Origin of the sequence: Shinella sp. G-2 (genome assembly GCF_050172695.1) — a bacterium.
Taxonomy (GTDB): Bacteria; Pseudomonadota; Alphaproteobacteria; order Rhizobiales; family Rhizobiaceae; genus Shinella.
The window spans coordinates 172442-260596 of the sequence record NZ_JBBEYH010000007.1 but is presented as its reverse complement, the minus strand read 5'-3'; the positions used below and the strand labels follow the sequence as shown (position 1 = coordinate 260596).

Annotated in this window: 84 protein-coding genes and 12 pseudogenes (1 of these 96 running past the window's edge); 42 read left to right on the top strand and 54 right to left on the bottom strand. The window is 60.1% G+C overall.

Features of this window, described 5'->3' with window-relative positions; genetic code table 11:
- Positions 1-504 precede the first annotated feature (504 nt).
- The 3 genes and pseudogenes from V8U06_RS14780 to V8U06_RS14770 form a co-directional block, all read left to right on the top strand.
- Positions 505-950 (top strand): annotated as a pseudogene (locus V8U06_RS14780) (YhjD/YihY/BrkB family envelope integrity protein); the annotation flags it as partial.
- A gap of 81 nt (positions 951-1031) precedes the next feature.
- Positions 1032-1559 carry a DUF4142 domain-containing protein gene (locus V8U06_RS14775; protein WP_427141291.1) on the top strand — a complete coding sequence of 176 codons (528 nt, stop codon included), beginning with the start codon at positions 1032-1034 and terminating at the stop codon, positions 1557-1559.
- A 39-nt stretch (positions 1560-1598) separates the two neighbouring features.
- Positions 1599-2007, top strand: a pseudogene (locus V8U06_RS14770) (GFA family protein).
- 42 nt (positions 2008-2049) lie between these two features.
- On the opposite strand, the gene V8U06_RS14765 reads toward V8U06_RS14770, so the two are convergent.
- The 5 genes and pseudogenes from V8U06_RS14765 to V8U06_RS14745 form a co-directional block, all read right to left on the bottom strand.
- Positions 2050-3336 carry an Nramp family divalent metal transporter gene (locus V8U06_RS14765; RefSeq protein ID WP_427141302.1) on the bottom strand — a complete coding sequence of 429 codons (1287 nt, stop codon included), beginning with the start codon at positions 3334-3336 and terminating at the stop codon, positions 2050-2052.
- Between the two features lie 114 nt (positions 3337-3450).
- Positions 3451-4623: a DUF3459 domain-containing protein gene (locus V8U06_RS14760; protein ID WP_427141290.1), complete on the bottom strand. Its 1173-nt coding sequence runs from the start codon at positions 4621-4623 to the stop codon at positions 3451-3453.
- Between the two features lie 163 nt (positions 4624-4786).
- On the bottom strand, positions 4787-5044 hold the full coding sequence (locus tag V8U06_RS14755) for a hypothetical protein (RefSeq protein WP_427141289.1): 258 nt from the start codon (positions 5042-5044) through the stop codon (positions 4787-4789).
- A gap of 208 nt (positions 5045-5252) precedes the next feature.
- Positions 5253-6025 (bottom strand): annotated as a pseudogene (locus V8U06_RS14750) (SDR family oxidoreductase).
- 3 nt (positions 6026-6028) lie between these two features.
- Entirely contained in the window at positions 6029-6289 is a 261-nt protein-coding gene (locus V8U06_RS14745) for a hypothetical protein (protein ID WP_427141288.1), read from the bottom strand.
- A 164-nt stretch (positions 6290-6453) separates the two neighbouring features.
- On the opposite strand from V8U06_RS14745, the pseudogene V8U06_RS14740 reads away from it, so the two are divergent.
- From V8U06_RS14740 to V8U06_RS14730, 3 genes and pseudogenes are all read left to right on the top strand, one after another.
- A pseudogene (locus V8U06_RS14740) lies at positions 6454-6837 on the top strand (catalase HPII); the annotation flags it as partial.
- Positions 6838-6951: 114 nt separating this feature from the next.
- Positions 6952-7452: a ferritin-like domain-containing protein gene (locus V8U06_RS14735; protein ID WP_427141287.1), complete on the top strand. Its 501-nt coding sequence runs from the start codon at positions 6952-6954 to the stop codon at positions 7450-7452.
- An 80-nt stretch (positions 7453-7532) separates the two neighbouring features.
- Positions 7533-8114, top strand: coding sequence for a cysteine hydrolase family protein (locus V8U06_RS14730; RefSeq protein WP_427141286.1), 582 nt, complete (start codon positions 7533-7535; stop codon positions 8112-8114).
- Positions 8115-8132: 18 nt separating this feature from the next.
- Here the strand turns inward: V8U06_RS14730 and V8U06_RS14725 are convergent, their stop codons facing one another.
- The 6 genes and pseudogenes from V8U06_RS14725 to V8U06_RS14700 all read right to left on the bottom strand — a co-directional run bounded on the left by V8U06_RS14725 (position 8133) and on the right by V8U06_RS14700 (position 12806).
- Positions 8133-8540 (bottom strand): HD domain-containing protein, encoded by a 408-nt coding sequence (locus V8U06_RS14725; RefSeq protein WP_427141285.1) that lies wholly within the window; start codon positions 8538-8540, stop codon positions 8133-8135.
- Between the two features lie 4 nt (positions 8541-8544).
- Positions 8545-8778 carry a DUF2934 domain-containing protein gene (locus tag V8U06_RS14720; RefSeq protein WP_427141284.1) on the bottom strand — a complete coding sequence of 78 codons (234 nt, stop codon included), beginning with the start codon at positions 8776-8778 and terminating at the stop codon, positions 8545-8547.
- A 123-nt stretch (positions 8779-8901) separates the two neighbouring features.
- Positions 8902-8987 (bottom strand): annotated as a pseudogene (locus V8U06_RS14715) (alcohol dehydrogenase catalytic domain-containing protein); the annotation flags it as partial.
- Positions 8988-9000: 13 nt separating this feature from the next.
- Positions 9001-10803 (bottom strand): YbhB/YbcL family Raf kinase inhibitor-like protein, encoded by a 1803-nt coding sequence (locus V8U06_RS14710; RefSeq protein WP_427141283.1) that lies wholly within the window; start codon positions 10801-10803, stop codon positions 9001-9003.
- A 72-nt stretch (positions 10804-10875) separates the two neighbouring features.
- Complete coding sequence (locus V8U06_RS14705) at positions 10876-11742, bottom strand: SDR family oxidoreductase (protein WP_427141282.1); 867 nt, start codon at positions 11740-11742, stop codon at positions 10876-10878.
- Positions 11743-11841: 99 nt separating this feature from the next.
- A pseudogene (locus V8U06_RS14700) lies at positions 11842-12806 on the bottom strand (SDR family oxidoreductase).
- A gap of 145 nt (positions 12807-12951) precedes the next feature.
- On the opposite strand from V8U06_RS14700, the pseudogene V8U06_RS14695 reads away from it, so the two are divergent.
- Positions 12952-13610 (top strand): annotated as a pseudogene (locus tag V8U06_RS14695) (DUF6766 family protein).
- Positions 13611-13699: 89 nt separating this feature from the next.
- On the opposite strand, the gene V8U06_RS14690 reads toward V8U06_RS14695, so the two are convergent.
- The 5 genes from V8U06_RS14690 to V8U06_RS14670 form a co-directional block, all read right to left on the bottom strand.
- Positions 13700-14068: a DUF982 domain-containing protein gene (locus V8U06_RS14690; protein ID WP_427141281.1), complete on the bottom strand. Its 369-nt coding sequence runs from the start codon at positions 14066-14068 to the stop codon at positions 13700-13702.
- Between the two features lie 18 nt (positions 14069-14086).
- A complete protein-coding gene (locus V8U06_RS14685; RefSeq protein ID WP_427141301.1) occupies positions 14087-14257 on the bottom strand; it encodes a DUF2934 domain-containing protein in 171 nt (56 codons plus the stop codon).
- Positions 14258-14274: 17 nt separating this feature from the next.
- A complete protein-coding gene (gene glgA / locus V8U06_RS14680; protein ID WP_427141280.1) occupies positions 14275-15759 on the bottom strand; it encodes a glycogen synthase GlgA in 1485 nt (494 codons plus the stop codon).
- 57 nt (positions 15760-15816) lie between these two features.
- Positions 15817-16059 carry a DUF2934 domain-containing protein gene (locus V8U06_RS14675; protein ID WP_427141279.1) on the bottom strand — a complete coding sequence of 81 codons (243 nt, stop codon included), beginning with the start codon at positions 16057-16059 and terminating at the stop codon, positions 15817-15819.
- A gap of 747 nt (positions 16060-16806) precedes the next feature.
- Positions 16807-17199, bottom strand: coding sequence for a hypothetical protein (locus tag V8U06_RS14670; protein ID WP_427141278.1), 393 nt, complete (start codon positions 17197-17199; stop codon positions 16807-16809).
- 166 nt (positions 17200-17365) lie between these two features.
- Here V8U06_RS14670 and V8U06_RS14665 point away from each other — a divergent pair, with 166 nt between their 5' ends.
- Both V8U06_RS14665 and V8U06_RS14660 read left to right on the top strand, forming a co-directional pair.
- A complete protein-coding gene (locus V8U06_RS14665) occupies positions 17366-17548 on the top strand; it encodes a hypothetical protein (RefSeq protein ID WP_427141277.1) in 183 nt (60 codons plus the stop codon).
- A 15-nt stretch (positions 17549-17563) separates the two neighbouring features.
- Positions 17564-17818: a hypothetical protein gene (locus V8U06_RS14660; protein WP_427141276.1), complete on the top strand. Its 255-nt coding sequence runs from the start codon at positions 17564-17566 to the stop codon at positions 17816-17818.
- A gap of 171 nt (positions 17819-17989) precedes the next feature.
- Here the strand turns inward: V8U06_RS14660 and V8U06_RS14655 are convergent, their stop codons facing one another.
- The gene (locus V8U06_RS14655) at positions 17990-18481 is read right to left on the bottom strand and encodes a cupin domain-containing protein (protein WP_427141275.1); all 492 of its coding nucleotides are present in this window, start codon (positions 18479-18481) and stop codon (positions 17990-17992) included.
- 487 nt (positions 18482-18968) lie between these two features.
- On the opposite strand from V8U06_RS14655, the gene V8U06_RS14650 reads away from it, so the two are divergent.
- A complete protein-coding gene (locus V8U06_RS14650; protein ID WP_427141274.1) occupies positions 18969-19271 on the top strand; it encodes a hypothetical protein in 303 nt (100 codons plus the stop codon).
- Positions 19272-20018: 747 nt separating this feature from the next.
- Here the strand turns inward: V8U06_RS14650 and V8U06_RS14645 are convergent.
- The gene (locus tag V8U06_RS14645) at positions 20019-20495 is read right to left on the bottom strand and encodes a hypothetical protein (protein ID WP_427141273.1); all 477 of its coding nucleotides are present in this window, start codon (positions 20493-20495) and stop codon (positions 20019-20021) included.
- 496 nt (positions 20496-20991) lie between these two features.
- Between V8U06_RS14645 and V8U06_RS14640 the strand changes: the two genes are divergently transcribed.
- Together V8U06_RS14640 and V8U06_RS14635 are read left to right on the top strand one after the other, a co-directional pair.
- Entirely contained in the window at positions 20992-21297 is a 306-nt protein-coding gene (locus V8U06_RS14640; protein WP_427141272.1) for a BrnA antitoxin family protein, read from the top strand.
- A 300-nt stretch (positions 21298-21597) separates the two neighbouring features.
- Positions 21598-21792, top strand: a complete 195-nt coding sequence (locus tag V8U06_RS14635; RefSeq protein ID WP_427141271.1) for a YHYH domain-containing protein — start codon at positions 21598-21600, stop codon at positions 21790-21792.
- Between the two features lie 1238 nt (positions 21793-23030).
- On the opposite strand, the gene V8U06_RS14630 is transcribed toward V8U06_RS14635, so the two are convergent.
- Entirely contained in the window at positions 23031-23279 is a 249-nt protein-coding gene (locus V8U06_RS14630; protein WP_427141270.1) for a hypothetical protein, read from the bottom strand.
- Between the two features lie 667 nt (positions 23280-23946).
- On the opposite strand from V8U06_RS14630, the gene V8U06_RS14625 reads away from it, so the two are divergent.
- Complete coding sequence (locus V8U06_RS14625) at positions 23947-24978, top strand: Ldh family oxidoreductase (protein ID WP_427141269.1); 1032 nt, start codon at positions 23947-23949, stop codon at positions 24976-24978.
- 92 nt (positions 24979-25070) lie between these two features.
- Here the strand turns inward: V8U06_RS14625 and V8U06_RS14620 are convergent.
- A pseudogene (locus V8U06_RS14620) lies at positions 25071-25783 on the bottom strand (IS6-like element ISRsp9 family transposase).
- 57 nt (positions 25784-25840) lie between these two features.
- Here V8U06_RS14620 and V8U06_RS14615 point away from each other — a divergent pair.
- Positions 25841-26005, top strand: coding sequence for a hypothetical protein (locus V8U06_RS14615; protein WP_427141268.1), 165 nt, complete (start codon positions 25841-25843; stop codon positions 26003-26005).
- A gap of 295 nt (positions 26006-26300) precedes the next feature.
- Here the strand turns inward: V8U06_RS14615 and V8U06_RS14610 are convergent, their stop codons facing one another.
- A complete protein-coding gene (locus V8U06_RS14610; RefSeq protein ID WP_427141267.1) occupies positions 26301-27020 on the bottom strand; it encodes a putative quinol monooxygenase in 720 nt (239 codons plus the stop codon).
- Between the two features lie 156 nt (positions 27021-27176).
- Here V8U06_RS14610 and V8U06_RS14605 point away from each other — a divergent pair, with 156 nt between their 5' ends.
- Both V8U06_RS14605 and V8U06_RS14600 read left to right on the top strand, forming a co-directional pair.
- Positions 27177-28037, top strand: a complete 861-nt coding sequence (locus tag V8U06_RS14605) for a LysR family transcriptional regulator (RefSeq protein ID WP_427141266.1) — start codon at positions 27177-27179, stop codon at positions 28035-28037.
- Between the two features lie 60 nt (positions 28038-28097).
- Positions 28098-28169: pseudogene (locus tag V8U06_RS14600) on the top strand (IS6 family transposase); the annotation flags it as partial.
- A gap of 8 nt (positions 28170-28177) precedes the next feature.
- Here V8U06_RS14600 and V8U06_RS14595 read toward each other — a convergent pair.
- The 3 genes and pseudogenes from V8U06_RS14595 to V8U06_RS14585 form a co-directional block, all read right to left on the bottom strand.
- Positions 28178-28762 (bottom strand): annotated as a pseudogene (locus V8U06_RS14595) (helix-turn-helix domain-containing protein); the annotation flags it as partial.
- 173 nt (positions 28763-28935) lie between these two features.
- Entirely contained in the window at positions 28936-29733 is a 798-nt protein-coding gene (locus V8U06_RS14590; protein ID WP_427141265.1) for an IS3 family transposase, read from the bottom strand.
- Positions 29730-30092 carry a transposase gene (locus V8U06_RS14585; protein WP_082186271.1) on the bottom strand — a complete coding sequence of 121 codons (363 nt, stop codon included), beginning with the start codon at positions 30090-30092 and terminating at the stop codon, positions 29730-29732. Before V8U06_RS14585 ends, V8U06_RS14590 begins: the two co-directional genes overlap by 4 nt.
- Positions 30093-30397: 305 nt before the next feature.
- On the opposite strand from V8U06_RS14585, the gene ccoN reads away from it, so the two are divergent.
- The 9 genes from ccoN to V8U06_RS14540 are packed head-to-tail and all read left to right on the top strand — an operon-like array spanning position 30398 to position 37586.
- Complete coding sequence (gene ccoN / locus V8U06_RS14580) at positions 30398-32056, top strand: cytochrome-c oxidase, cbb3-type subunit I (RefSeq protein WP_427141264.1); 1659 nt, start codon at positions 30398-30400, stop codon at positions 32054-32056.
- Between the two features lie 3 nt (positions 32057-32059).
- On the top strand, positions 32060-32812 hold the full coding sequence (gene ccoO, locus V8U06_RS14575; RefSeq protein ID WP_427141263.1) for a cytochrome-c oxidase, cbb3-type subunit II: 753 nt from the start codon (positions 32060-32062) through the stop codon (positions 32810-32812).
- 9 nt (positions 32813-32821) lie between these two features.
- Positions 32822-32992 (top strand): CcoQ/FixQ family Cbb3-type cytochrome c oxidase assembly chaperone, encoded by a 171-nt coding sequence (locus V8U06_RS14570; protein WP_117371767.1) that lies wholly within the window; start codon positions 32822-32824, stop codon positions 32990-32992.
- Positions 32983-33864, top strand: coding sequence for a cytochrome-c oxidase, cbb3-type subunit III (gene ccoP, locus V8U06_RS14565; RefSeq protein WP_427141262.1), 882 nt, complete (start codon positions 32983-32985; stop codon positions 33862-33864). The genes V8U06_RS14570 and ccoP overlap by 10 nt, the downstream gene beginning before the upstream one ends.
- Complete coding sequence (locus V8U06_RS14560) at positions 33865-34062, top strand: hypothetical protein (protein ID WP_117371769.1); 198 nt, start codon at positions 33865-33867, stop codon at positions 34060-34062.
- Between the two features lie 15 nt (positions 34063-34077).
- A complete protein-coding gene (locus V8U06_RS14555) occupies positions 34078-34884 on the top strand; it encodes a DUF2189 domain-containing protein (RefSeq protein WP_427141261.1) in 807 nt (268 codons plus the stop codon).
- A 5-nt stretch (positions 34885-34889) separates the two neighbouring features.
- Positions 34890-37130, top strand: coding sequence for a heavy metal translocating P-type ATPase (locus V8U06_RS14550; RefSeq protein WP_427141260.1), 2241 nt, complete (start codon positions 34890-34892; stop codon positions 37128-37130).
- Positions 37127-37288 (top strand): cbb3-type cytochrome oxidase assembly protein CcoS, encoded by a 162-nt coding sequence (gene ccoS, locus V8U06_RS14545; RefSeq protein ID WP_117371772.1) that lies wholly within the window; start codon positions 37127-37129, stop codon positions 37286-37288. Before V8U06_RS14550 ends, ccoS begins: the two co-directional genes overlap by 4 nt.
- Complete coding sequence (locus V8U06_RS14540) at positions 37257-37586, top strand: hypothetical protein (protein ID WP_427141259.1); 330 nt, start codon at positions 37257-37259, stop codon at positions 37584-37586. Before ccoS ends, V8U06_RS14540 begins: the two co-directional genes overlap by 32 nt.
- A 252-nt stretch (positions 37587-37838) precedes the next feature.
- Here V8U06_RS14540 and V8U06_RS14535 read toward each other — a convergent pair whose 3' ends face one another.
- Positions 37839-38006: a hypothetical protein gene (locus V8U06_RS14535; RefSeq protein WP_245409251.1), complete on the bottom strand. Its 168-nt coding sequence runs from the start codon at positions 38004-38006 to the stop codon at positions 37839-37841.
- Positions 38007-38641: 635 nt separating this feature from the next.
- Between V8U06_RS14535 and V8U06_RS14530 the strand changes: the two are divergent.
- Positions 38642-38974: pseudogene (locus V8U06_RS14530) on the top strand (integrase); the annotation flags it as partial.
- A gap of 43 nt (positions 38975-39017) precedes the next feature.
- On the opposite strand, the gene V8U06_RS14525 reads toward V8U06_RS14530, so the two are convergent.
- Positions 39018-40106: a GlxA family transcriptional regulator gene (locus tag V8U06_RS14525; protein ID WP_427141258.1), complete on the bottom strand. Its 1089-nt coding sequence runs from the start codon at positions 40104-40106 to the stop codon at positions 39018-39020.
- A gap of 250 nt (positions 40107-40356) precedes the next feature.
- On the opposite strand from V8U06_RS14525, the gene V8U06_RS14520 reads away from it, so the two are divergent.
- Together V8U06_RS14520 and V8U06_RS14515 are read left to right on the top strand one after the other, a co-directional pair.
- Positions 40357-41571 (top strand): M24 family metallopeptidase, encoded by a 1215-nt coding sequence (locus tag V8U06_RS14520; RefSeq protein ID WP_427141300.1) that lies wholly within the window; start codon positions 40357-40359, stop codon positions 41569-41571.
- A gap of 69 nt (positions 41572-41640) precedes the next feature.
- On the top strand, positions 41641-42516 hold the full coding sequence (locus V8U06_RS14515; protein ID WP_427141257.1) for a LysR family transcriptional regulator: 876 nt from the start codon (positions 41641-41643) through the stop codon (positions 42514-42516).
- Here V8U06_RS14515 and V8U06_RS14510 read toward each other — a convergent pair whose 3' ends face one another.
- On the bottom strand, positions 42517-43038 hold the full coding sequence (locus V8U06_RS14510) for an ABC transporter permease (RefSeq protein ID WP_312415018.1): 522 nt from the start codon (positions 43036-43038) through the stop codon (positions 42517-42519). It abuts the gene before it with no gap.
- Here V8U06_RS14510 and V8U06_RS14505 point away from each other — a divergent pair.
- On the top strand, positions 42974-43312 hold the full coding sequence (locus V8U06_RS14505) for a hypothetical protein (protein WP_427141303.1): 339 nt from the start codon (positions 42974-42976) through the stop codon (positions 43310-43312). The genes V8U06_RS14510 and V8U06_RS14505 overlap by 65 nt on opposite strands.
- Before the next feature lie 19 nt (positions 43313-43331).
- Here the strand turns inward: V8U06_RS14505 and V8U06_RS14500 are convergent, their stop codons facing one another.
- The 9 genes from V8U06_RS14500 to V8U06_RS14460 all read right to left on the bottom strand — a co-directional run bounded on the left by V8U06_RS14500 (position 43332) and on the right by V8U06_RS14460 (position 52601).
- The gene (locus V8U06_RS14500; RefSeq protein ID WP_427141256.1) at positions 43332-44579 is read right to left on the bottom strand and encodes an ABC transporter permease; all 1248 of its coding nucleotides are present in this window, start codon (positions 44577-44579) and stop codon (positions 43332-43334) included.
- Between the two features lie 2 nt (positions 44580-44581).
- Entirely contained in the window at positions 44582-45709 is a 1128-nt protein-coding gene (locus tag V8U06_RS14495; protein WP_427141299.1) for an ABC transporter ATP-binding protein, read from the bottom strand.
- 19 nt (positions 45710-45728) lie between these two features.
- Positions 45729-46772 (bottom strand): ABC transporter substrate-binding protein, encoded by a 1044-nt coding sequence (locus V8U06_RS14490; protein WP_312414995.1) that lies wholly within the window; start codon positions 46770-46772, stop codon positions 45729-45731.
- 284 nt (positions 46773-47056) lie between these two features.
- The gene (locus tag V8U06_RS14485) at positions 47057-47317 is read right to left on the bottom strand and encodes a hypothetical protein (protein ID WP_427141255.1); all 261 of its coding nucleotides are present in this window, start codon (positions 47315-47317) and stop codon (positions 47057-47059) included.
- Positions 47318-47453: 136 nt separating this feature from the next.
- Positions 47454-48914, bottom strand: a complete 1461-nt coding sequence (locus V8U06_RS14480) for an amidohydrolase family protein (protein ID WP_427141254.1) — start codon at positions 48912-48914, stop codon at positions 47454-47456.
- Positions 48915-48948: 34 nt separating this feature from the next.
- Positions 48949-49710 carry an amino acid ABC transporter ATP-binding protein gene (locus tag V8U06_RS14475; protein WP_427141253.1) on the bottom strand — a complete coding sequence of 254 codons (762 nt, stop codon included), beginning with the start codon at positions 49708-49710 and terminating at the stop codon, positions 48949-48951.
- Positions 49710-50663 (bottom strand): amino acid ABC transporter permease, encoded by a 954-nt coding sequence (locus V8U06_RS14470; protein ID WP_427141252.1) that lies wholly within the window; start codon positions 50661-50663, stop codon positions 49710-49712. The genes V8U06_RS14475 and V8U06_RS14470 overlap by 1 nt, the downstream gene beginning before the upstream one ends.
- Positions 50664-50712: 49 nt before the next feature.
- Positions 50713-51552: a transporter substrate-binding domain-containing protein gene (locus V8U06_RS14465; RefSeq protein WP_427141251.1), complete on the bottom strand. Its 840-nt coding sequence runs from the start codon at positions 51550-51552 to the stop codon at positions 50713-50715.
- A 56-nt stretch (positions 51553-51608) separates the two neighbouring features.
- On the bottom strand, positions 51609-52601 hold the full coding sequence (locus V8U06_RS14460) for a dimethylarginine dimethylaminohydrolase family protein (protein ID WP_427141250.1): 993 nt from the start codon (positions 52599-52601) through the stop codon (positions 51609-51611).
- Between the two features lie 154 nt (positions 52602-52755).
- On the opposite strand from V8U06_RS14460, the gene V8U06_RS14455 reads away from it, so the two are divergent.
- The 3 genes and pseudogenes from V8U06_RS14455 (at position 52756) to V8U06_RS14445 (ending at position 54883) form a co-directional block, all read left to right on the top strand.
- Entirely contained in the window at positions 52756-53193 is a 438-nt protein-coding gene (locus V8U06_RS14455; RefSeq protein WP_427141249.1) for an Lrp/AsnC family transcriptional regulator, read from the top strand.
- A gap of 207 nt (positions 53194-53400) precedes the next feature.
- Positions 53401-53589: pseudogene (locus V8U06_RS14450) on the top strand (IS66 family transposase); the annotation flags it as partial.
- 97 nt (positions 53590-53686) lie between these two features.
- A complete protein-coding gene (locus V8U06_RS14445) occupies positions 53687-54883 on the top strand; it encodes an IS256 family transposase (RefSeq protein ID WP_427141248.1) in 1197 nt (398 codons plus the stop codon).
- A gap of 3 nt (positions 54884-54886) precedes the next feature.
- Here the strand turns inward: V8U06_RS14445 and V8U06_RS14440 are convergent, their stop codons facing one another.
- The 11 genes from V8U06_RS14440 to V8U06_RS14390 all read right to left on the bottom strand — a co-directional run bounded on the left by V8U06_RS14440 (position 54887) and on the right by V8U06_RS14390 (position 70214).
- Positions 54887-55513 (bottom strand): hypothetical protein, encoded by a 627-nt coding sequence (locus V8U06_RS14440; protein ID WP_427141247.1) that lies wholly within the window; start codon positions 55511-55513, stop codon positions 54887-54889.
- Between the two features lie 719 nt (positions 55514-56232).
- Positions 56233-56892, bottom strand: a complete 660-nt coding sequence (locus V8U06_RS14435; RefSeq protein ID WP_427141246.1) for a histidine phosphatase family protein — start codon at positions 56890-56892, stop codon at positions 56233-56235.
- Positions 56893-56955: 63 nt separating this feature from the next.
- Complete coding sequence (locus V8U06_RS14430; RefSeq protein WP_427141245.1) at positions 56956-58056, bottom strand: ABC transporter ATP-binding protein; 1101 nt, start codon at positions 58054-58056, stop codon at positions 56956-56958.
- A 17-nt stretch (positions 58057-58073) separates the two neighbouring features.
- Entirely contained in the window at positions 58074-59786 is a 1713-nt protein-coding gene (locus V8U06_RS14425) for an ABC transporter permease (protein ID WP_427141244.1), read from the bottom strand.
- A gap of 109 nt (positions 59787-59895) precedes the next feature.
- The gene (locus tag V8U06_RS14420) at positions 59896-61215 is read right to left on the bottom strand and encodes an ABC transporter substrate-binding protein (protein ID WP_427141243.1); all 1320 of its coding nucleotides are present in this window, start codon (positions 61213-61215) and stop codon (positions 59896-59898) included.
- A 158-nt stretch (positions 61216-61373) separates the two neighbouring features.
- Positions 61374-62699 (bottom strand): sigma-54-dependent transcriptional regulator, encoded by a 1326-nt coding sequence (locus tag V8U06_RS14415; RefSeq protein ID WP_427141242.1) that lies wholly within the window; start codon positions 62697-62699, stop codon positions 61374-61376.
- Complete coding sequence (locus V8U06_RS14410) at positions 62696-64600, bottom strand: ATP-binding protein (protein WP_427141241.1); 1905 nt, start codon at positions 64598-64600, stop codon at positions 62696-62698. Before V8U06_RS14410 ends, V8U06_RS14415 begins: the two co-directional genes overlap by 4 nt.
- Positions 64601-64611: 11 nt before the next feature.
- Positions 64612-65892: an ABC transporter substrate-binding protein gene (locus V8U06_RS14405; RefSeq protein ID WP_427141240.1), complete on the bottom strand. Its 1281-nt coding sequence runs from the start codon at positions 65890-65892 to the stop codon at positions 64612-64614.
- A 336-nt stretch (positions 65893-66228) separates the two neighbouring features.
- The gene (locus V8U06_RS14400) at positions 66229-67233 is read right to left on the bottom strand and encodes a patatin-like phospholipase family protein (protein WP_427141239.1); all 1005 of its coding nucleotides are present in this window, start codon (positions 67231-67233) and stop codon (positions 66229-66231) included.
- Positions 67234-67466: 233 nt separating this feature from the next.
- Positions 67467-68693, bottom strand: coding sequence for an MFS transporter (locus V8U06_RS14395; RefSeq protein ID WP_427141238.1), 1227 nt, complete (start codon positions 68691-68693; stop codon positions 67467-67469).
- Between the two features lie 12 nt (positions 68694-68705).
- On the bottom strand, positions 68706-70214 hold the full coding sequence (locus V8U06_RS14390) for an FAD-dependent oxidoreductase (protein ID WP_427141237.1): 1509 nt from the start codon (positions 70212-70214) through the stop codon (positions 68706-68708).
- A 44-nt stretch (positions 70215-70258) separates the two neighbouring features.
- On the opposite strand from V8U06_RS14390, the gene V8U06_RS14385 reads away from it, so the two are divergent.
- On the top strand, positions 70259-70753 hold the full coding sequence (locus tag V8U06_RS14385) for a MarR family winged helix-turn-helix transcriptional regulator (protein WP_427141236.1): 495 nt from the start codon (positions 70259-70261) through the stop codon (positions 70751-70753).
- A 459-nt stretch (positions 70754-71212) separates the two neighbouring features.
- Here the strand turns inward: V8U06_RS14385 and V8U06_RS14380 are convergent, their stop codons facing one another.
- The 3 genes from V8U06_RS14380 to V8U06_RS14370 all read right to left on the bottom strand — a co-directional run bounded on the left by V8U06_RS14380 (position 71213) and on the right by V8U06_RS14370 (position 72908).
- Positions 71213-71791, bottom strand: coding sequence for a carboxymuconolactone decarboxylase family protein (locus V8U06_RS14380; protein ID WP_427141235.1), 579 nt, complete (start codon positions 71789-71791; stop codon positions 71213-71215).
- Positions 71792-71860: 69 nt separating this feature from the next.
- The gene (locus V8U06_RS14375) at positions 71861-72442 is read right to left on the bottom strand and encodes a DUF488 family protein (RefSeq protein ID WP_427141234.1); all 582 of its coding nucleotides are present in this window, start codon (positions 72440-72442) and stop codon (positions 71861-71863) included.
- 1 nt (position 72443) lies between these two features.
- Positions 72444-72908 (bottom strand): DUF3833 family protein, encoded by a 465-nt coding sequence (locus V8U06_RS14370; RefSeq protein WP_427141233.1) that lies wholly within the window; start codon positions 72906-72908, stop codon positions 72444-72446.
- Between the two features lie 457 nt (positions 72909-73365).
- On the opposite strand from V8U06_RS14370, the gene V8U06_RS14365 reads away from it, so the two are divergent.
- On the top strand, positions 73366-74847 hold the full coding sequence (locus tag V8U06_RS14365) for a phospholipase D-like domain-containing protein (protein WP_427141232.1): 1482 nt from the start codon (positions 73366-73368) through the stop codon (positions 74845-74847).
- 55 nt (positions 74848-74902) lie between these two features.
- Here V8U06_RS14365 and V8U06_RS14360 read toward each other — a convergent pair whose 3' ends face one another.
- Positions 74903-75592, bottom strand: coding sequence for a FadR/GntR family transcriptional regulator (locus V8U06_RS14360; RefSeq protein WP_427141231.1), 690 nt, complete (start codon positions 75590-75592; stop codon positions 74903-74905).
- Between the two features lie 182 nt (positions 75593-75774).
- On the opposite strand from V8U06_RS14360, the gene V8U06_RS14355 reads away from it, so the two are divergent.
- The 5 genes from V8U06_RS14355 to hydA all read left to right on the top strand — a co-directional run bounded on the left by V8U06_RS14355 (position 75775) and on the right by hydA (position 80781).
- Positions 75775-76575, top strand: a complete 801-nt coding sequence (locus tag V8U06_RS14355; RefSeq protein ID WP_427141230.1) for an ABC transporter substrate-binding protein — start codon at positions 75775-75777, stop codon at positions 76573-76575.
- 68 nt (positions 76576-76643) lie between these two features.
- A complete protein-coding gene (locus V8U06_RS14350; protein ID WP_427141229.1) occupies positions 76644-77318 on the top strand; it encodes an amino acid ABC transporter permease in 675 nt (224 codons plus the stop codon).
- A complete protein-coding gene (locus tag V8U06_RS14345) occupies positions 77315-78052 on the top strand; it encodes an amino acid ABC transporter ATP-binding protein (RefSeq protein ID WP_427141228.1) in 738 nt (245 codons plus the stop codon). Before V8U06_RS14350 ends, V8U06_RS14345 begins: the two co-directional genes overlap by 4 nt.
- Positions 78053-78078: 26 nt before the next feature.
- Positions 78079-79359, top strand: a complete 1281-nt coding sequence (locus tag V8U06_RS14340) for a cysteine desulfurase-like protein (RefSeq protein WP_427141298.1) — start codon at positions 78079-78081, stop codon at positions 79357-79359.
- Positions 79360-79377: 18 nt separating this feature from the next.
- The gene (gene hydA, locus V8U06_RS14335) at positions 79378-80781 is read left to right on the top strand and encodes a dihydropyrimidinase (RefSeq protein WP_427141227.1); all 1404 of its coding nucleotides are present in this window, start codon (positions 79378-79380) and stop codon (positions 80779-80781) included.
- Positions 80782-81136: 355 nt separating this feature from the next.
- On the opposite strand, the gene V8U06_RS14330 is transcribed toward hydA, so the two are convergent.
- Positions 81137-81940, bottom strand: a complete 804-nt coding sequence (locus V8U06_RS14330) for a transporter substrate-binding domain-containing protein (protein WP_427141226.1) — start codon at positions 81938-81940, stop codon at positions 81137-81139.
- Between the two features lie 245 nt (positions 81941-82185).
- On the opposite strand from V8U06_RS14330, the gene V8U06_RS14325 reads away from it, so the two are divergent.
- On the top strand, positions 82186-84459 hold the full coding sequence (locus V8U06_RS14325; protein ID WP_427141225.1) for a putative bifunctional diguanylate cyclase/phosphodiesterase: 2274 nt from the start codon (positions 82186-82188) through the stop codon (positions 84457-84459).
- Positions 84460-85166: 707 nt separating this feature from the next.
- Positions 85167-85421, top strand: coding sequence for a hypothetical protein (locus V8U06_RS14320; RefSeq protein WP_427141224.1), 255 nt, complete (start codon positions 85167-85169; stop codon positions 85419-85421).
- A 28-nt stretch (positions 85422-85449) separates the two neighbouring features.
- Here V8U06_RS14320 and V8U06_RS14315 read toward each other — a convergent pair whose 3' ends face one another.
- On the bottom strand, positions 85450-86433 hold the full coding sequence (locus tag V8U06_RS14315; RefSeq protein ID WP_427141223.1) for an ornithine cyclodeaminase family protein: 984 nt from the start codon (positions 86431-86433) through the stop codon (positions 85450-85452).
- Positions 86430-87038, bottom strand: a complete 609-nt coding sequence (locus V8U06_RS14310; RefSeq protein ID WP_427141222.1) for a helix-turn-helix transcriptional regulator — start codon at positions 87036-87038, stop codon at positions 86430-86432. Before V8U06_RS14310 ends, V8U06_RS14315 begins: the two co-directional genes overlap by 4 nt.
- Positions 87039-87201: 163 nt before the next feature.
- Here V8U06_RS14310 and V8U06_RS14305 point away from each other — a divergent pair, with 163 nt between their 5' ends.
- Positions 87202-88155 carry the 5' portion of a threonine/serine dehydratase gene (locus V8U06_RS14305; RefSeq protein ID WP_427141221.1) on the top strand. The gene runs 6 nt beyond the window's last position, so 954 of the gene's 960 nt are visible here — the first part of the coding sequence; its start codon is at positions 87202-87204; its stop codon lies beyond the right edge, outside the window.

The following is an 88155-nucleotide window of genomic DNA, read 5'->3' as shown; positions in this document are numbered from 1 at the left end:
TCACCGCTATGCCGCTGCCATCCGCTTCAATCCAGCGCTGGCCGACAAGGGCTGCCTGGCGAAAGAGCGTGCCGTCTTTGAGTTCCATGAAGAGCCTCCCAACTTTCAGCTTGCATAAATATATATGATATATCCTATTTGCAAGCACAAAGAATTCTTGAGGCGGGAGCGACCGGCAAGCCGTCGGACGGTACTTCTATCCGGCGGCTTGCTGATACTTTGGCATTCGGCGGCGCGATTTACGGCCCAGGTGGCGGAAGCAGGGGTGATGCGGTTGAAAGACCACCGTCGTCCAACAACGCCTACTCCGAATCCGACGCCGATTGCATAGGTGATCGATGTTCTGCTCAAGCCCTTGAAAGGAACCGAACCGACGACCCGCGGTCCGAAGCTCACCATCAATGTAAGTTCCTACTTTTGTCGAGACCATTGACGCTCAGCGGGCGGGCTGGTGCAACTGCGGCCGAGCCTCCCCTGCCGGTCGGCCCAGCATGGCTCACAGCGCTGCGCAGGACGACGATGATTGGCCTGGCGTTCACAATCGGTGGCATCTTCGGGCTCACCGTGTCGATCGGCCTCATTGCCATACTGCCCGGGCCTATCTCTGGCTGGACGGCTCCGACGAGCGGCTTCTCCTGATCCTCCGGTGGCCGATCCTGATGGTGCTCGCTTTCGCCGCCGTAACCTGTAGCTATCGGGATGGACCAAGCCGCGCGCCGGCGCGCCTGAGGTGGCTGACATGGGGCGCCGCTCTGACGGTGGTCGCGTGGATCGTCATGTCCGTCGGCTTTTCCTTTTATCTCAGCAATTTCGCCATCGTAGGTGCCGAGGTAAATGCAGAGCTTGAACATCAGACGGCGCGGGATACGACGACGGGCCCGCCGCGCCCGATGGGCGCGCGTGGCGCCTTCGTTGCCGACACATTGGGAGCGACGGCGGACGAGAGATAGGGCAACGGAGACTAGGCCCTTTCATGGATTGCATGGAACAAGCAGGCGGTTGCAAGGTTCAAACAGCAAAGGAGACCTGCCATGAAAACGATAGCCACCTCGCTTGCGTTGTTTCTGATCTCATCCGCCGCCCTCGCCCAGTCGACCGCCGAAACCACAGGCGTTAACTCCGTGCTGAACATTCCTCCCAAAACGGAGGATTTCGTGAAGGAGGTATCGATGAGCGACATCTTCGAGATCGAGTCGAGCAAGCTCGCGTTGCAGAAGGGTAACGCCGCGACGAAGGCTTTTGCCCAACAGATGATCGACGCTCATGAGAAGACGACGGCCGAACTGAAGGGCCTGATTGACGGCGGTAAAGTAACGGCGCTTGCTGCCACAGGGATGTCCGACGCGCAGACGAAATCGTTCGACGAGCTCAAGGATCTCTCGGGGAAGGAGTTCGACGCTGCCTATCAGGACGACCAGGAAGACGCTCATGAAGATGCCGTCGACGTCTTCAAGCGCTACGCTTCCGAAGGCGACAACGCCGATCTGAAAGCATGGGCCGCAAAGACGCTTCCGGCGCTCGAACACCACCTGAAGATGGCCGAGGATTTGGACGACTAGCGGCCGTACCCCTTCGCGTTGTTCATGGTGAAAATTCCAATGATTTCTCACAAATCCTGGAAAGGGTCGATAGGACCCAGGCGCGACGTGACGCGTCCCACCGGATCATGTCTTTGCGGACAGGTAGGGATAACAGTGCGTGGCGCTCCCGCCAGGGTGGGCATCTGCCATTGCACCGACTGCCGGCAAGAGAGTGGCTCGGCCTTCACGTTTTTCGGGGTCTGGCCTGCTGGACAGTTCGAACATACCAGAGAGAAGCCGGCGCTTTTGCCCTCATTGCGGCGCGCGTGTCTTTTCGCTCGACACGCGCGAAGCAGAGGTGAAGCTCGGCATTTTGTCCGATGCGCCGACACCCCTTACCCCCACTTACGAACTGTGGATCAAGCGCCGCGAACCCTGGCTCCGGCCTGTCGAACGCGCCGAGCAATATGACGAAGACCGGCCGTAACCACTGTCGGCTCTTTCAATTACCCGAGCGGAATCGAACCCATCACCGAGAGATTATCATCGCCGCCGCGGCGGCCGCCATCACTGCGGTTGCCCCCCAGCCGGCGGCAACGAGCGTTGGCCGGGCCGTGAACTGCCTCATGCGCGCGTGACGGCTGACGACCATCATCATGCCGATCATGATTGGAACGGCGACGAAGCCGTTGATAACGGCGCTCCAGAAGAGGGCGCGTATGGGATCGACAGGAAGGAATTCGATGGAAAGGCCAAGCATCGTTGCAATCGCGATAACGCTGTAAAAGCCCACTGCCTCCTTCGGCCGGCTTTCGAGGCTGCAGGCCCACCCACAGCATTCCGACGCAGCATAGGCGGCCGAGCCCGCGAGCACCGGAATGGAAAGCATGCCGGTTCCGATGATCCCGATGCTGAACAGAGCGAAGGCGAAGTTTCCGGCGACGGGCTTCAAGGCTTCTGCCACATCGGCTGCGGTCCCGATATGTGTCTTTCCGTTCGCGTGCAGGGTCGCCGCCGTACTCATCATGATGGCGATGGCGACGAGGTTGGAGATCGCCATGCCGGCGAAAGTATCGATGCGGATGCGCTTCAGTTCCCGCTTTGCCTGGCGCGGCGCCTGCCGCAGCGGCTGCGCTTCATCCTTTCCCTCGATCTCCTCCACCTCCTGGCTGGTCTGCCAGAAAAACAGGTAGGGACTGATCGTCGTGCCGAGGATCGCGACGATCACCGTGAACGTCCCGCCATTCAGTTCAAGCGAAGGCAGGATGCAGCCCTTTGCTGCCTCCAGCCAGTCTATCTCCACGACGAAGAGCACGGCGACATAAGAAAGCAGCACCATAGTCAGCCACTTCAGGTAGGCGGCGTAGCGGTGGTAGGGCACGAACATCTGAAGTATGAGCGACACGACCGCGAAGGCGATGGTCGCCGGCATGCCCGGCAGCCCTGTCGCAAGTTCAGCCGAAGCGCCCATCGCGGAAAGATTGGCGCCGATATTGATCGTGTTGGCGACGAACAGCAGGCTGACCAGAAGCAACACCATTGACCGTGGCCAGATCGTGCGCAGGTTAGCAGCCAGTCCGCATCCCGTCACCGGGCCGATCCGCCCGCTGATCATCTGGATGGCCGACATCAGCGGGTAGGTCAGCAGCATCAGCCAAAGCATATTGAAACCGAACTGCGCGCCGGCCTGCGAATAGGTGGCGATCCCGGAAGGGTCGTCATCCGCGGCGCCCGTGATCAAGCCCGGCCCGAGTTGTTTCAGGATGGGTTCTGATCCGCCGTCGGGCGGAGCGTCTCCTTGACCGGCTGGATCCATTGGCAATTTAGAGGCTGTATCCGTCATCGATCACACGCTCCTGCTGGCGCAAGTCCTCGGCCGAGCGCCGGCACGCGAACCGGGATGACGCAATAAAGTTCCACGCCACCACCTTCATGATCCAGCCTCGTGAGCGAAACTCCCCGAAGGCCGCACGAAGAGAAGGGTAGACCAGGCGGGGATGACATCTCGCTTTCCGTCGGGGCCGCTCGCATAAACCAGATCACCAAGGTCGGCGCTAAGAGTGCGAGGCGCGTCGGAGGCATTTGCCCGCAGCTGGAATAGCCCGCCATTCAGCTGCCAGTCGACAAAGAGTTCCGTGTCCGTCTCCGAGACGATGGTCCCCGCGTAGCCTTGGACATTTGCGAGCAATGGGACCACGTACTGGCGGCGGATGTCGATAAGACGACTCATGAATGCTCGCCAGTCCTGACGCTCCGGTGCGTCCCGTTTTGACCAGTCGAGCTTAGACCCTGTGAAAGTCGTCCAATCGTTTGGATCCACGATATCCTTCGGCCCTGCCCCGGCAGGATAGCCGCCAAAATTCTCCGCCTCCTTGAAGCGGTTGCAGTGGACGTTCACGGCCAGATCACCAGTGTAGTCCGCAAAGAAGCGAAACGGACGGTCGCTCAGATGTTCGTCGCCCATGAAGACCAGGGGGATTTGCGGCGACAGGAAGAGTATCTCGGTCAGAAGACGATGGACCTTCGGCTCAAGTGATGTGTGAAGCCGGTCCCCCAGCGCCCGATTGCCGACCTGATCGTGATTTTGAAGGAAGTGCACGAACGCCGTCGAGGGCAGGCACGCGGAGTTCGGCAGCACGGAACCGACCGTGGTCTTGCCCTGGTTCACATAGCCCTTGGCAAGCGCTTGCTTCAGCTGTTTCCATGGGCGGTCCTTATAGGGGGCATAGTGGCCCTCGGCTTCTCCGGTCACAGCAACGTGCATGGCGTGATGGAATTCGTCGTTCCAGTCGGCCGCAAACAGGCGATGACCGGTTTCATCTGCGACGAGCAAATCGCCGCCATTGCTGGGGTTTTCGACAACGAGATGCACATGACGATCGGTAAACGCCGCATGCACCGTGTCGGAGATTTCCTGGAGAATGTGTGGCGTTCCGGCATCGGCGATCTGATCGACGGCATCGAGCCGAAGACCATCGAACCTATACGCCTCCAGCCAATGGAGAACGTTTCCGACGAAGTAGGACCGTACTGCCGGCTGATCGAACGCAATACGAGATCCCCACGGCGTGGGGATCCTCACGATGGAAAAACCCCGGCGCATAGTACGGAAGGAAGTTTCCTTCCGGTCCAAAATGATTGTAGACCACGTCGAGGAAGACCATTAGTCCGCACTTATGAGCAGCGTCAATGAAGCACTGCAAATCCTCCGGCGTGCCATAGGCATTATGCGGTGCGAACTGGAATATGCCGTCGTAACCCCAGCCCTAGCGGCCGGGAAACTGGGCGATCGGCATCAGTTCGATCGCGGTGAAGCCGATCTCCGCAAGTCCGGGCAAGTGTTCAATGGCCGCGGTATAGGTTCCCTCCCGCGTGAACGTGCCGACATGCAGCTCATAGAACAGCGCCTCTTCCCACGGGCGTCCGCGCCAACCGGTTTGTTTCCACGCAAAACGGTCGGATGTGCACAGCAACGAGGGGCCATCGACACCCAGCGGCTGAAAACGGGATGCGGGATCGGGCACGCGCCTGCCATCGGAAAGCACAAAGCAGTAGAGTGCCCCACAGGCTGATGGTCGAGACGGACCGCGAACCAACCTTCATCCTGCCGCTCCATCGGCATCTCGCGACCGTCGATCTCCAGCTTTAAAGAGGACTCGGCCGGCGCCCAAAGCCGGAACACCGTCGAACCGTCCTTGCAAAAATGCGGCCCCCAGCCACCACCAACGGCCATCATCGCAGCAACCCCTGACCACCGTCGACGAAGACCGGAGAGCCTGTGATATGCGATGCCTCGGGGCTGAGCAGAAATCGGATGACCTTGGCAACGTCGATTGCCTGGCCCGGCTTGCCATCGGTCAGGGGAATGCTGCCCTGCGGCCAGACAACAGGCATTTCGTTGCCGCGCGGTTGCGGATTTCAGAGCCGGCGACAATGTTTGTGTCGATCGCTCCCGGGCAGACGACATTGACCCGGATGCGGTGTTTTCCAAGCTCAAGGGCGAGCTGCTGCGCCATGGCCACCTGCGCTGCCTTGGACGCGCTATAGGCGGTCGCACCTGGATTGGTAAAAGTGCGCACCCCGTTGATCGACGATACGATGACGATTGCCCCGCCTCCAGCACGCTTCAGGAGCGGAACGACCTTGTGAAGCGTCAGGTAGGTGCCGCGAAGATTGATGCGGATCGTCTCGTCCCATTCAGAGGGGAGTAGATCCTCGATCGGTGCCCAGACGCCGTTGATGCCGGCGTTCGCCACGACCGCGTCCAAGCGGCCAAAATGGCCTTGCGTCCTCTGGGCCATCTCGCCAACGTCAGATTCATCAGAAACGTCACCGGCAATAGCAATTGCCTCGGCGTCTGCCATCAGACCCGCCCGCGTTTCGGAGAGGCTATCTTCGTCGCGATCGAAGAGCACGAGCCGATGCCCTGTTGCCGCAAGAAGTTCCGCCGTGGCCCGGCCTATTCCGGATCCGGCTCCGGTGATCACCGTAACGGGATCCCCCATACGTTAGCTCCGCGGCTCAGACATGAAGCCAGTGTTTTCGACGGCTTCCTCATTTACCGTCTCGTCTTCGATATCGCCCTGCTGTGGGGGATCAGAATCGAAAGCGGTGAGCTGGACCATGACTTCTTTGGCGCGCGTGATCGCAGCGTCTTCCGGCACGTCATGCGCAACCATACAGACCGACACCTTTTCCCCGCCCTCCCCGACGAATTCAACCGTCGTCGTGCCTTCTCCGCTGTGAACATTCGTTTCGATGAGTTGCATGGTGACCTCCTATCGGGATGGTCAAAACCGGAGACGGGAGACGATGTTCCTGTACGTTTGCGGACAGACTCCGTCGTCGGAAGCACGAAAATGCCGACGTACGCAACCTTTCGCCGCGAGCGTTGGCCAGTCACAAACAGGGAGCGCACAAAACCGAGGTCGCCCTGATTGCACCGAAAGTCGGCGGCGTGTCGGCGTCCGACGGTTAATCGGTGCCGGCGCAGTTCATGATCGACGGTTGTCCTTCTGTGCTTTTGGACGCGGTCGCGCTCCTGCCGGGCCAAGGCGGCGATGGATGATCTCCTTCAAGAAGCGACCGCGCGGGACTTCGTCGCCGATGCCTTCCAGCACTGCAAGTTCATGGCCACGCCGCCGATGCCCTACCCCTCCTACAGGTCGCCGGGATTGCCGACAGGCTCGATGAAGGCGTGATCGAATTGCCCGGCGAAAACGGCCTCTCTGCCTTCGTCGCGGAGCTCGGCAAGCTGCGCCTTTGGGCACGCGAGCCCTCCGTCAAGCTCGGCAAGGCATCCGTTCCGCCTGCTTAGTCGGCGGCATTCTTTGCCGTGTGCGGGGGGGAACAAAGGTCAGAAAGGCTGGTTGAATCCCCGCGCGATCGCGCCCGCCACTCCGGCAAACTTTCACGACAACAGGAGAGACCCATGCCAACCAAGACAATGGAAGACCTTTTCCTCGACGGTATCAAAGACATCTATTACGCCGAGCGCAAGATCATTGCCGGCCTCAAGAAGATGATCCGCGGCGCCGAGGCCGAGGATCTGAAGGCCGCATTCGACAAGCACCTCCAGGAAACCGAGAGCCAGGTCGAACGGCTCGTGCAGGTGTTCGAGCTTCTCGGCAAACCGGCGCGCGGCAAGACCTGCCCGGCCATCGATGGCATTCTCGAAGAAGGTCAGGAGATCCTCGAGGAATTCAAGGGCTCGCCCGCGCTCGATGCAGGCCTTATCGCCGCCGCTCAGGCCGTCGAGCACTACGAGATCGCCCGGTACGGCACCTTGAAGTCCTGGGCCATGCAGCTTGGCAAGAGCGATGTCGCTAAGCTCCTCGACCAGACGCTCGCCGAGGAAACCAAAACCGATCAGGCCCTGACGCAGCTCGCAGAGGCCAAAGTCAACCGCGAAGGCAAGACCAAGGCCGCATGAGCCGGAACGGGCGGAGAGGCGGCTCTCCGCCCGTCTGCTGCGCGGCGAAAGACGCCAGGACGAATGCGATAGGAGTGGAGATGTACGGTGAGTGGCGACATATCTGCGTGGATATGCAGCGCATGTTCGCCGAAGACACGCCCTGGAAAGTCACCTGGATGGAGCGGGTCTCGCCACAAGTGCTGGAAGTCGCCAGCAATTATGCGGACCGAACGATCTTCTCCCGCTTTCTGCCGCCCGCGCGCGCCACCAATGTGACAGGCATGTGGCGCGCCTATTATGAAAAGTGGTGGATGATGACCGCCGAGCATCTGCCGGCCGAAATGTATGACCTGCTCCCAGAACTTGCCGCATTCACACCACCCGCGATCGTCTTCGACAAGCGGACCTATTCCCCCTGGATCGACGGACGGCTCAACGCGTTTCTGAGGGGACAGGACGTCGAAACGCTGGTCATTACCGGTGGCGAGACCGATGTCTGTGTCCTTGCCACAGCGCTCGGTGCCATCGATCTGGGCTACCGTGCCGTCATCCTGAGGGATGCAGTCTGCAGTGGCACGGATGAAACGCACGACGCGTCACTGAAGCTGCTCGAAAGCCGGTTTACCGCCCAAATGCACGCCATGTCGACGGAGGCGTTTTTATCGTCTGTCTCTGGATAGCAGCTGGCTACAAGGCCTTCATAGTTCCGCGACGAGACGAAGGGCGCGAAGATATTTCTCACCGTCATCGCCGATCGTCTGCGCCTGTGAAAGATTGTCTTCAAGGTCTGCACGCTTCACGGGGTTTGCGACTGGGTTCGAAGCGGCCCGGCGAACAAAAACCTCCCACTCCTCATCCGCCCTGCTCGTCATCGCGTCCACCGCGCCAACAACGTCGGGAGGAAATCCTTCCTCCCGCAACCGATCCAGCGTCCAACCCGTACCTTTCTCCACCACATCATGCAGATAGGCGACGATCTTCCCGGTGTCGTCTGCGACGGCAGCAGCAACGCGACGGCAGTGCTCGAAATAGGACCGTCCGGTCTTGTCGGACTGGCCTTCGTGTGCCGACTGGGCGACCTGAATTGCGTGATCGAGGTGGTTCACGGCTTCAGGGTCCTTCAGTGCGTTTGATTTTCTTGCGAGGCGGCTCATTTCCCGTCGAAATCTGCACAACTGGTGTCTCCGCTGTGGCTGACTCTCCGCCGGAATCCGATTTAGACGCCTCGAACTCCGCTTCCGCCATTGACCAGTGGCGCAGATCCTCACCTGCGGGAGAGCCCTCCTCTTCCCGTATCCAATAGGCGCGCCGGCGGATTTGTTCATGTCGGTGTGTATCTGTCATCGATTTCTCCTCGCTTCGTCTCCGGCTGGCATACGATCATCGCGTGCTCGCCTTACGGCTTGAGGACGACCTTGATGCAGCCATCCTTCTTGTCTCGGAATGTCTCCGCGGCCGGCGGTCAGGTATGGCGTCGCGACCATTCTCTATCTTTGGATCGGGAACGCTTTCGCAACGGATATCCTTTTGCCATGCCAGGTGAGCGCTTTCACCGCGGTGATCTCCTCAGTTTGCTGCTTTCTGTTCGAACGTCCCGACGATCTCCCCTTTTGAGAGAACATGGCCCGCCATAGCCTTCAGGACGTCTTCACGCATCGCGCCTGGATCGATGCCGAGGGTCTCGACATCGAGCGCGAAGACCTGGAAATGGTAGTGATGGGCGGGATCGCCAACCGGTGGTTTGGGCCCGGTATAGCCAATCGATCCCATGCTGTTGGCGCCCTGCTTCAGGCCCTTCGGCTCTTGGAGGATCGGTGTCCCCGACATCCCCTCGCGTAGCTTAATGACGTCACCCGGAATATCGTAGGCCACCCAATGCGTGAACGGTTTGGGTTTGTCGGCATCCGGATCGTCGACGATGACCACATAAGATTTTGTGCCCTCGGGTCCGGACTCCCATTCCAGTGCCGGCGAAGCATTGTCGCCGTCGGCACTATACTGAAGCGGAATCGGCTGGTCCGCCGCAAACGCACTTCTGAAGGCAATTGCTTGCGCCTCTTTCGCCTCGATCAGGTCGAGAGCGATCTTCGACGCAGGCTTTTCCGCCACGACGTTAGGAATGGCCTCGGCATTTTCCGCGCTTGCCTTTTGCCTGCCTTCGTAGTGCACACGATAGACGATTCCGTTGCTGTCATCGGCTACGAACAGCGCACCATCCATGCCTACAGCGACGCCGGTCAGTCGACCGAGATATCCATATTTTCCGTTCTCCTGCTGCAACAGAAAACCCTCAAGGAACCGCTCGAAGGCGACGGGTTTGCCGTTTTCGAAATCGATGCGGACGACCTCGTAACCGCTCGGCGGGCGGCGGTTCCACGAGCCACGCATGGCGATGAACGCATCTCCTCGATAGTCTTCCGGAAAAGCGTTACCGTCATAAAACGCCATCTGCATCGGCGCGCTGTGCGGTGTGTAGCCGAGCAGCGGTTCGCTCGACTGCCTTGCCCAATCCTGCAGCGATATTCCTTCCGGCGGGTCGATATGCGGATTGAGGCCACTCTTGCCATAGACATAGGGCCAGCCGTATTTCTTGCCCTGTTCGAGCAGGTTCAGTTCTTCGATCTGCACATCGTCCCCAAGCCAGTCAATGCCGTGGTCGACGCCGTAGAGGGCACCCGACGTTGGCTCCCAGTCGAAGCCGATCGTGTTCCTGAGACCGCTCGCAAATATCGTGCGGCTCTTGCCGTCCTTGCTGGCGCGTAGAAGAGCCGCGTTTTCGGGGTTGTCTTCCTGGCATTCATTGCAGGTGCTGCCGGAAGAAATATAGAGCATGTCGTCCGGCCCGATACCGAGAGTACGATTGGCATGCTGGCCGGCGTCGGGCAGATCGTTGATGATACGTGTCAGAGGACCGAATGTACCGTCTTCCTTGACATCGGCCGTATAGACGTCGTGGATGGATACGAGGAAGACTTTGTCGCCATCGAAGGCGATGCCGTGCATGCCCGGGCGACTGGCGACCGTCTCCGCGCCGTCGGCCTTGCCGTCGCCATCGACATCCTTCAACATGACGACGTCGCCGACCGCGCGGCGGGTGACATAGAGGATGCCGGCGTTGGAAACCGCAAGCATGCGCGGGTTGACAAGATCGCGCGCAAAAACGTCGACCTTGAAGCCGTCCGGCGCCTTTATGAGCCCTGTAAGCTTGTTTTCATCGTTTATCTGGAGTTTTACCGGCTCCAGAATTGAGCCTTCGATGATCACGTCCGATGCGCGGCCGATCTCGCCTTTGATCTGGGCGTGCGCGCTCGCGGGCAAGAGAACCAAGAGAGCACAGGCCGGAAGGCGTAGGTTCTTGAACGTATCCATATACAAATCTTCGGTTTCTGGGCGCTAAGGCCTGCGTATAAGCTGCAGTGCGGGCAGACGATGAGCGCCGGCTCAGATCATGATCTCGCCGCCCGTGACAGGAATTACGGCGCCCGTCATGTAACTGCCGAGGTCGGAGGCGAGCAGGACGTATGCTCCCGCCAGTTCGGCTGGTTGGCCGGCGCGGCCAAGCAGGGCTTGCTTGCCAAAATCCTTCGTCTTCTCCGGCGGCATGGTGGACGGAATAAGGGGCGTCCAGATCGGCCCCGGCGCGACGGCGTTCACCCGAATGCCCTTGTCGGCGACCATCTCGGCCAGACCGGCCGTGAAATTCGAGATCGCACCCTTTGTCGATGCGTAGGCGAGCAGGTGGGGCGATGGCTGGCGCGACTGGATAGACGTCGTATTGATAATCGAGCTGCCCGGCTTCATGTGCGGGATCGCGGCGCGGGCGAGAAAGAACGGAGCATAGATATTGGTTCGGAACGTTCGATCCCATTCTGCTGCGCTGATATCGCCGATATCGGCATAGGTGCGCTGAAAGGCGGCATTGTTGACGAGGACGTCGAGCTGCCCGAAGTTCTCGATGCATTGGCGCACGAGATGGGCGCAGTGCTCTTCGGTGGTTATGTCGCCCGGAAGGACAAGCGCTCGTCGCTCCTCCCGTTCGATCCAGCGGGCCGTTTCATTGGCATCCTCGTCCTCGCTCAGATAGGAAACGACGACATCTGCGCCTTCGCGGGCAAACGCGATCGCCACGGCGCGGCCGATACCGGAATCGGCGCCTGTGATCAGCGCAACCTTTCCCTTGAGGCGGCCCGACCCGACGTAGCTGTCTTCACCGTGGTCGGGAACGGGCGTCATGGCTTGCGTCAAACCGGGGGGCGTTTGCTTCTGTTCTGGCTGCGGCGGAAGCGGCCCGCGTTCGTTGTCGCTCATGTATTCTCCATTTCAAGGCTCAACTAGCCAACTCGACTGAGTAGGAGATGTTCCCGCGCTTCGGGCTGGCGTGGCAACGAGTGGCAACGCCGCCGAAAATCATCGTCGGCTGCGTCTGGCAGCAAGGAAGCCGAGCAGCGCAATGCCTGTCAGCGCGACCAGCACCGTTCGGCTGGTACGGTGAGGCGATCTCAGCCCTCCATCGATATGGGCTGCATCCGCTGAAGGGTGGTAGAGATTGCCGTCACCCGTGGCGACGCGCCGTGCGCGCTTGAAATAGCTGGCCATCCCGCGTGCCAGAATGCGTGCGGTAAGATCGGGCGCAAGCAGATGCACGAGCCTGGAGAGACTCGTCATGGCCCCCACGGTCGTCGTTGCACGTGGGAAACGCGCCACGCGAACGATGGCCTCCGCCACGTTACGTGCATCGATTAATGGGGGTGGCGCGGTGATCTCGCGGCCGACGTAGTTCGCTCCGTGTCGCAGGCCGGGCGTATCGACGAAAGCCGGGTAAACATCGCAGATATGAATGCCGGGCCGGTCCGCAAGCTCACCTCGCAGCGCTTCGGAAAACCCGCGTAGACCAAACTTGCTGGCGCTGTAGGCGGTTGCAAACGGCGCGGCGGCGAAGCCCCCAAGCGAGATCATGTTTATGAACACACCGCGTTGCTGCCGAAGGAAAATCGGCAAAACGGCATGGGCGTCGTTGATATGGCCTAAGAGATTGGTTCGAATGATCTGTTCATGAGCCTCGATCGGCGTCTCCTCGAAACGCCCGACCGCACCAACGCCTGCATGCTGATCCAGAAGTCGATCCGCCCGAAGGCTAATGCCTTTTCAGCGAGAGCTTTGACAGATGTGGCGTCACCGACGTCGGCAATGACCGTTAGCGCCTCCGCACTAAGCCGGTTGCAAGCATGCGCCACCCGCGAAAGAGCCTCGCCGTTTCGAGCAGCCAGTATGAGCCGGCTCCCATGCCTGGCAAAAGCCTCAGCCGTCGCCTGGCCTATGCCGCTCGACGCACCGGTTATCACCACGACTGCGCCCGCAATTTCTTTCGCCATAACTCTTCACCTTTCAAGAATGGCAATCGAACAGGCAGGACCTCGAAAGGTTCCGTCCGAGAAGGTGCGACGGACAAAGCACTCTGTTGAGGAACAACGCCGTTCCGCACCGGTCTGGACAACCAGTCATTCACGGAGTAGGTCGATGAAGTTTGTTCGAGACAACGGTTTGACCATCGTGCTCGTCGCCGCCACGATTGGAACGCTGGTCGGTATGACGGTGAGCGGGCTATCGGTTCACAATGAGCAGTTGGCTGAACATCGCCTGCCTGCCACCGCCTTCGCCAGTTATGTCGCCAGCGGCATTTCCTATCCGCACTTTTCGAAAACTTGGAAAGTGAGTTCCTTCAGATGTCGGCGTATGTCGTTTTGACGGCATTTCTGTTTCAGCGAGGTTCCGCAGAATCCAAAGACCCTGATCAGCTTGAAGAGCATGACCTGGAACCCGCTGATCAAATCGGGCGGCCCGGCACTCCGAAAAGTGTGCGGGCGGGTGGTCTCGGCCGAACGCTTTACGCGTATTCGCTTGGAATAGCGCTATTCACCTTATTCCTGCTGAGCTTTGCCTTGCACTCGCTGCAGAGCACCCGCTCCGCGACCTGGGACGCACAACGCCATGGGATGTCGATACCTACGATCTGGGACCATGCTGTCAGTGCGCAATTCTGGTTCGAATCCTTTCAGAACTGGCAGTCGGAGTTTCTGTCGACCGCGGTGCTGGTCGTTCTTTCGATTTTCCTGCGTTTCCGAGAATCGCCGGAGTCCAAGCCTGTCGCGGCTTCACACGCGCAGACCAGCGCCTAGCAAGCCAAGGCGCGGGTCGCTTGGTTATGGATAGCGTCGCCCACCACGATGCGGGCGACAACGGGTCAAAGAGGGGCCGTCATTGTTCATCAGGGGTAAGAAATCGAGGTTGCCACCAGCGAACCGGCCGTGCGCATCATGGGAAGAATACCAGCTTCCACGGCCGCCGCGATAAAGGCTTTCCGGGCCTGCGACAGACCACCATGCCCCTCGACGCACATCGCCGTCACCGCACATGCCTGTTCGTACCGCCTTCCGCGCTGAACAGGCCAACGGATCATGAGGTAGTCGAGCGCCTGTCCCGGTCCATGGACGGTTTCGCCGCGCCCAGGTTCGAATGCGACGACGACAGGCACCGTCCACACGCCCAAATGACGGCGGCACCTATCGTCCGATTCCGTACGAAGGAAGAAAGCCGCCCGGCCTTGCGAGGGGTCAAGCAACTGCGTGAAGAGCATTCAATAACAGCTTGACCCCTAACTCGGCGGCGGAGGGCGGTTCTGAAGGTTATCAGGATCTCGTGCGATCGCTGCCGGCTCTGCCGCAGGTTCGGCATCAACCTCTTCCTGAGCTTGAATCCAGTGGTCAAGCGTGAGCCCGTCTTCAGAACTGTCGCGCTGCCAAATTTCGTTGGCACTTTCGCGGATTTGCCGAGATCTGATCGCTAGGGGAGGTCCACCGACGCTCGCGCTGAACCGCCCGTGGATTGGTGCCAGGCCCCCCAGACCGCTTCGAACAATTGGGCATACTGCGCGGCACTCCGTTCCCAGGAAAAATCCGCCTTCATCGCCTGTCGTTGCAGACCGGACCAAGAGCTTCGGTCAGAGTATGCTTCGCATGCGCGCCGAACTGCCTCACGGAAGCTGTGTGGCTCAACCGGATGAAACTGGAATCCTGTCGCGACCTCCCGCGCCATCGCGGCTTCGTTGGCGTCAATGATGGTTTCGGAAAGGCCACCGGTGCGACTGACGAGAGGTATAGCACCGTATCGCATGGCGTAAAGCTGTGTCAGACCGCATGGCTCAAATCGCGAAGGTTGGACAAGAATATCAGACCCCGCAACGATCAGATGCGCTAAGTCCTCGCTGTAGCCGACGTGCAGGCCGATATGCTCACGATAGCGTTCGGCACAATTCTGCAGAGCTGATTCAATTGCACGATCCCCCTGCCCGCAGATTACAAGACATCCCCCATGCGCGACGACCTCTTCCGCTGCCGCCGGCAGCATGTCGGCGCCCTTTTGCCACGTAAGACGCGTCAACGCTGCAAAGAGAGGCCCTCGATGATCAACGAGACAGAAACGGCGAAGCAGCGCGGCACGGTTTTGTTGGCGACGTGCCAGCGACCGAACATCATATGTCATTGGAAGATACGGATCCACCGCCGGGTTCCAAACCTCCGAGTCGATTCCATTGACGATTCCGTAGAGCGCCGACCGACGCGTTTGCAAGACGCCATCCAGCCCCATGCCCAACTCCGGTGAAAGGATTTCCCTTGAGTAGGTGGGGCTCACAGTCGTCACGATGTCCGAGCAGGTAAGGCCACCTTTCAAAAAACCGATGCCGCCGTAGTACTCCAGGCAATCCACGTCGAGGGCCGAAGACGGCAGGTCAAGTCGCGGTGCGATATCGAAAGCGAATTGCCCTTGAAAAGCGAGATTGTGGATCGTGCAAACGACGGGCAGTGTGCTTGCGTACCTGTGTCGAAGATAAACCGGGAGAAGTGCCGCCTGCCAGTCATGAACGTGAACAAGGTCTATCTTCAAATGCTGCAGTTCACCTAAGCCAATACGAGCACCTGCAAGAGAAAGAACCGCAAAGCGCAGCCAGTTGTCGGGGTAATCGCTCGCATCTTCGTCGACATACGGGCCGCCAGCCCGGTCAAACAACGCTGGCACCTCGAGGACGAGCAGGTCCAGGCCTTCGGTCTTCGCACGCGACACAATCGCGGTGTGGCCGAGCACCGCCTCGAGGCGGCCGATCTCCTGCCGATATGGAAGCTGTGCAAGGACCTGAGGATACCCCGGCACGAGCGATAGAACCGTGACGCCTTGGCTGGCCAATGCCTTGGGAAGCGCTCCGGCGACGTCAGCCAGCCCCCCGGTTTTTATCAGTGGATAAATCTCGGACACGACAGATAGCACGTGCATGGCCGGAAGGTGAATCTCCGTTGTTTGAACGTCGCCGAGACGCGGTGGTATGGCCGGTCAGGCTGAAACGATCCGGTTCGGGCTCGTGTCGCGGCGCTTCTGCTTGCGGGAAGAAAGAACAACGCGCGATACGGACAGAGGCACCACCACCGCTGTTTTACGATTCAGGGCTTCCTGCATACGGACTTGCACGCGCAAGAGCGCCATTTGCCAGTGCTCGCGATCGCAGCCGTCGGGCCGGCCAGCCGATTCCCAAATATGGTAAGCTTCGGTGCGAACAAGCTCTTCAAAATCGACCATGGCATGTCCCTCGCTCGCTAGCGTGTTGCCCGGATTGAGGCCTTGCCCCTTCACGGACTGTTTCAGCAGAAAACCAGATAGGAGCGAGTTTGTTCCTGCATTTCGGTTCTTGCTTGCCTCAGTCTTTCCGCCAGATACTCGTGGCACGTGGCCGCTTACTCAGAGTACGGGCCGAGCAAGCAGCCACCAAGGCCGGCGAATAACAACTGGAGGACTGACCTGCCGGAGGGACATCATGACTGGCGCTTGCTAACCAGGCGAGAAGCGATGTTTTCCACGTCATGTCCGATCACCAAAACTCTGCAAACAGGACCGCCGGAACGGCAGTCCTTAGAATGTCACACTCGTCGATATCTCACGTCACACCGCGTGACAGCATCGAATGGATATAGCTCGACACACCTTGCTACCTGTCCTCCAAGGACCCGTAGGCCGAGAGGCGTTCTCGGTCATCCATGACGCAAATTCAGAAGATGGTGGGCATATCCCGGCTGGTGATTTCTCAACCGCAGCGCCCGTTGAGTTCTCCTGTATGGAACCATTTTGCCGCGACCAGACCTTGGTCCGAACGGCAAATGGCAATTGTCCGAGCCTAGGAACTTTCGCAAATCTCGCCGCTTCATTGTCCGCAAGGTGTCGTTAACGAGCGGCGAGACGTCGTGGATCCCAACAACCACGTGCAACACGCGCACGGTTCATTCGCTCACGACGCTCATTCGGGCGCTGGTGTCGCGCTTCCACAAAGGATCAGTCCGGTGAGCAAGAAACCATTTTATGAACCGCAAAAAAACTCATCCGGGTTCGGCCCTCGGCTTTCTTGCAAAGGCGCTGGCGATGGAGAACTGAAGAACGATTAACTGCACGCCCTTGGTCGAGGCGGCGGCGCGTGGGCATGGACGGCGGCGGCTTAGAAACTGGACGGGTAACGCAACGCGTGACGAACGAGTTCGCAGTGATGTCCAGCTCTGGTGTAGGAATAGCGCTCATGGGTGAAATGAGTTGATGGGCCTTGACGAGCTCGCGGCCGCACTCGCCGGAATATCGGCTGCTACTGCGTGACAATAGCCTGACAACGACGACCCGCCCGAAAAGCGAGCGTGCTGCGTCATCAGCGATTGCTTTAATTTCGCCGAGCGCCATATACCATCTTGCCTACTGCGACGCAGGCTGGAAGCCGCGGAGCGTTCATCGCACGTCCCGCCGAGCGGCTTCCGTTTGCGTCCTACCGGCTTGGATACTCGCCCGCCTGCCCTATGTCCCCTCCCATGCGGGCGCGATCCCGCTGTGGAATTAAAAGGAGGGCATAATGACACCCGATCAAAAACCAGCGCCTACCCGGTCCGCGCGCGGCAACATCGACGAAACCACTCGTGCCGCCAAACTCATGATCGAGCAAGCGCGCGCCGCACGGGAAGCCAAGACGCGGCGCCTGCGGGAACTTCGACTGGCAGATCAGCGGGCGGGTCGCCAAATGCATGGCCAAAGCTAAGTATGGCGTAACAGAATGGCTGCGCTTATCACGATGAAGCACCCGCGCCGGGATATTAACGATTCATCAACCGGCGACGCGCTCTCAACTTGCACGGCTCAGTCGATCTGGCAACTTCCCGACATGGGCGAGTGCAAAAAACCATCCGGGAGAAATGAGGGGGAGAGGCGCGCGCCGCCGTCTGCACCATGGCGTGACGAACTCCTCGTTATGCTCGTGGTCGGGCCGCTTGCAGTCGCAATGTCGTTTTATCTGCTGATCGCGCTTTAATTGCTTCTCACTCGGAACCTTTTGAAGAGATCGCTGTTCGAGTCCCACCCACCGTAAACATCCCCTGTCGTAGGTTGGTAGGACGGGCGAGCCGCTAATCCCCAGAGGCGGCTCGCCCATCTTTTTATGGATGAGCACCAGATGCTCACCCACCCAATTTCCCCCACGTAGCTAGAAGGTTTTTTGCTGGCGGAAAGCATTGCGCAGGCGATAGACCGCCGCAACGGGTGAAGGGAACGGCCTTCTAATGAAGGCGGCCTTTCTCACATAGTTGTCAATGCGCCAGGTCGCCCAGGTTCGCGCGGCGAAGTAGCCCATATCTCCCGCGCGCAACGTGCGGGAAGAACCGTCCTCATCGGTGATATGAACTTCGCCTTCTAGGATCACTACGGTTTCATCCCAGTGGAAGTACCAGCGGAAGGTTCCAGAAGTGCAATCCCAAATGGCGGAATAAGACGAGTCATCCGCGCTGCGGACATGATCGGCGGCACGTGCGATGGGCGAGCCTGACACAATCCAGCTAGGCTCAATTGGCGCGTCTCGCATTTTTAGATCAGAAACCTCCTTGAACGCGGTTTTCACGCGCCCACGTCCAATGGAAATGTCTGACCGACGGCGGAAAGCGACAGCAATAGCACCTGCAACCAGCAACTTCAGAACCAAGATAATCCTCGTTCGGCTCACTTCTGCGGCATTTTAGGACGGGGAAATGAAAGCCGATTTTCGGAAGACACGACAAATTTAATGATCCGGTGAATTGTTGTCAGACACTCCCGAGGAAGGGATATCGCGCGGTCGGTATTGTCAGCCGGTAGAGGTGCGGTATTGTTGCGGCGGGGGATTTAAATGTCAAAGCTACCAAAGTCGCCGGGCCACGAGACCCGGTACGACGGAGCAGGCTCTTGGGCGGTCTACGATATCTTCACGGGCTGACATCCGAGCTGAAAGGCTTTCCACAGGATGGACTCGACGAGGTCGTGGCGTCCGGACGCTCGGAAAGCATTCGCGAAATACCTCTTGGATGCCTACCCTGGCGGCGCGTTTAACCCCTTCACGGACAAGCCATTGCTGGAGGCCACCGCAAAGGAGCATTTCGGCCGGAATAAAGCCTGAAGACCCGCCCACTCAAGCCAACTGCCTTGGAGCCTGAATGAAAGCAGTTTCGGATGTTATCGCTGAGTTGATCCACGCCGCAAACATTCCGGCGACACTCTCCGACGACGAGAAATTGTTCCTCCTCAACCACGCCTACATCACGATACAAGAAGGCGCTGAGGCGCTCGACGAATTGGAGGCGGCGGCCGACTCCGACGTCGCTCTCGATATTATTTCCTCAACCAAGATGGTTTCGCAATTGTCGAATGAGGAATTCGCCTCCTTGCTTCTCGAGGCGGCCGACATGATCAGGACTATAGAGATTGCGCTTGATGGCAAGCGCGCACCGATGGTTTAGGCGCCGCAGGAGCGCTACGCCAACAAACGTACCGCCGGCACAGGAAACAATTTTGCGTACTCGCACTCGGCGCCGCCGTACGCTTCGCCGGCGTATGCTTTGAGAGCCTCGCAGTTTCGAATCACGATGGTCGCGCGCTTTGAAATTAGACGCTCACCTTCAACCTTTCGAGTCTCTTTCTCAATCGTCGCGATCATTCGAAACGAAGTGCGAGGTCGTGCTTCTTTGCCGCCGTTGCCGAACGTGAGCTGCCAGCATTTCTCGGTACGTCACACCCTTTTTGGTCAAGCGAAAGCGCCAAGGCGGAGCTTCATCCAGCCACCTAACCAGTCCGAGGTCACGAGCGACGATCGCGGTTTTCAAACCGGACTGATGGGCAAACGAACGATATTCTCCGATACTGAGATGCTCAAGAAATCGAAGCAACCGTTCTTTCTGCACTCCCGGTGGCAATACCATGTGAACCCCATGGAGCGACCGGCATATCGACCGCACCTGTTACGATCCGATGAGATCGCCGAACACGACGTATATGAGCTCCCTAGAAGGAACATAGCGGCTGCTTCGAAGTTGCACGAGAGCGGCCACCCTGTTTCCCCTCTCCCACCGGCCGCAACAATCGGCCGCTCCGTTCTCCAGGAGTGGCCGATTGTCCGAATCCCGCAATGTTCGCTCGTTTTGTTGTGTCGCTTGCCGCGCCTCAGCGGATTTCTTTGACTTGCGGAAAGTATTTTCGAGCGAGTGGACTCACGCTAGGATAGTCGCAAGGCGATACTCGGGGTGGTACGAGGCGCCCCGGAAGAGAGGCCGTCGAGGCTGACGTTTACGGCGGCCTCTCATTTCCTCGCTGCCGGCTTCGATGCGCTGCAAGATTTCTCTGATGACCTTGATGTCCCCGGACTGCGCGGAGACGAGCGCCTGCAGACCTTTGATCGCCGCCGCGGTGCTCGCCATCATCTGCTCCGCCGCTGCAATCCGATAGGCGAGATTGTCGATCTTACGGACCTCGCCTTCAAGCGACCAAAACCACTCTTCCGTCCGACCCTCTATGGCCTTGACCGCTGCTAGCCGTTCCTTGTGGTATTGATCGGGGCCGAGGCGCCAGCGCTGCAGCTCTTCGATATCGCGGGTTGTATGGACGAGATAGTCGTGATCGGCGAGCTTGTTCCCGGTAAAAAGCCCATGCGCCATCCCGTCGATGAGGATGCGCACCGCCGTTGCCATGTGGCTTGCGGTTTCAGGCGTGTCGGCGAGACCGGATTTGGCGAAATTGGGTTTGCGGGTGATCTGCGCCAGTTCGCGGCCGCGATAGCGCCAGCCGTCATCCGCGCCATTGTTACCAAGCCGGCCGCCATAGACTTTGTTCGCGAGAGCCTTCGGATTGCCGGCATAGGGTCGACGCGCTTTGTACGTACAAAAATGTCTATCGTACGTACAGAAACCCCCTGCGTCTCAGCCTGAATTATCGTACGTACATTATATGAAGATCATTGGGACCAACCGAAGCGAATTGCCAACTTCGAGAAGCACGGCTTCGACTTTTGCCGCCCTGTCTTTCGAGTTTTTCCTGCCGCAGCAGTCGTTCCCGCCAAGAATGGCCGCTCCAAGGCGATTGGCCGCCTCGCTGACGGCACCGTCGTTGTGATGTTCGTAACCCTCGGCACTGAGGCGCTTTCGGATATCTCCGATGCGTCCAGCCCGGAAAGACGAAAGGAACCTGATGGCCCGCAAATTTCCCAAAAAGGTCGAGCCCCACGGCTATTCGCAGGCAGACGTGGACGCCGTGTCCGACAATCCGCCTCTGACAGACGAGGAGAAGCGTTCGCTCCGCCCGTTCAAGGAAGTCTTTCCCGAAATCACGGCGAAGATGGAGAAAGCCGTTCGCGGCAGGCCGAAGGCCGGTTCCACAAAGACGCCTGTTACCACCCACTTGGACCCCGACCTGGTCGACCACTACAAGGCCACCGGCAGGGGCTGGCAAAGCCGGATGAATGACGATCTCCGCAAGGTCGCCGGCTTGAAGTAAGACGCCGCAGACTGTCCCGGCCCTGCGGCCTCCCAGCGCACGAACAAACTGGACGTGCGCTGGAGAGCCAAAGTTGAAGAGGTGCGCGAAATGGCTCGGCAACTTGCCCTTTGCGTTCTTATCGCCTTGGGATTCCACCCGTGCTTTGGCGGCCTGGAAATGGCTTTGAGTAGCGGGCGTTTTGCGCCCGGCTGCTGTTTCGATGGTTTAAAAGTTGCTCCCGCCAATTGCATCGCCAACGTGAGTTGCTGACAAGAAAGGGTCTTACTGTCCTGTCTTCTCGCGACAGGTGCCGAAGAGATGGGGATCGACTCGGCTCCGGACTTTTGGCCAATTCCTCAACGTTTGAGGGTCAAAACCATAAGAATAGTTCAACTTCTTGTAATCGCGATTACGGTCGCCGGATCTACACCTTTGACCCTTGCACACAGCGGAGGGACCGATGCAAACGGTTGCCACAACGACCACAGGAAGGGTGGGTATCACTGTCACTGAAAGACGCGGAGCCCGGCCCTCCTTCGAACGAGGGGCGGGCTCGTTCTATGCATGAGCGCTCCGCGAAGGTATAACCGCTAATACTCACCTGAACGCCGCGGGAACACGGCATGTACGAACAGGCATCGCGGATGCATGCGGATTGCATCGCTGCCCGACGCTAAGACCAACGGTCGGAGTCACGGCTTCGATCATCCATCGCTCGCCGCATCGCTTCCTCGCGACCGCATTCATATTTTTCCATGTTGTAGCGAATGAGAGACTGCCGCCTTCTCTCGTCCATCATTGCGAAGACATTTCGGAAGCGGCTTTCTGTCGGAGAAGGATCAGAATCACTGGGCGTTCTATGAAGGACTCTCGTCAATATAACGTGGATCGCCCAACCGGCTGCCACCGCCGCCGCTATTGCGACAGGCCATTGCCAAGAGAAGTTTGTCGCGCCGTGGCCTGTCAGTATCTCGATAATCGAACCGTCGGTCACTTCGCCTCGCGAAATAATGGGTCTCAGACCGCTGGGCCACTTATAGAAGTTCGGTTTCTGAGCGCTGCTACTGGCCCAGAACAGCACCGAACATCATCGTCCGCGACTTAGTTACCATGGTCCATATTGACGCGCCGTGAAGCAAAAGAAGCGAATTTTATATTATGCCGAGTGACCCTCTCGGCGCGTCCGCGGGGACGGAGCGGCTCCCTCTGAATAAAGCACGGTGGAGGCCATCCCACCAGCCGGCTATTTGCCCGGACTTGAGGCGAACCGTGGAGCCCGGATCTGCATCGCCCTGCGATAGGAAGGTTTTCCGTGGGGAGACATCCACGACGCAAATCCGATCTTATTGAGTTGCCCGTGCTTTCTCCATCGATTTGGGCCAACAGTAAATCCCCGTCGTCCGGCAAGAGGGCGCCGATCTTGGGAATTTTTTCCGTAACGTCTTGAAGCGATAGGTCTATCCACCTCTGAACCGTTGGTTCCACTCATGCATTTTCGGGCGGATTTCGGCGGTCTGTTCTAAAGATAGCGTCCCATTGCCACCCGCGGGCCTTCACCTCGGCATACGCGTCCAAACAGGGATGACGCACTCGATCATCCGATCTACTACACGATTGTCGGCGATCGCACGAACACCGATGTTGGCCTCGCGCGCTTTATGGCCGTCATACTCGCGTTCAACTCGTAGGCGGCTTTCTGTTCTGGTTCGTTCGCTAGTTGGTCAGGCGCCATAACCGTCTAGATGCTTTTGTTATGTGGTCGTTGCCCTCGTACATTTCGATGGCCCCTTCAGAAAGCGGCGGCCTTCCCCAAGGCCGCTGGGAGCAGCAGCTTGGTCAGGTGTCGCTGGCCCGCCCTGTACCTGATCTTCGAATTCGGCATAAATGCCATGGCGTAAAAGCCGCCTTTGCATGATCTCCGCCATCGCGGCGAGGAAAGCGTCGATGCCGTGTTCGTCCTCAAAATTACGGCAGGCTGTTTCTAGGTCCTCGATAACCATCTCCTTCCTCCCTTTTTGGGCACCTAACATCGGGGTTGCCGATGTGTTCCACGAGCCTATTGAGATAGTGCCGAGTATAGCAGAAGCGCGTTACCACGAAGCCGCGCCCGCAGGCGCAGCGGATGAAGAGCCGACCAATACGCAGTTCGGCTCGCGGCGATCAATTGATTACGCGTCGCAATGACCGACTAAATCGGTGTTGCACGCGAAAGGATCGTCCTTGGCGTTTCCGCGAGATGGGAGCCCGCTAAAAGCGTCGCCCTTGTGCGGTTGGTGCCGAAGTTCGCGGACGCAACGGGATATGAGGCTACGAGTTCGGACGCTGAGTAGCCATCAAGCCGGCAGCCATCCAAGCCTGTGCAGTCTTGCCACCTCCTCACCTGCGGCATAGCTGTCAGCGTTTCGACGGCTTCCATGTTCGGCCTTGCTCGAAACTCTTTCTCTTGTCGGAGGGCAGCACGATATCGCTCTTGAAGGGATCCGAACCAGCGAACCTGTTCTTGGTCAGGAAGAGGTCTGGGACGCCAATGGTTCTCTAACACAAGTCCTTCACAGGGTTGCCGTAATGAGGCTGTGACCGCTCCTGAATATTTCCAGCACGTCAGGTCCCGTAGCCTACAAATCTTTCCGCCACACACCAGCCTCCAATCAATAGAAGTGATCAATTATGGCCAATGAGACTATTCATGTAGCTGAGGATGTTCTGGAGCAATACGTGATTGCAGCCTTCCGACGGGTGGGCACCAGCGAACCGTCCCTTCAAGCGGCGACGCGCGCCATGATGCACGCCTCGCGTGTCGGTGTTGACAACCATGGCGTGCGGCTAACCCACCACTACTGCCAGATGTTGAAGGGAGGCCGGCTCAACAAAAAGCCGCAGTTGACGATCGAGCAGAAGGGCCCCTCCTCCGCCACGGTTGATGGGGATGATGGCCTTGGCCATTACGCAGCTTACCGTGCAATGGAACTTGCCTGCGACCTGGCGCGAGAAACGGGCATGGCCGGCGTCGGCGTACGTCGCTCTTCCCACCTGGGGGCCGCGGGCGCCTACGCGCTGGCCGGCGCAGAGCAAGGCTTCATGAGCTTTGCAACGACCAATACCGACTCAATGGTGCCGCTCTTCGGGGGAGCCACGGCCTTCCATGGTACGAACCCGCTGGCCTTTGCTGCACCGCTCGCGGGACAGAAGCCATGGCTTTTGGACATGGCAACATCATCTATTCCAATGAACCGGGTTCTTCTCTATCGCTCGCTCGGCAAGGAGCTTCCTGGCGGCGTCGCCGCCGACAGGTCCGGCGTGCCGACGACCAATGCGCATGAGGCGGAAATGGTGTTGCCGCTGGGGGGGGCTGATTATAGCTATAAGGGCGCTGCGCTTGCGGGCGTAGCAACACTTCTTTCGGCCATTCTTATGGGGACAACGCTCGATCCGGATTTTATCCCCATGGTGGGCGCCAAAGACATCAGCACACCGCGTAATATGGGGCACTTCGTCTTCGCGATTAACCCAGATCACTTCGCTGGCCGCGCTGGGTTTGACGCGGGCATGACCCATTACATCGACAGCCTGCGCAATGCACCAGCGCGTGAAGGACAAGAGGTGATGGCGCCAGGGGATCGGGAATGGCGCGAGGCTGAGCGCCGTAAGGTCGAAGGCATTCCAGTGGACCCCGACACTGCGGACTTCCTGAAGATTTGAGCATCTAAGCTGGGAAGTCGATGTGAAGGGTACCGGAAAGGTGGCGTCGCCTTAACCTGACGTAGGACGCAATCATTTCTTTGTCCTGAATTTCAGGCTTGGATCGGCAACGCGATCTCACGCCAGGTGGCGCTGGCGAGGGCGCGGAGTTGGCGATGATCAGCGGCATTCAGGTGTTTTCGATGAAGTTGGAAAAGATTGGCAATTTGGCCGTGGGTTGAGACGAAACGTTGGCATTGACCTGCCGACTTGAACCGCATCAGCGTCGCTCTCGTCGTCGAACGGGAAGGTGAGAATTTTCTGCGAGGTTGTTGAGCCCTTTGTGCGAACGGTGTTCGATCCCCAGCATGATCTCTCGCTTTGCGGCGGAATAAGAACGCAGCTTGTCTCTCACCATCACGCGCGGCGCAACACCTTGGCTCTTCAACAATTTGCGCATCAGCCGAAGAGCGGCTCCCTTGTTTCTGCGGCTTTGCAGCAGAGCATCGAGAACGTAGCCGTTGGCATCGACGGCGCGCCACAGCCAGTATTTCTTGCCCTTGATCGATACGACCATCTCATCGAGATGCCATTTGTCTGCGAAGTTGCCGATCGACCGCCGCTTGAGTTGGTGGGCGAATTTCAGGCCAAACTTAGTCGTCCATTCTGAGACGGTCTGAAACGAGACGGCAATGCCGCGCTCGGCAAGCAGGTATTCGATATCGCGCAGGCTCAGCGGGAACCGGTAATAAAGCCATACCGCATGCGCGATGATCTCGGCTGGAAAGCGGTGGCGTTTGTATCTGGCGGACGCATCGTCAGTCATGCCGATAGACTATTGCCTCGATCAGCACCAGCCGGTTAAGGCGACGCCTCCAAACAGATGTCCCGCAAAGATGCACACGCCTCCGCCGCCTCCCTTGCCGCCACGCTCATGGTCTCGATCGTCGTTTTCCAGGCTGGGGATGGAACCTTCGGCGCCGTCCCCGCCGATGAAATCGACGGCGACGAGGTCGTGATCGTCTCGGAATACGATCCCTTCGGGTGAGGCTTCGGCCTCACTTCCCGAGGGCTCGGACACGGCGCTGGTGCGCGGCCGGGCCTATCGCGTGCCGTGTGATCGGCGCTGCCGATCTTGGTAGACAAGTGTGCCCCCTGCGCACGTCGTAGGACGCGATGGGCGGAGAGCGGACGGTCGCTGCGCAAAGGATGGAGGTCAGCAATGCGAACAAAGCGCTAATTCGCTGCAGTTACTCGAACGACCGCTTCACGGTGAATCTAAATTCGTTCGGCAAAGCGCCTGATGCGTTGCACCAGGCGCCTCTTGTTCCTGTCACATCGCGTTACTTGATGGCGAGGATGTCGAAGTTGTGGACGTTAGCGACCACACCGTCGTCCCACCCGCCAGCGACCAACTCCGCTGCCCGTTCGTTCAGCAGCCCGGCGACTTGACCGGCAAAGTGTGCTTCACGGCCAGCATTGTTGGTGAAGATGTCGAAGATTGCGAAGGATTTTTCGTCAATCTGCAGCGCCGCCCAGAACAATGTGCCGGGTTCGGTTTCTCCGACGATGGGACCAGCTGCGGTCAGCAAGGCTGCCAATTCCGGCCCTCTGCCGGGTGCTGCTTCGAGCGTGATGTACGTGGCTGTCGTGGCCGAGTAGAGATCAACCGATTCCCTCACCGACAGGACATCGGAATTGTTGATATTCGCGACAACACCATCGTCCCAGCCCCCGGCGACCAGCGCGTCGGCATTTTGGTTCAAAGCCGCGGCCACAGCGCCGGAGAAATGCGCATTGCGCGCTTCTTCATCCACGAAGATATCAAAGATCGCGAGCGTATCGTCGGCTTGTAAGGCAAACCAAAGCACGGTGCCTGGTTCGGTGTCCGCGACAATCGGGGCGGCTCCGGCCAGAAATTCGGCGAATGCTTCGGTCTGGCCTTCAGCGGCGGGCATGGCGATGTAGCTGGCAGTGTGATTTTCCATTGGGGTTTCCTGTGCGGCTGCAGATGTCGTGATCAAGGCCAAAGCGGCGAGTGTCTTGAGAATTTGGGCTTTCATGGTCGCCTCCTGATTGAGAGGTCGTTGTGTTTGCTTTCGATGCACCCTTTTCCCATGCCGAATGCCTCTGGCGCCAATCCCGAACTTCTATTCTTTGATAGACATGTGCTATGGTGAACCTCATGGCAGAAAGTGACGGAGACTGTGGCAGTGGAGATGAACCAGATCAGGTATTTTTTGGCTGTCTGCCAGCATCGCAACTTCACCCATGCCGCTAGCGCCTCAAATGTTTCCCAACCGTCCTTGACGACCGCGATCAAGAAACTTGAACACGAGCTCGGGGGTGATCTGTTTGTCAGGGACCGCGCGGGATGCAGGTTGACGGCACTCGGAAAACTGATGCAGCCAAGGCTACAGAAAGCGCATGACGAAACGCAGGCAGCTAAGGCAGAAGCCGTCCGCCACACGCGACTAGAGCGGGTTCCTATTTCTGTCGGTGTTGGCGAAACGATTGGTCACAACCGGATTTCAGCCGCCGTGGAACGCTTCCGTACACGATTGCCGCAAGCCGAAATAGAGTTGATCGTGGCGTCTGCCTCCAAGCTTCTGGTCGGATTGCGAGAGGGTGAATTTGACGTCGTTGTCACAGCGGCGACGGTCAGTGAAGACCTCTATCGAATAGACCAGCTCTATGACGAGTCCTACAAGGTTGTGGTGTCCAAGTCGCACCCGTTGTCTGAACGAGACGCTGTTTCTCTTTCGACACTCGCTGAAACTGACATGCTCGATCGACCCAATTGCGAAATGCGCGATGCGTTGCATCGGGCATGTGCAGACCAAGGTCACGAACTCTACGCGGCCTATCGGTCAAATCGCGTGGATTGGTTAGTCGAACTCGCGCGGCAGGGATTAGGCGCGGTGATTTTGCCAACCACGGCAATTCCAGCAGACAGGGACCTCGTTTCGATACTCATCGACGGCCTTGAAATTTCGCGAACTGTTTCTGCTCTTCGTTATCGGCACCAAACGACGAGACCAGAGACAAATGATCTGATCCGTGAGATTGCGCGTGTGTAGGCGTAGTATGGAGGCGTCGCCTTAACCGGCTGGTGCTGATCGAGGCAATAGTCTATCGGCATGACTGACGATGCGTCCGCCAGATACAAACGCCACCGCTTTCCAGCCGAGATCATCGCGCATGCGGTATGGCGACGCCTCCGATCTCTGACATCGTCGGGAATGCGGTTCCAGACACGCGACGGCGCGCACGTCCGGTCCTCCAGGCCTTCGACGCCGTGGGTTACGAAACGATCATACCAACGGTAGAAGGTCGGCCTTGGAATGCCGAGCTTGTCGAGTGTCTGCCTGGCCGACAGGTGCGACTGCTCAACGATCCGGATGATCTCAAGCTTCTCGGTGGCGGGATATCTCATTCGTCGTCGCCCCCATCCGCGATCATGCTTTTTTTGAGCAGGCGTTTCCAGGGTGAGATCGGCCAGCGCCTCCTTCAGGTCGCGGCTTTCACGACGCAGAGCTTTCACTTCGTCGCTGGTGGCCGAACGCGCGGTGTCACCGGCTAGCCGCTTCTTGCCCGCTTCGAGAAACTCCTTCGACCAGATATAATACAGGCTCTCGGCGATCCCTTCACGGCGGCAGATCGCGGCAATGGTGTCTTCGCCGCGCAGCCCCTCCAACACGATGCGGATTTTGTCCTCCGCCGAGTGATGCTTGCGCGTCGCGCGCCGGATGTCCTTGATTGTCTTTTCGGCCGCCGATGTCTGCGGCCCGGTTTTCTGTCTCATCTTCGCTTCCTTTGATAGAGCTACGATGAGCCGAAAATCCTCTAAACCAATTCTGTCTCATGGGCGCTGATGTCGGACAGTCAAACGCTGCATAGAGACTGTGTTGGTTGCCACTGAGAACTGACCCGGCGTTGGAGTGAACCCCTCGGGCTGGACCATCGAACCGCTTCAAACTAAGCCGCCTGCTGGGCGAGTTGAGTTTCGAATTCTGCTGGCGATAAATAGCCAAGGGCTGAATGCAGCCGTTTGGTATTGTAAATCTGCTCGATGAACCTGGGCAAGTGTTCGGCCACGTCAGCGAATCTCTCGTAGCCTGCGGGGTAGATTTCCTCCACTTTCAGGGTCTTCATGAAGCTTTCTGCCTGCGCATTGTGATAAGGGTTGCCGACGGCGCTCATGGATCCCTGTAGACCTGCCGCATCGAGCGCTCGTCGATAGGTCTCACTTGCGTATTGGCATCCGCGGTCCGTGTGGTGAATGCAGCCGGGTGGAGGCTTTCTGTTCTCGAGCGCCGAACGCAACGCTGCCAATGCCAGCGGCGTATCCAGGCGTTTTGACAGGCCATAGCCGATGACTTTCCGGCTGCAGGCGTCGAGAATGACAGCGAGATAGCAGAAGCCAGCGGCGATGCGGATGTACGTGAAGTCGGCCACCCAGACCATATCGGGCCGCGCCGGGATCACATTGCGATAAAGGTTCGGGTAGATCGGCGAATCGTGGTTGCTATCCGTCGTGCGAACATACCGCTTGCGAGGCTTGATCCCGAGGCCATTGGCCCGCATGACGCGGGCGACACGCTTGTGATTGACGAGGTGGCCTCTTCGCTGAAGCTCGTGTGTTACGCGTCGGTATCCATAGCAAGGCAACTCGTCCTGGATGTCCTCTATGATTGCAATGAGCTCGCTGTCGCCGAGATTTAAAGCTTTTGCCGTTGATCGATAATAGTAAGTGCTCCTCGGGAGATCGATCATTTTGCACCCCCGTCTGACAGAGCAGGCCGGGGACCGGTGATGATGGAGGAGCTCCCGCTGTCGCCGGCGATCAACTGGCGCGGTGTTTTTTTAACCAGGTCCAGCTCCATGGTGAGCTGGCCGACCTTGCGTTCAAGCGCCGCAATGTGGGCCTCGTACTCGGCAATGACGCTGGCCTCAGCCTCCTCATCGTTCAGATCGCCGCGATCGAACTGCGTCAGCCATAGCTGTATGAGGTTTGCCGAAACGCCGTATGTCCGCTGTGCGTCGCGCCGTCCTATGACGCCGTTTCGGATATCCTGGCAAAGCTGCAACTTGAACGGCGTCGAATGCCGGCGATATGGACCTCGGGACTTCATGAGCCTTCTCCGATTGAGGCCCGCAGAGTGTATCAGTTTTTCTGGGTCCCGTGGTCCAGCCCGAGGGGTTCACTCCAACGCCGGGTCACTTCTCAGTGGCAATCAACACCCTGACGAACGCACTCGCTCTGAAGGGCGTGAAAAGTTCCGGCTCCACGTCCTCGAATTTGCTATTTATCAAGCCTGTCGATTCTTTAGCGCCTAATCGAAATTTTTTACTGCTTTCACCCTTGAATTTGGCGCGTCGCGTGCAAGTTCCCAGACAAGAGGCTGGGCGAGACGCTGCTGCAGGGGAGAAACCGACAATGGGGCAACTCACGACGGGCGAGCGGGATTTCGGTGCGATCATCCTGATCGTCCTTGCGATCATCGGCATCGCGATGGCGGCTGCAGGGCGCGCCGATGTCCTCGGCATTCACGGCGCGATGGTCCTCCTCTACAGTCTGGCACTGCTTTTTGTTCTCTTCTCCGGAGCCTTCGGAACGTCGCCAAGCCCCGCCCGCCTCACCCGCTACTATGACGATCCGATCAAGGTCGGCGTGGGGCTCACGTTGTTCTGGGCGATCTTCGGCATGTTCATCGGCGTGTGGGCTGCCGCGCAGCTCGCGTGGCCAAGCCTCAACTTCGATACGTCCTGGGCGAGCTTCGGCCGAATCCGCCCGGCGCACACGTCAGGCGTCATTTTCGGGTTCGGCGGCAATGCGCTGATCACCACCTCGTTCCATGTCGTGCAGCGCACCTCTCGCGCCCGCCTTGCCGACCAGCTTTCGCCCTGGATCGTGCTGTTCGGCTTCAACCTTTTCTGTCTCATCGCGATTTCCGGCTATTTCCTCGGCGTCACCCAGTCCAAGGAATATGCCGAGGCCGAATGGTATGCCGATATCTGGCTGGTCATCGTCTGGGTGACCTATTTCGTGCTCTACGTGCGCACGCTTGCCCGGCGCAAAGAGCCGCACATCTATGTGGCCAATTGGTACTACCTGGCCTTCATCCTCGTCGTGGCCATCCTGCACATCGTCAACAACCTCGCAGTTCCCCTCTCCTTCGCCCACGCCAAAAGTTACACGGTCTGGGCGGGCGTGCAGGATTCAATGGTGCAATGGTGGTACGGGCATAACGCCGTCGCCTTCTTCCTCACCGCCGGCTTCCTGGCCATGCTCTACTACTACCTGCCCAAGCGTGCGGAGCGGCCGATCTTCTCCTACCGGCTGTCGATCCTTAGCTTCTGGGGCATTACCTTCTTCTATATGTGGGCAGGCTCTCACCACCTGCACTACACCGCCCTGCCCCACTGGGTGCAGAATCTCGGCATGACCTTTTCCGTGATGTTGCTCGTGCCCTCCTGGGCATCTGCCGGCAACGCGCTGCTGACCCTCAACGGGGCCTGGCACAAGGTGCGCGACGACGCGACATTGCGCTTCATCATGATGGCGGCGTTCTTCTATGGGCTGTCGACCTTCGAAGGCTCGTTCCTCGCGATCCGCCCGGTCAACGCGCTCTCTCATTATACGGATTGGACTGTGGGCCACGTCCATGCCGGCGCGCTCGGTTGGGTCGCGATGATCACCTTCGGCTCGCTCTATACGCTGGTGCCGGCAATCTGGAAGCGCGAGCGGATGTATTCGGCGGTTTTGGTCGAGGTGCACTTCTGGCTCGCACTTGCCGGAACGCTCATCTACGTCTTCGCGATGTGGAATTCTGGCATCATCCAGGGCCTGATGTGGCGGACCTACTCCCCTGACAACACGCTCGTCTATTCCTTTGTGGATACGCTGCTGGCAATGTATCCCTACTATATCGCGCGCGCCTTCGGCGGCCTTCTCTTCCTCATCGGAGCGATCGTCGCGGCCTATAACATCTGGATGACCGTGCGTAGCTCCGCCACCGCGACGCTTCCCCTCGATGAGGATCTGCCTGTCGACGAGAAGCCGATCGGTGGTCCAACCCCCACGCCTGCGGAGTAGCCTATGCCGGAACTGATGCACAGGAAACTGGAACGCTCCGCAACGGGCTTTATGCTGGCCATCATCGCCGCCGCCAGCGTCGGCGGCATCGTCGAGATCGCTCCGCTCTTCACCATCGACGATACGGTCGAGACCGTTTCCGACATGCGGCTCTATACGCCGCTGGAACTGGCCGGGCGGGACATCTACGTGCGCGAGGGCTGTTACGCCTGCCATTCTCAGATGATCCGCACCCTGCGCGACGAGGTGGAGCGTTACGGCCCCTATTCGCTGGCCGTCGAATCCCAATACGACCATCCGATGCTGTGGGGATCGAAGCGCACTGGCCCTGACCTTGCCCGCATCGGCGGCAAATATTCGGATTTCTGGCACGTCGCCCATCTGAACAATCCGCGCGACGTGGTGCCGGAATCCAATATGCCCTCATATCGCTGGCTGGGGACGACCCCGCTAAAGCTTGCCGATTTGCCGCTCGCTCTTCGCGCACAGCGGTCCGTCGGCGTGCCTTATACCGACGAGATGATCGAGAACGCCGCGCGCGACGCCTATGGCCAGGCTATACCTGACAGCGAACAGGCCTCGGGCGTGACCGAACGATACGGCGAGGCTACGCAGGTCTCGGCCTTCGACGGCGTGACGACCAACGTGACGGAGATGGACGCGCTCGTCGCCTATCTCCAGGTGCTCGGCCAGCTCACCCGCGCGGCCTACGAGAACACCGCCGCACCTGAACAGATGCCGGACCCGGACAATTGAGGTGACGAGATGGCGTTGACCCATGAGACACTGCTCGAAGGCTCGAAGATGTGGGGGCTCTTCTACCTGATCGGTTTTTCGATCTGCGTGCTGATCTACACCTTCCTGCCCTCCAACCGGGAGCGCTTCGAGCGGGCGGAGCGGGAGATTTTCGACGAGGACGATGGCCCATGGAAGTGAAAGAGGTCGATCCCGTCAGCGGCCGCAAGACGACGGGCCATATCTGGAACGGTATCCGGGAACTCGATACGCCCATTCCGCGCGGCGTGCTGCTCTTCCTGATCGTCACGCACATCTTCGCCGTGCTTTGGTGGGTACTGATGCCGACCTGGCCTCTGGGCACGACCTACACCAAGGGCGTGCTCGGCGAGAACCAGAAAACCACTGTGGAAGCCTCGATCAAGGAGGGTGCAGGCGCGCGGACGCCATGGACATCCCGCATCGAAAACCTGTCCTTTGACGAAATCCGCGCCGACGAGCGGCTGATGGAGACGGTGCGCACCAACGGCCACCAGCTCTTCGGCGACAATTGCGCCGCCTGCCACGGCCGCGACGGCAAGGGCCGCGAGAACTATCCCGACCTCACCGACGACGACTGGATCTGGGGCGGCGGGCCGGAAGCCATCGCCCAGACCCTGACGGTGGGCGTCAATTCCCGCCATGCGGAGAGTCGCGTCGGCCAGATGCCCGCCTTCGGGCGCGACGAGATGCTCGACGCCAAGCAAGTCGTGGACGTTGCCACCTATGTCAGTTCGCTGAGCGACCCCGCCGTTTCCACCGCCGAGAACGTCGACCAGATCGATCGTGGGCGCGAGGTCTTCCAGACGACCTGCATCGCCTGTCATGGCGAGAATGCCAAGGGCAATCCAGAACTCGGCGCGCCCAACCTCACGGACAACAGGTGGATCTATGGCGGCAGCCTGCAGCGCATCATCGCGACCATCCATGGCGGTCGGCAGGGCCATATGCCGACCTGGGACGAGCGGCTGACGCCGGTAGAGATCAAGGTTCTGGCGCTCTATGTCGACGATCTCGGGAAGAGGACACCATAGATGACGAATGCTGCGCCCGCCCCCGCAAGACGGCTTCATCTCCTCTGGATTTTGACAGCGGCGGCGATGATCGTATTCGTGGGCGCCAATGCCCATCTCGTCTACGTCGCCGTCTCCAGCGAGACGGGATGCGTAGCGCATCTGAAAGACAAGAGCGGAACGCCGGGCGGATATCGCGCGGCTAAGTCCGCATGCTGACGGAGAGACGGTGAGATGGTCGCGAGGCAACAGACACCCGAACTCATATCCGAGGTATCGGATATCGAGGAGACCCGCAACGAGCGCTGGAAGCGCCACCTTTCCGCGCGGGCGCCCTTGCAGTGGCTCGCCAGGGGTTGGCGCGACCTGTGGACAAACCCCGTGCCGAGCCTCGTCTACGGTCTCGCGGTCTTCGTCGCCTCGATCGTCTTCATCGTTTACATGTTCGATACGGGACGAGACTATTTCCTGTTCCCGGCACTGGCAGGCTTTCTGATCGTGGGCCCGCTCGTCGCCGCCGGCCTCTATCTCAAGAGCCGCGACCTCGAGGCCGGGGCACGGCCGACGCTGCGCTCCATGCTCGCCGTACAGCCGATGGCGGGTGCGCAGGTGTTTTTTACCGGCATGTTGCTCACCATGCTGATGCTCCTGTGGATGCGCGCGGCCGTTCTGGTTTATGCGCTGTTCTTCGGCGTCCGTCCCTTCCCTGGGCTCGACCACATCGCCGACATGCTCTTCACCACTCCGACAGGTTGGGCGATGCTGGTCGTCGGCAGCCTGATCGGTGCGCTCTTTGCCGGGTTCGCCTTCGCCGTCAGCGTCTTCTCCATTCCCATGCTGCTCGACCGTCGCGTCGATGCATTGACCGCCATGGGCGTCAGCACGGCATTGGTATGGAACAATCTCTCCCCGATGCTGGCCTGGGGCGCCATCGTGCTCGGTCTGTTCCTCCTCTCCGTCGCGACTGGGCTTCTCGGCCTGATCGTGGTCTTCCCCTGGCTAGGGCACGCCACTTGGCATGCCTATAGAGAGATGCGGTAGCCACCGTGTCCTGCTGCTCCGCGGAGATCGGACTGGATATCTCGCTGTCGCGCGCCGGATGCTCTGCCGACGAACTTGCGATTGCCAGCAGGGATCTGGGCAACGGCCTGCGGCAGAGTGTGCTCTCAATCCCCACCATGCATTGCGCTGCGTGTATTGGCGCGGTGGAAGCCGCCCTGGCCGGGGTTCCCGGCGTGGAGCGGGCGCGCGCCAACCTCACGTTGCGCCGCGTCACGATCGACTGGCGGCGGGATCGAGAAATCCCGCCGGACCTTCTCGGAGCACTTGCGTCCATCGGATACCAGGCCGATCTTCCGACAGCCGAGATCGATCGCGAGGATAAGGTTTTTGCAGGACTGGTGCGTGCGCTCGCCGTGGCCGGCTTCTGCTCCATGAACATCATGCTGCTGTCCGTTTCCGTCTGGTCGGGGGCGGACACGGAGACCCGACAAGCATTCCATGCGATCTCTGCACTGCTTGCGCTGCCGGCGGTTTTCTATTCCGGCGCTGGTTTTTATCGCTCCGCCTGGCAGGCGCTTTCCCATCGCCTAACCAATATGGACGTACCGATATCGGTCGGCATCCTCCTTACTTTCGCGCTCAGTCTCTACGACACCATCACTGACGCTCCCCATGCATATTTCGAGGCCGCCACGTCGCTGATCTTCGTCCTCCTGATCGGCCGAGTGCTCGACCGTGCGATGCGCCAGAAGGCGCGCTCTGCCGTCGCCGCCCTGACGCGGCTTATACCGCGCGGCGCGAGCGTAGTGCAGCCTGATGGTCGACTGGACTACGTGGAGCTGGCAGAAATTAAGGCCGGAATGCGCCTCGCCATTGCGACCGGGGAGCGCGTACCGACCGATGGTGTGGTTAAGGACGGCAGCGCCGAGCTCGACGCCGCCCTCATCACCGGCGAGAGCCTTTGGCGCAGCGTCCGCGCCGGAGGAAGCGTGCGCGCGGGCGAACTGAACCTCGGCAACCCCTTCGTGCTTCGCGCCACCGCGGCGCCGGCGGATTCCACGGTCGCTGAGATGACGCGAATGATCGAAGCGGCCGAGAACGGCCGCTCGCGCTTTCGCCGGCTCGCCGACCGCGCGGCGAGCCTCTACGCTCCCGTCGTCCATAGCCTCGCCGCACTCGCCTTCGTCGCCTGGTTCCTTGCGACCGGCAATTTGCACGCTGCCCTGACAGTCGCGGTCGCTGTTCTCATTATCACCTGCCCCTGCGCACTCGGGCTCGCCGTCCCCATGGTCCAGGTCATGCTCGCCCGCCGCCTTTTCGAGCGCGGTGTAATGGCGACCGACGGCTCCGCTTTCGAACGCCTGCGGGAGATCGACACCGTCGTCTTCGACAAGACGGGAACGCTAACGACCGGGATGCCACGGTTGGCCAACCTCGCCGCGATCGCTACGGACGCGCTCGAGCTCGCCGCCGCGCTGGCGCGCAGCTCCAGCCATCCTGTCGCTCGCGCGATTGCCGCTGCGGCTACCTCCACGGAAGCTCCGCCCGCCTTCGCCGATATCCGGGAAGAGGCGGGGGTGGGGCTGGAAGGCCGCCTTGGAGACGATCTTTACCGGCTTGGCCGAGCGGAATGGGCGCTGTCGGCACAGGATTTGTCGGCAACGACGGTGCTTTCGAAGAACGGAGAGGCTGTTGCGCATTTCCACTTCAGCGAAGATATCCGCTGCGGCGCAAGAGACCTTGTCCGCACGCTCAAGGACCGGGGCCTCGACGTGATCCTCCTTTCCGGCGATAGTCGACACGCTGTCGAGACGGTCGCTGGAGCACTGGGCATCGCCGACCGGCGCGCTCGGCTCCTGCCGGCAGAAAAGGTTCAAGCCGTAAAGGATCTGCAGGCGGCTGGGCGGAGGGTTTTAATGATCGGCGACGGAATCAATGACGCACCGGCATTACGAGCCGCGGACGCATCCATGGCGCCGACGTTCGCGAGTGACGTCGGTCGCAGCGCCGCGGACTTCGTTTTTCTCGGCAACGATCTTAGCGTGGTGACGGATTTGTTCGACAGCGTGGAAAAGGCGGCGCGACTCATTTGGCAGAATTTCGCGCTCGCATTCGGTTACAACGCCGTCGCTTTGCCCATCGCCTTTGCAGGATATGTAACGCCGTTAATTGCAGCATTCGCAATGTCCAGCTCGTCGGTGCTCGTCGTTGTGAACGCCCTGCGACTAAGAATGAAAACGCGTCCAGAAAATGTTGAATTTAGCGTAGCGGAGAGTGCCATATGACAGCTCTACTCCTCCTGGTCCCATTATCTTTGATCATGGGGGCTGCTGGTGTCGGCGCGTTCCTCTGGTCCCTGCAGACAAGACAGTATGAGGATCTAGATGGAGCGTCTGCCAGGATCTTGCTTGATGATGAAGACGAAAGCCGCATTGGTCATTGATAAAGAAGAAGTTCGACGATGGAGGATGAAAATGAGCCACGAAAATCCGCGTCCGATCACGCGTCCCGAAGTTAAGAGGGTCATCGATCCCTCAGATGCTGTCACCGGACTTGGTTTTGTGCTAGGCGTCGTTGGCGCGATACTCGGGGTCATTGCATCTGTCATTGTGGCTCCGAGTTTCGACGCTGCAATCGTATTTTACTGCCTGATTGGCGCTCTCGCCGGTGGATCAGCGGGCGTGGTTACCGGTGGTGCGATCGGAGCGGCGCTTTCGGTTGCGCGCGGCAAGCGACGGTGAGGGTCTATATATCTAACACCGCCGACTTAGGGCCGAAGATCTTGGTCTTAGTATGTTAGCCTGCATTTCATGCCAAATATCCACTGCTCTTTGAGGAGGAGCCCGTGTCTTCATTTACGAAACTTTTGCTGGCCCGCGTGGCGAACGAACATAGCAATGGGAAGACGCCTCTTGAGACGCTCCTGGTATTAAGGGAAATGATTGAAAATCAAGCTCGCGCAGACGAGCGACGCGGCGGCTGTGACGCCGTTTCTAATTTTTCCAACGGCGTAACCGGGCACGGTTGGCATCCGCCTCGGCTTTGGTGGCCATGAAAGCATCGAGCTCGTCGCGATCGGGGCCGAAGCGGCGATGGTAATCGGCCGCTTCGTCGAGGGGCAGTGAGTAGCGATCGGCAAACTCGTCGACGGAATAGATCAACCTTGCATGTCCCATAGTGGAACCGGCCCTTTGTCTCATAAATGGTGGAACGTGCGGCGTGTCAGCCTTGTCCGCCATATGTGGACCGTATGAGCCTTGTTCAAGAGTGGAATGGATCCGGAAAGCGTGGTACGGCTTCACCTCAGCATATAAAGCGCTGCACCACAAATGACAGCGGCCAGTGCCACGGTAAATGCTCTGATTTTGAGTTGCTTAACTGAGCGTTTTCCCGTCCAGTCATATTCCATGAAAAACTCCTTAACGAAGCCCCTCATAGACACTTTGGCTTGCCCTGAGCTTTAGAGCACAATCACGGACTGACCGCCTTAGACGCAAATACCAGAATGAAGCGCAACCCTTCGGGAAGATAGAGGTCCACTGCAACGAAATCAGTCCAGCGGCGTTTTCGCTGGTGAAGAAAGCTCGCAGAGCACGTTTGACAATTGTATTCTAGCGCTGAACTCTAACCCCTTTCGGCACTGAATGACGACCCCGGTTTGCGTAGATTGCCATCCGGATCATTTTGTGGAATCTGCGATGTGTCTGGGGTCAACCTACGGCGCCGATGGTGGGGTCAAACACCACGCCGAAACACATCTAATCCGAGGGCGTCCACGAAACTTCGGGTTACTAACAAGATCGGCCGCGGATTCTCCGACGCCACCTGCCCCTCGGCGCAATGCTAACTTTGATCAGGTTCGCCTGGCTCGCCAAAGGCCCCCTCTTCCGCCGTGTGATCGGCACGAGCAAAGATGTCGGACCGGACCGGACGGCTGAACGACCTGGAGGTGGAGCGCCGGCAGCTTTCTGCCGATCATTCGCTGTGCGCCGGCCTTGCCTCCTTGGCCGAAGTGGACGAGCGGCATGTTCAAAAGCAATTTGGCCAGCTTTCTGCGGAGATGACTCGGCGATATCAGCACAGGCGCGACCCGTTCCGGGTTAATATCACTAAAGCTGCTGGCCCGTAGCTGAAACAACCTCGGGCACACATGCTCTACCGTTTCGCGCTCACTACAACGGTGCCGTTTGGCGAACTGATTTTTCTGAAACAATGTCTCCTCTAACCCGCTTGCGCATCATCTCGCGCAGCTTGTTGGGAGTCATGCCGAAATTTGCTCGGAATCGCCTGCAAAAATGCGAGCTGTTTGCGAAGCCGACGTCTAGCGCGATCTCAATCACGGTCTTGGATGTTCGCTCGACCAGCTGCGCGGCCTTTTTCATGCAGATCTTCTCGTAGGCTGCAGCAGGCGAAAAGCCGGTCTTGTTTTGGAAAATCCGTTCCAGCTGACGTCGGGAAAGGCCAACGCGATCAGCGATCGTCTCAATATCAAGCCTATCGTCCATATTTTCCTCCATGCAGAGCAATGCCACGCGAATGCGGTCGTCACAGTGAACGGGCAGAGTGATCGGCGTGCGGCTCTGCAGATCCGAACCTTCTCTACGGCGATCGAGTTGAAGGATTTCCATGGCATTGCGTTCTGCGCCCTCGCCGACATGCCGCCGGACCAGCAACGCGGCAAGATCGGCCACGGCGCTTCCTCCGGCACAGGTCGTCACCGTTCCGTCCTCAACGAAGAGCCGTTGCGATGTCAACCGGATCGCCGGGAAGCGTGCCTTGAATTCAGAGTGATGCAGCCAGCTGACACACGCCGTCTTGCCGTCCAGTAGTCCGGAATTGGCAAGAACGAAGCTGCCGGTGCAGGCACCGATCATCCTGACGCCCTTCTGGAGGGCCCGCTGAAGAAAGCTGACAGATTCTGAGGGCAACTGTTCCTCGACGTCCAGAAGGCCGCCAATCACGACGACATAGTCAAAGCGCTCCGGATCACCCAGACCAGTGGTCGGGACAACCTGTACGCCGCAGCTCGATCGGATCATATGCGTGTTCGGGCTCAAGACATCCCAATCGCACAGGCGGCGGCCAGACTTGTCCTCCACGTCGCTGGCGAGCCGCAACGTATCAACGAACAGCGCGAAGGCGCTCAGGGTGAATTTCCGGGTAAGGAGAAAGCCGACCCTCAATCGCTTGCCGGGTCCACGATCGGCGCCCTGGTTCTTGCCGCGTCCGGCGACGACATATCCAATTCCACGCTCCAGCATCGGCTCTCCCCGCTTAAGTCGACGGCCGATCGCCGCCCCTCTTCCTGAAAACCTATAGAAGCGGATGCCGCGACGGAAATTTCGATCGCAAATGACGGGATTAGCAATCCGCAGGAAGTTCGAATTCCTTATGCCCGCATTGGAACTTCTAATTTTCCAGCGGCCTCTAACCTTCCTACCCTCGGCATCGTCAAACAGCGCGATTGGCCGCGGAGAAGGAGTTTTTTACATGAACATGTTTGCGCGAGGGATGCCGAACCAGCTCCTGCGGTTGCAGGAAATGCACAATGGCGAGAAGGTACAGCCGACTTTCTCGGCGGGCGAAATGGAGCGGCGACAAAATGCGATGCGTGGCATTCTGGAGGAGTTGAAACTCGATGCCGCGATACTGACCTCCTATCACAATATCTGCTACTTTTCCGATTTCCTGTATTGCTCCTTCGGCCGGCGCTACGCGTTCGTCATCACGCCGGAAAAGGCGACCTCGGTCTCCGCCGGCATCGATGCCGGCCAGCCATGGCGCCGCACCTTCGGTGACAACATCACCTATACCGACTGGCAGCGAGACAATTTCTTCCACGCCCTGCAACAGCTTCTTCCAAATGCTTCGCGCATCGGTATCGAGTTCGACCAGGTCAATCTCGACCTGCGCCGCCTGCTGGAAGAAGCCTTCCCCGGTGTCGAGTTCGTCGATATCGGCTCGCCGACCATGTGGTTGCGCACGATCAAGTCGGCCGAAGAAATCGTGCTCATCAAGGCAGGGGCCGCAACGGCCGATATCGGCGGCGCCGCTGTGGCGAGGGCCGTGCAAGAAGGCGTGCCGGAATATGAAGTTGCGCTTGCTGGTACGCAGGCCATGGTCCGCCACATTGCGGATCGTTTTCCCCATGCCGAGCTGATGGATACTTGGGTTTGGTTCCAATCGGGCATCAACACCGACGGGGCTCATAATCCGGTGACGTCGCGCCGCGTCCAGAAGGGAGACATTCTCTCTTTGAACTGCTTCCCGATGATCGCCGGTTATTATACGGCGCTCGAACGCACGCTGTTCCTCGACCATGCCAGCGACGAGCATCTGCGCATCTGGGAGATCAACTGCGCCGTCCATCGCCGCGGCCTTGAACTTCTCAAGCCCGGTGCGCGTTGCGGCGATGTGGCGACGGAGCTCAACGAGATCTACCGCGAGCACGGCCTGCTCGGCTACCGTTCCTTCGGCTACGGTCATTCCTTCGGCGTGCTCTCCCATTACTACGGCCGCGAGGCGGGCGTTGAACTGCGCGAGGACATCAACACCGTGCTGCAACCCGGCATGGTCGTCTCCATGGAGCCTATGTTGACCATTCCGGATGGCATGCCGGGCGCCGGTGGTTATCGCGAGCACGACATCCTCGTGATGACGGAGACCGGCAGCGAGAACATCACGGGCTTCCCCTTCGGCCCGGAGCATAATATCCTCCCCGCCTGACCCGTATGCGGGCAACTTGGAACGGGCCGCCCGATCGGCCCGTTTCCTTTTGGAAGCGGTACCATACTCGTGAGAAACATCCCGACCGATCTTCTTCGTACTTTCCTTGCGGTCATCGATTTGCGCAGCCATACGCGCGCCGCCGAGCAGCTCGGCCGCACCCAGCCGGCGATCAGCCTGCAGATGAAGAAGTTGCAGGAACTGCTCAATGTCTCCCTCTTCGCCAAGGATGCAAGCGCCCAGCCGACCGAGGCGGGCGAGTTGGTGGCGAGCTATGCCCGTCAGATGTTGACACTGAATGACGAGATGGTGCTGCGCCTCTCCAGGCGCGACCAGCATGGCAAGATCCGCCTCGGCATTCCCAATGACTATGCCGACCATTTCCTTCCGAAGCTCATGCCGCGCCTTGCCCGCAGCGGCCACGATTTCCGCTTCGAGGTCGTCTGCGACCTTTCCCATTTCCTGCTGCAAGGCTTGCGCAACGGCCTGTACGATCTCGTGGTGGCGATGACGCCGGACGGGCCGGCAGAAGGCGCGTTCATGACCTGGAAGGAACCGCTGGCCTGGGTGGGCGACGGCGAGACCTCCATTGTTGCGGATGGCGTTGGCAATCTGCGCATCGTCTGCTACCCGGAGGGGTGTCTCTACCGTCGGGCGATGCTGACGGCCCTGCAGCGAGACGGACGTGGTTATGACCTCGTCTATACGAGCCCTAGTCTTTCGGGCCTCGAGGCCGCAGTCGGTTCCGGCTTCGGTAACACGGTGCTCGCCCGTCGCATCGTGCCGACGAAGCTATCGACGCTTGACGACGCCCTCGGCCTTCCCAGGCTCGCGGACGTCGTCGTTGGTATCTATCTGAGTTCCGACCGCAAACGCTCCCCGGTGGCGGAGAGCTTTGCTGCGCATTTTGCCGACGCTTTTCTCGCCGACACACGGGACGGGTGATCAGGTCCGTCGCATCCGACGGATGAGGTTCAGCACCAGGAAGAGGGCGATGGAGACGGTGGTGAGCAGACTGGCCGCTGCCATGATCGTCGGGTTGATCTGGTCCCGGATGCCGGAGAACATCTGCACCGGCAACGTGCGTTGCTCGGCGCCCGTAAGAAAGAGGGCGACGATCACCTCGTCGAAGGAAACGGCGAAGGCAAGGAGCGCACCCGAGACGATGCCGGGCACGATGAGAGGCAGCGTGACGGCGAAGAACACGCTGACCGGCCCGGCGCCGAGGCTCGCACCTGCTCGTGTGAGATTGGAATCGTAGGTGGAAAGCGCCGAAAGCACCGTGACGACCACGAAGGGAATGGAGAGCGCCGCATGGGCCAGCACCAGCCCCGTGCGCGTGTTGGTGAGCCCGAGCGTACCGAAGAACATGTAGGCGCCGACGGCAACGATGACGACGGGCATGATCATTGGCGAGATCATCAATGCCATGACGGCCTTGCGCGCAGGAAAACCGGGACGGCTGATGCCGAGCGCGGCCAGCGTGCCGAAAAGCGTGGCGAGCGCCGTGCTGAAGAGAGCCGCGACGACGCTGTTGAAAAGGCTCTGTGTCCAGCGCGAGTTCTCAAAGAAATCCGCATACCAGCGCCAAGAATACTCCTGGATCGGAAAGGTGAAAAAAGGATCCTTCGAAACCGATAGTGGAAAAACGACGAAAAGCGGTCCGATAAGGAAGATAAGGACGGCGAACGCGAAGGTGACGACGCCGAAACGGCAGAGCCGCTCGCTTCGAGTTGCATAGGAAGGAAGCCACATGGTTTTCATCCGAGCTTGATGCGCTCCGCACCGACGAGGCGCAGGAACAGGAGGTAGATGGAAAGCGTCATGACGAGGAGCACGCAGGCGAGCGCCGCAGCCATGCCCCAGTTCAGATCGCGGTTTATGTAGGTGGCGATGAAGTTCGACATCATCTGGTCTCTTGGCCCACCGACGAGCGCTGGTGTGATGTAGTAGCCAAGCGACAGGATGAAGGTCATCAGGCAGCCGGCGGCGACCCCTGGCAGCGTCTGAGGTGCATAAACCCGCCAGAAGGCGAAGAATGGTGGCGCGCCAAGTGAGCGCGCGGCGCGCATCTGCCCCTCCGGAATGGACTTCATCACACTGAGGATCGGAAGGATGGTGAAGGGCAGCTGGATATGGGTCATGGCCGTCACGGTGCCGAAGCGTGTCAGCATCAGCTGCAGTTTTTCCGTCGTGAGGCCGAGTGCCAGCAGCATCTGGTTTATGATGCCGTCTGTCTGCAGCAACACGACCCAGGCGGTGGTGCGTACCAAAAGCGAGGTCCAGAGCGGTAGAAGCACCATCAGGAGCAGGAAGCCGGCAATGCGGGCAGGCGCCAGCGAAATGACATAGGCGGTCGGAAAGCCGAGCAGCAGCGTCGCGAAGGTCACCAGCCCTGCAATCCACAGCGTGCGGCCGAGGATGCCGATAAAGACCGCTTGGTCCTGTGGCACCTTCACGATGCTGCCGGACGCATCTTGCCCGAAATCCATGGCCGTCAGAAGATAGTACGGCGTCACAGGATCGGCATTGCGCTTGAGGATCGCCCATAGGTCCGGGCTCGCCCAGACAGGGTCGAGTTTGGCGAATTGCGGGGCGAGAGGCCTTTCCCGGAAATTGCCGAGATGGCGGACAACCGACATGATGCGGCTGCGCATGCCGGCGCTTTCATAGTTCAGCCGCTTGCCGAGCGCGGCTGCCGTATTGTTCTCCTTTGCCCGTGCAAGATCCGCCGCAAGCGCGACATAGACGTCTTCGCCGGGGGTGGTTCGTCCGTCCCAGTCGTCAAGCGCGACAATCGTTTGCGGCAGGACGTCGCGCACTTCCGGATTGCTGACGGCCGTCGTCAGGAAAATCCCGATCGGAGCGGCGAAGGTTACGAGCAGAAAAAGCAGCGCCGGCAATGCCAGCGCGAGTGCCCGAAGTCGGTTCGGTCTTTCCGCACGGCGAAGTGCAGCTCCCAGATTGGCGTCGACGGTGAGAGGGGCAAGAGACATGGTCTGCGTCATGGCTACCTCGTCAACGTCCGGCAATCAGCCGCGAAACAGGTCATCTCGACGTGGGTTTCCGACTGGATGGCTGCGCCGGAAGCCGCCGGCAGTGAAGCAACGAGGCGATCCCCACCGAAGGCTTCGAGTGTCAACCGCACCCGGTCGCCGAGAAAGGTTCTATCGAGCACGCGGGCACAGATGCGGTTTTCGGCAGTGCTGCGTTCCGCACTGTCGAGATCAAGCCGCTCCGGGCGCAGTGACATGGTGAGGTTCGACCGGGCCTGGCCCGAGGCACCCGTCGTCAAGAGCCGGGTTCCATCCGCCATTCGCACTACGTTGAAGCCGTTTTCCGTCCCGACAAACTCACAGGAAAGCGTGTTGTTGTCGCCGATGAAGCCGGCGACGAAACGGTTATCGGGCCGGTCGTAAAGCGTGACCGGATCGGAAAGCTGCTGGATTTTGCCTTCGTGGAAGACAGCGATCCGGTCGGACATGGTGAGCGCCTCGGACTGGTCGTGCGTCACATAGACCATGGTGATGCCGAGGCGTTGCTGGATCTTTCGGATTTCCACCTGCATGTGCTCGCGAAGCTGCTTGTCGAGCGCGCCGAGCGGCTCGTCCATCAGGATGAGCTTCGGGTTAAAAACCATGGCGCGGGCCAACGCCACGCGCTGCTGCTGTCCGCCTGAAAGTTGCGCTGGACGACGCTCGCCAAGGCCCGTGAGCTTGACCATTGCTAGCGCTTCCTCGACACGACGCGTTGCATCGGCCCCTCTGACACTGCGGTAGCGAAGGGGAAAGCCGACATTTTCAGCGACAGTCATATGCGGAAAGAGTGCGTAGTTCTGGAAGACGAAACCGATATCGCGACGCTCGGGCGGCAGGCGCTCCACGGCTTGTCCTTCGAGCAGGATGCGTCCGCTTGTCGGCTGCTCGAAACCGCCGAGCATCATCAGCGTGGTCGTCTTTCCAGACCCGGACGGCCCCAGCATGGTGAGGAATTCACCACGCCGCACATTAAGGTTCAGGTCTTCGACAACAAGCGCGCGCCCATCATAGGTTTTTTGGACATGCTCGAAGGCGACCATTGTTTCGACAGCATTCTTGATTGGCGGCGCTTCGGCGAAGCGCCCCCTTTCCAGGATCATCGTGTTCATCCGCCGTTCCTCAGTTGGAAAGCCAGGTGGTGAAGCGCTTGCGGATTTCGTCGCCGTGGTCTGCCCAGAAGGCGTTGTCGAGTGTCAGCGAAGCCGTCAGGTTGGCGGGGCTCGTTGGCAGGTTCTTCGCATCTTCGGGCGCCACTTCGGCGGCCGCGCTCGCGCGGACGGGACCGTAGGGTATATACTTCGCGATACCCGCCAGAACCTTCGGTTCTACGGCAAAGCGGATGAAGGCAAGCGAACCTTCTAAATCCTTGGCGCCCTTGGGAATGACCCAGTAGTTGGAATCGAGGATCTGATTGTCCCAGACGATGTTGAAGTTGCGACCTTCCTTGTTGGCATTGAAGATGCGCCCGTTCCAGGCGGTCGTCATGGCCACTTCGCCTGAGGCGAGGAGTTGCGGTGCTTGCGCGCCTGCTTCCCACCAGACGATCTGGCTCTTGATGGTATCGAGCTTGGCAAAGGCGCGGTCGACACCCTCTGGTGTTGCAAGCGTCGCATAGACATCCTGCGGCGCTACGCCGTCGGCAAGGAGTGCGAATTCAAGATTGGTCGCGGGGTTTTTCCAAAGACCACGCTTGCCGGGGAAGTTGGCGAGATCGAAGAGATCGGCAAGCCGCGTCGGCGGCTTTTCCAGCTTGTCCTGATCGTAGGAGAGAATAGTCGCATAGACGATTGTCCCGACGCCGCAATCCGATGTGGTGCCGGCGAGCCAGTCCGACTTCGGGCCGATCTTTTCCCAGTCGATCGTTTCGAAAAGACCTTCGTCACAGCCCTGTAGCAAGGTCGGCGCGTCAACGTCCACCACGTCGATCGTCGTGTTGCCGCTGTCGATCATTGCCTTGATTTTGGCTATTTCGCCGCCGTATTCCTGCTCGGATATCTGTCGGCCGGTTTCCTCGCTGTAGGCGCCGAATACGGCCTTTCGCTGGGCATCTTGATAAGCTCCGCCGAAGCTCATGACCGAAAGCGGCTCGGCCGCGAGTGCCACGCCGAGCGTCAAGCTATAGGCAAGCGTTGTCGCTGCCAGAAACATTCTTGTTCTGAACATTGGAATTCCTCTCTGGAGACAGATTTGATCTACCCGTCGTGACGCCCGTCTTGCTTGCGAGCTATGAGGAAAGCCTATGTTGCGACATGCTGCGGCGCAAATAAGTAGCTGTCATGTGAGCATGAGCGCCGCTTATCGGAGCTGCGGGCTAATTCCTGTACCCTACCACAAGATCACGCCGCAGACCGCGGACACTCGCGGCTATATATGTGAGCGAACCGGTGCATAAAAAGTCTTTTGCCAAGATCGACGATAGCCCCGGACACACTCAACCATGTCGACGTCTAAGCAACAGAGGTGAGCGTCCCAGAAGCCCCGTGCTGCTCCTCATGCGGGTTCTGTTTCCGATTGCGCTTAAACGGTCCATGGGGAATTTCGGGCGAGGCGAAGCTGTCGGCACTGGCACGGTCCCATCGATCGTGCCAATCCGCTAGTTCGGGAATCTCTCCGCCCGACACAAGGAAACCCTCGGGCAGGTAGGGATAGGCTTCGTTGCCGTCTAGGAACTCGTCGTCCTTCTGTCGGAACATGAAGTGGTAGGGCATGAAGTCGCTCGGATTGCCGAGACCGGCGGCGCCTGCGATTTCCCCAAGCGCTCGCATAGTATTGCGATGGAAGCGAGCGGGTATTCATCTGACGCCGCGGGAGTGATCTCCTGCGGCCCGCCGGAAGGATCGCTGCTCACCGGCCTGATGCAGCGAGCGGGAAGACCCGCGGACTAAGCTCTTCCATGGACCTTCCGGCCCAGTCGCGCTGGGGCGCAGCGGCGATCGCCTCGGCTTGGGCGCTACGCAGCGCCTCGATGTCCTCGGTTATATCGAAGTTAACCACATTGCTGTTCTCCACGACGCGGTTGCCATCGACATAGACATCGAGGACCGCGCGATCGCTCGCCGAATAAACGAGGCTGCGGATGGGCTCGTAGTCGGGCTGCATGTAGGGGTTCGACATGTCGATCACCGAGAAATCGGCCTTGCAGCCGACACCGAGGCGGCCGAGGTCGGGCCGGCGGATGATGTCCGCACCGGTTGCGGTCGCCGCCATGAAGGCATGCGCGGTGCTGGCGCCCTTGAAGTTGCCGCTGACGATGCGGCCCGCATAGCAAGCCATGCGCATCTCATCGAGGATGTTGTGCGGGAAGCTGTCGGTGCCGATACCGCAGGCGATACCGGCATCCATGTAGCGGCTCAGCGTGTTGAGCGCGATTCCACGGCGGGCGAAGACCACGGGGCAATGGGCGACCTGGGCGCCGCTGTCGCGCAGGCGTTCGAAGTCGTTGGCGTGTGGCCAATGGATCCAGGGATGGTCGTTGAGAAAGATGCTGTGGCCGATAACCGTGTCCGGTCCGAGCGCGCCGATCCTGTCCAGCCATTCGATGGGTGTGCAGCCGGTCCGGCGGACAATCTCCTGGAATTCCACGACGCTCTGGGCGGCGTGGATATGGATCGGCTGGCCTCGCTCGCGGGCGGCGGCCAGCGCATCGCGGATCTGCGCTTCGGTGCAGGTGTCGATCTGCGCCGGGCAGATCATTCCGGTTATGCGACCGCTCGGATGGCCCGAGACGCTGTCGGCCATCTCGATCGTCTCGCGCAGAAGCCTGTCGCCCGTCGCCGTGTCGAGATCGTATTCCACCGAGTGGCCGTCGCGCGTGCGCCATGGGCCGGAGCGGAACATGCCCCACAGCACGGCGCGGATACCGGTCTCCGCATGGTCGTCCGCCCAGCCCGGCCGGGCAATACCGAGATCGCAGATCGTCGTCACGCCGCTTCGCAGAGCCTCCCATACCGCGACGCGAATGGCGTGGCGCGTGTATTTCGGGCTGATCTGGAAGACCGGCATGAACTCGTAGAGCGAGCTCTGGCCAAGGCGGGGACTGCCGAGCTCTTCCAGCATGCCCTTCCAGCCCGGCTCGAAACCGGGATGGCTGTGGATGTCGATGAAGCCAGGGATCAGCATGCGCTTTCGGCCGTCGATCTCAACATCGGCGTAGCCGCTAAAATTACCGCCGATATAGACGATCTCATTGCCGCGGATCGACATATCACCATTTTGAAGATAGGTATGCGCGCCGCTCTGCGGGTCCCAGGCCACGATCCAGTCACAGTTGCGGAACACGGTGGTCTTGTCGTTGCCGGGACGCATGAATACCTCTGCTTTCGTGTTGGGCCATGCCAAGTCAGTGGGACAGGATTTGACCCAGAAACTGCTTGGTTCTAGGGTTGCGGGGACGCGAGAAGAAGCTTTCGGGATCGCTTCGCTCGATGATTTCGCCCTTGTCCATGAAGAGGATCTCGTCGGCGACGGAGCGGGCGAAACCCATTTCGTGCGTGACGCAGATCATGGTCATGCCGCTGCGGGCAAGGTCCACCATCGTGTCGAGAACCTCGTTGACCATTTCGGGATCGAGGGCGGAGGTCGGCTCGTCGAAAAGCATGATCTTCGGCTGCATGCACAGCGCCCTGGCAATCGCCACGCGCTGCTGCTGACCGCCCGAAAGCTGGCTCGGATATTTGTCCGCCTGTTCGGGTATCTTGACCCGCTGCAGGAGTTCCTCCGCCCGGTCACGCGCGATCTTCGGGTTTTCGCGAAGCACGCGGATCGGGGCGGCGGTAATGTTCTCCATCACGGTCATGTGGGGGAACAGATTGAAATTCTGGAAGACCATGCCGACATTGCGCCGCACGTTCTCGATACCGGTCATATTGCGGTGCAGCTCGACGCCGTCGATCAAGATTTCCCCTTGCTGATGAGCTTCGAGGCGGTTGAGGCAGCGGATGAAGGTGGACTTCCCGGATCCGGAGGGTCCACAGATGACCAGCTTCTGCCCCGGCGTCACCCGCAGCGAGATATCGTTCAGCACCCGCAGGGCGCCGTACCATTTACTGATATTGCGCACATCGACGATGGCCGGCGGCGATTGCTCGGACGGGGCGGACATCAGCGGGCTCCCTTGCTGAAGTGATTTTCCAGCCGGGACTGACCGATTTCCAGCACGATCGTCATGATCCAGTAGAGGATGCCGGCGGTGATCAGCATTTCCATGTGCTGGAAGGTTTGGTTGCCGGTGGTGCGGGCGAGATACATCAGTTCCCAGACGCCGATCACCGACACGAGGGAAGAGTCCTTCAGCATGGCGATGAACTGGTTTCCGATGGGCGGTATGACGATCGGAACGGCCTGTGGCAGGATGATCCAGCGCAGGATCGCCGGAAACCGGTAGCCGAGCGCCCTGGATGCCTCCCACTGGCCGCGTGGAATGGATTGGATGCCGGCGCGGAAGATCTCGGTCATGTAGGCGCCGTAGCAGAGCGACAGCGCAGCGATGCCAGCTGGCACCGCATCGATGACGAAGCCGAGCTGCGGCAGGCCCACATAGATGAGATAGATCTGCATGAGGAGCGGCAGGCCGCGAAACAGCGAGGTGTAGAAGCTGACGACGCCATAGGCAAAGCCGCTCTGGGAGAGTTTCGCCACTGCGCCGACGATGGCGATGACGGTCGCAATCGTAATCGAGATGGCCGAGACGTAGAGCGTCGTGACGACGCCTTGCGTTATCAGAAAGCCCAGCTTCTGCATGATGAAGGCCAGCGACAGGTCGAACAGCATGAAGACGCAGAGGAAGAGAAGCGTCAATTGCGCCCACACGAGGCCGATCTGTACCTTGCGGGGGAAGCTTGCGATGATGGCGATGTTAAGAACGACGGTGGCTGCGACGATCACGGCGCCGACCAGCCGGCTCCAGTTCCCGGGCAGCGTGATGGCGGCATAGTCTTGCAACGGCTTCGTAAGTGGATCGGCCAGATAGGCGATTGCCGCGACGGTCAGTAGCAGCACGAGAATGAATTTGGAATTTCGCGTCAGCCGTGGGCTGTCGACGGTATCAGCATACATGTGCTTCCCCCCAGTTGGTGGAAGGCCGCCGGCCTTCCACCATTTTCGGTTAGTTGTTGGGGGCGGCGTAATCGACGCCGAACCACTTCACCGACAGCTTCGACAGGGTGCCGTCGCTCTTCATCGCGGCGATCGCCTCGGCAATCCTGTCGTTGAACTCATTGTCACCCTTTTCGATAGCAACAGCCAGCGGCTCATAAAACACGGGTTCGCCGACGATGCGGAACGGATAGCCTTTGCCGATCGCTTCCTTCAGCGAGGGTAGGGCATAGATGATCGCGTCCAAACGCGCGCCCGGCCCAAGTCGCAGGTCGTCCATCAAAGCGGTCGAGGCGCTGAGCGTCTTGATCGTGCCAGGCTCGACCTCGTACTTGAACTCCGGCGTGCCGACGGCGTCGATCACGAGGTCACGGCGCAGGTACTTTTCGTAGGTCGTTCCGCTGGGGGCGCCGATGACGGTGCCGTTGAGGTCGGCCTTCGTCTGGATCTTGGAGTCCTTGTGCACCACGAAGGACGCCGGCGTGTAGTAGTAGATCGCCGGGAAGTCGAACACCTTCGCGCGGTCTGCCGTCGGGGTCATGGAGCCGATGGAGATGTCCCAGCGGCCGTTCCAATGCCCGGCGGTGATCATCGTCCATTCCGGCGTGATGATCTCTAGTTCGACGCCGAGCCGGCTGGCTATTTCCCTCCCGACGGACACGTCGAACCCGTCCATCTCGTTGCTGTCATTGATGAATGACAGTGGCGGAAGATTGGCGTCGGTCGCCATCTTCAGCACCTTGTTAGCGTTCACCCGGTCGAGGACCTCGCCCGCCTGCGCCGATATAGGCGACCAGAGCACGGCGGCCAGCGCCGCGCCTGCAATACACTTCGAAAAGAACCGGTTCATTTTCCCCTCCTGGTTTCTCGTTTCCGTCGTTGGTGGCGGGGGCGTCCCGCCCTTTGCTAGCGCATGGTTTCACGCGCAAGGATGCCCGTCAGGCAGCCGATATTGCCGGCTGCCTTCGACAATTCGTCCGTCCGCACTGGTACGCATTCGATGCCCTGCTTTTCGAAGAAGGGCTGGAACTTCGGCAGGCCGGCAACCATCATGATCTTGCGCGGCCCGAGCGTTACGAAGTTCATGGCGCGGTAGCTCTGAGCGTCGTCTTCGCAGGGCGGGCAGACGACCTCATAGCCGCGGTCCTGCAGGGCGCGAACCGTTGCGAGCGGAGTGCGGCGCGGCCAGCAGATCGCAAGGTTGCGGTCGGCGATGCGCAGCATGCCCATGAAGTGCATCGTTCCGAAAGGCAGGTCGACGGTCAGCGTCTCGCAACCGATTTCCGCCAGAGCCGTGGTAATCTGGTCTATCGCTGACTGGTTGGTGCGGTGGCCCCTGCCGACCATTGCCGTACGCTCATCCAGCCAGATGAGATCGGCGCCCTCAAACGTGGCATCGCCGACGAGCGTCTTCAGGATCGGCACGCCGAGATCGGCCAGCCGGCGTGCGGCCCAGCGCTCTTCACCCGCCCTGACCTGGCCTGCCGGACGCGCCAGCAGCGCTCCCTGCGGAGTCATGACGAAAAGATCCGCGCAGAACATCTGGTTTGGAGACGGCATCGACGCGGGTGTGACGTGGTGAACCTCGACGCCCTGATCGACATAGGCCTGACACATGGCAGCGTGCTGCTCGCTCGCCAGCTTCAGGTCGAGCGGTTCGAGCATCAAGGCGGCCTGCGGGTCGCTGACGCTATCGGCAAGCTCCGTGCCGGGTGCGTGGACGAGAACGGCCTTCAGACGGCGCCATTCGGAATCCACCCGGTAGCCGCTCCAGATCGAGCCGAATTCTTCGACATGGCTGCCCTTGCGCTGTACCCAGCCTGCGCCGCCATAGGCGGACATGCCGAAGGTTCCGCCGTTGTGGCCGGATTTCAATTCACTTGCGACTGTGTCTAACATCGGTGCCTGCTCTCGATAAGAAGATTCACAATTTCGGTTGGGCGAGCCAACTATTCCCGTTAGGGTCCAATGGACGATATGCCGAAAGCTCGACTGTACAAAGTGAGAGGTTTGGCAACAATTTGAGGGAAAGTATCCAAAATGGAAACGCTAGATGGTCGAACTGGATAGCATCGACAGAAGACTGCTGAGCCTGCTGCGCCATAATGGTCGGGAACCCATAGCCAGCATCGCCCAGAAGCTGGGCATCTCCCGCGTGACAGCCCGTTCTAGGCTCGAGCGCTTGCTGGCGAATGGCATCATTGAGAGCTTCACGATCACGCTGGGTTCTGGAGTGCAGAGTCGGATGATCCGTGCCATTATGCTGGTGAAGATCGAAGGAACAAAGTCCGATCACGTGGTCAGGGAGCTCAACAAAATCACTGAGGTGGTGGATCTCTATTCAACAAGTGGGCAGTGGGACTCAATAGCAATTTTGGAGGCTGATACGCTGACACATTTCGACCTTACACTTCGCGCGATATCAAGAATTTCTGGAATAAAGATGACGGAAACCAGTATGATGCTGTCATCGCGCAGGGCATTTCCATAAAAACGATGTTGGCTTAGCATCAAATTTCTAGGCTGGAGACGCTTCTTGTTTGGAAAAAACGAGCGTCCCCTAGTGCGCTTAGCAGTCAAAGTATGTTCGGGTATGAACCGCAGCGGGCCGCAGGCCATTTGGTCTGAGTTTTGCGGCCATGGCTGGTTCGTCCAGCGTGGCGTAGTAGCGTGCTTCAGCCTCGGCTGGCGGTATGTTTCCTTCACCGGCATTCTGCAGGCGGACGCCTATGGCGGCTACAATCCGCTGTTCAAGGTAGACCGCGATCCCGGTTCCCTGACGAAGGCACTTTGCTGGGCTCACTCGCGGCGCAAATTCTTCGTGCTCGCCGACATTGCCGCAAGCGCCAAGCGTGGAAAGAGCGCTGCGCTGGTCTCGCCTATGGCCCGATCGTGTCCCATGGAGTGGTGTAGCTGGAATTCATAGCCATCGGTGATTTCCGGTAGGGTCGGGTTGCTTAGAGCCAACCTGAGGGACACCACCGATGACCGACGACATGATGAACTTGCGCTCACTCGTTGAGAAGAGCGCCGACGCCGATTTGCTGCGGGAGATGATCGGCTTTGCTGCCGAGAAGTTGATGGCGCTGGAGGTCGGCACAAAGACGGGCGCGGGTTATGGCGAGAAGAACGGCTTCCGACTTGCCCAGCGCAACGGTTACCGCGATCGGGACTGGGAGACACGGGCTGGCACCGTCGAGCTGCGCATTCCGAAGCTTCGCACCGGCAGCTATTTCCCGAGCTTTCTCGAACCACGCCGCATGGCAGAGAAGGCCCTGACGGCGGTGATCCAGGAGGCCTACATCCAAGGTGTGTCAACCCGATCCGTCGATGATCTCGTCAAGGCCATGGGCATGTCGGGCATCTCCAAGAGCCAGGTGTCGCGGCTCTGCGAGGAGATCGACGAGAAGGTGAAGGCCTTTCTCGACAGGCCCATCGAAGGGGAATGGCCCTACCTTTGGATCGATGCGACCTACCTCAAGGTCCGGCGCGGCGGGCGAATCGTCTCTGTCGCTGTCATCATCGCAGTAGGTGTGAACACCGACGGCCGACGCGAGGTGCTCGGCATGGAAATCGGCACGTCCGAGGCCGAGGCGATCTGGACTGAGTTTCTTCGAAAGCTGTCCAGACGGGGACTGCGCGGCGTCAAGCTCGTCGTCTCCGATGCGCATGAGGGCATCAAGGCCGCAGTATCGAAGGTGCTCTCCGCGACCTGGCAGAGGTGCCGTGTTCACTTCATGCGCAATGCGCTCGCCCATGCCGGAAAGAGCGGTCGGCGCGTCGTCTCCGCCTTCATCGCCACGGCCTTCGCCCAAGACACAGAGGAGGCTGCCAGCACTCAGTGGCGCAACGTCGCCGACCAGATCAGGCCGAAGGTGCCGAAACTCGCCACGCTGATGGATAGTGCCGAACAGGATGTGCTCGCCTACATGACCTTTCCCAAACAGCATTGGGCCAAGCTTCATTCGACAAACCCGATCGAGCGTCTCAACGGCGAGATCAAGCGGCGGACAGAGGTCGTCGGCATCTTCCCTAACGACGATGCCATCGTCAGACTGGTGGGTGCCTTGCTCCTCGAACAGAACGATGAATGGGCCGTCCAGCGGTCCCGCTACATGACACTGGAAACCATCGCCACAATGAGCGATGATCCGCTGATCAGCTTGCCAGCAGCAAGCTGATACTCATCCGGCCCTCCGGGATGAGCCGTGGTCGTCCAAGCTACACCACGTCCGGGAACACGATCGGAATAAGCGCGCGGGCCTCTGAAGCACTGCCTTGCCGGACTGGCGATTCAGGCGGCGCACAATCTCGTTGGTCTGTTCGATAAGCGGTGCCTGGTCCTCACCCACCGGAACGAGCGTCGCCTTAAAGGCGGTTATGTCGGCAGCTTGCGAAACCGGATAGCACAGGAAGCCGGCGGGTATGTCGCGCCCGAAACCGCGCACCTGAATTTCATCCTTGATCGTGGGATTCCGTTCCAGCCGGGCCACCGTGACGAAGTTCAGGTAGAGCAATGTCAATTCGGCCAATGCAGGGAGTGCCGACTGCACGCATATCGTCGAGATCGCAGGGTCAACGCCAACGGCCAAATAATCTAACGTCACTTCCATGACGTTGCGCCGCACCTTCTCGGGATCATGAGCATTGTCTGTAAGCGCCTGATTATCAGCCAACAGCAGATATTGTCGATGGTCATGCTGGAGCGCGACCCGATTACGGAGCGAGCCGACATAGTGTCCAAGATGCAAAGGCCCGGTTGTGCGGTCGCCAGTCAAGATTACGGAGCGAAGATTGGAGTTCGAGGTCATTGCCAAAGCCCTTTTGTAAAAGAGCCGCTGCCTCAGTCGGATGGTTTCTGATCGGATAAACCAAGCCGCCAAAACAGCGGCCAAGGTCAAGATGAGATGACGGGCCGCGCTTAGAAAGCGCGCCACCAGCTTGCAGCGAGATTAGTCGGCCGGTTCATCATGCCTGTGACCATTACAGCGCGCTCACCCATTTGCCAAGCTGGAGGATGAGAGAAACGGCACGGACATCAAGGAGTGGCGGCCCTTGACCATTCGGCGGCACGGCCGCGCGCGGAGAACCAGATAGCTAACGACGAGCCGAGCCAGCTCCGTCGATAACTCACGCACCGTCCAGTCGGACTTGGTCTGGAGCCGCTGGCGTGCGACATCAGCCGCAGCGCCCATCAATGTCGGTTTGACATAGCCGCCGATCTTTGCCTGCGTCAGGCCTCTACCAGACCGGTCCAGTTGCCCATACGGACGGCTGTTGCAGCTGATACCCGAACCGTTCCGATGCGGCGCGAACTGTCATGCCACCCTTCGACGCGGCTGCAATGCGCGTTCGCAAATCAAGATAAAGAGATTGCGCCATCATTTCTGGCCTCCAATCCAGCAATGATCTTGAATCACTTATTCAAAACCGAGGGAATCTCATCTCGATTACGATTAGCACTGACAGACCCTAAAATACGTCCCGCTGGCCCAGTTTTCGTCCGCCCGCCGTGTAGGCCTTGCTACTGTTAAATCCACACGGTTCGCCCCTCGCCCTCACAGCCGAATGCACTAAGCGTTGCCCTTGGCACACCGAGCATTTGTTCCGTACTTTCGCTCAGAAGAAACGCCGAGGTCTGCGGCTCGCGAAAGGCCAAAATTGCGGCAGGGGAGGCCCGCGTGTAGATGCCGCGCAGGGCGCGCAGGCAGCCGCTATGGGTGACGGCGACATGGGGGCGGGTCTGGTCGAGGGAGCGCAGCCAAGTCCGCAGCCGTTCGGCCAGCGCCGTGCGGCTCTCGCCGCCGGGCATGGCGTAGTCCCAAGGGTCGGCGGCATGGGCATCGTATTGCTCGGGCAGATCCCGCTCGATCTCGCCATGCAGGCGCCCTTCCCAAACGCCGTAGCAGCGCTCGGCCAGTAGCGGTGTTTCACCGAAGCGCTCGAAGGGCAGCGACCAGATATCGGCAAGGATGGAGGCCGTCTGCCGGGCGCGACCGAGAGGACTGACCCAGAAGGCGGCGTCCGTCAGGTCCGCCACGGTTTCCGAAAGCCGCACGGCCACGGCCTGCGCCTGGCGAACACCATTGACGGTCAGTGGCGTGTCGCGGCTTCCTTGCAGGCGGCCGGCAACGTTCCATTGGGTCTCCCCGTGGCGGATGACGAGGAGGGTGGGCAGGGTTTCAGTCATGTCTTCAGGCCTTTGATGGGAAAACCTTCGCCGCCGGGGCGGCGAAGGGGATCTGTCGATTTGTCAGTCGGCGAGCCACAGCGCCGAGGCCGGCTTGATGCCGAGCACGGTGCTGCTGCCGGGCTCAAGCAGGCCGTCGCCGGAATGGAAGGGCGCGTCGACCAGCACCGTCGCCGTGCCGACCTCCACGCCGTAGCGCACCGTCGCGCCGAGGAATTCGCGATGCGTGATGGCGCCGGAAAGCGGGACGGCATCGGCTTCCACCGAACCGATCGTCGCATATTGCGGGCGGAAGACGAGTTTTGCCCCCGCCGGCACCTCGACGCCCGCCGGCACCGGAATGCTACCGCCGCCGGCAACCTCGAAGCTGCGTGCCGCACCCTCGCCCTTCACGCTGCCTTCCAGAATATTGGCCGTGCCGAGGAAGTTGGCGACGAAGAGGTTGGCCGGCTTCTCATAGAGATGCATCGGCGTGCCGACCTGCTGGATGCGGCCTTCGTTGAAGACGGCAATGCGGTCGCAGACCGTGTTCGCCTCCTCCTGATCGTGGGTGACGAAGATGGTGGTGAGCTTCAGGCGCTGCTGGAGCTCACGCAGCTCCCGTCGCACCTCGACGCGCATCTTCGCATCGAGATTCGACAGCGGCTCGTCGAGCAGCAGCACCTTGGGTTCGATGGCGATGGTGCGGGCGAGCGCCACGCGCTGCTGCTGGCCGCCGGAAAGCTGCGAGGGTCGCCGGTCGGCAAGATGCGACAGGCCGACGAGCGCAAGGGCCGCCGCCACGCGCTTTTCCACCTCGGCGCGCGGCAGGCGCCGCTCCTCCAGACCGAAGGCGACGTTGCGCGCCACCGTCATGTGCGGCCAGAGCGCGTAGGACTGGAACACCATGCCGATGTCCCGCTTCCACGGCGGCATGTCGAGCACATCCTCGCCGCCGACGACGACCGCGCCGTTCTGCGCCTGATTGAAGCCGGCAATGAGACGCAACAAGGTTGTCTTCCCGCAGCCCGACGGGCCGAGGAAGGCGAAGAACTCGCCGGGCCGGATCTCGAGATTGATGTCCTTCAGCACATGCAGCTGACCGTAATAGAGATTCACATCGCGAATGCTGATGGCCTTGGCGGGGCTTTCCCTGAGGCTAGCCTTGTCGATATTGATGGTCATAGTCCGTTCCTCCCGGATCATTTGCCGATGCCGAGCGCCTTCTGGCGGCGCTCGATGACGTAGTGGGACAAGAGCGTGCACAGCGCGACCATGACGACCGCGATGACGCCGAGGGCAGCACCGGGGCCGCGACCGGCCGGCGACTGCATGAAGACGTAGAGGCCGTAGGCGAGCGGCGCGTCGGAATTGCTCTGGATGAGCATCAGCGTGGCGGAAAGCTCGACGGCGGCGGTGGAGAAGCTGGTGACAAAGCCGGCCAGAAGCCCGCCCGTCATCAGCGGCAGCACGATGCGGCGGATGGTCCGCTGCTTGGTCGCACCAAGGTTTTCCGCCGCTTCCTCCAGCGATTCCGACACCTGCTGCAGAGCCGCGTAGCAGGCGCGCAGCGCATAGGGCAGGCGGCGGATGGCGAGCGCCAGCACGACCATGATCCAGAGCGTAGCGAGCGGCGTGCCATCCGGCAGCGAGACGCCGTAGAAGGTGCGCAGGTAGCCGATGCCGAGCACGACGCCGGGAATGGCAAGCGCCGAGGTCGCCGCCCAGTCGAGCCAGCGGCGGCCGATAATCTTGGTGCGCAGCACGAGATAGGCAATGGCGCCGCCGACGACCACATCTATGAGGCCGGCGAGCGTCGCGTAGATCAGCGTGTTCTTGATGTAGATCGAGCTTTCGCCGAAGACCCGGCCGTAATGGGCGAGCGTCATGGCGTCCGGCAGCGGGCTGAAGGACCAGACCGTGGCGAAGGACAGCATGAGCAGGCCGATATGCGGCGAGAGCACCAGCAGCAGGATGAGGCCGACGACGCCATAGGCGAGCATGCTTTCACCGAGGCTGAGCTTGCGCCGCGACAGACCGCCGCCGCCGCGCTGGGTGGTAGAATAGTCCTTGCCGCGCATGGCGACAGCCGACAGCCACATGGCGAAGATCGAGACGACGATGAGGATGACGGAGATGACGTAGCCCATCGGGTCCGTCAGGCCGACGGAGGTGACGCGCAGATAGGCCTGCGGCGCCAGCATGTCCTTGACGTTGAGCAGAAGCGGCGTCGCGAGATCGTCGAAGACCTTGACGAAGACGAGCGAGGCGCCCGCGAGATAGCCGGGCATGGCGAGCGGGAAGACGATGCGGCGGAAGAGGCGCATGCCGGACGAGCCGAGATTCTGCGCCGCCTCCTCCATGGACCGGTCAATGTTGCGCAGGCTGGTGGAGAGATTGATGAGGATGAAGGGGAAATAGTGTAGCGACTGCACGAAGATGACGCCGTTCAGCCCCTCCATGAAGGGAATGCGGATGCCGAACCAGTCGTTGAGCAGCAGGTTGACCGTGCCGTTGCGGCCGAAGAGCAGCTGCATGGCCACCGCGCCGACGAAGGGCGGCATGATGAGCGGCACGAAGCCGAGAGTCTGGATGATCAGCGAGCCGCGAAACTCGAAGCGCGTGGTCAGCACCGCGAGCGGCAGCGCGATGGCGCTCGCCCAGACCACGGACATGGCCGAGACATAGACCGAATTGAAGAAGGAGCGGCGGAAGAGATCGGTGTTGAAGAAATCGACGAAGTTCACGGCGGTCAGCGCGCCGGTGCCCTTCTCCGTGAAGGCGGTGTAGATCACCGTTCCGGCGGGAATGACGAGGAAGATCGCGAGAAACAGCGCGATCAGCGTCACCGCCAGAACCTGTCCGGGCCGCGCCGTGATGCGCCGGGCAGGAAGGGATGAAAGTGCGAAAGCCATGAGGCAGTCTCCGGAATGAGATCGGCCGGCCCGGCGGCCGAGCGGCGCCAGGGGAGCGAAGACAGGACTGGGGAGAAGCCGCCCGGAAAGACCGGGCGGCCCGAAACGATCAGTCGATCAGGTCGAGCGCCTGTTCTGCCTTGGACTTGGCGGCGGCGTATTTCTCGCTCGCGAAGGCCGCCCAGACCTGTTCCAGTTCGGCCTGACGCGCCGTCTTTTCCTCGCCGCCGGTGAAGGCCGCGCGCATCTCGTCCGTGGCCGCCTCTTCGGCCGAAACCGGCATGCGGGCCATCAGGCCATGGGCCTCAGTGATCAGCGCGCGCGCTTCGGCCTGGTCATTGCTCGCCAGCGCCTTCTCGGCCGCATGGATCGCCTTCGTCGCATCGCGCAGGTTGTCGAGCTGGAAGGTGATGAGCTGGTCGTAGAGGGCGTCGACGACATCCGTGCGCTGCTTGGAGACATCGGAATCGAAGGTGATCATCGACTGGAAGCGCGGATCCTCGAAGGGATTCGGGAAGCCTTCCGGGGCATCCTTGTAGAGCGCCGGGTTGATCGGCAGGCGGCGGATCGCCGGCTCAAGCAGGACGGCCTGACCCTTTTCAGACAGCAGGTAGTTCACGAAGGCTTCCGCGCCCTTCTGGTTCGGCGCGTTGGCGATGATGCCGACATTGGCCGGCACGACCGTCGTGATCGAGGGATAGCTGAACGAGACCGGGAAGCCGCTCGCCTTGGCGGAGAAGGCGAAGAAGTCGATGACGATGCCGATGCCCGTCTGGCCGGAATTGACCGCATCCGGCACGCCGAAGGAGCGCTCCGTGACCTGCTGGAGATTGCCGCCGATGCCGGTCAGCGTCGCCCAGCCCTTTTCCCAGCCCTCGCCCTGAAGGATGGTTTCGATAGTGAGGTGCGTCGTGCCCGAGCGCGAGGGGGCGGCAATGGCGATATGGTCATGGTATTCCGGCTTCAGGAGATCGCTCCACTCCGTCGGCTTCGGCAGGTTGTTGGCTTCCAGATAGCGGTCGTTCGACATGATGCCGTAGCCGGACGCGGCAAAGCCGAAATAGTAGCCCTGCGGATCGTTGACCGGATAGGAGCCGACCTTTTCCGGCAGGCCCGTGACGGAGGGCGTGAAGCGGGCGAGCAGGTCGCGGCTCTTCAGGTTCTCGAAGGCGTCCGGCGCGGAGGCCCAGAACAGGTCGACCTGGTTGTTGCCCTTCGTCTCGTCGACGAACTTGACGCCCGAACTCGTGCTCTTGTTCTGCACGTCGAGCGTATAACCGGGATTGGCGGCCTCGAAGCCGGCCTTGAAGGGATCGGTGACGTCCTTGGAGAAGGACGTGATGACGGTGACTTTTCCGCCGTCCTGCGCGTGGACGGTCGAAAGAACGGCAGCGGACATCAGCATCGCCGCGGCAATGGTCTTGAGCATATGGTTTCCTCCCAATGGCCCGCCGGCTTTCCGGCGGTCATCGGGATATCAGCAAGGCCCGTGCCAGTTTCGAAAATGCCGGCTTTCCAGCATTCCCGCGCGAAAAATGGGAAAGAAAGGTAACATCGGCCCTCTTTTCCGGGGTCGAAACGGTAACGTCAGACCTCCTCGTCGCCGCCGAGACCGTGCTTGCGCATCTTCAGGTACAGCGTCTTGCGCGAGATGCCGAGCATCTCGGCGGTCGCGCCGATGCGGCCATCCTGCTCGGCAAGGCTGTCGACGAGGATTGCCCGCTCCACCCGATCCATGCGCGCCTCCAGCGTCTCGCCGGCCGCGCCGCCGCCGGCCGGCAGCTCTTCGAGGCCGAGCACATGACGTTCGGCGACGTTGCGCAGCTCGCGCACATTGCCGGGCCAGTTGCGGCGGTCGAGATCGGCCAGAAAGACCGCATCAACATGCGGGGCCGCACGGCCCTGACGACGGGCGGCAAGGTCGAGGAAGTGGCGGAAGAGCAGGGCCACGTCCCCCCGGCGCGCCGAAAGCGCGGGAAGCTCGACGCGGGCGATGTCGAGCCGATAGGCGAGGTCTTCGCGGAATTTGCCCTGCCGGGCAAGCTGGTGCAGGTCCGCCTTCGTCGCCGCGACGACCTGAAGATCGACCGCCACCTCGTCATTCGAGCCGAGCCGCTCGATGACGCGCTCCTGCAGCACGCGCAGCAGCCGGACCTGCGCCGGCAGCGGCATGGATTCGATCTCGTCGAGAAAGAGCGTGCCGCCATCAGCATGCTCGATCTTGCCGATGCGCTTGTCCTTCGCCCCGGTGAAGGCGCCGGCCTCATGGCCGAACAGTTCCGATTCCAGCATGGTCTCCGGGATCGCGCCGCAATTGACGGCGACGAAGCGGCCCTTGCGCCCGCTGAAATCATGCAGCGCCCGCGCCGTCACCTCCTTGCCCGTGCCGGTCTCGCCGAGCACGAGAATATCGGTCGCCGCGCCCGCGATGCGCTTCAGCCGCTCGCGCAGCGTCACCATCGGCACGGAATGACCGATCAACCGCGCCTCCCAGCCATCGGCCGCGATGGAAAGACGCAAGCGCCGGTTCTCGACGAGCAGGCGGCGATGATCGCGCGCGCGGCGCACGGTCTCGATGAGATGCACCGGATCGGCCGGCTTTTCCAGAAAATCCCAGACGCCATCGCGCATCGCGCGCAGCGCCATGGGGATATCGCCGTGACCGGTCATCAGCACGATCGGAATCTCCCTGTCGATCGCCTGCACGGCGGCAATTAGGTCGAAACCGTCCTGCCGGGGCATGCGCACGTCGGAGACGACGACCGCCTCGCTATCGGCCGCAAGTCCCGCAAGCGCGGCGGCGACAGACCCATGCGCGGAAACGCGAAACCCCTCGATCTCCAGCAGTTCGCGACAGGCGTCGAGCACATTGGCGTCGTCGTCGACGAGGATGATGTCTGTCGATGCGGTCATGCCGCTCCTTTCAGGGACACGATGAAGCGCGTGCCGCTAGGTCCGGTCTCCAGCACGGCGATATCCGCGCCGAAATCCTTGATGATGTTGTAGGAAATGGAAAGGCCGAGCCCGAGGCCCGCACCGACTGGCTTGGTGGTGAAGAAAGGATCGAAGACCGCATCGCGATCCGCAGCGGCAATACCCGCGCCGGTATCGCCGACGATCAGGCTCGCCCCCTCGCCGCTCGCCTCCGCCATCACCGTCACCACCCGTTCGGATCGCTCCGCCACGGCATCGAGCGCATTGGCGACAAGGTTCACCACGACCTGCTCCAGACGCACCGGCTCGGCCATGATCTGCGGCAGACCGGGCGGCAAGGCAAGCCGCAGCGTCACGCCCTCTTCCTCGAAACGGTGTTCGAGCAGGCTCAGCGCCTCGTGCACCACGGCGGCAAGATCGACCGGCTGCAGTTTCGCATCCGGCCGGCGCGCGAAGCGGCGGATATGGCTGATCTGCCCGGCCATGCGCGCCGTCAGCGCGCGGATTTTTTCGAGGTTGTTCAACGCCTGCTCGCTGTTGCCGCGGGCGATCAGCGTGGAGCCGCTGTGGATATGGGCGCGGATCGCCGCCAATGGCTGGTTCAGCTCGTGGCCGATGCCGGCCGCCATCTGGCCGAGCGCCGCGAGCTTTGCCGACTGCACAAGCTCGTCGCGTGTCTGGCGGAAAAGGGTGAGCGCGCGGGCAAGGTCCGCCAGTTCGTCGCCGCCGCCCGAGGGGATGGGCGCTGCCGGGTTGCCCTCGCTGATCGCCGTCGCGGCATGGGCCAGCTGGTCGATGCGCCGGAGCAGGCTGCGATGCACGTAGAAGACGCCGATGACGATGGCGAGCACGACGGCCAGCACGGCGATGGCCGCAAGCAGCTTTCGCCCGAGATCGATGGCCGCCGCCGCCCGCTGCGCCGCCGCGCCGGCGCTCGCCTCGATGGCCACGACCTCCGCCTCGATACGCTGGCCGAGCGCGGCCACCAGCCGGCCGTTCTCCTTCGCCAATTCGCCGAGCCGCTCCGCCTCGCGCATTTCGGAGCGCTTGCGGTTGGGCGTGCCCGTCGCGGGATCGGATTGCTGCAGGATGCGCCGGGCAAGCTGGCGCACCGTCAGGCTGTCGGGCCAGCCCTCCAGCGTCGCAAGGCGCGCGGCCAGTTCGTCCGCGCTGTCACCGAGAAAGGCATTGGCCTCCTGCACCTCCTCCGCCGTCGCGCTGCTGACGAGCCGGGCGATCAAACCGGTGGCGAGATTGGCTTGCGAGACCACGGTCAAAAGCGCCTCGCTGCGCCGCTGCTCGCCGAGCGCGGCCGCGCTGCGGCCGTTGCGCGTTTCCGCCTCGATGTTGAAGCGGATGTCGTCGACCAGCGGATCGGCCTCCTCGATCAGGTCGGCCTGCACCCAGCGCAGTTCGTCGACATCCGCGCGCATGGCCTCGGCCAACGTGAAGCGCTTGCCGGCCGCCAGATCGATCCGGGCGAGGTTGCCATTGATCGAGGCGGCCAGCGGCAGAAGCTTCTGCACGGAAGGTTCGGCCTCGTTGTCCTCCAGCAATGCCTGCACGGCCGCGAGCCGTTCGGCATAGATGCGGCGGGTCTCGTCATATTCCGTCCGCGTCTCCGCACCGGTCAGCGCCGCCGTGACCGAGCCGATATCCGCCCCCGCCTTGGAGAGCCGCGACGCGAAGGCAAGCTGCGGCATTTGCACCTCGGCAATGCGCGAAAGCTCGCCCGAGAGTTCCCGGTAGGAAAGCCAGCCGACGAGGCTAGCGCCGACGGCAAGGCCAACGATCGCGACGAAGGCCGCGCCGAGGCGCGCGCCGATGCCGAAGCGCCAGCGCCTCGGCCCCTTCCGTCGTGATGCATCATGGGTCTCCATCGCGCCGGCTTCTACCATCGCCGGCCGGGCGGGGTCGAGATCGTCACCAGCAGGCTTTCCGCCCGGGCAAGATTCTGCTCCACGACGCCCCTTATGTCGCGCGCGACGGTCTGCTGCGCCGCCGTGCGGGCAATGCCCCGCGGCCATTCGCCCTTCAGGTCATCGGCCAGTTTCTCGACGTCGCCGGCCGACAGCGGCGGCGTGCCCAGCAGCCGGCGCACGGTCGCCAGCGTGCTTTGCCGCGCGGCGTCGCCCGTCGCCTCTCCTTCGAATTGCCGCAGCCGCGCCCAGAGGCGGACGAGCATCGCCCGCCGACGAACGATGTAGTCATCGAAGATCAGGTTGACGATGCCGTAGCGCTCGGCCGAAAGGCGCGCATCGAATCCTTTGGCGGCAAGCAGGCCGCCCGTGCTTTCGGGCGGCAGCAGGCCAGCATTCAGCTCCGCGCGCACGGGAATGCGCCCGATGGCCGGCCGCAGCAGGATGCCCTGCCCTTCCGCGGAAAACAGGAAATCGACGAAGCGCTCGGCCGCTTCTCCGTTGCGCGCCCGCGAGAGAATGGCGATGTTGGCCGGCACGTAGATCGGGTCCGGCGTCAGCGCGAAGACATTCTCGCTACCAGCGACATCCGGCGCCTTCGCCAGGAAATCGATGGTGACACCGATGCCGAAACGGCGTTGCGCCACGCCCGAGGCGACGCCGAAGCTGCGCGCCGTGACGGTTGAGAGATTACCGCCGATCTCCGACAGCAGCGCCCATCCCCGCTCCCAGCCATAGGCCTGCAGCAAGGCTTCCACGATGAGATGCGTGGTGCCGGAACGGGAGGGCGAGGTGATACCGATATGACCGGCATAGACGGGTTTCAGCAGATCCTGCCAGTTCTGCGGCGCCGGCAGGCCATATTGCGCGAGATAGGCCGCATTGTAGACGAGCCCGTAGCCCGACAGCGCGAAACCGAGATAGAAGCCATCGGGATCGTTGACCGTATAACCGAGAATGCGTTCCGGCGCACCGGTCTGGCGCGGGCGGATCGCCCTTAAGGCTCCGTTGCGCTTGAGAAGTTCGAAGGCATCCGTCGCCGAAGCCCAGAAGATATCCGCCGCGACCTCGGGCTTCTCGAGGATGAAACGGCTCGCGCTGCCCGTGTTGCGCTGGACGACCGTGACACGCACATCCGGATTGCGCGCCTCGAAGGCCCGCTGGAACGGCTCGTAGAAGGACGGCGGATAGGAGGTGATGATAGACAGCTCTGCTGCTTTTACGCTGTTAAGCGTAAAAGCTAGGGAGATCACAAATGCAGAAACCGATTTAAGCAACGATCATGTCCTTGCCGATCCAAAGCCGAATTAGTCGATTCAAGAACTGGATCGCGATACGCGCAGCGCCAAAAATATGACCGCGTTCCGCGCGGATGTCACCTATTCCGCCAAACCTGCTCATTATCCTAATGCACAGCTATGGTCGAACCATCCTTCTCATCGTTTGGTGCAATGTGACTACGTTCGATTTTACACAATTGCTAATTACTGGGATGAGCGCGGCGTGCTTCACCTGATGGGCAAAAGCTATCGAAATGAGCCGAACCGCTGATCTCGCGGTGACTGACGACAGTGAACTGATCTGGCTGTTCATCTAACAGACCCACATGTCCCGGCAACATCTGAACACGAATGCCGACTTCCCCGGTTTGCTTCGTGTCGTTGTGAGCGTGGAAACTTCGGCTGCTGCGCCCAGACACGGCCTTCGACCGTATTTCGATAGCCGATGTCATACACCGTGCGCATGTAGCTCCCGTTCAGCGGGTCGGTCATGGAATAGGGCACCTGTTCATCGATCGAAGCGATATTGAGATTAATGGCGGATCTCCGCCCATAGTTGTAAAGGGCGATCAACCCTTGCTTCGTTTGTGACTTGAGGAGGATCGCGTATGCTCGTGCCATAATTGGCAACGCCCTTTCAGGTGACATCGAAAACTCCGGAATGAGCGCGTTGTTGATGATCACATAGATGTGCAGGTTCTCGTTGCGTGCCTGACCCGATGCGACGAACAGATGTTCGGGCAATGTCAGAAACTGCGACGAGCTGCCTCCGTCGGAGTGCAGTTCACGAATCTGCCTGCCATCCACCACCGTCCGGATAGAAACTGGCGGAAAGATGCCGGGAACGCTTGCTGATGCGATCAGTATCTGGCGCACAAGGGCGAGAGCATCCTGGCTATCGCTATCCGCGATGGCGCCTATGTTCCAGACGACGGCCCGCTGCGTGTCGAGGTTTGTGGTCATCACCAGGAGACGGCGTCCCGCTTGATGTTCGCGCGCGATTTCGCGCAGGATTTCATCGGTAATGTTGTCTTCGACCATCTTTCGAAGAGCATCCCCCTGAAGGAGGCTTGCTGAGAGAAGGCCAAGCCCTCTCCAGTCGATGTCGACAAGACTGCGAGCTTCATTGGAAAGATAGAGGCGTCTCAGCTGCGCATCATAGGCGGAGCCCAAGAATGCAAACGGCGCAATCAGGGCGCCCGTGCTCACGCCGGTGACCACCTGGAAGCGTGGTCGGTTGCCAAGTTCGCTCCAGGCGGAAAGAATTCCGACGGAAAATGCGCCTCCAGCGCCACCGCCCGATATGGCAAGCATGACCGGCTTTTGTTTACTGACAACGGGGCGCCAGGAGGCGTGCACTGACCCCGAGGGCTGGGGATCATCGACATGAGCCCTTATATTTTCAAAGCCCGCGATTTGTGCCCGCCCGGCTTCCGATGCGGTGTATGTCGGGCGAGCGGGTGCCGTACACCCGCTGAGAAAGAGAACAAGGCATAGCGCAATGAGATTTGCGCAAATCCCGCAGGAACAGGGCACGGAGCGCATCGTCACGCTTCAGCGCCGCCCTGACGCGGAAGCCGGGTCGCCGCTATGAGCGCGCCGACGATTGCAACGGCTACGGCAATGCCAATCCACAGACTATAGAGCGCGTATCCAAGGATGAACCCACCGAGGACCGGTGCGACAATATCTGTCACCGCGAGCAGGGACTGTGCGGCGCCCAGAACGACGCCCTGCCGCTCGGATGGGACATGGATAGATAGCGCGGCAAGATATGTTGGCTTTGCAAGAGCATCGCCTGTGCTGACGCACAGAACCGCGACAATCAGCACCGGTATACTGCTAGCGATACCGGCGGTGATGAACCCCAAGCAGATCAGAAGGAATATCAGAAGAATGAGGTTCCGTTCGGTGAAGTGTTTGCCAAGCCAGCCGAGGAGGAACACCTGGGCAACGACGTTGACCGCACCGTCCATCATGATGAGATAGCTCAATTCCTTCGCCCCGAACACACGCCCATTCCATTGAAACGTCTCCGTGAGGAAGACGGGCAATTGCGAAATGTATGTCCCATAGGCGAAGAAGTGGCATAGCATGACGATGACGAGAGCACGGACGACAGGCGACGCGAGGATTGCGCGGAACGATATGTTTTCGCTGTGCGGCTGCTCTTTTGCAGTCTTTGTTGGACGTCCTCCATCCAAGCAAAGAGATGCAATGACAAGGGAGGCGACCACCAGCCCCAGCGCCGCGAGTACGGGCATCGTCAATGATATGTCGGAGAGAATGCCTGAAAGCCCCGCGCCAACAATCCCGCCGAGGCCTGCGCCACCCATGAGGATGCCCATGGCCGGCCTGCGATTTGCGGAATCGGTATGGTCCGCAATATAGGCCGCAGTGACAGAGATATTGCCCGAGGTTAGTCCGAAGAGTGCACGAGCGACGAGGATGAACGCCACGCTTGGCGCGGCAGCAAGCAGAGCGAGGCTCACCGCCGCAACGCACTGGCTCGTCAGCAGGACATGCTTGCGGCCGAAGCGATCCGAGAGCTGCCCAAGAGCAGGAGCAGAGGCGAATTGGCCAATTGCCTCGGCGGCGATGACCATTCCTAGAACAAGCGGTGTGCCGCCCATTGCACGGACATGAAAGGGCAGAACCGGCAAAACGGAAGCGGTGCCGGCGGCGTTCGCGCAAACGATTGCGAAGACAGGAAGGATGATCCGCCAATCGAGCGGCTTGGATGGACTGATGTCGAATTGCGGTTTGGTCGTCATATTCCATCCTCCCTATACGGCCTCGCGTGACGGCAAGCCCACGCGTTCGAGATAGGCTTCCAGTTGCGCCACGCCTTCCGCGTCAAAAGCCAGAATTGCACCGACATAGCCGTCTGGTCTGATGAGGACGCACTCATCCGCCTCCAATCCGTACGCGGCTCGGAGATGACCGAACGCATCGAGCACGTCACCGCGCTGGCCGAGGCGGTGGATATGCAATCCCGGCCGCGATGCCACGCTCCATTCTCCGTTTACGAGCAGCGTCCAATGCGGCCCGATGAACAACCCGAAAAGCCGCGAAGGCTGTCCTCCTGCCCCCTTAATGGGCGCGTCCGGTGCGCGATCGCCCGCCTGCAGACCTCTGTCGCGGCTTGCGGCGCGCAACGCGAGGGGCGATTGCGGATATCCGATGTCGAGTTGCTGCACCTCGCGCCCGCGACGAATCTCGCCATTCTTTCCCGCTTCGAGCAGTCGACTAGACAGACCCAGAACCTCCTCCGCCACAGGACGGCGCTCGGCCTCGTAGGTGTCGAGAAGTTTATCGCCGGCTCCACAAAGCACGGCCGCGAGCTTCCAGCCAAGATTGTAGGCATCTTGAACGCTGGTATTGAGACCCTGGCCGCCGGTGGGCGGGTGGATATGAGCAGCGTCGCCCATCAAGAAGACGCGATCGACCCTGTATCTGTCGGCTAGTCGGGCGTTCATAGCGTAGGCCGATGCCCAACTGACGTCGTGGACCTTCACCTCGTTGCGGCCTGTCCGCTCGACGATCAGCTTTTCCAAACCATTTGCTGAAAGGTCCGGGTCCCCATCCACAGAGACCGGCGCCTGTATCTGGAACAGATCGGTACCCATGAGCGGGCAGATGGCAACCATCCGCTGCATGTCACCGGTGTTGAACTGCCACCAAACATCACGGCTTAGGCCGGTCAGGCCAACGTCAGCGACAATCGCTCGCACGCCCAGGGTTTTGCCGGGGAACGCGATACCAAGTGCGTGTCTTACGAAGCTGCGACCTCCGTCCGCGCCGATCAGATGGCGTACGCGAACCGTCTCCGCTCCGCCTGAACCAGAAATACGGGCCGTAACTCCGTCGCCATCGTGCTCAAAGCCCGTCAACTCGCTTCCGAACTCAACCCGCCCACCCAGTTCCGCCAGCCGGTCCCGCATGATTTGTTCCGTCAGAAATTGCGGGATCATCAGCGGAATATGATACGGCTCCGCGGGTGTCGCCTGAACCCGCCCCCCAAAATCTCTCTCCACGAAGCTGCCGTCGTCGCGATATTCTCGCATACTTGGGTAAACGCCCCCGGCCGCGACGATCTTATCGAGGATACCGATATCCTCGAAGATCTCTTGCGTCCTCGGTTGAATCCCCTTGCCTCGCGAGCCCGGGAACGGTTCGCGCGTCTTTTCGATCAAGCGGAAAGAGACACCTCGCCGCGCCAAGTCTATTGCTAGCGTCAGGCCAGCCGCTCCCGCGCCGCAGATGAGCACATCTGCTTCGAATTCGTTTGTCATGCCGTTCTCCATGTGTGTATTATGCACATAATAGGAGATGCGCCATGCCGTCAAGGAATAATGTGCATATTACACATATCAGCGAGAAAATTCGTGAACTGCACGGTTCGCTAATCGACATCGTCACGCTCATGAACCGGCCCCAGCGTGACGAGGCGCTCGTTCGGGAGGCGGGAATCGCCCTAGATCGAGCTCTATTCCCGCTCCTTGTCGGGATCGAGCGGCGGGGACCGATCGGCATTGTGGAATTGGCGGCCGGCGTCGGGCGGGACTACACCACAGTTAGTCGGCAGGTCGCGAAGTTGGAGAGCCTCGGGCTTGCCGAACGCAGGCAAAGCCCGGCTGACCGTCGCGTAAATGAAGTTGTTGTCACGGCGAAGGGCAAGGCGATGACCGACAAGATCGATATTGCACGCGAAAGGATCGCCCTTGGCGTTTTTGCGAATTGGGAGCCGGCGGAAATCGACGATCTCGTGCGGCTGATGGGAAAGTTCGCGGACGCATTGGCGAACGAGGCTGGGAGCCTGGCCGCTGAGTAGCCATCAGGCTAAGTCAACCTGGCCTTTGCCGGCTCATACGCCTCTTCGTCCGCGATTTACCGCCGACCGTAGTCAGGCTTAGACAGCTTCAGTCCTCGGACTCGCCGACTAACCGTTTTTTCGACACGGCACAACGCGCAAGAGCATCGCATGCGAGCCGATCCGTCACGCGTTCGGAAGCCAGATCGGCCAGCCCGCCTCAACTGCGGCAATCTGATCGGGTGTCTCGGTATAGGGAAAGCGGGCAGCGGGCCTGGTATAATCCCCGCTCGACGGAACGATGACGGCGGTCCTCACCTCCCGTTTCTGCTTTGCCACCCGCATAATGTGGCGCGCGACCTTCCGAATATTATCGATTATCGTTGCCCGTTTCTTCTGGCAAGCCTCGGTATGCATCCGCAGCGACCTCTCCAAGGCCGACGATGCCAAGGTCGAAAAGCGCAGTTCCGTTCTGCTCAGCTATTTTCTGACCGCTACCATCTCGTCCCGCACCGTCGGATCGTCATCCAGAAATTCCGGCTCAGCGGTCGCGCCAACGGCGTCGAAGTAGCGGCTCATGAAGCTGCGGAAGGACGCCGCCAATGCGATATCTGCGATGTTGACATCCGTAAGCCCGACAGAGCGCAGACGCTGGATGTGCGCCTCGGTTATCTTCGATGCGTCGAGAGTGATCTGTTCGGCATATGCCAGCATTTCGACCTGTTGCGCAGTCAGGCCCGCCGTCCGGTAGTCCCTTCGGACAGCGAGCGTCTGCTCCCTGCCGAGCACTCCCGAAAGGCTGCGGAAATAGACGTGGGAGCAGTAGCTCGATGGCACATGTTTGGCACAAACGAAGGTAATCAACCGGAAATTCAACAATCCGAGTGAAAAGCCGTCTCGGATTTGGTGAAGGAGATTTTCCACGGGAAGAATGACGTCAGGCCGAGCGGACCAGCATTGGGTCGCCTGCATCACACGGCCCATCGACTCCTTCTCTGCGGCGTAAAGCGCCGCGATCTCGCCTGTCGCCTCGTCGGGCTCGATCGTCTTGATGAACATGTTGCCTCCGATACGGTCCACCCGGCGCATAGTAAAGGCAATCGCCGTCGCGGAAAACCTCTGTCGCCATCATCGGTCCGAACGCGGCGCCTCTCTTACCGAATGCTGTATAGGATAGCTTAGGCCGCGGAGTTCCGGAATGGCGGTTTTGGTGAGCGTTGCGGGCTTCACATCGTGGTCGCCCATCAAATGGAAAACGGATCGTCCTGCCGCGATGAGGTAGTCGGCAATGATACGGCGGTGGCAGCGCCACCACACGGCTTCCGCGCACATGATCGCCACCCGTTCTTCTGACGAAAGTCCGAGAAGTTGCTCGAAGCCCGCTCCGAATTCCTCGGACAGCGCATAATCGGCGTAATTGTGAAAACTGCGGTTCTCCCAAAAGGCGTTCACCTCCTCAGGCACCGGCATCTTCCCGCGAAGGCCGCCGAGTTCGGGAATCCGCCGATATCGGATCTGATAGGGAGCAAGTTCTGCAGGAAGAGCATCTTCGTTGAACTGCGGGTTCGAGCGCGACCTGGGAAATCGACGGACATCCACGACCACCCGTACATCGCCAGCCCGCAGCAACTCGACGAACTGAGGGATCGTGCATGTCGAATGCCCAACGGTGTAGACGGGAAGAGCAGAGACGGTACTGGTGCGCGCCACGTCAGGATACCCGTTCGTAGAACGCGCTGATTGTCGCGAACTCTATGCCCAGCTTCGTGAGAGATGCATGAGCCGTCATGTGGTTCTCGTCGTGCGGAATGAACCAGTCATCGAAGGTGTACTTGGTCTTAGAGCCATCGGCGGCAGGGACCTCGCGGTGATATTTCCGGTGAAAACCGTTCCCCGCCTGCGTGCCTTCTGCCGTGCCGCCAATGAGGGTTTCGCGCCCCTCGTACCTGCCTTGGCCACGGTTGATAATTGTCCAGGTCAGAATATCACGATGGCCGTCTTCGAAAGAGTAGGCCTCTTCTATTACCATGGTGTTTGCCGATGCGTCATAGCGGCCCGCCGCCTCCACGGTGACGCGATTTTGGAGGTTGCCCAAGCGGCTGAGAGTGATGCCCCATCCGCGTAGTGATCCCGAGAAAAAGGTTCTCAAGCACAAAAAGCGGCCGTTGGTCGGCAAAGTCGTCGATATTCATGAGAGCCTCCACGGCGTTGTTTTGATAACCCTGTCGCCGCGTCGAGGTTCCAGCGCACCGTCAGGGCCGACTATTTCGTCGCGACACCATCGACAGCTTCAGGAGATCCTACTTCTCGAACGTTGGCCACGCGCAGCACACATGCCGTGGGACAGCAAATGCGTTTCGCGAAAACTGTGGAGCGACCGTCATCCGATCTCCATCACTACACTCGCAAGGCGCACTGATATCCTCGCTCCTGAGCCGCGTGTTGCCTTCGCGCTTATAGGCAAACATTTGATCCCTATGTCGACACAAGCGAAACTCCCGGAACCCGATCACGTGCGTCACCCTTTTTTGGATTGGGTCTGCCATGAATAATCTCGCGCCCCACCCGGGGAGGATTGATTGAAAATACCTCTGCGGTTTAAGTTCTGTGTGAATGCTTTACAGGAGATCTGAATGCCTGACGGGTCATTGTTCCGGCCCGGAGACAACTGCTGGCGACTATCACGAGCAGACGATTTTGCAATCTTGGTGGACGCCGACGACTATTTCAGCGCGATCCGCGACGCTATGCGATCCGCGCGACAGTCCATATTCCTTGTGGGCTGGGATTTCGATGCAGGCATAACGCTCGGCCGGCCCGATGTCGATGACGGCGCGCCCAGAAAGGTGGGCGAGTTCATCATCTGGCTGGCGCGACACAACCCTGATCTCAAGGTCAGAATTCTCCTTTGGAGCCCCGCGCTGCTGGCAAGTTGGATGCGCCCATCCAACTTTCCCTACCTCCTGAGATGGAAATGGCACCCGCGAATCTCCGTAAAACTTGACGGAAAACATCCTGTCGGAAGTTCGCATCACCAAAAGATGCTGGTGGTCGATGACGAGATAGCGTTTTGCGGCGGGATCGACGTGACGCTGGACCGCTGGGATACGCGGGACCATCTCGATGACAACCCGCTGCGGCGTCGGCCAAGCGGCAGGCTTTACGGTCCATGGCACGATGCCTCCAGCAGGTTCACTGGCGAGGCTGCCCGGGCCTTGGGAGAACTTTGTCACATGCGGTGGCGACGGGCGGGTGGCAACGACGTGCTCAAAGCGCCGTCAAAGACCCCAGTCAAATCCACACCAACCTCCGGTTTCTCTTTCGGCTCAGTAACCCTGGCCATTGGCCGCACGGAGCCGACACATCTCGACGAGAGTGGCGTTATCGAAATCGAGAAGCTCTATGTCGATATGATCGCGGCCGCTCGCACACTGATCTATGCGGAAAGCCAATATTTTGCGTCAAGGAAGATAGCCCAAGCGATCGCTCGCCGGCTGGCAGAGCCTGATGGTCCGGAGATCGTGCTGATCAACCCCGTTGCCTCTGACAACTGGTTGGGAGCGCTGGCGATGGATACCGCCCGAGCAAGACTGCGGGAGTCGCTGAGGCGGCACGATCTCAACGATCGCTTCCGAATGTATCACCCGGTAACGGCCCAGAAGCAGCCTATCTATGTTCATTCGAAGCTGATGATCATGGATGACGAGATTGTCCGCGTAGGCTCTTCGAATATGAACAATCGTTCCATGCGCTTCGACCGGGAATGCGATGTCGCGTTCGAAGCAGGAGATTGTAAAGAATTGCGGCGGCGCATTACAGACTTTAGAACTGACTTGCTGGCCGAACATCTTGGTGTGCCGGCTGGCACCTTGGCGCACGAAGCCGCCCGGTCCGGATCTCTGATCGCGGCAATTGAAACGCTTCGCAAATCGCAGCCGGGACGCACTTTAATTCTCTATGCTACGCCGGAAGTGTCCGATCTCGAAAAATGGCTCGCCGACAACGAAATTCTAGATCCAGAAGGGCCAGAGGAGGTGTTCGAACCGATCGAGCGCCGTGGCTTATTCAGGGGCCGGCTGCACCTGCCGCGTCTAAGGCGCAAGCGTGAAGGTTAGCGACGCCTCAAGGTCTGGGTTGGATATAAACGGCGGCAATCAGCCGAACAAAGATCTAAGGCTCCAACCCCGCGCAACGGGCCGTGTTTCGAATGTGCGCTTCCATTTGAAACCGAGCGCCCGCGGGATCGTTTGCCCTCAGCGCCGAGATTATGCGGCGATGCTCGGCAATGGATTCACGCATGCGAGCGGGATCGGTTATAGGAATGGGCTGTCGTTGCGTCGCCGTCAACTGATCGCGTACGGTCTGGTAGAGCGCCCGCAGCATGGCGTTGCTGCAAGCGGATGCGATGATCGCATGGAACTCCAGATCGGCGTCAACATTGGCTAACAGATCCTGCTGCGCCCAGCCTTGCTCCATCTGCTGGGTCATTTTTTCCATCTGATCCAATTGATTTGCCGTCAGCCGCCCTGCTGCAAGACTTGCCATCTGCCCTTCCAACATAATGCGGGTCTGGAACACGTCGAAGACCGAATAGCTGTCGGAGTAGCGCCAGGGGCCCATGTGATTGGACGCTGACGGAGCACCACCGGAAACGAACGTTCCCCGTCCCGCCTCGGTCTTCAGCAAGCCGAGGGTTTCGAGCGTTAGTAAAGCCTCGCGCAGCGAGGCACGACTGATTCCAAATCTTTGCGAAAATTCACGCTGCGAGGGAATTTTCTCTCCGGGCTTGAGACTTCCGCTCTGAATCATGCTCTGGATTTCGCGGGCGACGGATTGTGGCAGCAAAGTCTTGTTCAGCATCGTATTTTCCATCCCCTGCGATACCGCCCGTGCCTGATCGTAAGGGGCTAATCTCGCGCCAAGTCTATTTTATCGGCACCATCTCTTGCAATTGCCAAACGGGCGTGCTTCCTTGGTCCTACTGGTCTGACCAGTTAGACCAAGCGTAACCGTTTCATCGCCAAAAAATCAAGGGGAACCTCATGAAAGCGATTACACTCATTGCTTCGACGACCACCTCGGCCCTGCTTGCCGCGGTAGTGCTTTCCACTTCCGCCATAGCCGCCGACCTCACCGTCGGCGCCAACATTGGCAACGTTCCGTGGGAATTCCAGAATGCGTCAGGCGAAACCGTTGGTTTCGAGGTGGACCTGATATCCGAAGTCGGCAAGCGGCTCGGCAAGTCGATCGAGTTCGTTAATGTCCCGTTCAACGGCCTGTTTTCGGCGGTCCAGTCCGGCCGCATCAATATGGCGATATCGTCAATCACCATCACCGACAAACGGCTGGAGTCCGTGACGTTCGCGCAGCCCTACTACGACAGCGACCAGTCCTTGACGGTAACGGCAGCCAGCGGGATTACCGGGCTTTCGGGCATGGAAGGCAAGGTCGTTGGCGTCGACACCGGCTCGACGGGCGACATGTGGGCAACCAACAACGGTGGGCAGTACAAGTTTGGCGAAATCCGCAAGTTTGAAGGCCTGTCGCCTGCGATGCTCGACCTCGTTGCCGGTCGCGTGGATGGTTACATCAGCGATATCCCGGCACTGCTCTATTACGTCAAGGATAAGCCGGACCTCAAAGTGGTCGAGCGTATACCTACCGGTGAAAAGTATTCGGTCATGTTCAACAAGGGCGACCCGCTGGCCAAGGAAGTCAACGAGGTGATCTCGACGCTGAAGAAGGAAGGTTTCGTCGCCAAGCTGCATGAGACCTGGTTCGGTGCCAAGGCCGAGGACACCACCTCGACTGTCATGGTGATGGACATGCCGGTCGCCAAATAGGCCAAGCCTCCCCGTGACGGCGGCACGCTGGTGTCGCCGTCAATTCCGCAGCGACAGCCGGTGGCTCTATGAATCTCGTCAACACCTTCTTCAATATTCCCATCCTGATCGACACATTCCCGCTTTTGCTGTCGGGATTACTCGTTACGCTGGAGATTGGCCTCATCAGCATTGTTGCCGGTCTCGCCGGCGGATTGTTCCTCGCTCTTGTCAGGCTCTATGGACCGGGCCCGGTGCCATTCCTCTCCAAGATCTACATCGACATCTTCCGCTCGATCCCGCTTCTGGTGCTGTTGATCATCGTCTATTACGCCCTGCCCTTTGTCGGCATCCGGTTCTCGCCCTTCGTCTCTGCGGTCGTTGCGCTCACACTTGTCTCCGCCGCATACACCGCAGAAATTTTCCGCGCCGGCATCGAGGCCATCCCGCATGGGCAGTTCGAAGCTTCGCAAGCATTGGGTCTCTCAGGTCGCCACATGATGGTCGACGTAATCCTGCCCCAGGCGATCAAGATCGTCATTCCGCCGTTGACGAACAATTGCATCAACGTCCTGAAGGATACGGCCCTGGCCTCCGTCGTCGCCATGCCCGACCTCCTTAAGCAGGCGACCCAGGCGCAGGCGCTGGCTGCCAACCCCACGCCCCTGATCGGCGCTGCGCTGATCTATGTCGCCTTGCTCTGGCCGCTGGTCGCCGTCGTCGCGCGGTTGGAAAAAGGTTTCGGCAAGGACAAACGCTCATGACCCCCCTCATCAAGATCAGCAACCTGAAAAAGGCTTATGGCGCCTTCACTGTGCTGCACGGCATCGATCTCGAGATATCGGAAGGCGAAGTAGTCTGCGTAATCGGTCCGTCCGGGTCCGGGAAATCGACGTTGATACGCTGCATCAACCGCCTGGAGGCCTTTTCCGACGAGAGCAGCATCGTCGTGGACGGCGTCACCGTCGGCCCCGGCAAGGCGCTGGCGAAGGTGCGTGCTGAAGTCGGGATGGTTTTTCAATCATTCAACCTCTTTCCACATCTGACCGTGCTAAAGAACGTTATGCTGGCGCCGATGCGGGTCCGCGGTGCAAAGGCGGCGGACGCTGAGCGCAGGGCCCGAGACCTGCTAACCCGGGTCGGCATTGCGGCACAGGCCGCAAAATATCCGGGCAAGCTTTCCGGGGGCCAACAACAGCGCGTCGCAATTGCCCGCGCATTGGCAATGGAACCTAAGGTCATGCTCTTTGATGAGCCCACCTCCGCACTCGATCCGGAAATGGTCGGTGAAGTGCTGGATGTGATGAAGACGCTTGCCAGCACGGGCGTGACCATGGTCGTCGTCACCCACGAAATGGGCTTTGCCCGCCAGGTGGCCGATCGCGTCATTTTCATGGATGGCGGCCGCATCGTCGAGCAGGGCACGCCCTGCGAAATTTTCGACAATCCCAGAGAAGACCGGACGCGTAGCTTCCTGCGCTCGGTTCTCGATCACTGAAAACAAAATTGGGTCTGGAGGACCAAATGCCAAACCAAAATACATCCGCAAAAGGCGCGCTCGACCTCGATTTCGTCCGAAGCCAGTTTCCCGGCCTGTCCCATGGCTGGACATTTTTCGACAATGCCGGCGGGTCGCAGATCCTGAAGCGGGCGGTCGAACGGATCAATACCTTCCTCTACGACAAGAATGTCCAGATCGGCGGAAGCTACGAGGTTTCGCAGGCGGCCGCGAACGCACTCTACGAGGCCCGCACTGCGGCGATGCATCTCATAAACGCATCACGGCCGGAAGAAATCGTTTTTGGCAACTCGACGACGGCACTTTTGCAGAACCTCGCCCGCGCCATGATGAGCCAACTTGCTCCGGGCGACGAGATTATCATTACTAACGCCGATCATGAATCGAACATCGGTCCGTGGGACAGGCTGCGCGACGCAGGCATCCTCATCAAGACGTGGCCGCTCAACAAGGACACCTATACGCTAGACCTCGTCGATCTTGAGCCGCTGATGTCGGCCCGCACCAAGCTCGTCTGCGTCACCCACGTTTCCAATATTCTCGGTTCGATCAATCCGGTGCGCGAGATCGCCGATTTCGTTCATGCACGGGGCGCGCGCATCTGTGTCGATGCCGTCGCCTATGCGCCGCATCGCGCGGTCGATGTTCAGGCCTTCGATGTCGACTACTACGTCTTCAGCCTCTACAAGACCTACGGTCCCCATTATGCGCTGATGTACGGCAAGTATGACCACCTGCTGGAACTGGATACGCTCTATCACTATTTCTACGGCAAGGACAAAGTGCCGGGCAAACTGGAACCCGGCAATCCGAACTACGAACTTGCTTATGCCACCTGCGGCATCGTGGACTACCTTACCGAAATCGGCGAAATGACTGGCGAAGCCGGCTCCACCCGCGCGAAGATCGTTGCGGCTTATGGTGCGATCACCGCGCAGGAAAACGAACTTGTCGATCGGCTGCTGACCTATCTGCGTGGCCGCAACGACTGCCGCATTATCGGCCATAGCGCCAACCGTGACGGCACCCGGATACCGACGGTCAGCTTTGTCTTCGACGGCCGGGATTCTGCGGAAATCTGCAAGGCGATGGACGCCCACAGGATCGCAATCCGGTTTGGCGACTTTCATTCGCGGCGCCTGGCGGAGTATCTCGATCTCACTGAGAACAATGGCATGGTCCGGGTCTCGATGGTCCACTACAACACGATCGAGGAAATCGACCGGATGACGAAGGCGCTGGATATGATCCTCGCATCGTCCGCCAACTCCGCGACTGCCGCCTGAGAACCGGAAGAGCTCAGCATGTCCTTCGATACGATCATCCGGAACGGCACCGTCGTTACCGCCAGCGATACCTTCCGATGCGATGTCGGCATTCGCAATGGCCGCATCGCCGCAATGGCCGAGAACCTTCATGATGCGGACGAGATCATCGATGCCAGCGGCCTCTATGTGATGCCTGGTGGTATCGACAGCCATGTGCACCTGGCGCAGCCATCCGGCGACGGGATCGTCATGGCCGACGATTTCGCGAGCGGCACGCTCTCGGCAGCCTCTGGCGGAAATACGACGGTCATGCCGTTCTGCCTACAGGAAAAAGGATCGACGCTGCGGGAGGCGCTCAAGGCGTATCACGCAAAAGCGGAGGGGGAGTGTTATGTCGATGTGAGCTTCCACATCATCGTAACCGACCCGACGAGCCATGTGCTCGGGCAGGAACTGCCGGCCCTCGTGGCGGATGGATACACGTCGATCAAGGTTTTCATGACCTATGAAAACCTGCGTCTGCGCGACGATGAAATCCTGGCGACGCTGGCTAGCGCCAGGACGTCCGGCGCGCTGGTCATGGTCCATTGCGAAAACGAGGACGCGATCCGCTTCCTGATCGGCCGTCATGAAGCGAATGGCGAACTTGCTGCGAAATATCATGCGACAAGCCGCCCGGCGGCCGCGGAGCGTGAGGCCACGCACCGCGCTCTTTCCCTGGCGGAGATCGTTGATACGCCGATCGTCATCGTCCATGTCTCGAACCGGGAGGCAATGGAGGAAATCCAACGCGCGAGGGCACGCGGTAGCAAGGTGGCGGGTGAGACCTGCCCGCAATACCTTATGCTCACGGCTGACGACCTCGACGCCACGGAATTGGAGGGCGCGAAATTCGTCTGCTCGCCACCGCCACGCGACGAGGAAAGCCAGATTGCCTGCTGGGAGGGCCTGCAAAACGGGACGTTCGATCTATTCTCATCCGACCACTGCCCCTTTCGCTACGATGATGACTCGGGCAAGCTCAATGAAAAGGGCAAGCGAAACTTCCGATGGATCCCCAACGGCATTCCCGGCGTGGAAACGCGGCTGCCGATCCTGTTTTCGGAAGGCGTCAGCAAGGGGCGCATCGATCTCAACCAGTTCGTCGCCCTATCCTCTACGAACCATGCCAAACTGTATGGCCTCTATCCGCGCAAGGGCACGATCGCGATCGGCTCTGATGCCGATATCGCACTGTGGGATCCGAAGAAATCGGTCGTCATCACGAACGAAATCCTTCACCACGGCGCTGACTACACACCCTATGAAGGGCTTGCGATTACCGGTTGGCCGGTGCGCGTGATGGTCCGCGGAAAGACGGTGATCGACGGAGACGCGCTCGTCGCACAGAAGGGTCTGGGCGATTACTTGGCACGAGCACGTTCATCGTTGTCTAACTGATAATCCACAACACTGGCTCCGGTCCGGGAGGTTATGGTTTGCGAGAAGTCCTATGCCCGTCCATATCTTCAGTGCTTCTCGCTCTTGAACTTAGTCGAACCGTCCGCCCAGACCCTTTGCGAAGGAGTTGAAGGCGCTTCAAAGACTTGGTCTGGCGAGAGTGTTCAGGTTCGGGCGGCAGCGTGACTGTCCGCTGATGTCGTGAAACCTAGCATCAGCGGACTTTGTCGCTCCCCCAACCAGTCCGAGGCGCCGAGTTCAGTCTCCCGAGCACGCTCAACGTCGCGCCCACAGACGGTCCGATACTTCATCAGCTTCTGCGGCGAACGCATCCGCTGCAGACAGCCCAACACAATCACCGAATGCTAAACGGAAAATATTTTGCGTTAATGGTGTCGTAGATGTCGTTGGACTGGATCGTCTCGAGCGCGGCATTGAACTTGGCGAGCAACTGCCTGTCGGAAGGCCGCAACGCGATGCCGGCTCCATCGCCGAAATATTCGGCGTCCTTGATATCGCCGCCCAGGAACTCGCAGCAGCTTCCCGCCAGAGTATTGGCCAGCCAGTCATAGACCGCAAGCTTGTCTTCCATGATGATGTCGACATCTCCGTCGGCCAAGCCTTTGTACAGGTCTGGCGAAGCCTTAAACACCGTCTTTGAGACATCCCCATAAAACTTCTGGGCATACGCCTCCTGGGAGGTGCCGGAAGTGACGCCGAGCTTCAGGTCCTTGAGGTCATCCGGCGCGGTCCCTGCAATGCCGGCTCCCTTACGGGAGATGAAAATTGATGGGCTGTCGTAGTATTTCTGGGTGAACGAGACCTTCTCGCGCCGCTCGGCGCTCATCGACATTGACGAGATGATGGCATCGTAGCGTTTGTCCAGAAGGCTGGGGATCATCGTCGTCCATTCCTGGATGACGAACTCGCATTTCAGCTTTGCCGTCTCACAGAGTGCCTTGGCGATCTCGACGTCGAAGCCCTGGAGCTGGTTTGCCGAGTCCAGATAGTTGAAAGGCGGGAATGCGCCCTCAACGGCGATCCGGATCGTATCGTTCTCGGAGGCCGAGATGGCCCCGGGCTGGCTGAAGGAGGCAATGGAGACCATGCAGGCCAGCGCCAGAATTTTCCGTCTGTCAAGAGAGTTCAATCGCAGCATGTCGGCCCTTCATGTGGAAGACGCTCCAGCAGAGACGCGTCTGGCGGCTGTTGCACACCACTACTCAACAACAAAAAGATTAAAGAGCTGGACGTGTTGAGCGCGCAATTTTGCACAGTTTGGAAAGCCTTTCGTAAACAATCAGGTGCAGGATCGGGATGATTTTCGGAGACGATTGTGTGTCGGGCCAAGCAGCAACCAGGAGAACGGCTGACAAACGTCCCGGGATAACCTCAGGCTCGATATTGCTGCTGCTTGCCATCAGTGGATTAGCAATTCTCGGGCTGGTTTTTCTGGCAGCGATCTGGGCCGGCTCCGAGAGTGATGCCGCCGCCCTTGATCGACAGCGCCACCTCGTCAACGACCGGCTCGAAGACCAGGTAAAACGGGTGTCGCAGGAGATCCAGATGATCGGCGCAGGCTACGCGTCGTTCCTTGCGGCAGACCCTGCTGTTCTCGAAGAGAAAATCATCGGTCCAAACCGCGGCAGCGGCGCGTCATCCGCCGAGACCTTCGGCAAGATCGCGACGACAGCGTTTGGCTATAACGCCGCTTTCCTGGTCACGTCGTCAGGGGAGCTTGCGCTAAATGCAGACGCGGAAACGGCGCGGCGCTTCAAGTGGGTGCGCCCCCTGCTCCAGCCTCTAATCCACGACCTGGAAACCGATCAGCCGCAGCCATCGACATCGGCTGCGAAACCGAGCCGGGTAGAGCTAATGCGGCTTGAAGGCCGTCCTTCGGTTGCCGGCGTCGTGTCGATAAAGGGCGCTTCACCAGCCGGTGCCCATGAGCACGGTCAGGGCGCCCAGTTCTATCTCGTCGTCTTCCGCTTCCTTGACGGCGCCACTCTCGACACGATCAGCCGTGAGCAAGGGCTGGCAGGCGCGCGCTATGCCCGCACCGCTGACCAGGAGCACAACGAGGTTGCCTTCCAGATCGCGGCGACAGGATCCGGCGAACCGATCGGGTTTATCATCTGGGAGCCGGATCTTCCTGGCTCGCGGGTGATCGGCCGTCTCGTTCCGGTGCTCTCCATTGCCGGGCTCATCATTGCCGGCCTGTTCTTTGCGCTCATGGGACGATTGCGCAAAAGCCTGCGGGAACTCAGCGCCAGCGAGCACCATGCGCGGCATCTGTCGGTGCACGACGTTCTGACCGGTCTTCCTAATCGAGCACTGTTTGCAGTCCATCTTGTGCAATGTCTCCCGGATCTTGCGCTGCTTCGTAGACGCGCCGTGATCGCATTGATCGATCTCGACAAGTTCAAGGAGGTCAACGACAGCTACGGGCATGCCGCCGGCGACGAGCTCCTGCGTGCGGCTGTCGGCCGAATGAGCGCGCTGATCAAGCCCGGCGATACCCTCTCAAGGTTCGGCGGCGACGAATTTGCCCTTCTTCTTCCTGACCTCGACGAGGCAGATAATGTCTATCTGGCGATCTGTAACGGCATCATCGACGAGTTGAGCAAGCCATTTCAGCTCAACGCCGGCGATGCCGCCGTTCGCATCGGATGTTCAATTGGTATCGTTGTCATCCAGGATGCGTCCCATCCAACCAACGAGCTCCTGCGACGCGCCGACGTTGCGCTTTATGAGGCCAAGTCCAGCGGGCGGGGGCGGCTGGTCGAGTATGATCCTTGCCTGGACCATCGGGTCGAGGCCCGGGAAAATCTTAAAAACGATCTTCGCCTGCTCTTGGAACAGACCGGCGAGGATCCCGGCCTCCAAGTGGGTCCGTCTGCGGCCCATGTCGGCCGGCTGGAGGTATATTATCAGGGCGTCTATCATGGCGATGGCAGCGGACGCCTTTCAGGCGCCGAAGCGCTGGTGCGCTGGCATCACCCGACGCTGGGTCTATTGTCGCCGGACAAATTCATTCCGATCGCCGAAGAAAGCGGCATGATCCTCCGGCTCGGCGAATGGGTCCTTCGCGACGCGGCGCAGTCGGCCGCAAGCTGGCCGGCCGCGCTGTCGCTTTCGGTCAACGTGTCCCCGTCGCAGATCCGTCATCGCGGCTTCGAAAGCCATGTCCTGTCAATCCTGTCGGAGGCCGGCCTGCGGCCTTCGCGGCTTGAGCTGGAACTCACGGAGGCCGCCTTGTTCGACATTGACGAAAGAGGCCAGGCGACCCTTGGCGTGCTCCGGTCGCATGGCGTTCGGATTGCGCTCGATGACTTCGGCACCGGCTTCTCCTCTCTCAGCCATCTCATTCAGTTCAACATCGACCGCATCAAGATCGACCGATCTTTCGTGAGCCTGCTCGGCACCAAAGCCGAGGGTGCAGCCATCGTATCCGCCATTCTCGGACTTAGCCGCACCCTCGGCAAGGCCACTACGGCCGAAGGAATAGAGACCGAGGGCCAGAAAGACTTCCTGGTCGCTGCGGGATGCAGCGATCTGCAGGGCTACCTGCTCTCCCGTCCCGTACCCTTGAGCGAATTTCGGAAAAAGATTGACGGCGTTCAAGTCGCTGAGGACCGCGCTACGATGAACGCCGCCGCGCAAACTGTAAGCGCTTGAGCGCCGAAGGCAAGTGGGGACTTACCGTCCACCAGTGACAGCCCAGTTTCGAGACGGAAGCTCCTCTTCGGCGGCGGCCGTCAGTTCGAGCTAGTTCCGGTTCAATCGCGGTCAATCAAAACCACTGCCACGCCATCCGAAAGCAGGCGTAGGCACCAATGCCAATGACCAATAGCAAAGCAATCTTACGAGCCATGACGCGCTACCGCTGGGGTTCGCATAGGGACGATGCATCGCGCACTCGGCAAAGTCCGCCAACGCCGGCACCGTGTGGGGGTTCGCCGACGGCCCGAGCTTGCTACTCTCGTTCGCTTGACAGCCCAATGCTTCGGGTCTCGATCACGAGTGTAGGTATGAGTCCGCGCCAGGCCATCGTCCATCTTGATGAACGGCAAACGCATGCGCCAATATACCGGCGTCGCGTTCGTATTTCCGAGGCTTCCACAGGAGAAAGCACCTAGGCCGCCAAAGCAGGGCGGCACGAAACCTGAAACTTGTTCCGGTCGGGAAAACGACGCGATCGTCGGCGTCTTACCGATGCCGATGGATGATTTGGCTGGTCGCGCCCACAACAAGGCGATGGACACCAAGCACACAAATTACGGCAGCCCGCTGAGAATTCTGACGCCTCTATTTTCAGTTCATACGCCAGATCAATGCGAAACCACCGCATTCTCGCAAAATGCTTACGACACCAGATTTTCGCTATGGAAGGCATCGAACGGCATACTGCGTTCGAGATCGAGAGTTTGGAACTAATTTTCCAGTTCGTCGCCCGTCGTTTCGGGAGCGTAATCGTTCCGCAAGCAATGGTCGACGGACACCAGCGTGCCAAGACGCAGCGCGAAATTTCACCCAAGCCACCTGCAGCAACGTTTCAGGCAATGGTCATGGAACATATCAGAGGGGCGGCAAGGGATGTGGCGGCACCAAAACCCGGTAAGCCTTCACCCAGACGCTGATGTCGGCGCGTCTGTTAATTCCTGACGTTCATACGAAAAGATCCCTACGGTTGGAACCCTCGTGCTTCAACGCGGCCAGAGCCGCGCGCACGATGGCGATATCCTGCGTTGCGACGCCTGTAAGATCAGTTATCGTAATTTGATCATCGGAGGTCCGCCCGGGTTCCCAACCACTGAGGATAGCTCCAAGTTCCGGGCATTCGGAGGGGTCTAGAAGACCGCTTCTGACAGCCGTCGCGATTTCTCCGTGGTCCGCGCACTGCGATCGGGAGTCGACTGCGATTACTGCGGCGCGCGAGAATAGGTCGAGTTGCAGTTCCTGCTTGCCAGGGGCATCGGCGCCGAGCGCGGTGATATGGGTGCCAGGCCGGATCCAGTCGGCCATGACGAGCGGCTCGGTCGACGGCGTTGTGGTGATGATGGCATCCGCTGTCGCGCACAGTACCGCAAGATCGGTCTCTGCCGCGACGGAGAACCCTTCCGCCGCCATGTCGCTGGCGAAGGCGGCCGCCCTGGCGCCATCGCGTGCCCAGTTGCGGAAGGTGAGCCGATGTTCCGAGGTGGAGGACAGGACCCTGATCTGCTGGCGGGCCTGCGTGCCCGACCCGACAATCGCGATGGACCGGCTGTCGCGCCGGCAAAGCGCGAGCGTCGCAATGGCACCGCCGAAACCGGTCCTGAGGTCGGTCAGCCATCCCTCGTCATAGAGCGTGGCCACCACTTGACCGGTCTCCGAGGAGATGGCGATCATCATTCCGTTGCTCGACGGAAGCCCGAGGCGCGGGTTGTTGTAGAAGCCAGAGGCGATCTTCACCACGAAGACGGCATCGCCCGCGATATAGCCGTATTTAATGTGGCAGTCGGCATTCTGGGCTTCGAGCCGCAGATAGCCAACCGGGGGAATGTTCGCCCTCCCGTCGACGATCGCGACATAGGCATCCCTGATGGCATCGACGGCGAAATCGGCAATCGGCAAGCGTTTGAGTTCGTCCAGTGTGAGGCTGATCATCATGCATTGCCTTCATTGAGATATTTATAGACGGTCGCGCGGCCCAGCCCCAACACACGGGAGATGTAGGGCGCGGAGTTGCGCGCGGAGAACGCTCCATCGGAGGATAGGGCAATGACGAGCTCGCGTTTCTGCTGGCGGGTCATGTCGGTAATGCGGACGCCGCGGGCATGCGTCCATTGCTGGATGTATTCGTTGATCCTCTCGTGCCAGTCTTCCTTGAACAGGCTTGCGGGCTTGGACTTTTCCTCCGGTAGGCGGATCAACGTCGAAAGCGTGCGCATTACCGAGTGGAAGTCCGACAGATCAACATTGATACAGAGCACCGCAGCGGGCTGTCCCAGATGGTTCGCGAGCACAACGCTGATCGCCTTGATTGACCTGCCGTCCCAATTAACCTTCTCGTAGGGGCCGATAAGTCGTTCGTCCGGCTGGAAATCGATCTCGTACAGCAGAGACGGCTCGCCGATTTCCCGCTTGGAAAAATTGCCCGCGAGATACACGACCTTCTCCGTTTCCAGATCGTGCAGGACGACCTCGGCATACGGCTGGAAGAGCAGGGCGACGGCGTCGCAGATCCGGGCGTAACTCTCAAGTTGCTGGTTCAAGTCTATGGCCTCACATTTCGCCGCGACAGTGACAGTCGTGGACGTAGTTGTCCAGAATAGAATTTTCATCCACGATGCTTGACTTTTTCTGAAAACCCCGCTCCTATCGTAGACGGATTGTATTACATGGACATTAAGTCCACACCAATTTAGGGCGACAATCATGGGAACCACCACTGCAATCGAAGCCATCGGGAACGCCGAGACGCGCATCCGGCCGTTCGTGCGAGAGACCTATCTCGAAGTCTCGCCCTATCTGTCGAAGACGATCGGCCTCGACGTGCATCTCAAGCTGGAAAACCTCCAGCATACGGGCTCGTTCAAGCTGCGGGGTGCGGTGAACAAGATCCTGTCACTGGGCAACGCCGCCGCGACTACGCGGGTTGTTACCGCCTCGTCGGGAAACCATGGCGCGGCCGTCGCCTTCGCGCTGAGGCAGGTGGGCGGCGAAGGCATCGTCTTCGTTCCGGAAAACGCCTCCGACGCGAAGGTCGCCGCCATCCGCCGGCTCGGCGCGGAAGTCCGCTTCCACGGCACGGATTCCGCGGTCACTGAAGCGCATGCTCGGGCATTCGCCGAGGCCGAAGGCGGCGTCTATGTGCCACCCTACAATGATATCGACGTGATGGCCGGCCAGGGTACGCTCGGGGTGGAAATCCTGCGCCAACTGCCGGAAGTACGTACCGTCATCGCCTCCGTCGGCGGCGGCGGTCTGATCGCCGGCATCGCGACCTATCTCAAGGCCGCAGCCCCGCGGGTGAAGATCATCGGCTGCTCGCCGCAGGCCTCCCGCGTCATGGCCGCCTCGGTTGCGGCCGGGCGCGTCCTGGATCTCGATTCCGACAACACCCTGTCGGACGGCACGGCGGGCGGCGTGGAGCCGGACACCATCACATTTGCGCCCTGCCGCGACCTGGTCGATCACTGGATCGACGTTTCCGAGGCGGAGATCGCGCAGGCGATGAAACTGTTCGTCGAGCATCACCACATGCTCTGTGAGGGCGCCGCCGGTGTCGCCATCGCGGCCGCCATCAAGGCGGAGCGCGGCCTCATCGAAGGCCCGGTGGCGATCGTGGTCTGCGGCGGCAATGTCAGCATTCCGGTGTTGAAGGGCATC

Coding starts and splice junctions, on each gene's coding strand:
- V8U06_RS14775 (WP_427141291.1), top strand. CDS start 1,032: ATGAAAACGATAGCCACCTCGCTTGCGTTGTTTCTGATCTCATCCGCC.
- V8U06_RS14765 (WP_427141302.1), bottom strand. CDS start 3,336: ATGGATCCAGCCGGTCAAGGAGACGCTCCGCCCGACGGCGGATCAGAA.
- V8U06_RS14760 (WP_427141290.1), bottom strand. CDS start 4,623: ATGCGCCGGGGTTTTTCCATCGTGAGGATCCCCACGCCGTGGGGATCT.
- V8U06_RS14745 (WP_427141288.1), bottom strand. CDS start 6,289: ATGCAACTCATCGAAACGAATGTTCACAGCGGAGAAGGCACGACGACG.
- V8U06_RS14735 (WP_427141287.1), top strand. CDS start 6,952: ATGCCAACCAAGACAATGGAAGACCTTTTCCTCGACGGTATCAAAGAC.
- V8U06_RS14730 (WP_427141286.1), top strand. CDS start 7,533: ATGTACGGTGAGTGGCGACATATCTGCGTGGATATGCAGCGCATGTTC.
- V8U06_RS14720 (WP_427141284.1), bottom strand. CDS start 8,778: ATGACAGATACACACCGACATGAACAAATCCGCCGGCGCGCCTATTGG.
- V8U06_RS14710 (WP_427141283.1), bottom strand. CDS start 10,803: ATGGATACGTTCAAGAACCTACGCCTTCCGGCCTGTGCTCTCTTGGTT.
- V8U06_RS14705 (WP_427141282.1), bottom strand. CDS start 11,742: ATGAGCGACAACGAACGCGGGCCGCTTCCGCCGCAGCCAGAACAGAAG.
- V8U06_RS14690 (WP_427141281.1), bottom strand. CDS start 14,068: ATGCTCTTCACGCAGTTGCTTGACCCCTCGCAAGGCCGGGCGGCTTTC.
- glgA (WP_427141280.1), bottom strand. CDS start 15,759: ATGCACGTGCTATCTGTCGTGTCCGAGATTTATCCACTGATAAAAACC.
- V8U06_RS14675 (WP_427141279.1), bottom strand. CDS start 16,059: ATGGTCGATTTTGAAGAGCTTGTTCGCACCGAAGCTTACCATATTTGG.
- V8U06_RS14670 (WP_427141278.1), bottom strand. CDS start 17,199: ATGGCGCTCGGCGAAATTAAAGCAATCGCTGATGACGCAGCACGCTCG.
- V8U06_RS14665 (WP_427141277.1), top strand. CDS start 17,366: ATGACACCCGATCAAAAACCAGCGCCTACCCGGTCCGCGCGCGGCAAC.
- V8U06_RS14660 (WP_427141276.1), top strand. CDS start 17,564: ATGGCTGCGCTTATCACGATGAAGCACCCGCGCCGGGATATTAACGAT.
- V8U06_RS14650 (WP_427141274.1), top strand. CDS start 18,969: ATGAAAGCAGTTTCGGATGTTATCGCTGAGTTGATCCACGCCGCAAAC.
- V8U06_RS14645 (WP_427141273.1), bottom strand. CDS start 20,495: ATGGCAACGGCGGTGCGCATCCTCATCGACGGGATGGCGCATGGGCTT.
- V8U06_RS14640 (WP_427141272.1), top strand. CDS start 20,992: ATGGCCCGCAAATTTCCCAAAAAGGTCGAGCCCCACGGCTATTCGCAG.
- V8U06_RS14635 (WP_427141271.1), top strand. CDS start 21,598: ATGGGGATCGACTCGGCTCCGGACTTTTGGCCAATTCCTCAACGTTTG.
- V8U06_RS14630 (WP_427141270.1), bottom strand. CDS start 23,279: ATGGTTATCGAGGACCTAGAAACAGCCTGCCGTAATTTTGAGGACGAA.
- V8U06_RS14625 (WP_427141269.1), top strand. CDS start 23,947: ATGGCCAATGAGACTATTCATGTAGCTGAGGATGTTCTGGAGCAATAC.
- V8U06_RS14615 (WP_427141268.1), top strand. CDS start 25,841: ATGTCCCGCAAAGATGCACACGCCTCCGCCGCCTCCCTTGCCGCCACG.
- V8U06_RS14610 (WP_427141267.1), bottom strand. CDS start 27,020: ATGAAAGCCCAAATTCTCAAGACACTCGCCGCTTTGGCCTTGATCACG.
- V8U06_RS14605 (WP_427141266.1), top strand. CDS start 27,177: ATGAACCAGATCAGGTATTTTTTGGCTGTCTGCCAGCATCGCAACTTC.
- V8U06_RS14590 (WP_427141265.1), bottom strand. CDS start 29,733: ATGATCGATCTCCCGAGGAGCACTTACTATTATCGATCAACGGCAAAA.
- V8U06_RS14585 (WP_082186271.1), bottom strand. CDS start 30,092: ATGAAGTCCCGAGGTCCATATCGCCGGCATTCGACGCCGTTCAAGTTG.
- ccoN (WP_427141264.1), top strand. CDS start 30,398: ATGGGGCAACTCACGACGGGCGAGCGGGATTTCGGTGCGATCATCCTG.
- ccoO (WP_427141263.1), top strand. CDS start 32,060: ATGCCGGAACTGATGCACAGGAAACTGGAACGCTCCGCAACGGGCTTT.
- V8U06_RS14570 (WP_117371767.1), top strand. CDS start 32,822: ATGGCGTTGACCCATGAGACACTGCTCGAAGGCTCGAAGATGTGGGGG.
- ccoP (WP_427141262.1), top strand. CDS start 32,983: ATGGAAGTGAAAGAGGTCGATCCCGTCAGCGGCCGCAAGACGACGGGC.
- V8U06_RS14560 (WP_117371769.1), top strand. CDS start 33,865: ATGACGAATGCTGCGCCCGCCCCCGCAAGACGGCTTCATCTCCTCTGG.
- V8U06_RS14555 (WP_427141261.1), top strand. CDS start 34,078: ATGGTCGCGAGGCAACAGACACCCGAACTCATATCCGAGGTATCGGAT.
- ccoS (WP_117371772.1), top strand. CDS start 37,127: ATGACAGCTCTACTCCTCCTGGTCCCATTATCTTTGATCATGGGGGCT.
- V8U06_RS14540 (WP_427141259.1), top strand. CDS start 37,257: ATGATGAAGACGAAAGCCGCATTGGTCATTGATAAAGAAGAAGTTCGA.
- V8U06_RS14525 (WP_427141258.1), bottom strand. CDS start 40,106: ATGCTGGAGCGTGGAATTGGATATGTCGTCGCCGGACGCGGCAAGAAC.
- V8U06_RS14520 (WP_427141300.1), top strand. CDS start 40,357: ATGCCGAACCAGCTCCTGCGGTTGCAGGAAATGCACAATGGCGAGAAG.
- V8U06_RS14505 (WP_427141303.1), top strand. CDS start 42,974: ATGATCATTGGCGAGATCATCAATGCCATGACGGCCTTGCGCGCAGGA.
- V8U06_RS14500 (WP_427141256.1), bottom strand. CDS start 44,579: ATGACGCAGACCATGTCTCTTGCCCCTCTCACCGTCGACGCCAATCTG.
- V8U06_RS14495 (WP_427141299.1), bottom strand. CDS start 45,709: ATGATCCTGGAAAGGGGGCGCTTCGCCGAAGCGCCGCCAATCAAGAAT.
- V8U06_RS14490 (WP_312414995.1), bottom strand. CDS start 46,772: ATGTTCAGAACAAGAATGTTTCTGGCAGCGACAACGCTTGCCTATAGC.
- V8U06_RS14485 (WP_427141255.1), bottom strand. CDS start 47,317: ATGCCCTACCACTTCATGTTCCGACAGAAGGACGACGAGTTCCTAGAC.
- V8U06_RS14480 (WP_427141254.1), bottom strand. CDS start 48,914: ATGCGTCCCGGCAACGACAAGACCACCGTGTTCCGCAACTGTGACTGG.
- V8U06_RS14475 (WP_427141253.1), bottom strand. CDS start 49,710: ATGTCCGCCCCGTCCGAGCAATCGCCGCCGGCCATCGTCGATGTGCGC.
- V8U06_RS14470 (WP_427141252.1), bottom strand. CDS start 50,663: ATGTATGCTGATACCGTCGACAGCCCACGGCTGACGCGAAATTCCAAA.
- V8U06_RS14465 (WP_427141251.1), bottom strand. CDS start 51,552: ATGAACCGGTTCTTTTCGAAGTGTATTGCAGGCGCGGCGCTGGCCGCC.
- V8U06_RS14460 (WP_427141250.1), bottom strand. CDS start 52,601: ATGTTAGACACAGTCGCAAGTGAATTGAAATCCGGCCACAACGGCGGA.
- V8U06_RS14455 (WP_427141249.1), top strand. CDS start 52,756: ATGGTCGAACTGGATAGCATCGACAGAAGACTGCTGAGCCTGCTGCGC.
- V8U06_RS14445 (WP_427141248.1), top strand. CDS start 53,687: ATGACCGACGACATGATGAACTTGCGCTCACTCGTTGAGAAGAGCGCC.
- V8U06_RS14440 (WP_427141247.1), bottom strand. CDS start 55,513: ATGACCTCGAACTCCAATCTTCGCTCCGTAATCTTGACTGGCGACCGC.
- V8U06_RS14435 (WP_427141246.1), bottom strand. CDS start 56,892: ATGACTGAAACCCTGCCCACCCTCCTCGTCATCCGCCACGGGGAGACC.
- V8U06_RS14430 (WP_427141245.1), bottom strand. CDS start 58,056: ATGACCATCAATATCGACAAGGCTAGCCTCAGGGAAAGCCCCGCCAAG.
- V8U06_RS14425 (WP_427141244.1), bottom strand. CDS start 59,786: ATGGCTTTCGCACTTTCATCCCTTCCTGCCCGGCGCATCACGGCGCGG.
- V8U06_RS14420 (WP_427141243.1), bottom strand. CDS start 61,215: ATGCTCAAGACCATTGCCGCGGCGATGCTGATGTCCGCTGCCGTTCTT.
- V8U06_RS14415 (WP_427141242.1), bottom strand. CDS start 62,699: ATGACCGCATCGACAGACATCATCCTCGTCGACGACGACGCCAATGTG.
- V8U06_RS14410 (WP_427141241.1), bottom strand. CDS start 64,600: ATGGAGACCCATGATGCATCACGACGGAAGGGGCCGAGGCGCTGGCGC.
- V8U06_RS14400 (WP_427141239.1), bottom strand. CDS start 67,233: ATGCTTGCCATATCGGGCGGTGGCGCTGGAGGCGCATTTTCCGTCGGA.
- V8U06_RS14395 (WP_427141238.1), bottom strand. CDS start 68,693: ATGACGACCAAACCGCAATTCGACATCAGTCCATCCAAGCCGCTCGAT.
- V8U06_RS14390 (WP_427141237.1), bottom strand. CDS start 70,214: ATGACAAACGAATTCGAAGCAGATGTGCTCATCTGCGGCGCGGGAGCG.
- V8U06_RS14385 (WP_427141236.1), top strand. CDS start 70,259: ATGCCGTCAAGGAATAATGTGCATATTACACATATCAGCGAGAAAATT.
- V8U06_RS14380 (WP_427141235.1), bottom strand. CDS start 71,791: ATGTTCATCAAGACGATCGAGCCCGACGAGGCGACAGGCGAGATCGCG.
- V8U06_RS14365 (WP_427141232.1), top strand. CDS start 73,366: ATGCCTGACGGGTCATTGTTCCGGCCCGGAGACAACTGCTGGCGACTA.
- V8U06_RS14360 (WP_427141231.1), bottom strand. CDS start 75,592: ATGCTGAACAAGACTTTGCTGCCACAATCCGTCGCCCGCGAAATCCAG.
- V8U06_RS14355 (WP_427141230.1), top strand. CDS start 75,775: ATGAAAGCGATTACACTCATTGCTTCGACGACCACCTCGGCCCTGCTT.
- V8U06_RS14350 (WP_427141229.1), top strand. CDS start 76,644: ATGAATCTCGTCAACACCTTCTTCAATATTCCCATCCTGATCGACACA.
- V8U06_RS14345 (WP_427141228.1), top strand. CDS start 77,315: ATGACCCCCCTCATCAAGATCAGCAACCTGAAAAAGGCTTATGGCGCC.
- V8U06_RS14340 (WP_427141298.1), top strand. CDS start 78,079: ATGCCAAACCAAAATACATCCGCAAAAGGCGCGCTCGACCTCGATTTC.
- hydA (WP_427141227.1), top strand. CDS start 79,378: ATGTCCTTCGATACGATCATCCGGAACGGCACCGTCGTTACCGCCAGC.
- V8U06_RS14330 (WP_427141226.1), bottom strand. CDS start 81,940: ATGCTGCGATTGAACTCTCTTGACAGACGGAAAATTCTGGCGCTGGCC.
- V8U06_RS14320 (WP_427141224.1), top strand. CDS start 85,167: ATGGAAGGCATCGAACGGCATACTGCGTTCGAGATCGAGAGTTTGGAA.
- V8U06_RS14315 (WP_427141223.1), bottom strand. CDS start 86,433: ATGATGATCAGCCTCACACTGGACGAACTCAAACGCTTGCCGATTGCC.